This window comes from Streptomyces sp. NPDC048434, from assembly GCF_043200375.1.
Taxonomy (GTDB): domain Bacteria; phylum Actinomycetota; class Actinomycetes; order Streptomycetales; family Streptomycetaceae; genus Streptomyces.
This window is the reverse complement of sequence record NZ_JBICXQ010000026.1, coordinates 1-112720: the sequence shown is the minus strand read 5'-3', so window position 1 is coordinate 112720 and position 112720 is coordinate 1. Positions and strand designations below refer to the sequence as shown.

Below are 112720 nucleotides of genomic sequence, written 5' to 3'. Positions count from 1 at the left end.
CCATCGGCACCCTCTCGGGCGGCGAACGGCAGTGCGTGGCCATCGCCCGCGCCGTCTACTTCGGTGCCAAGGTCCTCGTCCTGGACGAGCCGACGGCGGCGCTCGGCGTCAAGCAGTCCGGCGTGGTCCTCAAGTACGTCGCGGCCGCGCGGGACGCCGGGCTCGGCGTGGTGTTGATCACCCACAACCCGCACCACGCCTATCTCGTCGGTGACCGCTTCGTGCTGCTCAAACGCGGCACGATGGCCGGCAGCCACGCCAAGTCGGAGATCGCACTGGAAGAGCTGACCCGCCAAATGGCGGGCGGCAGCGAGCTGGAACAGCTCAGCCATGAGCTCTCCCGGACCGCGACCCCGGAATTCCCCGGCGGCCATCGGCCCGAGTGATCACCACCACGCCCCGCACGGCCCCCGGTCCGTGCGGGGCGCATTACTCCCCGTCGCGGTGCGCCGGACGCCGCCGGTGATGCACAATCGCACCGAACCCGCACATCGAGGCCCCGGCCTCCCGAGACCCCGCAGGGACGAGACGACTCTTGCGAGCATGCAGCCGCCGCATGGGGGCACCACCCACCCCCACCAGGCAGTGGGGGAGTAACGGCGAAGAGGTGGGTCGATGAGCATGTACCGGGACCGGGTGCACCGAGGATCCGCCAGAGCCACCGTGCTGCGCACGGTCGGCACCCGCGAGCGGCGCTCGCATCTGACCGCCCCCCGGGTACCCACCGTCGGTATCGACATCGGCGGTACCAAGGTCATGGCGGGTGTGGTCGACGCCGACGGCACCATTCTGGAGAAGGTCCGCACCGAGACGCCGGACAAGTCCAAGAGCCCCAGGGTCGTCGAGGACACCATCACCGAGCTGGTGCTCGACCTCTCCGACCGGCACGACGTCCATGCGGTCGGCATCGGCGCGGCCGGCTGGGTCGACGCGGACCGCAGCAAGGTGCTGTTCGCACCGCATCTGAACTGGCGCAACGAACCGCTGCGCGACCGCCTCGCCGGCCGCCTCGCGGTCCCGGTCATGGTCGACAACGACGCCAACACCGCGGCCTGGGCGGAGTGGCGCTTCGGCGCCGGCCGTGGCGAGGACCATCTCGTCATGATCACGCTCGGTACCGGCATCGGCGGCGCGATACTGGAGGACGGCGCGGTCAAGCGCGGCAAGTACGGCGTGGCGGGTGAATTCGGCCATATGCAGGTCGTCCCCGGCGGCCACCGCTGCCCGTGCGGCAATCGCGGCTGCTGGGAGCAGTACAGCTCCGGCAACGCCCTGGTGCGTGAGGCCCGTGAGCTGGCCGCCGCCGACTCCCCGGTCGCGTACAACATCATCGAGCGGGTCGGCGGCCGCATCGGCGACATCACCGGACCGCTGATCACCGAGCTGGCCCGGGACGGCGACGCGATGTGCGTCGAACTCCTCCAGGAGATCGGCCAGTGGCTCGGCGTCGGCATCGCCAATCTCGCCGCCGCCCTCGACCCGTCCTGCTTCGTCATCGGCGGCGGCGTCAGCGCCGCCGACGACCTGCTGATCGGCCCGGCCAGGGAGGCCTTCCGCCGCCAGCTCACCGGCCGCGGCTACCGTCCCGAAGCCACCATCACCAAGGCCCAGCTGGGCCCGGAGGCCGGTATGGTCGGTGCCGCCGACCTGGCCCGCCTGGTGGCCCGCCGCTTCCGGCGCGCCAACCGGCGCCGCGTCGAGCGCTACGAACGCTACGAACGGGCAGGCCGCCGATGACCGACACCGACCTGCACACCGTGCACGACGATCCGCACCCCACCCCGCCGCCGCGCGTCAAGCGCCGCCGCCCGGTGCTGCTGGCGCTGATCGTCTTCCTGCTGATCGCGATCCCGGCCGGCTATATCGTCATCTCCGCCGAGCAGAGCCGGGACAGCGGCGAGGGCAAGGAGTCCGAGGCCGCCGCCACCGGCCTGACCAACGCCTTCCCCTCCAAGGTCCAGCAGCGGATCTACAACGTCCCGGTGCCGATCGGCTCCACCCCGGTCTACTACTACGAGACCAACTCCTGGCAGACCAGCTCGCTGTTCGTGCAGTTCAGGACCAACGAGTGGGGCCTTGAGCACTACCTCAACGCCATCGGCACCAGCACCGCCGCCCTCAAGAAGAACCAGCAGACCATCCCGCCGGAGCAGGCGGCGAAGGCCGGCTGGGACTTCGGGATCGACTGGCCGTGGGCCGGCACGACGACCTCGGGCCAGGCACCGCACCCCTACCAGCGGATCATGGTCAGCTACGACGAGCCGGGGCACCCGGTCGTCTACACCGTCTCGACGGTGAAATTCTGACCGGGATCCGGTGCCGGGTTACTCCCGTTTCGTACCCGGTCGCGAGGGCGCTCCGCACCGGGTTCCGGTTGCGCTTCTCCACCCGCCCGGCGTCGAAGGCTGCCCTGAAACGCGAGGTGACCTGGGAGGTCCCGGCTCTCGTGGCATGAGGCAGTCCGCCTTCCCGCGAGCCCCTGCGATAGGGGCTTTCGTGAGAGGTGGGGGACCCCCGTCGGCCTGAGCCGGCGGGGGTTTTGCGTGTGACGGCGGGGTCGCGCTGTGCGGTGTTCGACGGGTCTTGGTTGTCCTCTGGCTCGCCGCTTCTGACCGGCACCCACTGCAGGGCCGAAGGTCGGCGACATTAGGCGGCACCGCGCTGTCAGTCACAGCGGGCTCCTCGATGGACACCTGGGTCACAGGGGTTTTCCCAGATCGTGCTCGGCGGCGATGCGTGCGATGTCCGTGGGGGTTCCGGCCATGATGGCGCGGGCGTGTTCGGTCACCAGGTCGGTAGGCCAGTCCCACCATGCTGCGCGGAGCAGTCGCTGAACGTCGTCGTCGGTGAACCGCTGCCGAATCGGCCTGGCCGGGTTGCCGCCGACAATGGTGTAGGGAGGGACGTCGGCGGTGACCAGGGCGCCGGCCGCGATGATGGCGCCATCGCCGATGCGCACACCCGGCATGACGGTCGCCTGGTGGCCGAACCAGACGTCATTGCCGATCACCGTGTCCCCGCGGCTGGGCATGGCCGTGACGATGTCCAGGGTTTCCTCGGCCCAGCGGCCGCCGAACATGGTGAAGGGGAAGGTGGACACACCGACCGCCGGATGCTCCGCGCCGGCCATCAGGAAGCGGGTTCCCGTGGCGATCGCACAGTACCTGCCGATGATCAGGCGCTCGGGCCCGTAGGCGTAAAGCACGTTGCGGTGCTCGAACTCCGTCGCGCCGACGGGGTCGTCGTAGTAGGTGTACTCGCCAACGGCGATCTTCGGTGAGGCGACCAGCGGTTTGAGGAACACCACGCGGTCGTGCGCGGGCAGCGGGTGCAGGGAGGTCGGATCGGGTGCCAAGGTGAGGATCCTTTGCGCGGTGCGGTCCGCGGCGGCGGACGATACGGAGAGGAAAAGAGGCGTTCAGGCACGGCCGGCGCTGTTCCCAGCCGGGCGCCGGTGGGGCAGTTGGGCAGTGGGGCAGAGCCGAGTCTCGTCTAGGCCGGCCGGCCGGAACAACCCTGATTTCCGCACAGCAGTCATAAGCGGGAGTGATAAATGAGGGCGCCGTGGAACTGCGGGACATCGAGATCTTCCTGACGCTCGCCGAGGAACTGCACTTCGGCCGGACCGCGGAGCGGCTGCACCTCTCCCAGGCACGCGTGAGCCAGTCCATCAGCCGGCAGGAACGCCGCTTGGGCGGCGCTCTGTTCGACCGCAGCACCCGCACCGTGACATTGACGCCCCTGGGGCAGCGGCTGTGCGACGATCTCCACCCCGGCTACGGGTTGATCCGCAAAGCCCTGACCCATGCGGTGGAGACTGCCCGCAGTTGCTCCGGGACCGTGCGGCTGGGGGCGATGGGCGCGCTCCCCTCCGAACTGGCCTGGCTGGTGAAGGAGTTCTGTGCCCGCCGCTCCCAGTGCAGTGTGGAGTTCGTGGAGTACCACTTCAGCGATCCGCTCGCCCGGATACGGGCCGGCGAGGTAGCGGCGCAGCTGATGTGGCTCCCGGTGCCTGACCCCGGACTCCGGCTCGGGCCTGTAGTGCTGACGGAGGGCCGGGTCCTGGCTGTGGCCGCAGGCTCCGATTTGGCGTCACGGGCTCGCGTGTCGCTTGAGGACCTGGCCGGCCGGACAGTCCCGGACCCCGGCCCCCGTACTCCCAGGGAGTGGTTCGGGGCGATGTGCCCAGAGCGGACGCCGGGCGGGCGCCTCGTCCACCGCGGCCCGCAGGCGAGGACTTTCCACGAGATCATGGCCCTGGTCGCCACCGGGCACGTGGTCTGCCCGCTCAACGCCCATGTCCCCCGCTATTACACCTACCCCGGAGTGGCGCTGGTCCCCATCGATGATGCGCCACTCACCGAATGGGTGCTCGTCCTGCCCGACTCCGCCCCCGCGCCGCATGTACGGGCGTTCATAGAGACCGCCCGCGAACTCGGGGCGCGCGAGATCGACAGGGACTGCCCGTGAAGAGCGACCAGGCCGAGCCACAGCTGGTCACGGTTCACGCTCCTCCGCGCCCGACAACTGAGCCCGGCAGCAAGAAGCCGGCGCGACCGCATTGCGTTAGTGGTTCTTGGAGGATGGCGTTCAGGTTCGGCGGCTCTGGCGGTCCGTTGGGATGCCCGTTTCCAGCGGGTGCCGCTGACCGGTGTCGGCGCCGCAGCGCGTCACAGCGTCGCGGTCGTCTGCTCCCCGGACGCGCTGCCTGCGAGCCACTTGTCCCATCCCAGGTTGAAGTCGGCGTAGCCGTTGTCGGCCGGGGCCTTGGCGCGGGGGGAGCCGGTGATGGTGACCGGGTCGCCCTGCTTGACCTGGCCGTAGAACCACTTGGCTTGCGACATGGACAGATGGACGCAGCCGTGCGAGCCGCGAGCGCTGCCGCTGCCCGGAGTGGGGTCGCCGGTCGAGTAGTGCACGTACGTGCCGGACTGAGTCAGGTGGACGTCCCAGGGCAGCGTCAGGTCGTAGTAGTTGGGGCTGCCCTTGTCGCAGCTGATGCCAACGCTGCAGGAGGTCATGTGGACCTTCTCCTGCTTGTCGATGACGGCCATCGTGCCGTTCCACGTCGGATACTGGGCGCTGCCCGCATTGATCGACAAGGTGCGTACCGCCTTGCCGTTCCGGGTCACCTTCATGGTGTGGCCGGTCACCGAGACATCCGCGCGCACATCGTCGCCGACCTTGAAGGTGTGCGTGTAGTCGTTCACGCCGTAGCGTCCGTTGCCGTTGCTGACGCCCTTCATGTCAGCGTCGACCTTCACCTTCGTGCCGGAGGGCCAGTACGTCTTCGGCCGCCAGTCGGCGCGCTTGTCGCCCAGCCAGTGCCAGGCGCCGGCCACGGGCCGCGACGCGCTCACCTTCATGTGCTTCTCGACCGTGGCCCGCGCCTTTGCCGCCACCGGGTTCGTGAAGACCACCGAGACCGGCATGGCCACGCCGACCGTGGTTCCCGTCTGCGGGGTGATCGTCTCCAGCAGCATCGGCGGGCCCGCGGGCTTCGTCGGTGACGGCGAGGCACTCGCACTCGCCTTTCCCGGCGCCTTTGCGTCGTCCCCGCCCGCCTTGTCACTGCCGCCTCCGCCGCAGGCACTCGCGCCCACCAGCATCGCGACCGTGACGAGTGCTATCCCTATGCCTCCAGTGCGCCGTCCCACGACCTGCCCCACTCTCTCGCTCCCCGGCCCTGAGGGGCCCCACTCCCTGTCAGACAGCCACGGTATGAGCCGCAGTTGCATGCAGCACGTAGATCTTTAGTGATCCATGTCACTCAAACTTCCCTGCGTTGGCTGCGGGACGTGGTGAGCCCTTCGTATGGTTGTCCCGGGAAGCGGCACCGCGGGTCGCGTATCGAAGAGCTTCGCTATCGCCCGTGACGCGGCGATGAGCAGCGCGGTGAGCTCGTGGAAGGCGTCGCTGGAGCCGGCCTGCCGCATCATCTGCCTCCGCCACCTGCGCAGTTGAGGATGATGGGCCCGTCGGCGGCGGCGGGACTGCCGGTCAGTCCAGCACAGTGAGTTCGGGCCATTGCTGCCTCCAGCGGGCCGCCTTGGTCTCGTAGACCTCCTGCGGGGCAAGCACCGGATTCGGACGCACGACCAGATTGAATACATCAGCCAGACCCGTGCGGCGCACCGGCCAGGGACGCAAGGTGGAGCCGGACGCGCGGCGGCAGTAGGCGCACTTCATCGGGCGGGCTCCTGTTCACGGTTGGGGTGGGCCCAGGGGAGGGCGAGGCAGTCGCCGGCGGTGCGGGGGGCCAGATGTCCGTGGAGGTGGAACACCGTCTGTGTGGCCGCCTCGCCGCAGGAGGTGAGGTAGTTCCACTGGCCGCCCAGCTGCTTCGAGAGTTCGGCGGCACACATCTGGACGGTGGCGGCGACGCCGCACGGCAGGACCATCTCGCCCGCAGAAGTGGGCTCTGCAGGCAGGGGAGGGCCTCCAACACGCTGCCGCCGCACGGCGCGCAGGTCTGGTGATAACGGCGTTATCACCCCGAGCCGCGAGGAACGGCGCACGCCGCTCTCGGTCAGCGCCTATCCGTTCGCAGTGAACGTCGGCAATTCACCTAAATTCACTCGGAGTTGTCCCGTTCACCCCCATCATCCGCGGAGGGGCGAAGGCGGCGACGCGCCGCCGCCAGGCGCTCGGAGTAGTCCGCTGCGAAGATTCCGGGGAGGGCCTTGTCCAACGTTCCTGCGAGCCTGTGGATGAGTCCACACCGCTTCATCGTCCACGAGACGGCTGAGGTCCGTCATCTGCACCCGCTCCGGCCAGTCCGGCAGGACCAGGGCCTCATCCGGGGTGAGCTTGATAGTGATCTACTCGTTGTCCACAGCCGGAACATAGCTCTAGCCATGCCGCCCTGGCAGGCACCGGAAATCCCATGGCTCTCGACTGTCGAATCAGCCAAAGTGCAGTAGTGAGCACTGAAGAGGGTCCCGTCGAACACGAGGACCGGTGGATCCTGAACCTTCGCGGGATGAGGGTCACCAAGATCAGCGTGGACTTCCGGCTCGTGCTGGTCCTCGACTCGGACTGGGAAATCGCGCTGGAAACACCCGTCAACCTCTCGCACGGGACAGTCCACGCCAACCCGTCCGTGCTCCTGAATCCGGAATCGCAGGACGTCGCAGCGGCCCTCGCGCTTTTCGGAGCGAATGTCCTGTCGGCGGTCGCGTTCAAGTCCGGCACGCTTCGTCTCGTTTTCGACACAGGACACCACCTGAACTGCTCGTCAGATCCGTCCTTCGAAGCGTGGCAAGTCACGGGCCCCGCAGGGTGGCACTTCGTATCGCTGCCCGGAGGCGACCTCGCCGTCTGGGCCCGCTCAGGAGCGAGCGAGTCCTAGCCTCACACGCGAGGCGGCAGGCACGAGACTCGCGGTCTGTCTCAACGAACCGAGTCCACGCGTCTCACCCAATCCAGTCCACGAAGGTCAGCGGCGCGAGGACGACTAACTTCAGTGAGATAGGACAGCGCTCGCGCCTCCCACGTGTCCCCAACTCGGCGCTCCCGGCTGCCGCAGGAACCGTAGTCCTGCGGCAACAATCGGCGTTCGCATCGCTGAATCTGGTGTGCACAGGCGGAGGGGCCCACCGTCAACAAGTCCGCGGCAGCCAGAGACCACCTACTACATCGGTCTCTGTGATCCGCCGGCTTCCGTCTCGGGAGTCTGATTGAGGCCGACGACGAGCACCGCGAATGCGCCCCGGCGAAAGCCTCGCCAACCAGGGCCGCATCATCGCGGGAATGCCTCCCGGAGATGGGAAGTATCGCGTGCACCCCCACCCCCACCCGCCTAAGACAGAGGGGTCCGACTGGTGACCGGCCGCATCCGCCGCCACAGCCGTATCAGCGTGCTCACACTCGTAGCCTTGCTCGCATCTGGAGGATGCATGACCGACTCCGGGAAGAACGATCCGCTGCCCGTCAAGAGCAGGGACGGAGCCGAACGCTCGGCCCGCACACTGATCGACTCACTAGCCAGCCAGTACGGCCTCACGGCCGACGACAAGACGGTGGACAAGGAGTTCTACGAGTGCTTTGGCAAGGACCACGAGCATGCCACCGACGGCCGCTTTGACCTCTCCTACTCCGCCCGGGCGGAGATTTCAGGAGACGAGCACGGGAAGGCCTTGCGCGCCATGCGCAAGAAGCTCAAAGCCGCGGGCTACAAGATCAACGGCTACCGCGAGAAGCCATCGCAAGCGCTCATGGACGCCAAAGGCGGCAGCGACAACCTCTTCGTCTCGGTGGAGACATACGGACGCGGCAACGCCCTCGTCTTCTCAGTGGAAACTCCCTGCTTCCTGCCCCCCGGCGTGAAGCAGGAACAGATATCGGCTCCCGCCCCCAACGCCACTCCGGTGGCTCCCATGCTCGCGGGCGAGCCGGCAGTCTCGGCCAATCGCTTCCCCGACAACCCCTTCGGCTAACCGCGCCCGTCGGCAGCCCCCAGCGCCCACTGACGTTGGTGGTGGCAAAAAGATCCGACGGCGCTGGTGATGCCCGGGCGCCCTGGAGACAGCGGAGCAGGTGATGACGCCGCTATCGATGACGCCGCTATCACCGCAGTCCGACTGCCACTCCTCACCAGTGGGTGCATAGGCACCGGATACGCAACAAGGCCCGGCTCACCGCATGATGGCGGTGAGGCCGGGCCTTTGTGGTGCTCGGGTCGGAGAATGACGGCCGGCAAACTGCACCACCGTCCGGGCCGGGGACAGGGCACCCCGTCCGCCCCCTCGGCGGAGGCAGGGAGCGGGAGCCCGCGACAACCCCATGGTGTCCGAGGGCCTTCGTGGTCGGGCAGATGATCTTGACTGAGGTGCCTGCTCCAGGGGCGGCCGTCGAGGTTACGGTTGCTCGACGCGGGGGAGCCACACCTGGAATGCGGTGTAGCCCGGGCGGCTGGTCAGGGCGACGCGCCCGCCGTGCGCAGTGGTCACCGCCTGGGTGATGGCCAATCCCAGGCCCGTGCCGCCCGCGCTTCTCGAACGCCCGTTGTCGGTGCGGACGAACCGGTCGAAGACCTCGGACTGCAGCTTTTCCGGTACGCCGGGTCCGTCGTCCTGGACCAGGATTTCCACCTCGTGGTCCCCTTCGGTGAGGCCTACCGTGACCCGGGTGCCCTGCGGGGTGTGGGCGCGGGCGTTCGCGAGCAGGTTGGTGAGCACCTGCTGAAGTCCGCGCTGATCGCCCCGGAGCACCACGGGATCCTCGGGAAGCTGCAGTGCCCAGCGGTGTTCCGGCCCGGCGGCGCGGGCGTCGCTCACCGCGTCGAGGACCAGACGGGTCAGGTCCACCGGCTCGGTCGCCAGCGGGCGCCCCGCGTCCAGCCGGGCGAGCAGCAGCAGATCGTCCACGAGCTCACCCATGCGGACGGATTCGCAGCGGACCCGGCCGAGGGCGTGCCGCACCTCTTCCGCCACCGGCCCGCGGCTGCGCAGCGCCAGCTCCGCGTGCCCGCGGATCGAGGCCACCGGGGTTCGCAGCTCATGGCTGGCGTCGGCACGCAGGTACCTCGTCGACGACGGCACGGGCTCCTGCTCCACCAGAACAGGAGCCCGTCGCCGATTCGGGTCGATGCGGCCGTTCCGCCACTCGCGGCCGGTCCGGTCATGGACGCCGACGCGTCGGCTCGCCTCTTTGTTGGTCAGCCCCATCTGCACGAGCCGGAAGTATTCCTCCCGCTCGGCACGCAGCTTCCCGGGCCCCTGCGGCTTCCGCTCCCTGCGGATCTCGAAGTCCATCGCACCCCTTGAGCTGGGGTGTTGCGACGACCACTAGAACCGAAGATGCTCCGGCGGGGCTTCTACGCGCGGCGAACTAGACGACGCAGTGTCAGGCTCTGGCACTGTTGTACTCCGGCTCTCCGCCTTCGATCACACGGAGCAGGAACGCGGTGACGACACGTGTGCTACGGCAGATACGCAGCACACGGCATGAGAACTCCTCGCGACGGTCCAGGGTCGTACCCCTTCGCACGCGAGAACCCCAACGCGCTGGAAGCATCCTCCAAGCTCCCGGTTTTGTCCGAGGTGGCGTGGACGTAGGGCTATACCGGGCGCCCATCTCCGCGTGCGCGGAGCGGACTCACCAAGTTCGGCCCGGTATCGCATCTGAAGCGGAACATCTCCGCGTGCGCGGAGATGTTCCGAGCCTGTGGCTGCTGCCGGAGGACCACGAGACGCTCCGGACCGCGCAGCGCCATGCGGGCGACTCCGACCTGGCCGCTCTGCTTCATCGCGTCCCGCGACAAGCGGTACGGGTGGGCGCCGGCTCCCTCGACGCCCAGGAAGTAACGACATGTCCAATGCGATGGGGTCGCTCTGGTCGGACGGCAGGAAGCCGAGCACCTCGATCGTCTTCACGCCGGGAAGGGGCAGATCCGCGAGATCGCTGGCGTTCAGCACGACGGTGCGGCTCATTCGGAGCCTCGTAGCGCGAGCGACTTCCTCGTATGGCACCTCGACGCCTTCAGCCTCGTGGATGCGCCGTTGCCGGATTCTGGCCCCCTCGACGGCATGTACGAGATGAACCGGGTCTGGGCGGCCAACTCGTGCAGTTGGGTCACGAAGTGTTCCTCCCGTCGCAGCTGACAAGGTGACCTGGGGTTTTCGGAGCCGACGAGGTCAGCCGGGGAGGGGGATGAACAGCAGGATGTTGTGGGCGGTGGCGGCGGTGTAGCAGGCAGTGCCGGGGAAGGTGGCGGTGTAGAAGGGGGTGGCGACGGCGAAGACGGGGACGACGGCGTTGTGGAGGGTGGCGGTGCCATTGGCGTCGGTGACGGCGGTGCCGAGGTTGACCGGGCCGAAGAGCGTGGTGGCGGTGAAGGTCACCGGCTGACCGGCCACCGGCATCCCCGAGGTGGTCGTCAGGGTGGCGCTGAGGGTGGGGATGTAGAACTCGGGCAGCGGGGTCAGCCGGAGCCGGATCGTGCCTGGCTGCGCGGTCAGCGTCGTGGGGGTGGGGTTCACGGTGACGGGGGTGCCGGCGGTGGAGCCGGTGAAGCAGCTGTCACCGCTATAGGTGGCGGTGAGGGTGCCGGAGGTCAGGGCGGTGGTGGTGAAGCAGGCCTGCCCCGATGCGTTGACGGCGACCATCTGGGTCTGGCCGTTGGGGAGGGTGAAGGCGACCGCGCCGGTCGGCACGGAGGTGGTGGCTGGCGCCGGGCTGATGGTGGCGCATACGGTCACGCTCTGCCCGCAGGTCGAGGGGTTCGGCGTCACCGACAGCGCCGTCGTCGTGGGGTTGGGGCTCACGGTGACGGAGGTGGGGTTGCCGTTCACGCTCGCGGTGAACGTACCGACGGTGTAAGCGTGGGTGGTCTGCCCGCTCCCGGTGACGTCCAGGGGGACGGTGACCGTGGGGCTGGCGTCTCCGAAGTTCACCACCGCTGTCCCGTTCGGAGTCCCCCCGGAAATGCTGAACGTCACCGGTTGCCCGCACACCGGCGACGCCGGCGAGGTCGTCACCGTCAACGGCGAAATCTCCGTCACGCTGGCCGAATTGGCATTGGTGACGTAGACATTGCTGTTCGCTGCCGCCGCCACCGAGAACGGGAACGCGCCGACGGGGACGGTTGCCAGGACCGTGTTCGTGCTGCTGCTGATCACCGTCACGTTGTTGGAACTGCTGTTGCCGACGTAGACGTTGCCGGTCGGCGCCACCGCCACCCCGAACGGGCCCCCGCCGGTGGGGACGGTTGCCAGGACCGTGTTCGTGGCGCTGTCGATCACCGTCACGTTGTTGGAAACGGTGTTGGTGACGTAGACGTTGCCGTTCGGTGCCACCGCGATCACTCCCGGGACCGTGCCGGCGGGGACGGTGGCCAGGACGGTGTTCGTGGTGCTGTCGATCACCGTCACGTTGTTCGAGGTCTGGTTGGCGATGTAGACGTTGCCGTTCGGCGCCACCGCCGCCGCGCCCGGGAACCCACCGGTGGGGAGGGTGGTCAGGACGGTGTTCGTGGCGCTGCTGATCACCGTCACGGTGTTCGCGTTCCGGTTCGCGACGTAAACGTTGCCGTTCGCAGCCACCGCCACCGCGTCCGGGACCGCGCCGACGGGGACGGTGGCCAGGACCGTGTTGGTGGCGCTGCTGATCACCGTCACGTTGTTCGAAGTGCTGTTGGCGACGTAGACGTTGCCGTTCGGCGCCACCGCCAGTGCGAACGGGCCCCCGCCGGTGGGGACGGTGGCCAGGACGGTGTTCGTGGCGCTGCTGATCACCGTCACGTTGTTCGAGCTCTGGTTGGTGACGTAGACGTTGCCGTTCGGCGCCACCGCAATCATGGCCGGGTTCGAACCGGTGGGGACGGTGGCCAGGACGGTGTTCGTGGTGCTGCTGATCACCGTCACGTTGTTGGAATTGGCGTTGCCGACGTAGACGTTGCCGTTCGGCGCCACTGTCACCGCCAGCGGGCTCGTGCCCGCCGGGATCGTCACCGTGGAGAACGCCGCACTGAAGGGCGCGACCGCAAGCCCCCGTACCGCGGCCACCTCGGATCCACCGGCCGGTACAACCGGCCGAACCCCGCCGGCTACCGCCGGAGCTCCCCACCAACCCGTAATCGGTTCCATGACAAACCTCTCTCAGCTGAGAGGGCCGCCCAAGAACTCCCACCGGGGCCCGCGTCGCACGGCGCCGGCACACGCGAACCGGATCACCGCTTGCACACCGGGACAGAAAGAGGGCACGCCGACATGTACCACGCACCCGCGCGCACCACAGGGGTTGCCCCTCTCTCCCCGGAGAGATGGGCAACCCACCGGAAAACGGTCCCCACCATTAACCCGAAATGGCCAATAGAGCACCACCGCATTGACTCGAATATCACCCGGACAGACCAATAGGCAGCCCAACCCGGGCACGCCGTACGAGACGACGAACTGCCGAAGAACGACGAGGACGGTGAAGAGACGGTGCTGCACGCCACCCGCATGACCCTGGGTCTGCTGACCCAGCGAATCGGGCAGCTTACCGACCAGATCCAGGACCTGGAAGGCCGCCTGGCCCGGCTCGTGGAACGCCACGCCCCGCAGCTGCTCAATGTGGTGGGCATCGGGCCGGACACGGCCGTCACTTTGCTGATCACGATGGAGGCCAACCCGGAACGTCTGCACAGTGAGGCGTCCTTCGCCGCGCTGTGCGGGGTCAGCCCCGTAGAACGCTCCTCGGGCACTCGGCAATACCGTCGCCTCAACCGCGGCGGCGACCGGCAGGCGAACGCCGCCCTCCACCGGATCGTGCAGACCCGCCTGCGCTTCGACCCACGCACCCAGAACTACTACGAACGCCGCACCAAGGAGGGCAAGACCCGACGCGAAATCGTCCGATGCCTCAAACGCTACGCCGCCCGCGAGGTGTTCCACCTGGTCAGGCCCGTACAGGCCTGCTCCCCGTCATAGGGGCAGTTGTGAGATCTGAGAGCGTGCAAGGCGTGAGTGAGCTGTCCGCGCCTACCCCGCAACGCCGCTTCTCCGGGCCAGAAGACCCCGGCCCTGATCACGAGCAAGGCACCGCATCCGTACCAGCAGATCACGGTGAGCTACGACAAGCCGGGGCACGCGATCGTCCACGTCGTCTCCACGCTGAGGCTCTGACCTGCGCGTACCCCGCTTCGGGCGCCGTCGGCGGTCACGATCCGACGGCTCTTCCTGACCCGGGTGTAAGGATCGCGTCAAAGAGTCGGTAGCGTGGCCGGGTGAGTGAGAAGACCCTGCAGCACCGGATTGACGGCCCCGACGACGCCCCCGTACTCGTACTGGGCGCCGCTCTGGGTACCACATGGCACATGTGGGACCGGCAGATCCCCGAGCTGACCCGCCACTGGCGTGTCATCCGATTCGACCTGCCCGGACACGGCGGCTCGCCCGCTCACGCGGCGGCCTCCATCGCCGAGCTGGCCGACCGGCTGGTGGCCACCCTCGACGACCTGGGTGTGGACCGCTTCGGTTACGCCGGCTGCAACATCGGCGGTGCCATCGGCATTCAGCTGGCGCTCACCCGCCCGCACCAGGTGACCTCGCTGGCCCTGGTGTCCACGTCTCCGCGCTACGGAACCGCCGACGCCTGGCGTCAGCGCGGCGTGGTCATCCGTACGAACGGGCTGGACCCGATCGCCCGCACCGCGCCCGAGCACTGGTTCACCCAGGGCTTTGCCGGTGCCCAGCCCGCGATCGTCGAGTGGGCCGTCCAGATGGTGCGGACCACCGACCCCGGCTGCTACATCTCCGCCTGCGAGGCGCTGGCGTCCTTCGACGTACGGTCCTCGCTCGGCCGGATCGGCGTCCCCACGCTCGCCGTCGTCGGCTCCGAGGACCAGGTCACCCCGACCACCGACGCCCGCAGCCTCGTCGCCGGCATTCCCGACGCGAGCCTGGCGCTGGTGCCCGGCACCTCTCACCTCGCGCCCGTCGAGCAGCCCTCGGCCGTCACCGAACTCCTCATCCGGCACTTCTCCACGGCCTGGCACGACAAGCCCGGCCCCGGTGGTCAGAGCGCCATCGGCGCCGCGGCCCCCAAGCCGCAGATCGCGCCTGCGCCGCCCCCGTCGGGACCGCCCGCCGCCATAGAGTCCGGCCTCGCCCAGCCGGAGCAGGCCCGCGGCGCCACGTACGAAGCGGGCATCAAGGTCCGCCGTGAGGTCCTCGGCGATGCCCATGTCGACCGGGTCGAGGCCGCCGCCGACGACTTCACCGGCGACTTCCACGACTTCATCACCCGCTACGCCTGGGGCGAGACGTGGACCCGGCCGGGCCTGGACCGCCGTACCCGCAGCGTCATCACGCTCACCGCGCTGGTCGCCCGCGGCCACCACGACGAGCTGGCGCTGCACACCCGCGCGGCTCTGCGCAACGGCCTCACCCCCACGGAGATCAAGGAAGTACTGCTGCACACCGCCGTCTACTGCGGTGTCCCGGCAGCGAACTCCGCCTTCGCGGTCGCCCAGCGGGTGATACGCGAGGAGACGACGCCGGAGGCCTGAGGGGCGCCAACGGGTGGCACGGGCGTGCCGCGGCGCAGGGGTACGACGCACCCACCGAGGCCCGCCACGGCAAGATGGCTTCATGGAACTCACCAAGAAGACCCACGCCTGTGTCCGGCTGGAGAAGGACGGGCGGACGCTCGTCATCGACCCCGGTGTCTTCAGCGAGGAGGACGCGGCCGTCGGTGCGGACGCGATCCTGATCACCCATGAGCACATGGACCACTTCAACGAGGACCGGCTGCGGGCGGGCATGGAAGCCAGTCCGGCGGCCGAGATCTGGACGCTGGCCAGCGTCGCCGAGCAGCTCGCGGGCGCGTTCCCCGGCCGGGTGCACACGGTCGGTGAGGGAGACACCTTCACCGCCGCCGGCTTCGATGTGGAGGTGCACGGCCAGCTGCACGCCGTCATCCACCCCGACATCCCGCGTATCACCAACGTCGGTTACCTCATCGACGGCGGCACGGTCTTCCACCCGGGCGACGCCCTCACGGTCCCGGAGGACCGTACGGTCGACACCCTGCTGCTGCCCGTCCACGCCCCCTGGAACAAGGTCGCCGAGATCATCGACTATGTGCGCGAGGTCGCGCCCCGACGAGCCATCGACATCCACGACAGCCTGCTCCAGGACCACGCCCGCCCGCTCTATGACGCCATGATCGACAAGCTGGCCGGTACCGATCACGGCCGTCTCACCCCGGGCCACCGCACCGCACTTCGCTGAGGGTCCGACTGTCAGTGCCGCGCTGTAGGTTTACAGGCATGCGCATCGCGACCTGGAACGTCAATTCGATCACCGCCCGCCTCCCGAGGCTGCTGGCCTGGCTGGAGAGCACCGGCACGGACGTGCTGTGCATTCAGGAAACCAAGTGCAGCGCCGAGCAGTTCCCGTACGACGAGCTGCGCGCGCTCGGCTACGAAGCCGCGGTCAACGCCGACGGCCGGTGGAACGGTGTGGCCCTGCTGTCCAAGGTGGGGCTCGACGACGTCGTCCTGGGCCTCCCCGGGGGCCCGGACTACGACGGGGTGCAGGAGCCGAGGGCCGTCTCGGCGACCTGCGGCGCGGCCCGTGTGTGGTCGGTGTACGTCCCCAACGGCCGCGAGGTCGACCATGCGCACTACGCCTACAAGCTCGGCTGGTTCGAGGCGCTGAAGACGGCGGTCGCCGAGGACGCGGCGGGCTCCCGCCCGTTCGCGATCCTCGGCGACTACAACGTCGCACCCACGGACGAGGACGTCTGGGACCCGGCCGTCTTCGTGGGCTCCACCCATGTCACGCCCGCCGAGCGCGCCGCCCTGACCGCCCTCCGCGAGGCGGGCCTGTCGGACGTCGTGCCGCGCCCCCTCAAGTACGACCGCCCCTACACCTACTGGGACTACCGCCAGCTCGCCTTCCCCAAGAACCGCGGTATGCGCATCGACCTCGTCTACGGCAACGAGCCGTTCGCCAAGGCCGTCTCGGACGCCTATGTGGACCGCGAGGAGCGCAAGGGCAAGGGCGCCTCGGACCACGCCCCGGTCGTCGTGGACCTCGACGTCTAGGACGACCTGAACGAAGGGAACCCGTGGGGCCCGCTCCCGTCGGCCCGCGGGACGGCGCCACAGCGGATGTCAGCTCCGCCGGCCCGCGGGAGGGGTCCCAGAGCGGGTGTCAGCTCCGCCCCGGCACCAGCGCCCGCAGGTCCACCGCGTCACCGAGCGCCTGGAGGCCCGCGTCGCCGGGGTGGAGGTGGTCGCCGCTGTCGTAGGCGGGCAGCATCCGCTGGGGCCGCCGCGGATCGCGGAGCACGGCGTCGAAGTCCAGCGTCGCATCGAAGACGGCGCCCGCGTTGTCGCGTACGAAGGCGTTGACGGCCTGCCGGCGGGCCTCCACGGCCGGGGTGCAGTCGGGGTAGCCCTCACAGGGCGCGACGGTCGCCACCACGACCCGCAGCCCCCGCTCGTGCGCCCGCCGCGCGAGAGCCCGCAGACCGGCGACGACCTCGTCGGCCGAGGTCCCCCAGCGCACATCGTTGATGCCCTCGAACACCACCACCGTCCGCGCCGAGGGCTGCGCCAGCACATCGCGCTCCAGCCGGTGCTGGGCGCTCACCCCGCCGGTGTCCGTGCTGACCCCGTCGCCCTGATAGCGGTCGGTGACGATGCGGTTCGCCGAGATGCCCTGGTTGAGCACGCCGTAGCGGGGCAGCGTGTGCTGCGCCTGGAAGCGGCGGGCCAGCACATCGGGCCAGCGGCGGTTGGTGCCGCTCGTCGACTTCACCCCGTCGGTGATCGAATCGCCCAGCGCCACGACCGAGCCGGGACCGCCCTCGACGTCGACTCCCGTCAGGAACGGCCAGATGGTCATCGTCTCGGGGTAGGCCGCGCCCCCGGTGTCCGTGGTGCGGTCCCCGCTGCCCGCGGCGCTCAGATACGACAGCTGGGCCGCCTCCTGGTGCACCGGCGCCGCCGTCACCGTCCCCGGCAGATGGATGCTCACCAGCAGATCGGTGCCGGTCGGGACCGTGAAGCCGACGGGATCGCTGAACGCCTCGGCCCCGGCCGGTATGCGGACCCCGGTATGTCCCTTCCCGAAGGTCAGGGGCACCGGCGTGTGTTCCGCCGCCGCCCCCGCGCCACGCACCGCGATGCTGGTCGCCCCGATGTCCACCGGCATGGCGGCGAAGGTGTTGGCGATCCGTATACGCGCCCGCGGCCCGCCCGCGCTGCTGTGCACCACCAGCCGCAGCGTCCGGTCGGTCCAGGGCCCGACCGCGCGGTAGCCCGCCGTGCTCGCCGCCCAACTCCCGGTCCTGCCGCGCCCGGTGTCCCGTACGGACAGCGCGAACACATGCAGCGCGCCGGCCGCCCCGGTCGTCTCCGGCAGTACCACCGAGCTCACCTCCCGCCCCGCTCGCAGTGCGACGGTCACCGCATACAGCCGCGCCGCCCCGGGCAGCTGCCCGCCCGGACCGTTGATATGCGGCAGCGCCACCGCCTTGGTGCTCAGCGGCCCCGACCGCCAGTCAGGAGCGGTGAGTTCATAGGTGCTGTGCGACCCGTCCCCGTAGTGCACGGTGCCGGTGCCGAAGGCCTCCCCGCCCGTCGCGGCAACCAGGAAGGTGAGCGCCTCGCCCCGGCCGGGTACCGCCACCGGCTGGCCGTCCGCCACCACGTTGTCCGGCGCTCCGGGCGCGGTGTGCGGCAGGCGGAGCCGGGCGCCGTCGAGCGTCAGTACTTGCCCGGGGGACCAGCCGGCCGCCGCCAGGTCCTGAGCGGACAGCGAATGGCCCGCCCCGTCGAAGTCGGCCGCGTCGGGCCAGGAGTTGTCACTGACCGCCCGATTGTCGAAGAGCTTTGCCAAGGGCGGCGGCCGGTGTGGTCCGTGCATCGCGGCGGCCGTCGCGGTTCCGGCAGCGGTGGCCGGCAGTGCGGTCGCGGCGAGCAGCAGGGTCAGGGCGGTGCCCCATCGTCGTACACGCATCGGTCCGTATCCCTCCGGGTGGCGCCAACGGGCAGGTGTGAACTGCGTTCCAGGCCGGTCCCGCGAGGGGCAGGGGGTTCCTGGGGGTTCAGCAGATCCGATCCGAGCGCCATGAAGTTAGGGACGTGGAGGGGAAGCGTCAAGGTGACGAACGGGGTCCGAGTGCGCCGCGCGCCTGTGGCCGCGACCACAGGTCGGATGGGACCCTGCAGACCATGAACATGTCTTTCCTGGACAGGTGGCGCAAGCGGCAGCATGCACATCGGTCCGTGCCGCTCGCGGAGTCGGTGCGCGCCGATCCCGAAAGTGTCGTGGAGCTGCTGTCCGAGTGCGAGCTGCTGCGGGCCCAGGCCGCCACCGCGGGCGTGGAACTGGACGACTCCGTACGGTCGTTGGAGGCGCTGGACCAGGTGCAGCCCGTATGGCGGGACGACCCGGAGGTGCTGCCCTGGCTCGGCAACGACGCCGGTCTCTACCTCGGCACGGTGCTGGTCCGCACGGTACGCGGCGCCGTCTGGCACGTATGGCCGGACGGGCAGCCGGTGGTCCGGCTGGAGTCCGGGCGGGAGATCGATGTGGTGGCCATGGGCCATGAGTGGGCCGACGTCGGCGCGCCCGAGTTGTCGCAGGTCTACGCCGAGGTCTCCGAGACCTGACATCCGGTCGCGGAGCCCGCGGCAGCGGCCCCGCACCGGCCTCGCGGCAGGTTCATCCGTAACCCTGATTTATCCCCCCATCTCCGTGCATACGTGCGTGTCAGGGAAGAAGCGCCCTATTCCCCCCGGTAGGTTGCGGGCTCTCCGCTGTACGGATGAGAGTGGGCAGGTCTGCATATGGCCGGTGATGCGCTGATTGAACTGCGCGGGGTCAACAAGCACTACGGAAAGCTGCATGTCCTCAAGGACATCGACCTCACCGTCGGCCGCGGGGAGGTGGTCGTGGTCATCGGGCCCTCCGGGTCCGGGAAGTCCACCCTGTGCCGGGCCATCAACCGCCTGGAAACCGTCGAGTCGGGCGCCATCGAGCTGGACGGACAGCCGCTGCCCGAAGAGGGCCGCGCGCTGGCCCAGTTGCGTGCCGAAGTCGGCATGGTCTTCCAGGCCTTCAACCTCTTCGCCCACAAGACCGTGCTGGACAATCTGATGCTGGCGCCGATGAAGGTCCGGAAGAAAAAGAAGGACGAGGCCGCGCGGCGCGCCCGTGAACTCCTCGACCGGGTGGGGCTCGCCGACCAGGCCGACAAATATCCGGCGCAGCTCTCCGGCGGTCAGCAGCAGCGCGTCGCCATCGCCCGCGCACTCGCCATGGACCCCAAGGCACTGCTCTTCGACGAACCGACCTCCGCCCTCGACCCGGAGATGATCAACGAGGTGCTGGAAGTGATGCGGCAGCTCGCCCGGGACGGAATGACGATGGTCGTGGTCACCCATGAGATGGGCTTCGCCCGCTCCGCCGCCAACCGTGTGGTGTTCATGGACGACGGCCGCATCGTCGAGGACCGCACCCCCGAGGACTTCTTCACCGCGCCGCGCAGCGAACGGGCGAAGGACTTCCTCTCCAAGATTCTCAAGCACTGAACGGGGGTGCCGTGATGCCGCACAGCCACTCCTCGCCCCTGCGTCGTGCCCTCGTGGCCGTCGTGCTCGCCGTGCTCGCACTAGCCCTCGCCGGCTGCGGCCGCGAAGGCAGCCCGCCGGTCAAGGGCCCCAAGGGCAGCGAACTGCCCCAATACCCGGTCGCCAAGCACTTCTCCCTGCCCGCCTCCCCGACCTGGGTGAAGGCCAAGCGCCGCGGCCATCTCGTCATCGGCGTCAAGGAGGACCAGCCCTACCTCGGCGAGAAGGACCCGGCCACCGGCCAGTACACCGGCTTCGACATCGAGATCGCCAAGATGATGTCCGCCGCCCTCGGCTTCCCGCCGCACACCATCGAGTTCAAGACGATCGCCTCCGCCAACCGCGAGACGGCCCTGCAGAACGGCCAGATCGACCTCTACGTCGGCACCTACACCATCAACGACAAGCGTAAGAAGCTGGTGGGCTTCGCCGGGCCCTACTACATGGCCGGCCAGGCGCTGCTGGTGCGCACCGACGAGAACGACATCAAGGGGCCGCAGGACCTGGCCGGCAAACGGGTCTGCTCGGCGGCCGGCTCGACGCCGTACCAGCGCATCCAGGCCGATTACCCCAAGGCCGTGCTGGTCGCCTACGACACCTACTCGGTGTGCGTCGACAACCTGCTCACCTACCAGGTCGACGCGGTCACCACCGACGACGCGATCCTGCTGGGCTACGCCGCCAAGGTGCCCGAGGAGCTGAAGGTGGTCGGCAAGCCGTTCTCCGAGGAGCCGTACGGCATCGGCGTCCCCCGGGGCGACAACGCCCTGCGGTTCGCGCTGGACGACGCCCTCGCCGCGAACGAGAAGAACGGCAACTGGAAGAAGGCGTACGACGCGACTCTCGGCCTGTCCGGAGTGCCCGCCCCCGAGCCGCCCCCGATCGACCGCTACCGGGCGACCTGAGCCGCGAAGGAACTGACCGATGAACGTTCTCCTCGACAATCTCTCCCTCTACGGGCAGGGCCTGCTGGGCACGGTCGAGCTCACCGTCTTCGCCTCGCTGCTCGCGCTCGTCCTCGGTTTCCTGATGGCCGCGTTCCGGGTGGCGCCGGTCGGCTCGCTGCGGGCCTTCGGCACGGCATGGGTGACGGTGCTGCGCAATACGCCGCTGACGCTGCTGTTCTTCGCGGTGGTGCTGGGCCTGCCGCGCTTCGGCGTCGTCCTGCCCTTCAAGCTGTTCGCGATCCTCGCGCTGGGCTGCTACACGTCCGCCTTCATCTGTGAGGCGGTGCGCTCCGGCATCAACACCGTGCCGGTCGGGCAGGGCGAGGCGGCCCGGAGTCTGGGCCTGACCTTCCCGCAGACCCTCGGTGACATCGTCCTCCCGCAGGCCTTCCGGTCCGTCATCCCGCCCATCGGCTCCACACTGATCGCGCTCGCCAAGAACTCCGCGATCGCCGGTGCCTTCAGCGTCGTCGAGCTGCTCGGGGTCTACAAGCCGCTCAACGAGAGGGGCTACAGCATCATCTGGACCTTCGTGTGGATCGCCGTCGGCTATCTGATCGTCACCCTGACCATCAGCGCGATCTTCAACGTGCTGGAGAAGCGCTTCGGAGCCGCCCGATGACCACCGCCCTCTACGACGTCCCGGGCCCGCGGACCAGACAGCGGCACCGGCTCTACGGCCTGGTCTCGACGGTGGTGATCCTCGCCCTGATCGGCTGGATCATCTACCTCCTCTTCGCCACCGGCCAGTTCACCGCGGCGAAATGGACTCCCTTCACCTACAAGGGAATTCAGGAGCTTTTGCTGCGGGGCCTCGGCAACACCCTGAAGGCCTTCGCCCTCGCCGCGGTACTGTCGCTGGCGCTGGGCGGCGTGCTGGCGACCGGCCGGCTCTCCGCGCACCGGGTTGTGCGCTGGGTGTGCACGCTGCTGGTGGAGTTCTTCCGCGCCATGCCCGTACTGGTCATGATCTTCTTCATCTATGTGGCGCTGAAGGCGGAGCCGCTGATCGCCCTGGTCGCCGGACTGACGCTCTACAACGGCTCGGTGCTCGCCGAGGTCTTCCGTACCGGCGTCAACTCCGTCGACCGCGGCCAGCGGGAGGCCTCCTACGCACTGGGCATGCGCAAGACGCAGGTCATGACGCATGTCCTGGTGCCGCAGGCGGTGCGGGCGATGCTCCCGGCGATCATCAGCCAGCTGGTGGTCGCCCTGAAGGACACCTCGCTCGGCTACCTCATCACCTACGAGGAGTTCCTGCACGCCGGCAAGCTGATCGCCTCCAACCTCGACTACGACCTGCCGTTCATCCCCGTCGTCATGATCATCTCGCCGATCTACATCGGGATGTGCATGCTGCTGTCCTGGCTGGCCAACTGGGTCTCCAAGCGTCAGCGGCGCAACCCCAAGGTGGAGGCCGTCGAGGTGGCCGCCCCGGAACCGGGCACCTTGCTGCCGGGGAGCCATCAACCGCCGACGTGAGGGCCGGCAGCCGTGACGGTCGCACCGAGGTGGTACTCGGCCGCGATCTCACGGATGGCGGTGACGGCGGACCCGGTGGTGGGCAGGTGAGGGTGCGGAGGGTGGTTCCCCGTACCCGTGATCATTCCGTAGGTGCAGCTGCCGTGCGCGCGGGAGGTGTCCGGCCGGGCGGGCAGCCGGTGGGTCCGCCGGGACGCCCGGTTCCCCCCTCCGGCGGAGGATGGCAATGCCCGGGTGCCCTCCGGGCATGAGGGAGCGTCAGCCGGCAGCGCGATGTGGCGTTGTGGGGGCCCGTGGAACCGTGTCGGTGAGCACTTTTCCGACCCCCTGTGGAGGCACACGTCATGTCCGCAAGCACCGTCCCGCACGAGGTCGCGGCCGCCGAAGTCCCGCGTCCGTCACTCCGTGCCCGCCGCGCCGCCCACGCCTCCGCGCTCTCCGCCACCCTGGGCTTCATCCCGCTGCACGCCGTATGGGCGCTGGGCATTCCCCTCTGGGCCGACGAAGAGAAGTTCAGCGACTGGTACGACCTCGGCGGCGGTCCCTATCTCTTCGTGCTCAGCGCACTGGCCCTGTTGGCCGGTGTCCTGGCGCTGAGCCTGGTCCGGCCCTGGGGGCTGGTGTTCCCGAACCGGCTGCCGTTCGTCGGAGGCCGCAGAGTCCCCCGCCGGACGCTGGCCGGCACGGCGTACGTCGCGTCGGCCGTCCTGCTCCTGTACACCGCCTGGGCCGCCGTACAACTGCCCCTCCACTTCGGCGACGACGGCGTCTTCAGCCCCTGGATCGTCGTCTACGGGATCCCGCAGTTCCTGGTCTGGGGCATCGGCCTGCTCCTCGCCGCGCAGTCGTACCGTGCGCGGACGGCGGCGGAGCGATGACTCGGACGGCGGCGGAGCTGTGACGAGGAGGGCACCGCGGCGATGACGCGGCAGGGCCGGGGAGCGCGGACGACGGGGCGGGAGAGTCCGCTCCGGCGTCTTGCGAGGCACCGCGTCGAACGCCGCGGTGCCTCGCCCCGATCCTCAGACGGTCTCTACTCGCGCACCGGCACCGAGACATACGACGGATCGTTCGCCGGGGAGGAGAACGTCAGCCGGGCGCCGCTCGGATTGTGCTCGATGTACAGCGGGTCGACGGTGTCCACGACCACCGCGAGCCGGTGGCCGGCCGGGACGTCGTAGGCCGTGGAGAACAACTCCAGGTCCACGCCGAAGGGCTGGTTCGGCGTCTTGCCGTGGAAGGTGTACGGGGCGTGGGTGACCAGCTTGCCGATGCCGAGCGGGCCCACGTCGTAGAGGTAGGCGATGGCGGTGCCGCTCTCCGCGGTGCTGGTCATGGTGGTGTGCAGCCGTGTGGTCCCCCTGACCCGCTGCCCGGTCCCGTAGCGCTCGGACTGCCAGACGGCGGCCAGCGGGCGCGGCAGCAGCGGGATCGAGGCCATCGGCGGCAGCCGGAGGAACTGGTCCAGCATGCTGGAGAGGAAGATCAGCCCGCCGTCGGCGCCGGAGTCCCAGTTGGTGTGGATCTGCTTGCTGCCGCCCAGCTCGATCTTCCGCTGCGTGGACGCCACGTCCTGCCAGCTCTTGTAGCCCTCGTACGCGCCGGTGGAACGGGACTTGAGCAGCACCGGCGACTCGCGGTCGATGCCGTTGTCCGCGCCCTTGAGGTAGTGGTCGAACCACCGCTGGGTGTTGGTCCAGGTGTCGTTGGGCAGCCCGAACAGCCCGAGCCCTTCGGCCGTCGCATGGTCACCCGGGCGGAACTCCAGCCGCTTGGGGCCCTTCAGCTTCTCGTAGAAGTCGGCGTACTCGTTGGGCGGGAACAGGGAATCGCCCCATGCGTTGCCCAGCATGATGGCGGCGCCATTGGCGTTGATCTTGTTGAGATAGGTGGCGGGGGAGCGCTTCCGCCCCCACGCGATCATGTCCTGCTCCTTGGAAAGATTCGAGGAGAGGAAGTCCTTGAGGATCGTGCGGAGTTCGGGGCTGGGGCGCCCCGTCAGCTCGCCCGTCCCGCCGAGCATCGCCGCCGCCTGCCGGTGCTGGGTACGGCCGCTGTAGATCGAGCCGATGAGATCGCCCCAGCCGCTGAGCGCCGCAACCACCTTGATCCGCTTGTCGAACGCGGACGCCAGCAGGCTGATCCCGGCACCGTAGGAGACCCCGCCCATGCCGACCTTCTGCGGATCGGCCGGTGTGTGGGCCAGCGCCCAGTCGATGACCTTCGACGCATCGGCGACGTCCTTCGGACCGGCGGTATCGATCTGTCCGCCGGACTGCCAGAAGCCGCGTGAGTTGTATCCGACGACGACATAGCCCGCGTCGGCCAGCTTCTTGGCCTGCGCCATGTACTCGATCTGCGGCATCGACCAGCTGGTGGGCAGCACGATGACCGGGTAGCGCCGGGTGCCGTCGGCACCGGCCGGAGTGAAGACGTTCGCCTTGAGGGTGGTACCGCCGTCGCCCTCGATGTCGACGAACCTCACGGAGGAGGCGCCCGACGCTGCTGCCGTGGGGGCGGATTCCGGCGCCGCCGCCTCGGCGGTGGCCGGCGCGCCGGCGAGAACCGTGGTGGCGAGTGCCGCCGCGGAGACGGTGCTGACCGCGGCGCGCAGAGTCGTACGGGAGGGCCTCATCTTCTGCTCCAGATCTCGATGCGGGCCGGCCGCACGCTGTCCGGAGACAGGAGGGGCGTACGGCGACCCGATGTGACTGGAGAGTAAGGTCCGCTTCTTACCTGAGGTAACCCATCGGTAGGTTACGGCTGAGTAACGCCCTTGGGAACATGGGGAGTCGGTGGTGCGGGAGCCGGTGGGGGGATCGGCGAGGATGGTGCCGGTCGCGGCGATCACCGGTCGCCGCAATCGAGTTGGCGAGCCGGTCGCCGGGCCGAGGCGTCAGGCCGAGGTACCGGACCGAGGTGCCGGTCGTATTGCCGGCCGGGGGAGGAGGAGCGGTGCCTGGGACGCCGTTCGATGAGAGTGAGCGCCGGGCCTGGGCGGGGAGCGCGGCCGCGTACGAGGCCGGATTCGGCAGGCTCTGCGCCCATCCGGTCCCGCAGTTGCTGGACGCCGCGGGGGTGGCCGCGGGCTTGCGGGTGCTCGACGTCGGGACGGGGACGGGTTCGGCCGCCGCGGCGGCCGGTGCGCGCGGTGCCCGGGTCGTTGCCGTGGATGCCGAGCCCGATATGGTCCGGCGCGCCGCCAGCGCCGTCCCCGACGCGTGCTTCCATATCGCCGCACTACCGCAACTGCCCTACAAGGACGGACAGTTCGATGCCGTCGTCGGCAACTTTGTGGTCAATCACGTGGGACGGCCACGGGCGGCCCTCGATGAGCTGCGCCGGGTGACCCGGCCGGGCGGCCGGATCGCGCTGACGCTCTGGACGGCCCCCGCCGCGCCGGGACAGGCGTTGCTCGGCCGCGCCGTACAGGCGGCCGGTGTGACCCGCCCGTCGTCGCTGCCCGCGCTCGCCCCCGAGGACGACTTCCCGCGCACCGAAGACGGCCTCGTCGGCCTGCTGCGGGGCGCGGGGCTGGCGGACGCGGCCTGCCGTCCGCTGTCCTGGGACCACCGCACCACACCGGAGGAGTGGTGGAGCGGCCCGGCGGCAGGAGTGGCGACCATCGGCCGGATCGTCCTCGGCCAGGAGGCGGCCGTGGCCGAGCGCATTCGCCGGCAATTCCTCGTGCTGGCACAGGAGTTCACCGACGGCGACGGCCGGCTGGTGCTGCCGCACACGGCGCTGCTGGCGTCCGGGCGGGTGACCGGGCCCGGCCCGGCCGTCATGCGATGACCCGGAGGTTTCCGGGGCCCGGCCACCAACGCCGTCGGGTGCGGGCCACGGTGGCGCTCAGCCCTGCGGCGCGGCCGTCGCTGCGGTCTTCGGCAGCGAGCGGAGGAATGCGTCCAGCGCCGCGTTGAAGGCGTCCGGCCGCTCCAGATTCGGCATATGGGCCGCGTGTTCAATGATCGTCAGCCGGGAATCCGGGATGCGCTCGTGGATGTCGCGGGCGTCGCTCACCGGGGTGTACGCGTCCTCCGTGCCGACCACCACCAGAGCCGGCACCGCGATGCGCGACAGCAGCTCGGTGTAGTCGGGGCGCTCGGCGCGGCCGCGCAGTGCGGCAGCCGCACCTTCGGGGGCCGTGGTGGTCATCATTCCCAGGACGTGCGCGGCGACGTCCGGCCGGGAGGCAATCGTGTGCGGGGAGACCATCTTGTCCAGCACCTCGTGGGCATAGCCGTCCATGCCCTCGCGGAGCAGGCGCTCCGCCATGTCGTAGCGTGCGGTCCTGCCGTCCTCGGTCTCCGCCGCGGCGAAGGTGTCGGCGAGGATCAGGCCCCGGATCCGTTCCGGGTAGAGCCGGTAGCACTCCATGACGATCTGGCCTCCCATGGACAGGCCGCCGAGGACACAGCGCTCGATCCCGAGATGGCCGAGCAGGTCGATGACGTCCCGGGCGAACGCCGCCAGCGGGGTCTTGCCGGGGACCACCGTGCTGTCGCCGTAGCCCCGGAGGTCCGGGACGATCACCCGCCGGCCGGTCCGGCTGAAGTGCTCGGTCTGCGGGTGCCACATCGAACGGTTGAAGGGGTGCCCATGAATGAGCACCAGCGGCTCGCCGCTGCCCTCGTCCTCGTACCCGACAGTGATCTCTTGGTGAACGACCGATCCCATGGGGCGCGTCTCCTCTGCAGTGGCTTGACTCCTCGATGCTATAGAGGGCAATCTCTCGGCACAATGTTAATAATGCACTCGGTGCAATGTGGGAAGTGACCGATGGACGACTATCGCGCGATTGCCGATGAACTCGCGGCCGACATCGCGGCCGGCCGGATTCGCCCCGGGGACCGGCTGCTGCCGCTCCGGAGGTTCGCCAGAAACCGGCGCATCGCCAGTTCGACGGCGGCCCGGGTGTACCGGGAATTGAGCCGACGCGGTCTGACGGTGGGGGAGGTCGGCCGCGGTACTTTCGTCCGCACCGCCGAACCCCCGGTCGAGCCCGCCCTGGCCGAGCCGGGTGAGGCCCGGGTCGACCTGGAGATGAACTTCCCCGTTCTGCCGGACCACCCCGCGCTCCTCGCCAAGAGCCTGGAGCATCTGCTGCGCCCCGACGCGCTGGCCGCGGCGCTCCGTCCGGTGGGCGCCGTCGGCACGGCCGTTGCCCGCCGGACCGCGGCCGCCCACCTCGCCCGCGCCGACTGGGCGCCGGACCCCCGGCAGCTGCTCTTCGCGGGCAACGGCCGGCAGGCGATCGCCGCGGCGATCGCCGCGCTGGTCCCGGCCGGCGAGCGCCTGGGCGTCGAATCGCTCACCTACCCCGTCGTGAAGGGCATCGCGGCCCGCCTCGGCGTCACGCTCGTCCCCCTCGCCATGGACGAGCACGGTCTGACCCCCGATGCGCTGCGGGCCGCCGCTCCGCTGCGCGCCGTCTATCTCCAGCCAGCCCTGCACAACCCGCTGGGCATCACCATGCCCGACCGGCGTCGCACGGAACTCGCCGCAGTTGTGCGGGAGTTGGGCATCCAGGCCATCGAGGACGCCATCTACGGATTCCTCCGCAACGACCTGCCGCCCCTCGCGGCACTCGCGCCGGAGCGCACCGTGGTCGTCGACAGCCTGTCCAAGCGGCTCGCGCCCGGACTGTCGCTGGGCTTCCTCACGGTGCCCGCGGGTGCCACCCAGGACTTTGCGACGGCCCTCAGGTCGGGGACCTGGGCGGCCTCCCGCTTCGCGCTCGACGCGGCCACCCGCTGGATGGCCGACGGCACCGCGTCGGCCATCGAGGAGGCGAAGCGCGACGATGCCGCCGCACGCCAGCGGATCGTCACCGAAAGACTTGCCGGCTTCCGGGTCCGGGCCGACCCGCAGGCGTATCACTGCTGGTGGGAACTGCCGGACCCATGGCGGGCCGACACCTTCGTCGCCGCCGCTGCCCGCCGCGGCATCGCGGTCACACCGTCCGGGGCGTTCGCCGTCGGTCCGGGCCATGCGCCCAACGCCGTACGTCTGGCGCTCGCCTCGCCGCCCGTCGGCGTCTTGGCCGAGGCGCTCGATGTCCTGGCCGGGCTGGCGCAGGGGACGCCGGAGGACACCGCGCCGGAGTGAGGGCAGCGCCCGCGGGGCGGTTCAGGTGCCGCTCATCAGCTCCCCGAGTCCGGTGCGCAGGTCCTTCGCGTTCATCACCGGCTGGAGCGAGACCTTTGCGTGCAGGTCCATGAAGAAGGATTCGAGGAGGGTCGGCATCTGCGATGACTCGCTCATGTCGAAGTAGAAGAAGGCGGTGCGCTCCCCGTCGTCGAGGGTGAAGTAGGCCGCCTCCGGCTTCAGGGCCGCGATGGCCGACTCCATGATCTTCGACAGCTCGCCGTTCTGGATCAGTTCATTGCCTGTCTGGGTAGGTATCCGGGCTTTCAGGACCATCCTCATCGGGTTCACTCCTCGTGTGGAGTGCGTGGATCGCGTGGGGCGGGTGGATCGCCGGGCGGGTGGAGTGCGGCGGCGGGCCGGGAGCCCGCGCGTTCGGCGGGTGCGCGGGCAGCCCGGACGCCAGGCTTGTCCTTGTCTGTCCCTGTCTGTTCTCAGGGTCTCATGCTGCGGGAGCGGCGGCTGGATCCGGCCGCCGCCGGCGGGCGCGCGGGCCAGGGACCGTTTCAGAAGCCGGCCGGCAGGGGTTCGGGGCGTCCGCTGGGCGGGACCTCCTCGGCCGGCGGTACCGGGCCGGGCGGGGTGCCGTCGCCGAACGGCCGTCCGCCCAACTCCTCGCGGTAGTGCGGGGTCAGCCAGCCGGCGAGGTCCGGTCCGAGCGGGACGACGCCGGTCGGGTTGATGCCCGTGTGCACCCGGTAGTAGTGCTGCTTGATGTGGTGGAAGTCGACGGTGTCGCCGAAGCCGGGGGTCTGGTAGAGGTCCTTGGCGTAGGCCCACAGCACCGGGTCCTCGGCCAGCTTGAACTGGTTGCACTTGAAGTGCCCGTGGTAGACGGCGTCGAAGCGGACCAGGGTGGTGAACAGCCGGATGTCGGCCTCGGTGAGGGTGTCGCCCACGAGGTAGCGCTGGTCGGACAGCCGCTCGGACAGCAGGTCCAGGCGCCGGAACAGGTCGTGGAAGGCGGCCTCGTAATCGCTCTGCCCGGTGGCGAAACCGGCCCGGTACACGCCGTTGTTGACGTCCCGGTAGACGCCCGCCATGACGACATCGATCTCCTCGCGCAGCGGCTCGGGGTACAGATCGGGTGCACCGGGCCGGTGCAGCGCCTTCCACTCCGTCGCGAAGTCCAGGGTGATCTGCTGGTAGTCGTTGGTGACGAGCCGGCCGCTGGGTACGTCGACGACGGCGGGCACGCTGACGCCGCCCGGGTAGTCCTTCTCGCGGGCGTCATAGGCCTCGGCGAGGAAGCGGATGCCGAGTACCGGGTCGCGGCCGTCCGGCTCCAGGGTGAAGCGCCAGCTGCGGTCGTCCTGGATCGGGTCGGTGAGGGCCAGCGAGATTGCGTCCTCCAGGCCGAGCAGCCGTCGGGAGATGACGGCGCGGCTCGCCCAGGGGCAGGCGCGGCTGACCACCAGGCGGTAGCGGCCGGCCTCGACCGGCCAGCCGTCGCGGCCGTCCGCCGTGATGCGGTCCGCGAAGTGGCTCTTGGAGCGCTTGAAGGGCTGTTTTCCGTACGCCGCGTTGCCGTCGGTGGTGCCGTTCGATGCGCTGTCCGTGGTGCCGTCGGTGTTGCTGTCGGTGGGGTGGGGCATCACCGACTCCTTCCGTCTGCCGTTGCTCGGACTCCTCGGGGCGAGCCTTCCCGGCGCGGCGCCGGTATCCCCTCGCTCAGCCGAGGTGGGTGAGATCGGGACGCAGCCGGTGCCAGATCGGATGCCGCAGCCGGCCGGCCGAGGTCCAGCCGCTGAGCGTGATCTCGGCGACGAGCCGGGGCTCGGCCCAGTGAGCCGCCGGTGCGTCCACGGGGTTGACGAACGGGGAGTGGTCGAGCGGGATCACTCCCAGGTATTGCGCCAGCTCCTGGCGCTCCCGGTCGGACAGCCCCGAGCCGACGGAGCCGACGTAACGCAGCCCCGAGGGTTCGGCGATACCCACCAGAACGGAACCCGGCAGGCCGGCCAGCCCGCCATGGCCTTCGGTCCAGCCCCCGATGATCACGTCGAGGGTCAGCAGATGCTTCGTCTTGCGCCACTCGGGTGACCGGACGCCCGGCAGATACGCGGAGGCCAGCCGCTTCGCCACGACACCTTCGAGACCGCCTTGCAGCGAGGCCTCCCAGGCCTGCTGACCGTGGCCCTCCACATACCCGGGCGCCGACCAGCTCGGGCCGCGCAGCCGCAGCCCGGACAGCAGGCGGCGACGCTCGTAATACGGCGCACCGAGCAGCGATCCGTCCAGGTACATGAGGTCGAAGAGGACGAGGTGCACGGGGTGCTCCATGGCCAGCCGGGCCGTGCGGCGCGGGTTCACCACGCCCATCCGGCGCTGCAGCAGCCCGAAATCGGGCCGTCCGCGCGCGTCCAGCACCACCACCTCACCGTCGAGCACCGCGGACCGGCCCCGCAGCTGTTCGCCCAGCGGCGCCAGTTCCGGGTAGGTCGAGGTCGCGTCGTTGCCCGCCCGGGTGACCAGCCGGATCGTGCCGTCGCCAGGAGTGTTGACGATGCAGCGCGCACCGTCCCACTTGGCCTCGAAGGCCCAGGCCGTCTCCTCGTGCTCGGCAGGCAGCGGGCCGACCGTGGCCAGCATCGGCCGGATCACGGGGTACGAGGCCGAGCCACGCTCGGCGGACGGGGCCATATGTCGATGATCGTCGGATCGGGGGGCGCTCGCAGATCGGAGGCGGGACCCGGTCAGGCCGGGCCGGCCCCGGGGACCTGTTCGTCGCCCTCGGTACGCACATGCGGCAGGATCCGGTCCAGCCACCGCGGCGTCCACCAGGCCGCCCGGCCCAGCAGCGTCATCACCGCGGGGACCAACAGCAGCCGGACCACGGTGGCATCGATCAGCACGCTCACGGCCAGGCCGAGGCCCAGCATCTTCACCACGACGTTGTCGCTGACGAGGAACGCGGCGAACACGCTCACCATGATCAGCGCGGCACAGGTGATTACCCGGGCGGTGATCTCCAGCGCGTGCGCCACGCTCGCCTTCGCATCGGCGGTACGCAGCCATGCCTCGTGCACCCGCGAGAGCAGAAAGATCTCGTAGTCCATGCTCAGCCCGAAGACGATCGCGAACATCATCATCGGCACATAGCTCTCGATCGGCACCCGGCCCGAGACGCCGAGCGCCGGACCGCCCCAGCCCCACTGGAAGACCGCCACCACCACCCCGTACGAGGCGGCGATCGACAGGACGTTGAGCACCGCCGCCTTCACGGCGACCAGCACACCGCGGAAGACGATCAGGATGATGACGAAGGCGAGGGCGACGACCACGGCGATGATCAGCGGGAGCCGGCTGGCGACGAGGCCGAGGAAGTCCACCTGGCCGGCCGTCGTGCCCGTCACATAGCCGTGCGCATCGGTGCCGCGTAGGGCCTGCGGCAGGAGGTCGTGCTTGAGGCGGTTGACCAGCTCCGTGGTGGCCGCGTTCTGCGGGGCCTGGGCGGAGTACGCGGTACCGGTCAGCACCGCGCCGTCCGAGGTGGTCTTCAGCGGGCTGATGAAGGACGCGCCCGGCACATCCGTGAGCACCTTCTGCGCCTGCGCCGCCAGCGTCGGGCGGTCCGCCTGCGGGACGGCGGACTCGTCGATGACGAGGGTCAGCGGGCCGTTGGAGCCCGGTCCGAACGCCGAGGACATCAGGTCGTAGGCGCGCCGGTCGGTGAAGGACTTCGGGTCGGCGCCGTCGCCGATATGGCCGAGCTGGATCGAGAAGACCGGGAGGGCCAGCACGATGATGACGAGCACCCCGCCCGCCAGATACCACCACGGGCGGCGCGCCACCCGCTGCGCATACCGGTGCCAGGTGCCGTGTGCCTCCTCGCCCGGCGCGGCGTCCGTCTCGGCGATCGGTCTGCGGACGTGGAACCGGTCGATGCGGCGGCCGATCAGCCCGAGCAGTGCCGGTACGAGGGTGAGCGCGCCGAGCACGGCGGAGACCACGGTGATGGCGGCCGCCACCCCCAGTTTGCCGATGAAGGAGAGGCCCGAGACCCAGAGCCCCATCAGCGCGATGATGACCGTGCAGCCGGACACCAGGACCGCGCGCCCGCTGGTGGCCACGGCCTTGCCCGCACCGGTGACCGGGTCCGCGCCGTCCATGAGGTTCTGCCGGTGCCGGGTGATCAGGAACAGCGCGTAGTCGATGCCGACGCCGAGGCCGATCATCGTGGCCAGGGTGGGGGAGACGGTGGCGAAGACGAACGCGGCGGCGAGCAGCCCCAGACAGGCCAGACCGCAGATGGCGCCGATCAGCGCGGTCAGCAGCGGCACCCCGGCGGCCAGCACGCTCCCGAAGCCCACCAGCAGCACCAGGATCGCCACCGCGAAGCCGATCACCTCGCTGATCAGGTCATTGGGTTCCGGCCGGGCCAGCTCGCCCAGCGGCCCGCCGTACTCCACGTCCACGCCCGCGGAGCGCAGCGGCCGCACCGCCGCGTCGACACCGTGGAGATAGTCCGGGTTGAGGGTGGACGGCTGGACGGCGAACCGCACCGTGATGTACGCGGTGCGGCCGTCGGTGGACAGTGGGCCGACGTTCGGTGTGCCGGACGGCGGTGTGGCGGGTGATGTGCCGGGCGGGGGCAGCGGGTTCTGTGCGGAGAGCACCTCCGGCAGCTTGCCCAGGGCGGTGACGGCGCTGTCGATCTGGCTGCGGAATCCGGTCAGCGGCTGGGCCGAGTCGTGCAGCACGATCTGGCTGCTGTAGCCACCGGCCTTCGGCTCGTGCTCCTTGAGGACCTCGCGGCCCTGTGTCGACTGGACACCGGGCAGCGCGAAGTCGTCGGAGTACTCACCGCCGTACGCGCGTTGCAGCAGCTGGAGTCCGGCCAGGGCGACCAGCCACAGCACGATGACGAGAACGCAGTGCCGGGCACACCACTCGCCGGTGCGCCGCAGCGCTCCCTTGGGGCGGCGCGGGGCCGGTGCGGCGGGAGCGCTCGGGGTCTTCGGCAACGACATGCGTGCTCCCGATGCGGGCCGTCGCTCTGGCACATGCGGACACACAGCATTCAACGGCGGTTCGGCCGCCGTGGCATGCCCACAGGGGGAGACGGGTGCCGTCCGAACGGGTGCGCCGCCCCGTCACTCGCCCGTACGGAGCCCGTCCTTGCGGAACACCAGCAGATAGCGCCAGAAGAGCAGCCGGCGGATCCGGCACCCGGGAAGCAGTACGGCGGCCTCCCGGCGGATCCGGGACAGCGGTACGCGCGGCGGTGCGATGGGTGCCTGGACCGGAGCGGCCCCGGCCGGTCGGCATCGCTCCGCGGCGCCGACGGCGAGCCTGGCCACAGCATTCACCGGGGAGGCCAGCAGGCCCCAGGCCCAGTCGGCCGGCGACTTCTCGGGGTAGCAGCCCAGGATGACCAGCACCCCGCCCGGCGCGAGCGCCTTGCGCAGTGCGGTGACGGTGTCGAAGGGCATGTGGTGGATGCTCGCCAGGCAGGAGATGAACTCGTAGTGCCCGGCGGGGAGTTCGAGCCGGGTGACGTCCGCGTGCTCGAAACGGGGAAGCGGTCCGCCGTCCGCCGGCTCCCCGGCCGTGGCACGGGCGCGCGCGATGACCTCCGCCGACGGATCCACCGCATGGACGTCGATCCCCCGCCCGGCCAGCCGACGGGCGAAGCGGCCGGTTCCGCACCCCACATCGAGTCCCGTGCGGCACTTCCGCGGCAGGTGTCGTAACAGCAGACGGTGGTAGTGGTCATTGTGGTTGAAGGGCATCGAAGGACCCTATGCCGAGCACTCCTTGATGGTCACCGGGCTGCTGAAAACGGTGCCGGTGGAGTGGGACCGGCCCTCGCGGGTGACGGTGGCCGTGTAGCGGATGCGGTAAGTGCCGGGGTCGCACTCGGCGGAGACGGCGTACGAGGTGCCCTTGGCGGTGGCGACCTCGTCCGGATCGTCGGCCTTGATCCGGGGAGTGACCTCGTACTCGCTGTGCGGCAGCAGGACCCAGGAATCGCCCCGCTTCCGCTGCAGGGCGGCCTCGAAGACGTGCTGGTCGGGGCGCGGATCGCAGACCACCTTCACCGAACCGCCGACGACCCAGGGCAGATCTCCGCTGTCGTGCACCCCCACCGGGGCGGCGGCGACGGTGTAGGTGCAGCCGCCGACGCTGCGAGAGGTCTCGCCGGGAGCCGCGCAGCCCGATGCGCACAGGGCGATGACCGCCCCCGCCGTCAGCGCCGGCCGCACCGCCGTGCCTCGCCGTCCTCGCATATGGGCCGCCCTTCTCCGTGGTCGTCGGACCGTGCCTGCATCCCGTGTGGCTCCCTACGATTCCTTACGCACGTTCGTGGCACGGCAAGAGGTAAGGACTGATCTGCTGATGAACCATCCCTGGTCGTTCGCTGAGCGCTCGTCGGCCCGCAGCGGTTCCGGCTGTGACAGCCGTCCGCGCGCCGGGGCGGAGGGTGTCGGATGAGCCGGGCGGTGCTGGTGACCGGGGCCTCGCGGGGGATCGGCCGGGCGGTGGCCGAGATCTTCGCCGCGCACGGGGACCGGGTCGCGCTGCATTACGCGTCGCGGCGGGCGGCGGCGCAGGAGGCGTTCGAGGGGCTGGCGGGGAGCGGCCATGTGCTGGTGCAGGGGGATGTGAGTACTCCGGAAGGGGCGGCGGCGGTCGTCGAGGCGGCGGTGGACGGGTTGGGCGGCGTCGATGTGCTCGTCAACAACGCGGCCGCCAATGTGGCGCATCCGCTGGACCGTACGTCGTTCGACGAGTGGCAGAGCGCCTGGCGGCAGGTCGTGGACGTGAATCTGCTGGGGGCGGCGCATGTCACCTACCACGCGGCGCGGAGCATGATCGAGCGGGAGGTGGAGGGACGGATCGTCAACATCGGGTCGCGCGGGGCGTTCCGCGGCGAGCCCGATCACCCCGCCTATGGCGCGGCCAAGGCGGCGTTGCATGCGATGGGGCAGTCGCTGGCGGTCCATCTGGCGCCGTACGGCATCGGTGTGGCATCCGTGGCCCCGGGATTTGTGGCCACCGAGCGGGTCGCCGACCGCCTCACGGAGGACGTACGGCAGCAGAGCCCGTTCGGCCGGGTGGCCACGCCGCAGGAGGTGGCGTCCGCCGTCCGCTATCTGGCCTCGCCGGAGGCGGTCTGGACCTCGGGAACGGTGCTCGACGTCAACGGGGCGTCGTATCTGCGCTGAGACATCGTCTCCGCACCGGGAAAGGGGAAGCCCCGGCCGAACGGGGGAATTCGGCCGGGGCGGCTGTGGTGGCGCGGGCGGTGACGGCGAGGCCCTTGGGCCTGCTGCCTGCGGCGGCGGGGCCGGCTTCCCCGGGGAGGGGAGGGCCCTCGGACGCCATCGTGCCGGCGCGCCCGCTTCCAATTGAACGATAAACCATTGAGTTGGATTCCGGCGCCTCGGGTGACCGCTCTCACCCGAGGCCGCCGAATCGGTCCGCGCGGTCCCCTCGTCAGGGCTCGATGCGGCTCGGCCGGTACCCCTCGTCCAGCAGGCGCGGCAGATACCACTCCAGCGCCTCGACGGTCTGCCGTCGCTCACCGCCCCCGTCGTGCGACAGGACGATCGCGCCGGGGTGCATCTCGTTGAGGACGGTGTACGCAATGGTCCCGGCCCCCGGGACGGTCCAGTCCTGCGAGTCGACCGCCCAGCCGACGGGGGACATGCCCAGGTCGTTGCAGATGCTCAGGGCGGGGTCGTCCCATTCGCCGTACGGGGCGCGGGCCAGGTCGGGGGCGGTGCCGAGGATGTCCTCGATCAGGCTGCTGGTGCGGCCGAGTTCGCTGCGGACGGCGCCCGGCGGCAGCGTGGTGAGCTGTGGATGGGTCCAGGTGTGGTTGGCGACGGCATGGCCCTCGTCGGCGATGTCGTACAGCAGGCCGGGGAATTCGACGGCGTTCTCGCCGATGACGAAGAACGTGGCCCGGACCTCGTGACGGTGCAGGATCCGCAGGATGTCGGGGGTGTAGAGGGGGTGCGGGCCGTCGTCGAAGGTGAGGTAGATCTCGCGGCGGTCGGTGGACAGGTGGTACGCGACCTCGGGGTGCGGCGGCGAGGCGCCCGGACCGGAGCGCGAGGTCTCGCCGGCCGTCGGGCGGAGCCGGTAGGGCGGCGGGGGCTGCGCCGCTCCGGCGGGACCGGCGCCCGGGGGAGACCCGGCCGGCGTGGTGTGGGGCTGCGGCGGACGGTGCCGGGCGCGGGGCGGCCCGCCGGTCTCCGGAGCGCCGCCGTCGGGCAGGAACAGGGCCCGGCCGACGGAGAGCACGCCGACCACGAACGCGGCCTGCAGGAGCCTCCGCCGCGTATTTGTGCGCTTATCGGATGCCATCCTCCACGTGCTCTCACGCGGTCCGCGACGGGAGCGGGAACGACACCGGCGCGGGCGGGTTCCGCACCCGATCGGCTCGCACCGGCGGGCCGCACGGACCGCCGCCCGAGGGGGCCGGCTGCCCCCGGCCGCGATGCGCGGCGGCTCCGCGAGCCTCCCTCTGCCCCCGCCGGGCGGCCCATAGTTTGTCCGCCTATGAGCCAATTCTTCAGGCCGAAGCGGATGATGGTGGGCCGTCCGCTGGACAGCGCGCGGCTCGGCGAGACGCTGCTGCCGAAGCGACTGGCGCTACCGATCTTCTGCAGTGACCCGCTGTCCTCGGTCGCCTATGCCACCGAGGAAATCCTGCTGGTCGTCGGCCTCGGCGGGGTCGCTCTGCTCCATCTGACCTGGTACGCCGCGGCCGCCATCGTGCTGGTGCTGGTGGTCGTGGTGGCGTCCTACCGGCAGACCTGTTACGCGTACCCCGGGGGCGGCGGGGCGTACCTCGTCAGCGCGCAGAACCTCGGACGGACCGCGGCGCTCACCGCGGCCAGTGCGCTGCTCGTGGACTATGTACTGACCGTCGCGGTGTCCGTCGTCTCCGGCGTCGCCGCGATCACCTCCGCGATTCCGGCCCTCGGCGGCCATGACATGGCGCTGTCCGTCGGGTTCGTGGCGCTGCTGGCCCTGATGAATCTGCGCGGCCTACGGGAATCGGGGCGGGTCTTCGCCGTTCCCACCTACGGGTTCGTCTTCTTCATCTATCTGATGTTCGCGTTCGCGGCAGTGCGGACGGCCCTCGGCGCGACCCCCCGCGCCGAGTCCGCTGATCTGCCGCTGCACGCCGTATCGCACTACACGGGCCTGGCGTTGGTCCTGCTGGGGATGCGGGCCTTCGCGTCCGGTTGCACCGCACTGACCGGCGTCGAGGCGATCAGCAACGGAGTGCCCGCCTTCCGCAGGCCCAAGAGCCGCAACGCCGCCACCACGCTGCTGATCATGGGCTTCTTCTCCGTCACGATGTTCGCCGGGATCACGATCCTGGCCATGCTCTACGACGTGCATGTCGCGGTCACGCCCGCCGAACTGGGGCTGCCGCCCGACACCCCGACCCCCACCGCGCTCGCCCAGATCGGCCGGGCCGCCTTCGGCGAGGCCACCGTGCTCTTCTACCTGCTGCAGGCGTTCACGGCCGGTGTGCTGATCCTTGCCGCCAACACCGCCTTCAACGGCTTCCCGATGCTGGCGTCGATCCTCGCCGAGGACGGCTACGTCCCCCGGCAGTTGCACAACCGCGGTGACCGGCTGGTCTTCTCCAACGGCATCATCCTGCTCGCGCTGGCCGCCATCGGGCTGATCATCCTCTTCAAAGCGGAACTCACCCACCTCATCCAGCTCTACATCATCGGCGTCTTCGTCTCCTTCACGCTCTCCCAGACCGGCATGGTCCGGCACTGGCGGACCATTCTCGCCGAACCGGGGCTGCCTGCCAGGGAGCGGATCCGGCACCGGCGCTCCCAGGCGATCAACGCGGTCGGCGCGGTACTCACCGGGGTGGTCCTGATCGTCGTCCTGATCACCAAGTTCATGCACGGCGCATGGATCGTGGTGATCGCCATGCCGCTGCTCTTCATGGGAATGCGAGCGGTGCACCAGCACTACGAGCGCGTGGGGCGGGCGTTGGCGATCGCCCCCGGCGCGCGCCCCTGGGAGCCGGCCGGGAACTATGTGCTGGTGCTGGTCAACGCGTTGAACGCGCCCACGCTCAAGGCCCTCGGCTATGCCCGTGCGATGCGTCCCACCTCACTGGACGCCCTGATCGTCGCGATCGATCCCGGCGATGTGCGGGGGCTGCGCGAGCAGTGGGACGCCCATGACATCGACGTACCCCTCCGGGTGCTCAGCTCGCCCTACCGGGACTTCACCCGGCCGGTGATCGACTACGTCGTGGATGTCTGTGCGCGGCATCCGGGCGGCGCCGTCACGGTCGTCATCCCCGAATACATCGTCGGGCGCTGGTGGGAACAACTGCTGCACAACCAGAGCGCACTGCGGCTCAAGGCCCGGCTGCTGTTCACGCCGGGGGTGACCGTGGTCAACGTGCCCTACCGGCTCCCGTCCGGCCTCGCTCGCCCTACGGGCTGACGGCCAGCACGATGTACGCGGCCAGCAGGGCCAGATGGACACCGCCCTGCAGCGGGGTGGCGCGGCCGGGGATCACCGTCAGGGTGCCGACGATCACGGTCAGGGCGAGCAGCACCATATGGCTGGCGCCGAGGCCCAGGACCAGGGGGACCGGCAGCCAGACGGTGGCCAGCGCGACCGCCGGGATGGTCAGGCCGATGCTGGCCATCGCCGAGCCCAGGCCCAGATTCAGGCTCGTCTGCACCCGGTCACGGCGCGCCGCGCGGAGTGCCGCGATGGTCTCCGGCAGCAGGACCAGCAGCGCGATCACAATGCCCACGACGGAGGACGGCAGACCGGCCGCGGCCACACCCGACTCGATGACCGGTGACACCGCCTTGGCCAGCCCGACCACCGCGATCAGCGCCAGTGCCAGCAGTCCGAGGCTGGTCAGCGCGGCCCGTGCGGAGGGCGGGTCCGCATGGTCCTCGGCGTGGATCACCTCGCCGGACGCCGTCACCGGCAGGAAGTAGTCGCGGTGCCGGACCGTCTGGGTGGTCACGAACAGGCCGTAGAGGACCAGCGCGGCCAGCGCGGCGAAGATCAGCTGCGGGGTGGAGAACCGCGGACCCGGCGTGGTGGTGGTGAACGTCGGCAGGACCAGGCTCAGTCCCGCCACCGTGGTGACCGCCGCCAGTGCCGCGCCGGTGCCTTCGGGGTTGAAGACGGCCACCTTGCGCTGGAGCGAGCCGACCAGCAGGCACAGCCCCACGATGCCGTTACAGGTGGGTGATCATCACCGCCGCGAAGACGGTGTCCCGGGCCAGCGCGGCGCTCTTCTCGCCGCCGTCGGCCATCAGCGTGACGATCAGCGCCACCTCGATGGTGGTCACCGCGACCGCCAGCACCAGGGACCCGAACGGCTCACCCACCCGGTGCGCGATCACCTCCGCGTGATGCAGCGCGGACAGCGCCGCCCCGGCCAGAAAGCACGACACCAGCACCACCAGGGCGACCGGCAGCGAGCGCCCCCACGTCAGGGCCAACAGCACCACCGCCAGCACCGGCAGCACACCGGTCCAGTGCAGGACGGGTGAGCGGAGGCCGGCGATCATGCCTTTGAGCTTGGCAGAACGGCGGGGCGGCTGCCCGCCGGTGTGCCGGGCGAAGGGGCGGCCGGGGACCGGCCCGCCGGTGTGCCGGTCTCAGGCCGCCGACCGGTGCCCCTTCGGCTCCGCGGCCGTGAGCGCGGCCTTGGTGACATCGGCGACCAGCTCGACGACATCGGGCCCGTAGGCCTGCGAGTTGACCACCTTCAGCAGCAGACAGAACTGGCCGTCGGCGCCGTGCTTACGGGCCAGCCGGGCCCGGTTGCGGACCAGATGGCGGACCGCGGCCCGGTGGGTGACCGGGCGCTGGCCGGCCGCCAGGAACACCGGGCGGTCGCCCTCACCGGCCCTCAGGCGCGCCAGCAGGACATACTCGACCGCGCCGGGCTCCATCCGGTACGTCGAGCCGCCGATCGTGAAGGTGTTGCGGCCCGCGCCGGACTCGTCGCCCGGCTGCACCGCGACGCCCGGCAGCAGATTGGCCAGATGGGCCGCCAGCCGGCGGTGCGCGGTCGGGTCGCCGACGCAGAACTCGGTACGCGCCCCGAACCCCTGCAGACCGGTGTCGTGCGGGGCGACCTCGGGGTGCGCACCACAGTTCTCGATCACCGCGGCCAGCCCCAGCAGTGCCAGCGCATCATGACGGGGGATGCTCCAGTGGGCCGACGAGCTGTCCCGGTGGGTGACCAGCACACACTCCGAACCGTCCGGCAGCCCGAAAAAGCCTTGTTCGCGGGTCATCTTCCGGCGGACCGTCGCCGATTGCACGGCCCAGCCGGCCGCCAGGCCCACGATCAGGGCCACGGCCGCCACGGTCAGGAGGAGCAGGGTGTCGTCCATGGCCGGGGAGCGTAGCGGCTCACCGGGTGTGTGTTCGAGGGCGGGGCGGGGCTGCGGGGCGGCTTGTCCCGGTCCGTACGGGCCTATCGGATCCGTCGCGAAAAGGGCGGCTGATCCCTGCCGCCATCAGGGCGGCAGCAGGCGAAATGCCCTCTGTCGGCGCGCTGTTGGGCCGAGTAGGCTCCGGCCCCTGCCGCTCCCCGCGCACGCTCTTGGAGGAAACCCCGGTATGAGCAGAGCCCGACGCCTCACCGTCCTGGGAGCGGCCGCCGCGCTGGCCGGCTCCCTGGTGGCGGTCCCGGCCGCCGCCGGGTCCGCCGCGCCCGCCCGGCCGGCTCCCACGGCACAGGACAGCGCCACCACCGCCACACCGGAGAAGACGCCGGTCGCCGTCGGCTATGGCGGGGCCGTCTCCAGCGTCGACGCGGATGCCTCGGCCGCCGGTATCTCGGTGCTCAAGAAGGGCGGCAACGCCGTGGACGCGGCGGTCGCCACCGCCGCCGCCCTCGGCGTCACCGAGCCCTACTCCGCGGGCATCGGGGGCGGAGGCTACTTCGTGTCCTACGACGCCAGGTCGCGGACCATACGCACCCTCGACGGCCGGGAGACCGCCCCGCGCTCCGCCGGCAAGGACCTCTTCCTGGAGAACGGCACTCCGATTCCGTTCGCCGACGCCGTCACCAGCGGGCTGAGCATCGGCACCCCGGGCACTCCCGCCACCTGGGACACCGCCCTGCACAAGTGGGGCAGCCGGTCCCTGGGGCAGGTGCTGCGGCCCGCCCGGCAGCTGGCAGCGGGCGGTTTCACGGTCGATCCGACCTTCCGCCGGCAGACCGCGGACAACGAGGCGCGCTTCCGGGACTTCCCGGCGACGGCGGACCTCTTCCTGCCCGGCGGCAAGCTGCCGGCGGTGGGCTCGACGTTGAAGAACCCCGATCTGGCCCGTACGTACGACGAGTTGGCGAAGAAGGGGACCGGGGCGCTCTACGACGGCGCTCTCGGCCGGGACATCGTCCGCACCGTCCGGAAGCCTCCGGTGCGCACCGGAGCCACCCGCAAGGTGCGGCCCGGCAAGCTGACCACGGGCGATCTGCGGGCCTACCGGGCCCTGCGCCACGCGCCGACCCACACCCGCTACCGAGGCCGCGACGTCTACGGCATCGCGCCGTCCTCCTCGGGCGGCACCAGCGTCGCCGAGGCGCTCAACATCCTGGAGAAGAGCGACGTCTCCCGGCTGAGCGAGAAACAGTATCTCCACCGCTATCTGGAGGCCGGCCGGATCGCCTTCGCCGACCGCGGCCGCTGGGTCGGCGACCCGGCGCAGGAGGACGTACCGGCCAAGGCCCTCACCTCACAACGGTTCGCCGACTCCCGCGCCTGTCTCATCCGCGACGACAAGGCGCTGACCAGCCCGCTCGCGCCCGGCGACCCGCGCCATCCGAAGCGCTGTGCCAGTGGCGGCAAGGCCGTTCCGACGACGTACGAGGGCGAGAACACCACCCATCTGACCGTCGCCGACAAGTGGGGCAATGTCGTCGCCTACACCCTGACCATCGAGCAGACCGGCGGCAGCGGCATCGTCGTCCCGCACCGTGGCTTCCTGCTCAACAACGAACTCACCGACTTCTCCTTCGCGCCGGCGGACCCGGCGGTCCACGACCCCAACCTCCCGGGCCCCGGCAAGCGGCCGCGCTCGTCCATCTCGCCGACGATCGTGCTGCAGCACGGCCGGCCGGTGCTGGCGCTCGGCTCGCCCGGTGGCGCGACCATCATCACGACCGTGCTGCAGACCCTGGTGAACCACCTCGACCGCGGAATGCCCCTGGTCGACGCCATTGCCGCACCGCGCGCCAGCCAGCGCAACGCCGCGACGACCGAGCTCGAACCCGGCCTGTGGAACAGCCCGGTCCGTCAGCAACTCGAAGCGATCGGACATGCGTTCAAGGAGAACCCGGAGATCGGAGCGGCGACCGGTGTGCAGCGGCTGCCGGACGGCCGCTGGCTGGCCGCGGCCGAGAAGGTACGGCGCGGCGGCGGCTCGGCGATGGTCGTCCACCGGTCGTAACGGGCGTGCACCGGCCGTCACGCCCCTCGTTCGCGCGCCGTGCGTCACACGACCGGAACACGGCGGGCCGCTGTGTGCCGTCCGTGTGTCGTCGATGTGGCGCACCGCGCGGCATCGTTGATGGCCATCGCCGTGACGATTAGCCTCCTGGGACCGTTCGTTCGAATGAGCGGTTCCAGGGAGGGCACGCAGCGTGAGCGTTGACGAGAGCCAGGACCGCGAGACCGGGCCGGCCCCGGCCCGGCACATCGGTGCCACGGCCGGAGAGTGGGAAGGCCTCGCCGAGCAGGCGCGGGCGCTGGCCGAGGGGCGGGTGACCTCGACCGCGCTGGTACGGCGGTCGCTGGAGCGCATCGAGGCCACCCAGAGCAGTGTCAACGCCTTCCGGCGGGTACGGGCCGAGGCGGCGATGGCGGAGGCCGCACAGGCCGACCGCAGGCTGGCGGGCGGGGAGCGGCTGCCGCTGCTCGGGGTGCCGGTCGCGGTCAAGGACGACACCGATGTGGCGGGCGAGCCCACCGCGTTCGGGTGCGCCGGCGAGTTCCCGTCCAAGGAGCGCGATGCGGAGGTCGTCCGGCGGCTGCGCGCGGCCGGCGCGGTCATCGTCGGCAAGACCAACGCCTGCGAACTGGGGCAGTGGCCGTTCACCGAGGGACCGGCGTTCGGCAACACCTGCAACCCCTGGAACCTCGCCCACACCCCGGGCGGCTCCTCCGGCGGCTCGGCCGCCGCGGTCGCGGCCGGGCTGGTACCCGCCGCGCTCGGCACCGACGGCGCCGGCTCGGTCCGGATCCCCGCCGCCTGGTCCCATCTCGTCGGCATCAAACCCCAGCGCGGCCGCATCTCCACCTGGCCGGACCCGGAGTCCTTCCAGGGGATCACCGGCATCGGACCACTGGCCCGTACGGTCGAGGACGCGGCGCTGCTGCTGGACGTGGCCAGCGGCAACCACGACGGCGATCTGCACCGGCCGCCCGCCATCGCGGCGCGCGAGGCCGCCCGCCGCGATCCGGGCCGGCTGCGCATCGCGCTGTCGTGGAAGGCCGCCTTCACCTTCACGCCCAAGCCGCTGCACCCCGACGTCCGGGACGCGGTGACCGGTGTGGCCCGCACCCTCGCCCGGCTGGGGCACTTCGTGGAGGAGGCGGAACCGGACTACGGGCTGGTCGGACTGGCCTTCGTCCCGCGCGCCACGGCAGGGGTGGGGGAGTGGGCGGACCGGGTCCCCGACCGCTCCCTCCTGGACCGCCGTACGCGCGAGGCGGCGCGGATGGGCCGACTGCTCGGCGGGCCCGTACTGCGCCGGGCGCGCGCCGTCGAGAAGCGCCAACAGCGCCGGATCGGCGCGCTGTTCGGCCCCTATGACGTCCTGCTGACGCCGACCACCGCCACTCCGCCCCCGCGCATCGGCACCCTCGCCAAGCTCAGCGGCTGGCGTACGGACCAGGCCATGATCGCCGCCTGCCCGTACGCCTGGCCGTGGAATGTCCTCGGCTGGCCGGGCGTGAGCGTCCCCGCAGGCTTCAGCGCCGACGGCCTGCCGCTGGGCGCCCAGCTGCTCGGCCCGGCCCATGGCGAGCCACGGCTGATCTCGCTGGCCGCCCAGCTCCAGGACGATCTGCGCTGGCACGAGCGGCGTCCGGCGGGGCATCCGGCACCGCTCGATGGCGTACGCCCCTGAGGCGTCCGGCCCCGAGGCGTACGCCCCTGAGCCTCAGCCGAGGAGCGCGAGGATCGCCTCGGTGGTGCCGGTCTCGCCCAGCCGCGGGAAGATCTTCTCCAGGCTGTTGCGGTGCGCGTCGGCGTCCAGGTCGGTCATCGCGTCGGTGGCGAGGGTGACGTGGTAGCCGTGTTCGTGTGCGGCACGGGCGGTGGACTCCACCCCGATGCTGGTGGCGATGCCGGCGAGGACGACCTGGGTCACCCCACGGCGGCGCAGCTCCAGATCCAGGTTCGTGCCGTGGAAGGCGCCCCACTGCTGCTTGGTGACGATGATGTCGCCGGGCTGCCGGTCGAGCTCGGGCACCAGCTCCGCCCAGTCGGCGGGCGGGTTGCCGGTGCGCGCCGCGGACTCCGTACGGCCCGGGGCGCCGCCCGTGACGTTCACCAGGACGACCGGGAGGTCGCGGGCACGGAACGCGGCGGCCAGCCGCGCGCCACGCTCGATGACCTCGGCGGAGGGCACCGGGGCGCCGGGCAGACCGGCGATGCCTTTCTGCAGGTCGATCAGTACCAGGGCGGTCGTGGCGTCGAGGGTGGTGGCGGGCACGGGGGCTCCTTGTGGGGTGACGGGTGGTGGGATTGCGGGTGTGGCGGGTACGGCCGTCGTGGCGGCCGGGGACCGGTGGCCGGGTTCAGCCGCCGGTCCCGGTGGCGCCGGGCCGCAGGCCGCGGTCGGCGAGGGTCAGGAGGAACAGCAGCAGGCCGAGCACGACGCCGATCAGCGCGATCTGGTGCAGCCCGGAGTCCGAGGCGCGCTGCCCGTAGAGCAGCCCGAGGAGGCCGGACGCGGTGATCGCGCCGAGGTACTGGGCGGTGCGCTGGAGCCCGGCGGCCGCGCCCACGCCGTCGGCCGGGGCCTGGGCGTAGACGGCGGCCTGATTGCCGGTGGAGGCCAGGCCCTGCGGGATGCCGAAGAGCGCCCCGGCACACAGCAGCGCGACCAGCGGGCCGGTGCCGTGCAGCAGGAGGAAGACCGCGCTGCCGACGGCGAGACAGGCCGCGGCGAGGGTCAGCGGAGCGCGGATGCCCTTCGTCCGGGCGCCCACGATCGAGCAGACCGCGGCCGCCAGGGACATCGGCAGCATGATCAGCCCGGCCTGGAGGGACGAGGCGCCGTGCGCCTGCTCCAGCCACTGGCTGAAGCCGTAGAGCACGCAGTAGATGACGAGATAGGTCAGCCCCTGCCGGAGATAGGTGCGCACCAGTGCGCCGTTACGGGCGAGCATCCGCAGGTCGATGAAGGGCGCCGGATGGCGCAGCTGCCACCACACCAGGACGCCCGCGAGCACTCCGGCCGGCGCCAACAGCAGCCACTGCGGGTCCGCCAGGCGCAGCAGGAAGACCATGGCGCAGGTGAGCGCCGCGGCGAACAGCGCGATGCCCAGCGGGTCGAGGGAGGCGGAGGCGGGCTCGCCGCGCCCCGGCCGGGCTTCCTTCCGGTCGGCCGGGAGCCAGGCGAGCGCGCCGAGCAGGGCGAGCAGCGCGAGCGGGATATTGACGGCGAATACCGCGCGCCAGCCCGCCGTCGCGGCGAGCAGTCCGCCGAGCGTGGGGCCGATGGCGGCGCTGCCCAGTGCGGCGAGCGAGAGCCGGCCGAGCACATACCGGGGCGTCGGACGGCCGGTCCGCGCCGACTCGGCGCGCAGCACCGCCATCGCGGCGGGGTAGGCGGCCGCGGTGCCGATCCCGAGCACGACCCGGGAGACGATCAGCAGCGCGAAGGTGGGGGCGAGCGCCCCGATGACGCCGGCCGCGCAGACGGTCAGCGCACCGGCCGCGAACACCCGGCGCGGTCCGACCCGGTCGGCGAGCCGCCCCATCGACGGCTGGCCCACCGCGCTGGCGAGGTACATCGCGGAGATGAGCCAGGCGGTGTCGGCGGCGCCGACGTGGAAGTCCTGGCCGATCGCCACCAGCGCGGTGGCGATCATGGTCGAGTTGATGGGGTTCAGCAGTGAGCCGAGCAGCAGGGGCGCCATCAGCCGGGCGCCGAAGGCACGGCCGGAACCGATGGCCGCGCCGGGAGCGGCGGGCGCACCCGTCTCCTGCGGGGTGGTGACGGCTGCCGGGGCCGTGGTGGCCTCCGGTGTGCCGCCCGGTCCGGGGGCGGAGAGGTTGCTCATTCCGGCATCAGCCGCCGTATCAGTTCGGTGGCCGACTCCAGGGTCCGCTGCTCCTCCGGGGTCAGCCGGCCGGCGATGGCCTCCGCCAGCCAGTTGTGCTTGGCCTGCCGTACGACGGCGAGCATCCGGCGGCCCTCCTCGGTGAGCGAGAAGACCACCTGCCGGCCGTCCGTCGGATGCGGGCTGCGGGCGAGGACGCCGTGCTCCTCCAGTGCCCCGACGGTCAGCCGCATCGACTGCGGGCGGACCAGCTCGGCGCGGGCCAGCGCGGCGATGGTGGCCTCGCCGTCGGTCTCGATCCGGCTGATCACCGCGCGCTGGGTCGGGGTGAGTTCCCCGTGCGGCGAGGCGGCGCGCAGATGGCGCATCAGCAGGGAGACGGTGGTGCGCAGCTCCGTCGCCAGGCGTTCCTGGTCCTTTTCCGGCATATCTCCAGCGTAAATCTCGACAGGAAAACTTGCAAGTTTCCCTGTCTATCTCGCGCGGGGGCCCCGGACGCGCCACGGAGAGATGGTCTTGCCACGGTGCATGGCGGGGCTTACGGTCGCCTCCACACGCGTAGATCCCGCGCGGGCTGCAGGCTGACGCATCGACAAAGGAGCAGCTCATGGCCGATGTTGTGCGTGCCGCACTGGTCCAGGCGACCTGGACCGGCGACACCGAATCGATGATCGCGAAGCATGAGGAGTACGCCAGAGCGGCGGCCGCGCAGGGCGCGAAAGTGATCGGCTTCCAAGAGGTCTTCAACGCTCCGTACTTCTGCCAGGTCCAGGAGCCCGAGCACTACCGCTGGGCCGAGCCGGTGCCCGACGGGCCGACCGTGCGGCGGATGCAGAATCTCGCCCGGGAGACCGGCATGGTGATCGTGGTGCCGGTCTTCGAGGTCGAACAGTCCGGCTTCTACTACAACACCGCGGCCGTCATCGACGCCGACGGCACGGTCCTCGGCACCTATCGCAAGCACCACATTCCGCAGGTCAAGGGCTTCTGGGAGAAGTACTACTTCAAGCCGGGGAACATCGGCTGGCCGGTCTTCGACACCGCCGTCGGCAAGATCGGCGTGTACATCTGCTACGACCGCCACTTCCCGGAGGGCTGGCGGCAGTTGGGCCTCAACGGCGCCCAGCTGGTCTACAACCCCTCCGCCACCTCCCGCGGTCTGTCCGCCTACCTCTGGCAGCTGGAACAGCCCGCGGCGGCCGTCGCCAACGAGTACTTCATCGCGGCGATCAACCGGGTCGGCGTCGAGGAGTACGGCGACAACGACTTCTACGGCACGAGCTACTTCGTCAACCCCCGGGGCCAGTTCGTCGGCGACGTCGCCAGCGACTCCAAGGAGGAGCTGGTCATCCGCGACCTCGACTTCGCCCTGATCGACGAGGTCCGGCAGCAGTGGGCCTTCTACCGCGACCGCCGCCCCGACGCGTACGACGGGCTGGTGCAGCCATGACCCATGCCCCCCATGACGCGACGAGCCTGCACGCCCGCCACCAGGCCGTCCTGCCCTCCTGGCTCAGCCTCTACTACGAGCGGCCCCTCGAACTCACCCACGGCGAGGGCCGCCACGTCTGGGACGCGGAGGGCAACCGCTACCTCGACTTCTTCGGCGGCATCCTCACCACCATGACGGCCCATGCGCTGCCCGAGGTGACCAAGGCCGTCAGCGAGCAGGCCGGCCGCATCATCCACACCTCGACGCTCTACCTCTCCCGCCCCATGGTCGACCTGGCGGAGCGGATCGCGGCGCTCTCCGGCATCCCCGACGCCCGGGTCTTCTTCACCACCTCCGGTACGGAGGCCAACGACGCGGCCCTGCTGCTGGCCACCACGCACCGCCGCTCCAACCAGATCCTGGCGATGCGCAACAGCTACCACGGCCGGTCGTTCTCCACCGTCGGCATCACCGGCAACCAGAGCTGGTCCCCGACCAGCCTCTCGCCGCTGCAGACGCTCTATGTCCACGGCGGGGTGCGCAGCCGCGGCCCGTACGCGGAGCTGAGCGACGCCGAGTACATCGCGGCCTGCGTCGCCGACCTGGAGGACATGCTCCAGCAGACCGCGGGCGGAATCGCCGCGCTGATCGCCGAACCGGTCCAGGGCGTCGGCGGGTTCACCATGCCACCGGACGGCCTTTACGCCGCCTTCCGCGAGGTGCTCGCCCGGCACGGCATCCTCTGGATCAGCGACGAGGTGCAGACCGGCTGGGGCCGCACCGGCGACCACTTCTGGGGCTGGCAGGCGCACGCCGACAACGGCCCGCCCGACCTGCTCACCTTCGCCAAGGGCATCGGCAACGGTATGTCCATCGGCGGGGTGGTGGCCCGCGCCGAGGTGATGAACTCGCTCTCCGCGAACTCCATTTCCACCTTCGGCGGCAGCCCGGTCACCATGGCCGCGGGCCTGGCCAACCTCGGCTATCTCCTCGAACACGATCTCCAGGGCAACGCCCGGCGGGTCGGCGGCCTGCTCATCGAGCGGCTGCGGGCGGTCGCGGCCGGCCTCGATGTCGTACGGGAGGTGCGCGGCCGCGGCCTGATGATCGGCATCGAACTGGTCCGGCCCGGCACCGACGAGCGCTCACCCGAGGCCGCCTCGCTGGTCGTGGAGGCCGCCCGGGAACGCGGGCTGCTGATCGGCAAGGGCGGGCAGGGCGGCGCCTCGCTGCGGATCGCACCCCCGATGACGCTGACCGTCGCCGAGGCGGAGGAGGGCGCGGATCTGCTCGCGGACGCGCTGCGGTCGGTGCAGGGCATGCCGGCCGCTTCGTAGCGGACACCGCCGGGGCGGGGGCTGCGTGGCGAGCGAGGCCCCCGCGCACCCGCGGTGGACCCGGCCTGCCTCACTCCGTCCCGGCGAACTCGCGCACCGTGTCGGCCAGCAGGGTGAAGAAGCGGGTGTGCGCGCGCCGGCTGCAGGGGGCCTCCGGGTTCCACGGCAGCAGCCGGGCCCGGGCCTCGATCGCGCGCCAGTGCTCGTCGGCCCGGAGTTCCTGGGGCCGGGCGGCGTTGGCCCGTACGTCCATGAGCACGATGTCCGGGTCCATCGCCGCGGCATCCGCCCAGCCGACCGTGGACCAGTTCACACCGGCGCCCGCGGCCGGTTCCAGCAGCCCGACGCCGTGTTCGGTCAGCGCCCGCAGATCCGGCCAGGAGCTGGGCCGGGCCAGATGCACCCGCTCCGGGCCCGCGGGCGACAGCGCCAGCGCCCGCGGCCGTACGGCCCCACCGGTCGCCTGCCGCAGGGTGTCCTCGGCGGCGTCCAACTCACGGGCGCTGCCGGGGGGTTCGCCCCGTCCGAGCGCACCGGCGAGCGCCGCGAACCGTTCGCGCACCTCGGCCAGGCTCCGGCCGGGGCCCACCGCGACGGTGGCGACCGGGACATGGGTCTCCAGCTCCAGCGCGGTCTTCTGCTCCAGGCCGTAGACCTGCTCGCCGTCATAGGTCACGGCCACCACGAGGTCCGGTTCGGCCTCCAGCAGGGTGTCCGGGTGCAGAGCACCCCCCGAACCCAGGTAGGGGATCTCCGCGAGCGGCAGCTCACCGCCCTTGGCGGCGTCGGGGGCGGCGCCGTCGTGCTGGGACCCGAAGAGCCCCACGGGACGTATGCCGTGGTCCCACAGCGTCGCCCCCGCCTGTATGTACGCCACGATCCGCAACGGCCGTTCCCCGGCCACCACGAGGCGCCCCCGGTCGTCGGAGAACTCCCACGGTGTGCTGTGCTCCATGCCCTGTCGCCTCTCTGCACCGTCCGCCAGGATGCTGTGGCGCTCGCGAGGACTGCCCGCCGGCACCGGCGGATATCTGCCCATCGCGCCACCCCGGCACCCCTCCGGCGCGTACCGCGCCCGCGGCGCCCGGCCGCCGCGTTGAACCGTCCAGCTGATCGTTGGCGCAACACGAACGTCTCCGCTGATTAACGGTCACGGTATTGCCACCTTGGGTGACATGCTTCTACGGTCTCCTTCTCGACCGCGATCTACGGGTGTAGACCGGTGGTGGCGTGGCGTCAGCGGAGCAGACCTGCCGAGGAGATGGTGCGCGTCGAGCTCCGCCTTCCCGTGCCGCCGATGTCGCTGGTGTGGAAGGAGCAGGGATGGTGAGCCGTACGGTCGTCCGGGGCGGACTGGTGATCACAGCCGCCGATGAGATCCACGCCGATGTCCTGGTGGAGGACGGCAGGATCGCCGCGCTCGCCGCGCACGGCAGCTCCATCGCCGACAGCTGGGGGGAGTCGGCGGACCGTATCCTCGACGCCACCGGCAGATACGTCATCCCGGGAGGCGTCGACGCACACACCCACCTGGACTTCCCCTTCGGCGGGACCTTCTCCTCCGACAACTTCGAGACCGGGACCCGCGCCGCGGCCTGGGGCGGCACCACCACCCTCATCGACTTCGCGGTCCAGTCCCGCGGCAAGTCGCTCCGCGCCGGCCTGGACACCTGGCACGCCAAGTCCGACGCCCAGTGCGCCATCGACTATGCGTTCCACATGATCCTCTCGGATGTGAACGAGCACACCCTCAAGGAGATGGACCTCCTGGTGGCGGAGGGCGTCACCTCCTTCAAGCTGTTCACCGCCTACCCCGGCGTCTTCTACAGCGACGACGGGCAGATCCTGCGCGCCATGCAGCAGTCCGCCGGCAACGGCGGTCTGATCATGATGCACGCCGAGAACGGCATCGCCATCGACGTCCTGGTCGAACAGGCGCTGGCCGAGGGCCGGACCGACCCCCGCTACCACGGCGAGGTCCGCCGCGTCCTGCTCGAAGCCGAGGCCACCCACCGCACCATCCAGCTGGCGCGGGTGGCCGGCGCACCGCTCTACGTCGTCCACGTCTCCGCAGAGGAAGCCCTGGCCGAGATCACCCAGGCCCGCGACAAGGGGCTGAACGTCTTCGGCGAGACCTGCCCGCAGTACCTGTTCCTGTCCACCGACAACCTCGCCGAGCCGGACTTCGAGGGCGCCAAGTACGTCTGCTCCACCCCGCTGCGGCCCCGTGAGCACCAGGCGGCCCTGTGGCGCGGGCTGCGCACCAACGACCTCCAGGTGGTCTCCACCGACCACTGCCCCTTCTGCTTCCAGGGGCAGAAGGAACTCGGCCGCGGCGACTTCTCCAAGATCCCCAACGGGATGCCCGGTGTGGAGAACCGGATGGACCTCCTCCACCAGGCCGTCGTGGAGGGCCGGATCAGCCGCCGGCGCTGGATCGAGATCGCCTGCGCCACCCCGGCCCGGATGTTCGGCCTCTACCCGAAGAAGGGCACCATCGCCCCCGGCGCCGACGCCGACCTCGTCATCTACGACCCCACCGCCCAGCAGACCGTCTCGGCCGAGACCCACCACATGAACGTCGACTACTCGGCGTACGAGGGCAAACAGCTCACCGGCCAGGTCGAAACGGTCCTCTCGCGGGGCGAACTCGTCATCGACGGGCGGGAGTTCACCGGGCACGCGGGCCACGGCCAGTACATCCCGCGTGGCACATGTCAGTACCTCATTTAAGGAGCGCCGCCGTGGACTTCGGAGTTGTTCTGCAGGCCGACCCGCCCTCCTCCGCCGTCGTGTCCCTGATGCGCCGTGCCGAGCGCAACGGCTTCCGCTACGGCTGGACCTTCGACTCGACCGTGCTGTGGCAGGAGCCGTTCGTCCTCTACAGCCGCATCCTGGAACACACCGAGCGGCTGATCGTCGGCCCGATGGTCACCAACCCCTCCACCCGCGCCCCCGAGGTCACCGCTTCCACCTTCGCCACCCTCAACGAGATGTACGGCAACCGCACCGTCTGCGGCATCGGCCGCGGCGACTCCGCGATGCGGGTGGCCGGGCGGCCGCCCAACACCCTCGCCCGGCTGGGCGAGGCGATCGGGGCCATCCGCGATCTGGCCGAGGGCCGGGCGGCGGACATCGGCGGCCACCAGGTCCGGATCCCCTGGATCAAGGACGGCAAGCTGCCGGTGTGGATGGCCGCCTACGGCCCCAAGGCCCTGGCCATGACGGGCCGGCTGGCCGACGGCTTCATCCTCCAGCTCGCCGACCCGTTCCTCACCGAGTGGATGATCAAGGCGGTACGGAAGGCCGCCGCGGACGCCGGACGCGACCCGGCCGAACTCACCATCTGTGTCGCCGCCCCCGCCTATGTGGGCGACGACCTCGCGCACGCCCGCGAGCAGTGCCGCTGGTTCGGCGGCATGGTCGGCAACCACGTCGCCGACCTCGTCACACGCTACGGCGAGCACTCCGGCATGGTCCCGGACGAGCTGACCGACTACATCAAGTCCCGTGAGGGCTACGACTACTCCCACCACGGCCGGGCCGACAACCCGGACACCGCCTTCGTCCCGGACGCCATCGTCGACCGCTTCTGTCTGCTGGGCCCGGTCTCCGCGCACCTCGACCGGCTGCAACAGCTCAAGGAGCTGGGCGTGGACCAGTTCGCGCTCTACGCCATGCACGACGCCAAGGAATCCACCCTCGACGCCTACGGAACCGAGATCCTCCCCGCGTTCGCCGACTGAACGGGCGCTGGTACGGGGCGGTGCACACCGCCTTCGGCGTTGCGGCCCGAGAGTGCCCCAGCGGTCGTGACGGCCGGCCGGCAGGCCGGTCGCCACACCGATGACACGCTGCGCCGCCCGGCCACCGGGCGGCCCGTACCCGGACGAAAGGCCCCGTATGTCCGCGACCCCCTCACCCGTGCCGCCGGAGCTCCCCATAGCGCCCCCGGGCCAGCTCACCGCCCCGGACGGCCGCGTCGAACCGGCACCGGACGCCATCCCGGCACACGGCCGGTACGTCAATGCCGACCTGCGCCCCGTACCGCTCTCCGAACGCCGCTGGACCACCTACAACTTCACCGCCCTCTGGGTCGGCATGGCCCACAACATCCCCTCCTGGACGCTCGCTTCCGGACTGGTCGCACTCGGCATGGACTGGAAACAGGCGGTCCTGACCATCGCGCTGGCGAACCTCGTCGTCCTCGTCCCGATGCTGCTCACCGGGCATGCGGGCCCCAAGTACGGGATTCCCTTCCCCGTCCTGGCACGGGCGTCGTTCGGGCTGCGCGGCGCCAATCTGCCCGCGCTGGTGCGGGCCGCCGTCGCCTGCTGCTGGTTCGGCATCCAGACCTGGATCGGCGGCCAGGGCATCTACATCCTGCTGGGCAAGATCGTCGGCGGTGAGTGGGCCAAGGCGGCATCCATCGGCGGCTATCCCTGGACCCTCTGGCTCTGCTTCCTGGCCTTCTGGGCCGTCGAACTCGCCATCATCCACCGGGGCATGGAGACCCTGCGCCGCTTCGAGAACTGGGCCGCGCCCTTCGTCCTGCTCGGCGCGCTGGTGCTGCTCGGATGGATGGCGGCCAAGGCGGGCGGGTTCGGCCCGCTGCTGGACCAGCCGAGCGCACTGGGCTGGGGCGAGCACTTCTGGCCGGTCTTCTTCCCGTCCCTCATGGGGATGATCGGCTTCTGGGCGACCCTGTCCCTGAACATCCCCGACTTCACCCGCTTCGGGGCCGGGCAGCGGGCCCAGGTCTGGGGGCAGTCCCTGGGGCTGCCGACCACGATGACGGCGTTCGCTCTGCTCTCCGTACTGGTCACCTCCGGCTCACAGGCGGTGTACGGGGCGCCGATCTGGGACCCGGTCGCGCTGGCCGGCAAGTCCGACAGCGTCTTCGGTCTGCTCTTCGCCCTGCTCACCGTCCTGATCGCGACGATCTCCGTGAACATCGCCGCCAATGTCGTCTCCCCCGCGTACGACCTGGCCCATCTGGCACCGAAGCTCATCAACTTCCGTACGGGGGCGCTGATCACGGGCGTCGTCGGCGTGATCATCCTGCCGTGGAAGCTCACCGCCACACCCGAGCTGTACATCTTCACCTGGCTCGGTGTGGTCGGCGGGCTGCTCGGTACGGTCGCCGGCATCCTCATCGCCGACTACTGGATCATCCGCCGTACCGTCCTCGACCTCGCCGACCTCTACCGTCCCGGCGGCCGCTACTGGTACACGGCCGGCTGGAACTGGCGGGCCGTGCTCTCCTTTGTCGTCGGCGGACTGCTGTCGGTGGGCGGCTCGTACTCACAGCCCGGCAAGGGCCCCTTCCCCGCCGACGGGCTGATCCCCTTCCTCAAACCCCTGGCCGACTACGGCTGGGCGGTGGGCCTGGCCGCCGCGCTGACGCTCTACACGCTGCTGATGGTCACGGGACCCGGGCGAGCCACTCGGGGGAACTGAACTTGCCCGCCGCCAGCTCGCGCGCCCTGGCCAGCTCCGCGTCCGAGACCGCGCCGTCCGACCCGCCGTAGCGCGCCCGGAACGACGCGATCATCCGCTCGATGACCTCGGCGCGGGGCAGCCCGGTCTGCCGCCGCAGCGGGTCCACCCGCTTCGCGGCGCTGGCGATTCCCTTGTCCGACAGCTTCTCCCGGCCGATCCGCAGCACCTCGACCATCTTTGCGGCGTCGATGTCGTACGCCATGGTCACGTGGTGCAGCACCGCCCCGGTGCCCGCGACGATGCGCTTCTGTGCCGCCCCCGCGATCTTCCCGGCGTCCGTGGCAATGTCGTTGAGCGGCTTGTACCAGGCCGTGATCCCCATATCGCCCAGCGCCGTCAGCACCCAGTCGTCCAGATACGCATAGCTCTCCGCGAAGGACAGCCCCTGCACCAGCGACTCCGGCACACACAGCGAGTAGGTGATGGTGTTCCCCGGCTCGACGAACATCGCGCCGCCGCCGCTGATGCGCCGTACGACCGTCACGCCGTGCCGCTCGGCGCCCCGCTCGTCGACCTCGTTGCGCAGCGACTGGAAGCTGCCGATGATCACCGCGGGCCGGTCCCACTCCCACACCCGCAGCGTCGGTGACCGCCGTCCCGCCGCGACCTCGCCGGTCAGTACCTCGTCCAACGCCATATGCAGCGCCGGGGGTTGCGGGCCCTCGTGAATGATCTGCCAGTCGAAATCGGTCCACTCGGCGGCCTCCGCGACCGCCCGCCGGACCGCGATGCCCACCGCCTCGCCGCTGAACCCGAGCAGCGTTGCGCCGGCGGGCAACGCCGCCTCGATCCGCGCCGCCAGGCCCCGCGCATCCGTGTCGGCCGGGGCTCCCTCCAGCGCACCGTTGATGGCGTCCAGCGCCTCGTCCGGCTCCAGGAAGAAGTCCCCGGCGACCCGGACCCCGCGCAACACCCCGTCCGCCACCACGAGATCGACGACCACGAGCTTGCCGCCCGGCACCTTGTACTCACCGTGGTGTGTGCCCCGCATGCCGCTCGCCTTCCCGCCGAAACCGCCGTCACCGTGTCTCATGCGGGCTCCGCCAGCCCCGCCAGCAGCCGCGGCAGGGCACTGCCGATCGGCTCGCGGATCACCTCGTCGGCGAGCTCGTCGTACGGTGTCGGCTCGGCGTTGACGATGACCAACCGGGCGCCGTGCTCCGCGGCCACCCCGGCGAGTGAGGCCGCCGGCTGCACCTGCAGCGTCGTTCCGACCGCGAAGAAGATCTCCGCCGCCTTCGCCACCCCCAGCGCCGTACCCAGCACCTCCGGGTCCAGCCGCTCGCCGAACATCACCGTCGCCGACTTCAGGATCCCCCCGCACACCAGGCACGCCGGATCGGCTTCGCCCGCGGCCACCCGGGCCAGGGCCTCCGCCATCGACGACCGCGCATGACAGCGGGTGCAGCTGACCGCCCGTACGGTGCCGTGCAGTTCGAGCACCTTGCGCTCGGGCATCCCTGCGAGCTGATGCAGCCCGTCCACGTTCTGAGTGATCACCCGCATCGGCGTCCCGGACCGCTCCAGCCGGGTCACCGCCTCATGCGCGGCATTCGGCTGCGCCCGGAACGCCGGGCTCTGCTGCCGCATCCGCCACGACCGCCGCCGGATCTCCGGATCGGCCATATACGTGTCGTAGGTGACGAGCTTCTCCGCCTCCGGGTCCCGCCGCCACAGCCCGTTCGGCCCGCGGTAGTCGGGGATTCCGGAGTCCGTGGAGATGCCCGCTCCGGTGAGGATCGCGACGAGCGGGCGCCGAGGAGGCTGAGCGGGGGGCGCGTCGGTGCCGGTCATGGGGCGAGGGTACGCAGCGGCGCGGGGGAGGGCGAGGAGGTTTGGGCGGAGGCGCGCAGGGTGCTGTGGCTGCTGCGGTGCGGGTGACGGTGCCGGGGGCTGCTGGGGCGGGGTCCGCCGTCGGTTCGCCGTTCCGACGGTGCGTCAGACATCGGTGTCCGGCAGCCAGCCGGGGGCGTGCTGCCGGGCGAGTGCGTCCCAGGCGGCGGCGCCGCCGGCCAGCGGCCAGCCGCGGGTGGGAGAGGAGCCGGACCCCGCGCGCTCCAGCTTCTGCGCCAGACGACGGCCCTCGTTTGCGATCTTGTTCGGCGCAAGCGGATCTCCGGCGTTCCGCTGCCGCTGGAGGTGGGCAAGGCGCTCCTCGTAGGCACGAAGGTCCGGTTGCGCAAGGGCGGTGTGCCACTCGGGGAGCCCCTCGCGGTCCAGCCGCAGCACGGGCGGACGGCCGTCCTCGGCGAGCGCGGCCGCGAGCCGGTCATGGCCGTCCAGCACCACCCAGGTGTCGAGCGCGCTGATCCCCCACAGCACCACGGGTGGCAGCACACCCTCGCGGTACTGGCGACGGCACGCCTTCACCCGCGGCGTGTCCGGTGCGGACAGCGGGCGCAGCGGCAGGATGTCGCGGCTGTCGTGCGCCGGGCTTCCGCTGAACCAGGCGATATGGCCGCGGTCCGGGTCGTGCCGGGCCGGCGTTTCCCAGTAGGCGTCGACGGCATAGGGGGACATGCCGGGCCGCAGCTGCCAATTCCCCTCGTGGAGCGGCCCGTTGCCGCTCTCCCGCAGTGCGGTCGCGAAGTGATGGGCCCAGCGGGCGCTCCAGGCGTCGTCATCCGTGCAGGCCTCCCGGTACCTGCGAGCCATATCGGCGCGCAAGGCAGGCACCGGCGACACATACCGGCCGGTGCGCGCATAGTGCACCCCGCGATGGGTGACGCGCTGCCGCGCCAGCAGCACCACCTCGTCCCCCTGGAGCAGCACCAGCCGCCGCCCGTCGGCGACTTCGGCCCGCAGCGGTGGGCGGGACGGTCCATCGACGCGCAGCGCCAGCCCGTCCCACCGGACGCCCGAGGCGGAGCGGGGGAGCGCGGTGCGGTGCATGGCCATGGCACGAGCCTACGGCCAGGGCGGACCGGGCGTCTTGCCCGGTGGTTGTATGGGGCATACGGTCTGCCCGTCTTCGCGGGCGGTACGCCCCTCCGCGAAGAGCCCGGCCGCCCGTCCGCCACGGCACCCACCTCACCCCCCGTTCACCGCCTCCGCTTCGCCCGTCGCACCCGCACCGCACCCCGCCAGACAGAGGAGTCCCCCGTGTTCACCACCCGCCCGACCCTCCAAGGCACCTTCGGGATGGCCTCCACCACGCACTGGCTGGCGTCCCAGTCCGCGATGGCTGTCCTGGAGGACTGCGGCAACGCCTATGACGCGGCCGTGGCCGCCGGGTTCGTGCTGCATGTGGTGGAGCCGCATCTCAACGGTCCGGCGGGCGAGGTGCCGATCATCCTGGCGCCCGCGGGCGGGCCCGTGCAGGTGCTGTGCGGGCAGGGCCCGGCGCCGGCCGGCGCGAGCGTGGCGCACTACACCGCGCTCGGCCTCGACCTGGTGCCCGGCACCGGGCCGCTGGCCGCCGCGGTCCCGGGCGCCTTCGACGCCTGGATGCTGCTGCTGCGCGACCACGGCAGCAAGTCCCTCGCCGAGGTGCTGCGGTACGCCATCGGCTACGCCGAGCACGGCCACCCCGCCGTCGAACGGATCGGTGAGACCGTCGAGGCGGTCCGTAGGCTCTTCGAAACGGAGTGGACCTCCTCCGCCGAGATCTACCTCCCCGACGGCCGGCCCGTCGCTCCCGGCGGGCTGCTCAGGAACCGGCCGCTGGCGGCCACCTGGCGCCGGCTGCTCGCGGAGGCGGAGGCCGCGTCGGCGGACCGTGCGGCGCAGATCGATGCCGCCCGCCGTATCTGGCGCGAAGGCTTCATCGGCGCGGCGCTCGCCGACTTCGCGGCCCGCCCGGCCATGGACACCTCCGGCGAACGCCACGCGGGCACCCTCACCGGCGACGACCTGGCCGCCTTCGCCGCCGGCTACGAGCCACCCGTCACCCACGACTGGAACGGCTGGACCGTCGCCAAGGCGGGCGGCTGGTCCCAGGGCCCCGCCTTCCTCCAGCAACTCGCCCTGCTGCCCGACGAGTTGCCCGCGTACGGCAGCGCCGACTACGTCCATCTGCTCATCGAGGGCTGCAAGCTGGCGATGGCCGACCGCGAGGCCTGGTACGGCGACGCCGACGAAGTGCCGCTCGGCACCCTCCTCGGCGACGGGTACAACGCCGCCCGCCGGGCCCTCATCGGGGAGCAGGCCTCCCACGAGCTGCGGCCCGGCAGCCCGGACGGCCGCACCCCGCGGCTGAGCAAGCACGCGGTGGCGGCGGCGACGGGGGAGGACGGCTTCGACGCGATGGGTATCTCCGGCAGCGGAGCCGGTGAGCCGACCGTCGCGCGCGGCGCCGCGGCGCAGGCCCCGGCCGGCGGTGTGCCGGCGGATATCGCGCCCGAGATCGACCGGAACGGCGCCACCCGGGGCGACACCTGCCATATCGATGTCGTCGACCGCTGGGGAAACCTGGTCTCCGCCACCCCCTCGGGCGGCTGGCTGCAGTCCAACCCGGTCGTCCCGGCGCTCGGCTTCCCGCTCGGTACCCGGCTGCAGATGGCCTGGCTGGAGGAGGGCCTGCCCAACTCCCTCACCCCGGGCCGCCGCCCCCGCACCACCCTCACCCCGTCCCTCGCACTGCGCGACGGGGTCCCCGTCATGGCCTTCGGCACGCCGGGCGGCGATCAGCAGGACCAATGGCAGGTCCACTTCTTCCTGGCCGTGGCGCTGCGCGGGGCGGTCCGCGGCGGCCTCGACCTGCAGGGCGCCGTCGACGCCCCGAACTGGCACAACGACTCCTTCCCCGGATCCTTCTTCCCGCGCGGAATGCGGCCGGGGAGCGTGACCGTGGAGTCCCGCATCGGCGACGGGGTCATCGACGAGCTGCACCGGCGTGGTCATCACGTCACGGTGGGTGACGCCTGGTCCGAGGGACGGCTCTGCGCGGTGGCGCGGGACCTGGAAACCGGGGTGCTGTCGGCCGCCGCCAATCCGCGGGGGATGCAGGGGTACGCGGTCGGACGCTGAGGGGCGCCGCCGGGCGCTGGGGGCGCGGGAGCCCGCCGGTGGGGCTGGACGGCTCCGCCGGGCGCTGGGGGACGGGCTGCCCGCTGTGGGGGCTGGACGGCTCCGCCGGGCCCCGGGGCGCCCTGACCTGCCGTCCTGCCCTGTGTCCTCCGCGGCATCCGGATTTCACCTTGAGTCCAGCTACCGTGTCAGTGGCTCGTGGTTCGATGGATACATGATCGAAGCACTTCGTACCCAAGATTCGGGAGATACCGCGATTACCCCGATTGCCCCCACCGCTGCCGCATCGGCCGCGCCCGCCGCTCCTGAGGCCACGCCGTTCGACCTCTCCGAGCTGGACCTGGCCGCCGTCGAGGCCGCCGTCCGCCGCGCCGCTGCCGACGAGATCATGCCTCGCTTCCGGCAGCTCGCCGCCGAGGAGATCGTCGAGAAGAGCGGGCCGCACGACCTCGTCACGGTCGCCGACCGGCTCGCCGAGGAGCACCTCACCGCCGCGCTCACGGACCTGCTGCCCGGCTCCCGGGTGGTCGGCGAGGAGGCGGTGCACGCCGACCCCGGCGTGCTCGACGCGCTGCACGGCGACGCCCCCGTCTGGATCGTCGACCCGGTCGACGGCACCCGCCAGTTCGTCCACGGCGACCCCGGCTTCGCCACGCTGGTCGCGCTCGCCCACCGCGGCGAGGTGCTGGCCTCCTGGACGTACGCCCCCGCGCTCGGCCTGATGGCCGTCGCCCGCCGCGGCTCCGGCGCCCGGCTCAATGGCGTACTGCTCCAGGCCGGCAGCCCGTCGTCCGGTGCGGTCCTCGATGTCGCCACCTCCCACTACGACTTCACCACCGACGACCAGAAGCGGGTGCTCGCCGCCCTGGAGACCGGCGGTATCGCCCCGCGCCCCTGTGGCTCGGCTGGCCTGGAATATCTGCACGTAGCCCGCGGCGAGATCGACGCCACGGCCTTCAGCTGGGAAAACGCCTGGGATCACGCGGCCGGGCTGCTGCTGGTCCACGAGGCCGGCGGCGCGAGCGGCACGGTCGCCGGGCAGCCGTTCCGTATCGAAGGCGGCAATGCGCTGCCCTTCACCGCGGCGCGGGACACCGCAACGGCGCGGCGTATCCTCGGACTGCTGGCAGCCGCCAACTGACCCTCACCGACGAGGGTCGGACTTGAGGGGAGTGGCGCAGGTGCCGAGGATGCTCGATGCCGTGGTGATCGGGGCGGGACCCAACGGCCTGACGGCGGCCGTCGAACTGGCCCGCCGCGGCATGTCCGTGGAGGTCTTCGAGGCCCGCGACACCATCGGCGGCGGCGCCCGCACCGAGGAGCTGACCCTCCCCGGCTTCCGCCACGACCCCTGCTCGGCGGTGCACCCCACCGGCGCCGGCTCGCCCGCCTTCTCCGCCATGCCGCTGGACCGCTACGGCCTCGAATGGCTGCACGCCGACATCCCCCTGGCGCACCCCTTCCCGGACGGCACGGCCGCCGTGCTCGGCCACTCCGTCGGCGAGACCGCCATGTCCTTCGGACCGCGCGACGCCGGCACCTACCGCAGACTCGTCGAGCCCTTCACCGGCAAGTGGGAGGCGATGGCCCACGACTTCCTGCGTACGCAGTGGCTCGGCCTGCCGCAGGACCCGCTGACCTACGCCCGCTTCGGCCTGGTCGCGGCGCAGCCGGTCACCCTCCTCAACCGCCGCTTCCAGGACGAGAAGGCCCGCGGCCTGATGGCCGGGCTCGCGGCGCACGCCAACGCCCCGCTCGGCAGCTTCGGGACCTCCGGCATGGCCCTGATGTTCGCGCTCGCCGCACACGCCAAGGGCTGGCCGGTGGCGCGCGGCGGCTCCCAGGCCATCTCCGATGCGCTCGCCGGTCTGCTGCGCGCCCATGGCGGCGTGGTGCACACCGACTTCGAGGTCAAGCGCCTGGACGACCTGCCGCCGGCCCGCGCCTATGTCTTCGACACCTCACCGACCGCGCTCGCCCGGATCGCGGGCCTGGGCAACGCCTACCGCGAGGTGAAGTACGGCCCCGGCGTCTTCAAGGTCGACTACGCCCTGTCGGGCCCGGTGCCGTGGACGGCCGAGGAGGCGCACCGCGCCGGCACCGTCCACATCGGCCCCACCAGCGGCGAGATCTCCGCCGCGCTGAACGCCGCCACAGACGGCCGGGCCCCCTCCGTCCCCTTCCTGATCACCGCTCAGCCCAGCCTGATCGACCCCACCCGGGCCCCCGAGGGCAAGCACACCTTCTGGGCGTACGCCCATGTCCCCAACGGCTGGGACGGCGACGCCACCGACGCCGTGGAGCGGCAGATCGAGCGCTTCGCCCCCGGCTTCCGCGACCTCGTCCTGGCCCGCGCGGTCGCCGGCCCGCCCCAACTCGCCGCCCGCAACGCCAATTACGTCGGCGGCGACATCGCCACCGGCTCGGCGGCGGGCCTGCGGCTGCTCATCCGCCCCAAGCTCGCCCGCGTCCCCTACGAAACCGCCCACCCTGCCGTCTTCCTCTGCTCCCAGGCCACCCCGCCCGGCCCCGGCGTCCACGGCATGTCCGGCCATTACGCCGCCAAGACGGTCTGGCGACGGCTGCGCGGGAACCGCCGCTGAATCGAGTGGCCGCGTCGTACGCCCCTCCGTAGGCTCGGACACCATGAGCCCCACACTCACCCTCATCCAGGGCGACATCACCGAACAATCCGTGGACGCCGTGGTCAACGCCGCCAACTCCTCACTCCTGGGCGGCGGGGGAGTCGACGGCGCGATCCACCGGCGCGGCGGCCCGGAGATCCTCGCCGAGTGCCGCGCACTGCGCGCCTCCCACTACGGCCGCGGCCTGCCCACCGGCCAGGCCGTCGCCACGACCGCCGGCCGGCTGCCGGCCCGCTGGGTCATCCACACCGTCGGCCCGGTCCACTCCGACAGCGAGGACCGCAGCGACCTGCTGGCCTCCTGCTACCGCGAAGCACTGCGGATCGCCGACGAACTGGGCGCCCGGACGGTCGCGTTCCCGGCCATCTCCACCGGCGTCTACCGGTGGCCGATGGAGGACGCCGCCCGCATCGCCGTCGAGACGGTGCGCGACGCGGACACGGCCGTGGAAGAGGTGCGCTTCGTCCTCTTCGACGAGCGCGCGTATGCGGCCTTCACCGAGCAGACGCGCTGACACCGGAGCCGCCGGGGCCGGAGTGCACGCGCCGTTGCCTGTGCTCCGGCGACCGGCAGGCGGAGACGGGGACGGGGACGGGGACGCAGGCGAGGACGACGACGGCGACAAAGCCGAGCCCGAAGAACGCGACGAAGGGCGACGGTGACGGTGAAGGTGAACCCGACGGCGAAGGCGGCCTGATGACGCAGCAGTACTCTCCGATCGAACCGCACGACACGGGCATGCTCGATGTCGGTGACGGCAACCTCGTGTACTGGGAGGTCTGCGGCAACCCGGCGGGGAAGCCCGCACTGGTCGTCCACGGCGGGCCGGGGTCGGGGTGCAGTACGGGCGCGCGCCGGTACTTCGACCCCGACCGCTATCGCGTCGTCCTCTTCGACCAGCGCGGCTGCGGACGCAGCACCCCGCATGCCAGTGATCCAGCCACGGACATGCGTCACAACACGACGGCCCATCTGCTCGCCGATATAGAGCAGTTGCGGGTGCACCTGGGCATCGACCGGTGGCTGCTGTTCGGCGGATCGTGGGGCTCGACGCTGATCCTGGCGTACGCGGAGCGGCACCCTGAGCGCGTGTCGGAGATCGTCATCCCCAGCGTCACCATGACCCGGCGTTCGGAGACCGACTGGCTCTACCGGGGTGTCGGCCGGTTCTTCCCGGAGGCGTGGGAACGCTTCCTCGCCGGTGCTCCGGGAGTGGGGCGGGACGACGACATCGTCGGGGCGTATGCCCGCCTGATGGCGGACCCCGACCCGGCGGTGCGCGAGCGCGCCACCGCCGACTGGTGCGCCTGGGAGGACACGGTGCTCTCCCTGGAGCCGTACGGCGCCGCCAACCCCTACGGGGACCGGCCCGCGGCGGCCCGGATGGCCCTGGTCCGGATCTGCTCACACTACTTCTCGCACGGCGCATGGCTGGAGGAGGGCGCCCTGCTGCGTGACGCCGGGCGGCTGGCAGGCATTCCGGGTGTGCTGATCCATGGCCGTCAGGACATGGGAAGCCCGCTGCACACCGCCTGGGAGCTGGCCCGCGCCTGGCCGGACGCCCGGCTGACCGTCATCCCTGACGCGGGGCACAAGGGGAGCGAGGCGACGCGTGACCAGGTGATCGGCGCGCTCGACCGGTTCGCCGGGAAGTGAATGCCGAGGGGCGGCCCGGGTGACCCGCGCCGTCCCTGGTGGCCCGATGTTGATGTCGGATTCTCGCCAGCCGGATGCCGCCGACTGAGCAATCCTGAGGTCATGCACACCGACACCGAGCGTTGTCTGCGCGCCGTGCAGTCCAAGGATGCCCGCTTCGACGGCTGGTTCTACACGGCCGTGCTCACCACCCGTATCTACTGCCGTCCCAGCTGCCCCGTGGTGCCGCCCAAGCCGGAGAACATGCGCTTCTACCCGAGCGCGGCCGCCGCCCAGCAGGCCGGCTTCCGGGCCTGCAAGCGGTGCCGCCCGGACGCCAGCCCGGGCTCCCCTGAGTGGAACGAGCGGGCCGACCTCGTCGCCCGCGCCATGCGGCTGATCGCCGATGGCATCGTCGACCGTGAGGGTGTCCCCGGGCTCGCGACCCGGCTCGGCTACAGCACCCGGCAGACAGAGCGCCAGCTGCTGGCCGAGCTGGGGGCGGGGCCGCTCGCCCTGGCCCGCGCCCAGCGCGCGCAGACCGCCCGGCTCCTGGTGGAGACCACCGCACTGCCGATGGCCGATGTCGCCTTCGCCGCCGGATTCGCCAGCATCCGTACCTTCAACGAGACGGTTCGGGAGGTCTTCGCGCTGTCCCCGACGGAGCTGCGGCAGCGGGCCAGGCCAGGGCCCCGCGCGGCGGCGCCCGGTTCGCTCGCGCTGCGGCTCCCCTTCCGGCAGCCGCTGAACCCCGACAACCTCTTCGGCCACCTCGCCGCCACCGCGGTCCCCGGGGTCGAGGAGTGGCGCGACGGCGCCTACCGCCGGACCCTGAGCCTCCCCTACGGGCACGGCATCGTCGCCCTCGCACCCCGCCCCGACCACATCGACTGCCGTCTCTCCCTCACCGATCTGCGCGATCTGGCCGGCGCCATTGCCCGCTGCCGCCGGATGCTCGACCTCGACGCGGACCCGGAGGCCGTCGACGGGCTGCTCCGTGAGGACCCGCTGCTGGCGCCGCTCGTCGACAAGGCGCCGGGACGACGGGTTCCGCGTACGGTCGACGCCGAGGAATTCGCGGTCCGCGCCGTCCTCGGCCAGCAGGTGTCCACGGCGGCGGCCCGCACCCACGCCGGACGGCTGGTCCGTGCGCACGGCGAACGGGTCGACGACCCGGGCGGCGGCCTCAGCCACCTCTTTCCGTCCGCCGCCGCGCTCGCCAGGCTGGACCCGGAATCGCTGGCGATGCCCCGTACCCGCCGGGCCACCCTCACCGGTGTCATCGCCGCCCTCGGCTCCGGCGCGCTGCAACTGGGCGTCGGCAGCGACCGGGACGAGGCCCGTGCCCAGCTCGCGGCGCTGCCGGGCATCGGCCCCTGGACCGTCGAATGCGTCGCCATGCGTGCGCTCGGCGACCCGGATGCCTTCACACCGACCGACCTCGGGCTGCGCCGGGCGGCCGCCGGGCTCGGCCTGCCGCACACTCCTGCGGCCCTCACCCGGCACTCCGCCCTCTGGCGCCCCTGGCGCGCCTACGCCGTCCAGTACCTCTGGGCGACCGACGACCACCCCATCAACCACCTTCCGACGAACTGAGGCCGCAGCCATGACAGTTCACGCCCCCGCGCCCGACGCGCCCCTCACCCACACGGTCCTGGACGACACCCCGGTGGGGCCGCTCACCCTGGTCGCCACCGGCGAGGCCCTCACCGGCCTCTACATGACCGACCAGCGCCACCGCCCGCCCCAGGAGACCTTCGGCGATCCGGCAGACCCCGGCGAGCCGCCGTTCGCCGCGGCGATCGCCCAGCTCCGGGCCTATTTCCGCGGCGAGTTGACCACCTTCGACCTGCCGCTCGCACTGCGCGGCACGCCCTTCCAGCGCCGCGTCTGGGCGGCGCTGTGCGCGATCCCGTACGGCGAGACCCTCTCGTACGGGCAGCTCGCCGAACGCCTCGGTGTCCCGACGGCGGCCCGCGCGGTCGGTCTGGCCAATGGCCGCAACCCGGTCGGCATCATCGTCCCCTGCCATCGCGTCGTCGGCGCCAACGGCAGCCTCACCGGCTACGGCGGCGGCCTCGACCGCAAGCGCCGCCTGCTCGCCTTCGAACGGACGGAGGACACCCTGTTCCCGGCGGAGGCCTGCGGGTGACGGGCCACAAGGGGTGACGTGGGCGCTGGCGGCACGGGCCGGGCGGACCGGGGAGGGAGACTCCTCAGGGCCTGCGGTCCGACGCCGGTGGGGCGGAGCCCTGCGGGGTGACCGGCAGGCGGCCCCCTCGCGGACTGTCCGACGCCGACGGGGGAAAGCCCTGGGGGTCACCGGCAGGGAAACCCCTCAGGGCCTGCTGTCCGACGCCGGCGGGGTGAGGCCGTCGAGCAGCGCCCGTACGGTCTCCGTCGCGAAGTCCTCCTCGTCTTCCGGAAGCAGGGCCCCGGCCGGTGCCTCGGCGCCGAAGAACAGGTCGAGGAAGGCACGGTGGAAACAGGCCCCGATGAGCAGCGTGGCCGCCGCGTGCGGATCGATGCCGGACGAGACCCGGCCCAGCGCCTGCTCGGCCGCCAGGTAGCCGGCCAGATGCTGGGTGGCGTTCTGCGGCCCGGCGGTACCGAGCTCGTGCAGTTTGCGGCGGTGTGTCGCCAGCAGCTCGGGGCTGGCGAACAGCGACCCGGCCATCGGGAAGGCCCGGCGGTAGAACCGGACGGCGGCCAGCGCCACCGCGGTGAGGTGCTCGGCCGGCCCGCGCTCGTCACCCGCGCAGCCCGGCAGCTGCTCCAGCACGTCCGAGAACTGCGGTACCCGCTCGTGCAGCACCCGGACGAAGATCTCCTCCTTGCTGCGGAAGTGCTTGTACAGCGCCGCCTCGGAACAGCCCGCCTCCCTGGCGATCTGCTTCGTCGTCGTACGGGTCAGGCCCACGGTCGTCAGCAGCGCGGCGGCGGCGTCGAGGATGCGGGAGCGCGTCAGGGCGCCTCCGGTCAGCGGAGCGGTGGCGTCTCGGGTCATGGCCCGAGTCTACGTTGACAGGTGAGTGAACACTCACCCACACTTGTGGGTAAGTACTCACTCACCTCTTGCCGTTCCCTGGAGAGATCATGAAACTCACCGTTCTCGGTGCGTCGGGCGGCGTCGGCCGACAGCTCGTCACCCACGCCCTGGCCGACGGCCACGAGGTGACCGCCGCGCTGCGCAGCCCGCAGAAGCTGACCGAGCGGCATGAGCGTCTGACGGTCGTCCGCGCGGACGCGCTCGACGCCGCGTCCGTCAAGGCGGTGGTCGGCGGCGCCGACGCGGTGCTCTCCGGCATCGGCCAGGCGGGCCGGCACGACCCGCTGCGGCCCGCCTCCACCTCGGCCCGCGCACTCGTCGAGGCGATGACTGCCACCGGCGTACGGCGTCTTCTCGTGGTCAGCGCGGCCCCGCTCAACCGCACCGGAACGGGTCAGTCGTTCCTCACCCGCCGGCTGTTCGGCCCCCTTCTGTGGGCGGCTCTCAAGGAGCTCTACACCGACCTGGAACGGATGGAGACCGTACTGCGCGACAGCGCTCTCGACTGGACGGCGGTCCGCCCGCCCCGCCTGCTCGACAAGCCCGGCGAGGGCCGCTACCGCCACGCCGTCGAGGCCGGCCCGGCCGGTGACGTCATCACCCGCGCCGACGTGGCCCGCGCCATGCTCGACTTCGTGAACGACCCGCAGACCTACGGCCATGCGGTCGGCATCAGCCGCTGAGGAAGCCCGTCCCCGCTGAGGAAGCCCGTCCCCACTGAGGAGGCCCGTGCGGAGCCCGTACGAAGGCCCGTAAGGGAGGTCCCGTACGGGAAGGTCCGTACGGGTAGGCCCGTACGGCACGTGCTACCCCCGCCGGGTCGTCCCCGGCCTCAGCCCTCGACGACGCCCCGCACCTCGTCCACCAGCTCCGCCGCCGTCTCCCACGAGCGCTTCAACTCCGCTTCCCCGCACCCGAGATCACCGGCGCAGGGCCTCGGGGTAGGCACGGGTCTCGTGGCGGAGACGGGCCAGTTCCCCGCCGATGTCGGCGAGCACGCGGCCCCGCCGTTGACCCACGGGCCCCACGCGCCCGGCCCGTACACCTCCACGGAGCCACCGGTCACCTCGCCGGCCAGCGCCTTCAGGGCCGCGAGATCCGGCTCGCCCCGGTAGTAGACACCCAGATCCCAGTCGGAGTCGGGCCGATGCGTGCCCCGTGCCCGGCTTCCCCCGAGCATCACCCCGACCACTCCCGGCACCTGGGCGAGCTTCGCGGCCATGTCATCCATGCCGCCAGGCTAGGCCGCGCTGACCGTCCGCCGCCCGGATTATCCGGACGTACCGTCAGCCCCGGGCGGCGGCACGCCGTCCTCCAGTTCCGCCGGTCCGGAGCCGTCCGCGAGGGCCTTCAGGGCGGCGCCGATACGCAGGGCCATCTCCCGGTTCACCAGGGTCTGGGCCTCGTCCCAGTGCACCATGCGCCAGGAGAGCAGCTCCTCCTCCTGGACGCGGATCGCGGACAGCTGCGCGGCGTCCAGCACTCCGCCGTCGTAGAGGTACGACACCAGCGGCGGCCGGTCCTTGCCGCGCACCCAGTCGATGGTGAGCAGCGCGCCCGGCTCCACGTCCAGACCGATCTCCTCGGCGGTCTCGCGACGGGCGGCCTGACGGGGCGACTCACCGTGGTCCGACTCGACCGTGCCGCCCGGCAGGATCCAGGTGTCGCGGTAGTTGGGCTCCACGAGCAGCAGGCGGCCGTCCGCGTCGCGGAAGATGACGCCCGCGCCCGCGAGCACGCGGGGCAGGCCGGCGAGGTACGTGGCGTAGTCCATGGTGGTCACGGCGCGAGCCTAGACGGAACGGGTCCGGGCCACGCCGGGACGGTGGATCTTGGCGGCGCACCCCGGGGGCGCTCGGCAGCGCCCCGGACCGAAGTGCCCTGTTCGCGGGGCCCCCCGCCGGATAAGGTCACAACGGCGCGACTGCCAGTTCGAAAGCAAGGGGAAACACGGTGGCGGACGCAGCAAGGACACCCACAGCACATGTGCTGATCGCCGCGGACAAATTCAAGGGTTCGCTCACGGCCGTCGAGGTCGCCGAGCATGTCAGCGCCGGTCTTCGGCGTGTGGTCCCCGGCCTGGACGTCGCTGCCGTCCCGGTCGCGGACGGCGGCGACGGCACGGTCGCGGCGGCACTGGCGGCCGGCTTCACCCGCCACGAGGCACGAGTCACCGGCCCGACCGGTGCGCCGGTGACGGCCACCTTCGCGCTGCGCGTGGGGGCACCCCCAGCGGCAGCTGGGGGAGGCACCGCGGTGGTGGAGATGGCGGAGGCCTCCGGGCTCCAGCACCTCCCGGAGGGCGTCTTCGCGCCCTTGACGGCGACCACGTACGGCACCGGCGAGCTGCTGCTCGCGGCCCTCGACGCGGGCGCGACCTCGATCGTCTTCGGCGTCGGCGGCAGCGCCACGACCGACGGCGGCGCCGGCATGCTCGCGGCGCTGGGCGCCCGGTTCCTGGACGCGGACGGCGAGCCGGTCGCCCCCGGCGGCGGCCCGCTGCGCGACCTGGTCACCGCCGATCTGTCGGGGCTGGACCCCCGGCTGGCGAAGACCACGATCGTGCTCGCCAGCGATGTCGACAACCCGCTCACGGGCCCGAAGGGCGCCCCGGCGGTCTACGGTCCGCAGAAGGGCGCCAGCGAGGCGGACGTGGCCACTCTGGACGCCGCGCTGGTGCACTATGCCGAGGTGCTGCGCCGCGCGGTGGGCCCGAAGGCCGCGGAAGACTCCCTGGCGCCCGGCGCGGGCGCCGCCGGCGGGATCGGCTACGGCGCGCTGGTCGGCCTGGACGCGACGTTCCGGCCGGGCATCGACGTGATGCTCGACGTCCTGGGCTTCGCCCCGGCGCTGGCGAAGGCCACCTTCGTCATCACCGGTGAGGGCTCGCTCGACACACAGACACTGCACGGCAAGGCGCCGGCCGGGGTCGCCGCCGCGGCCCGCGCGGCCGGCCTGGACGTGGTCGCGGTCTGCGGCCGGCTCCAGCTGCCGCAGGAGGCGCTCGACGCGGCCGGCATCCGGCGGGCCTACGCCCTGACGGATCTGGAGCCCGACCCGGCCCGCTGTATGGCCGAGGCGGGCCCGCTGCTGGAGCGGGCGGCGGAGCAGCTGGCGCGGGACTTCCTCGTCTGAGGCACGGTGCGGCCCGCTGCGGGCCGTACACACCACCACGCCGCGGGCCCCGAGCGAAGAGTTCGCTCGGGGCCCGCGGCGTGGTTTTCGTTGAGGCTAGGGGAGCTGTGCGGCGCGGGACTCGGCCCGCGACTCGCGGCGGTTGTCGCGGAAGGTGTTGACCCTCCGGGCCGTCGCGAACAGCGGGATCATCGCGCCCATGACCACCTGCAGGGCGCAGCCGGTCTGCAGCAGCAGCTGGCCCCCGGGGGCGTCCAGCGCCCAGGCCGTGAGCATGCCCATGCTGAGCACGATCCAGCTGAGCACCGCCACCGCGAGCCGCCCCCGCGGCTTGGGGTACTCGACCCGGCTCACCATCAGCCAGGCCACCCCGACGATCGCCAGCAGCGTCGGCACGAACGGCAGCTCCAGCAGCACGATCGCGACGACGGTCAGGGCGCCGAAGGGGCTCGGCATGCCCTGGAAGATGCCGTCACGCAGTGTGACGCAGGAGAACCGCGCAAGCCGGAGCACCACCGCCAGCAGCACCACGACCGCGGCGACCACCGACACCCGCTGATGTGCGTCCTGGGCGACCATGCCCCAGGTCACGACGAAGTACGCGGGCGCCAGGCCGAAGCTGATCAGGTCGGAGAGGTTGTCGAGCTCGGCCCCCATCGCCGAGGCCCGCAGCTTGCGCGCCACCAGTCCGTCGAAGAGGTCGAAGACCGACGCCAGCAGCATCAGGATCACGGCCATCGCCGCACTGTGCCGGGCCATCCCGCCGTCATCGGTGCCCGTCAGATGCGGGATGAGGACCCCGGTGGTGGTGAAGTACACGGCCATGAAGCCGCAGATCGCGTTGCCGAGGGTCAGGGTGTCCGCTATTGACAGCCGCGTGGACAGCGGCATGTCGTCGTCGTCCTCGTCGGTCTCGGGTGCCCAGCCCGCCTGTGTCTCGGGATCAATCACGGTCAAGACGAGTCACCCCCGCGGTGGTCGCCTGGCCGACCTCGACCGCCACCTCGACGCCCTCCGGGAGGTAGACGTCGACGCGCGAGCCGAAGCGGATCAGGCCGATCCGCTCGCCCTGCTCCACCTTGGTGCTCTCGGGCACGTAGGGGACGATACGGCGGGCCACCGCGCCGGCGATCTGCACCATCTCGATGTCGCCGAGCTCGGTGTCGAAGTGCCAGACGACCCGCTCGTTGTTCTCGCTCTCCTTGTTGAACGCCGGGACGAACCCGCCGGGGATGTGCTCCACGGACGTCACCGTGCCAGCCAGCGGCGCACGGTTGACGTGGACGTTCAGCGGGCTCATGAAGATCGCGACGCGGGTGCGTCCGTCCTTCCACGGCATGATGCTCTGCACCACGCCGTCGGCCGGGGAGATGACACGGCCCTGAGCGATCTCCCGCTCCGGGTCGCGGAAAAACCACAGCATGCCCGCCGCCAGTGCGGTGGTGGGCACGGCAACGGCGGCCCAGCGACCCGACCGGCGGGAGCGGACGAGGCTGACCGCTGCCGTGGCAACGGTCGGCAGGAGCCACGGCGACGCTCCGCGCGCGAGGCGGACGCGACCGCGTTGTGCAGAGGATTGGCTGTGGGGCATGGATGACCTTCGTAGCGGAGGATGCCGCGTATGGATACGGGGGACGGCGGCTTTCCGGGGATGCTATCGGTTGCGAGCGGCAACTGGCCAAGAGCCAGAGCCAATCCGTGGCCGAAGAACGATGACGGGGTGTGATCTTCGTCTAGACCAAAGCAGCCCAAACCGGATGTTCACCCCTGGATCCGGTACTCCTCGAGTAGCCGTCGCCCAATGATCATTTTCTGGATCTCGGCGGTACCTTCGCCGATCAGGAGCATCGGGGCCTCGCGGTAGAGCCGCTCGATCTCGTACTCCTTGGAGAAGCCGTAGCCGCCGTGGATGCGGAAAGCGTCTTCCACTACCTCCTTGCAGTACTCGGAGGCCAGGTACTTGGCCATGCCCGCCTCGAGGTCGTTTCGCTGGCCGGAGTCCTTTTTGCGAGCGGCGTTAACCATCATCGCATGCGCCGCCTCGACCTTTGTCGCCATTTCCGCCAGTTTGAACTGGATGGCCTGGTGCTGGGCGATCGGCTTGCCGAAGGTGTGTCGCTGCTGTGCGTACGAAACACCCAGCTCGAAGGCGCGCTGGGCGACACCGCAGCCGCGGGCGGCTACATTGACCCGGCCGACCTCGACGCCGTCCATCATGTGATAGAAGCCACGTCCGGTCTCCCCGCCGAGCACCCGATCGGCCGGGATCCGCAGCCCGTCCATGATCAGTTCGGTGGTGTCGACCCCCTTGTAGCCCATCTTGTCGATCTTGCCCGGAATGGTCAGGCCGGGCCGCACCTCACCGAAGCCGGCCTCCTTCTCCACGAGGAAGGTCGTCATCGACTTGTGCCGGGCGGTGCCCTCCGGGTGGCCCTCGTCCGTACGGCACAGCACCGCGACGAGCGTCGACGAACCGCCGTTGGTGAGCCACATCTTCTGGCCGTTGAGGACGTAATCGTCGCCCTCCCGCACACCCTTGGACGAAATGGCCGATACGTCCGAGCCGAGTGCCGGCTCCGACATCGAGAAGGCGCCGCGGATTTCACCGGCCGCCATCTTCGGCAGGAAATAGTCCTTCTGCTCCTGTGTGCCGTGCTGCTTGAGCATGTACGCCACGATGAAGTGGGTGTTGATGATGCCCGAGACGCTCATCCAGCCGCGGGCGATCTCCTCCACGGTCAGCGCGTAGGTGAGAAGGGACTCACCCAGACCGCCGTACTCCTCGGGAATCATCAGGCCGAACACGCCGAGTTCCTTGAGGCCCTCGACGATCTGCGAGGGATATTCGTCGCGGTGCTCCAGCTCCGTGGCGACCGGCAGGATCTCCTTGTCCACGAAGTCGCGGACGGTGGAGAGGATTTCCCGCTGGATATCGGTCAGGCCCTCGGTCTGCGCGAGACGGGTCATGGCTACTTCTCCTTCTTGGCCGGAGGGGCCTGCAGCTCCGGGCGGCCGGGCTGCTCGCCGCCGCGCTCCTTGATGTAGGTGGCCGTGGGGACCATGACCTTGCGCCGGAAGACGCAGACCAGGGTGCCATCCTGCTTGTAACCCTTGGTCTCGACGTGCACGATGCCGCGGTCCGACTTGGAACGGGACGGCGTCTTGTCGAGCACGGTCGTCTCGCCGTAGAGCGTGTCGCCGTGGAAGGTGGGCGCCACATGCTTCAGCGACTCGATCTCCAGATTGGCGATGGCCTTTCCGGAAACGTCGGGCACCGACATGCCCAGCAGCAGGGAGTAGATGTAGTTGCCGACGACGACGTTCTTGCCGAAATCGGTGGTCTGCTCCGCGTAGTTGCTGTCCATGTGCAGCGGGTGATGATTCATCGTGAGCAGACAGAAGAGGTGGTCGTCGTATTCCGTGACGGTTTTCCCCGGCCAGTGCTTGTACACATCGCCGACGGTGAACTCTTCATAGGTACGGCCGAACTGCATGGTGCTTATGCCTCCGGGGCCTCGAACTTGGACGTGCGGGTCATGCCGGCGGCCCGGCCCTTGCCGGCGACGACCAGCGCCATCTTCCGGCTCGCCTCGTCGATCATCTCGTCGCCGAGCATCGCGGAACCCTTGGCTCCGCCCGCCTCCGAGGTGTGCCACTCGTAGGCGTCCAGGATCAGCTCGGCGTGGTCGTAGTCCTCCTGGGAGGGCGAGAACACCTCGTTGGCGGCCTCGACCTGACCCGGGTGCAGCACCCACTTGCCGTCGAAGCCCAGGGCGGCGGCGCGGCCGGCGACCTCGCGATAGCCGTCAACATTCTTGATCTGAAGGTACGGTCCGTCGATCGCCTGCAGATCGTAGGTACGGGCGGCCATCAGAATGCGCATCAGGATGTAGTGATAGGCATCCGCCCCATAGCCGGGCGGCTGCTCGCCGACCACCAGCGACTTCATGTTGATGGACGCCATGAAGTCGGCCGGGCCGAAGATGATGGTCTCCAGGCGCGGTGAGGCGCCGGCGATCTCGTCGACGTTCACCAGGCCCTTGGCGTTCTCGATCTGCGCCTCGATGCCGATCCTGCCGACCTCGAAGCCCATGGTCTTCTCGATCTGCGTCAGCAGCAGGTCCAGCGCCACGATCTGCTGGGCGTCCTGGACCTTCGGCAGCATGAGGCAGTCGAGGTTGGGGCCCGCGCCCTCGACGACCGTGATGACGTCCCGGTACGTCCAGTGCGTCGTCCAGTCGTTGACCCGCACGACCCGGGTCTTGCCGGTCCAGTCGCCGTCGTTCAGCGCCTCGACGATGTGGTGCCTGGCGCCTTCCTTGGCGAGCGGCGCGCAGGCGTCCTCCAGGTCCAGGAAGACCTGGTCGGCCGGGAGCCCCTGGGCCTTCTCCAGGAAGCGCGGATTGCTGCCCGGGACCGCGAGACAGGAGCGCCGCGGGCGCAGACGGTTCACCTGGGTCATGCGGGGACCTCCAGAGGGTCGAGCTGGTTCGCTTTCCGGATCTCGTCGACGATACGGCCGATGATCTCCGTAATACCGAAGTCCTTGGGGGTGAACACGGCCGCCACTCCGGCTTCCCGGAGCGCGGCAGCATCGGCGGAGGGGATGATGCCGCCGACGATGACGGGCATGTCATCCACGCCGGTGCGGCGCAGCCGGGCCAGTACGTCCGGCACCAGCTCGGCGTGCGAGCCGGACAGGATCGACAGACCGACACAGTGCACGTCCTCGGCGACCGCGGCCGAGACGATCTGCTCCGGGGTCAGCCGGATGCCCTGGTAGATCACCTCGAAGCCGGCATCCCTGGCCCGTACGGCTATCTGCTCGGCGCCGTTGCTGTGCCCGTCCAGGCCGGGCTTGCCGACCAGCAGGCGCAGCTTGCCGCTGCCGAGTTCGGCCGCGGTCTTGGCGACCTTCTCGCGGACCGCGGCGAGCGGGCTGCCCTCCTCGGCGGCGACCGCCAGGGGAGCGCTGGAGACGCCCGTGGGTGCCCGGAACTCGCCGAAGACGTCCCGCAGCGCCCAGGCCCACTCGCCGGTCGTCACACCCGCACGGGCGCACTCCACGGTGGCCGCGAAGAGATTGCCGTCGCCCGCCGCGGTCTTCTTCAGGACCGACAGCGCCTCCTGGGCGCGCGTCTCGTCGCGGTTGTCCCGCCAGTCGTGCAGCCCCTGGACCACCCGCGCCTCGTTGGCCGGGTCGACGGTCATGATGGCCGTGTCGAGGTCCGCGGTGAGCGGGTTGGGCTCGGTGCCCTCGAAGCAGTTGACACCGACGATCTTCTCCTCGCCGGACTCGATCCGGGCCCGCCGCTCGGCGTGCGCGGAGACCAGCTGCGACTTGAGATAGCCGGACTCCACCGCGGCCATCGCGCCGCCCATCTCCTGGATCCGCTCGATCTCCGCGAAGCATTCGGTGACCAGCGTGTCCACCTTGGCCTCGATGACATGCGAGCCGGCGAAGATGTCCTCGTACTCCAGCAGATCGCTCTCGTGCGCCAGGACCTGCTGGATCCGCAGCGACCACTGCTGGTCCCACGGGCGCGGCAGCCCCAGCGCCTCGTTCCAGGCGGGGAGCTGCACGGCCCGGGCCCGGGCGTCCTTGGAGAGCGTGACGGCCAGCATCTCCAGGACGATCCGCTGGACGTTGTTCTCCGGCTGCGCCTCGGTCAGACCGAGCGAGTTGACCTGGACGCCGTAGCGGAACCGGCGCTGCTTCTCGTTCTCGATGCCGTAGCGCTCACGGGTGATCCGGTCCCAGATGCGGCCGAAGGCACGCATCTTGCACATCTCCTCGACGAACCTGACACCGGCGTTCACGAAGAACGAGATACGGGCCACGACATCGCCGAACTTCTCCGCCGGCACCTGTCCGGAGTCCCGCACCGCGTCCAGCACCGCGATGGCGGTGCTCATCGCATACGCGATCTCCTGGACCGGCGTGGCGCCCGCCTCCTGCAGGTGGTAGCTGCAGATGTTGATCGGGTTCCACTTGGGGATGTGGGCCACCGTGTACGTGATCATGTCGGTGGTCAGCCGGAGCGAGGGGCCGGGCGGGAAGACGTGCGTCCCGCGCGACAGGTACTCCTTGACGATGTCGTTCTGTGTCGTCCCCGACAGCTTGGAGATGTCGGCGCCCTGCTCCTCGGCGACCACCTCGTACAGCGCCAGCAGCCACATGGCCGTCGCGTTGATGGTCATCGAGGTGTTCATCTGGTCCAGCGGGATGTCCTGGAACAGCCGTCGCATGTCGCCGAGGTGGGACACCGGGACCCCGACCCGGCCGACCTCACCGCGGGCGAGGACGTGGTCGGGGTCGTATCCGGTCTGCGTCGGGAGGTCGAACGCGACCGACAGGCCGGTCTGGCCCTTGGCGAGGTTGCGTCGGTACAGCTCGTTGGACGCCTCGGCGGTGGAGTGGCCGGCGTACGTCCGCATCAGCCACGGACGATCCTTCTGACGCTCAGTCATATCAGGCTCGAATCTTCGTGGTCCGGAAGTCCGAGTTGCCTCAGACGTTCCGGAACCGGTTGATGGCGTCGAGGTGCTTTGCGCGCATTTCTTCGTCGCGCACGCCCATCCCCTCCTCGGGGGCCAGTGCCAGCACGCCGACCTTGCCCTGGTGGAGGTTGCGGTGCACGTCGTACGCCGCCTGCCCGGTCTCTTCGAGGCTGTAGGTCCGCGAAAGGGTCGGGTGGATCTTGCCCTTGGCGATCAGGCGGTTGGCCTCCCACGCCTCGCGGTAGTTGGCGAAGTGCGAGCCGACGATCCGCTTCAGCGACATCCACAGGTAGCGGTTGTCGTACTCGTGGTTGTAGCCCGAGGTCGAGGCGCAGGTGACGATGGTGCCGCCCTTGCGCGTGACGTAGACGGACGCGCCGAAGGTCTCCCGGCCGGGGTGCTCGAAGACGATGTCCACGTCCTCGCCGCCGGTCAGCTCGCGGATGCGCTTGCCGAAGCGCTTCCACTCCTTGGGGTCCTGGTTGTGCTCGTCCTTCCAGAACTTGTAGCCCTCGGCGTTACGGTCGATGATCGCCTCGGCGCCCATCTTCCGGCAGATCTCCGCCTTCTGGTCCGAGGAGACCACACAGATCGGGTTGGCGCCGCCGGCCAGCGCGAACTGGGTGGCGTAACTGCCGAGTCCGCCGCTCGCGCCCCAGATCAGGACGTTGTCGCCCTGCTTCATCCCGGCGCCGTTGCGGGAGACCAGCTGGCGGTACGCGGTCGAGTTGACCAGACCGGGCGACGCCGCCTCCTCCCAGCTCAGGTGCTGGGGCTTGGGCATCAGCTGGTTGGACTTGACCAGCGCGATCTCGGCCAGGCCGCCGAAGTTGGTCTCGAAGCCCCAGATGCGCTGCTCGGGGTCGAGCATGGTGTCGTTGTGGCCGTCGGAGGACTCCAGCTCGACGGAGAGGCAGTGCGCGACGACCTCGTCGCCGGGGCCCCAGGCGTTGACGCCGGGCCCGGTGCGCAGCACCACACCGGCCAGGTCGGAGCCGATGACGTGGTACGGCAGGTCGTGCCGCTTGGTGAGCGGGGAGAGGCGGCCGTAGCGCTCCAGGAACGCGAAGGTCGACATGGGCTCGAAGATCGAGGTCCAGACCGAGTTGTAGTTCACGGAGGAGGCCATCACGGCCACCAGTGCCTCGCCCGGTCCCAGCTCGGGAACCGGCACATCCTCGATGTGCAGCGACTTGCGGGGGTCCTTCTCCTTGGTTTCCAGGCCTGCGAACATCTCGGCCTCGTCCTTGTGCACGGTCACCGCGCGGTAGGACTCGGGGATGGTCAGCGCGGCGAAGTCGGCGCTGGTGGTGTCAGGCGCAACGATTGCGTCCAGGATTTCGTTCACGGTGTGCCTCCGGCGAAGCGCGTTGAGGAACGGCTTGAGGGAACGTCGGGGGTGGTGCGGAGGTGGTGCCGTCGGTTCGGCCGGGTTGGCTCCGTTGCCGTCGCCTCTGCGGGGATCGCAGAGCCGTCGGCCGCGGTGCCTGGCAGCGCTGGTGAGCGCGGTGCCCAGCGGCAGCTGGGAAGTGCCTGTGACGCAGGCATCCGGGCGGCCAGCCACGTGGGGCTGGTGGGACAGCCGGCGTGCGTGGGTTTTCAGCACGCCGGCCGCCCGGACACCTTCAACGTATGACACCGCGTGCCAGGCGACAAGACACTGAGTGCCAAGAATTTCTCTCAGATGTCATTCAGGCGGCACGCATGAGCGAAAGAGCCCCGATGGGAGGCCTGCGGATCACGCAAAGAAAGGTGAGGTGTGCGCAGCGTGCGCAGGGAGGGCGTTACGCCATCCGTGTCGCGGCCCGGTCGGTGCATGGGTGCCGGGCCGCGCTCGTGTCCGGTTCCGGCCGGAAGGCCGTTACTTCCGTTCTTTGATCGCCTTGCGGATGGTGCGCATGACCTCGTCCAGCGGGGCGTCCGTGCGGGCCACCGCGACCAGCACCTCGCCCTCGCGCGAGACGGCCGCCGGGGGATTCTCCCCGCCGCTGGTGCGGCCCGCGCCGATGCCGGCGCCGAAGGTCTCCCGGACGATCTCGAAGGCATGGTCGAGCTGTGCCTCGACATCGCCCTCCGCGCCGGCCCGCAGCCAGCGCCGCAGCACGTGGTTGTGCGCGGTGACCACGGCGGACGCCGCGACCTCGGCGAGCAGCGGATCGTCGTCGCCCTCGCGGTGTGCGCCCTCGTCGAAGTGGCCCAGGAGATAGCGGGTGAACAGCCGCTCGTAGCGGGCCACCGAAGCGATCTCGGCCTCACGCAGGGTGGGGACCTCGCGGGTCAGGCTGTAACGGGCCACCGACACGGCCGGGGAGGCCGCATACATCCGCATGACCTCCTTGATGCCGCGGCAGACCGTGTCCAGCGGGTTCTCGTGCGGCGGAGCGGCGTCCAGGACGGCCTCCGCGCGGACGAGGGTGTCGTCGTGGTCGGGGAAGATCGCCTCTTCCTTGGAGCGGAAGTGGCGGAAGAAGGTACGCCGGGCGACGCCCGCTGCGGCCGCGATCTCATCGACCGTCGTCGCCTCATAGCCCTTGGTCGCAAACAGTTCCATCGCCGCCGCCGACAATTCGCGGCGCATTTTGAGCCGTTGCGCAGCCGCCCGACGGGTACCGGGAGTGTCAGGGGCGTCTGAGGGTTGCGTGCGAGCGGGCTGGGACATGTGGGGACGGTACTGCATATTTACGCGGCCTGCGGCATGAGGTGCAGCCTTTGCCCCCGTGAGCGGGGGTGGACCGCCGTCAGGTTCCAGCAGTCCACCCCACCCTCCCCCGGCCGGGCCGGGGTGCCGCCACGCGTCAGCGCCGGGCGTACTCACGGAAGCCGCGGCCGGTCTTGCGGCCGAGGCAGCCCGCGGCGACGAGGTGCTCCAGCAGCGGCGCCGGGGCCAGCCCGGGGTCGCGGAACTCGGCGTGCAGCACCTTCTCGATGGCCAGGGACACGTCCAGGCCGACCACATCGAGGAGTTCGAACGGGCCCATCGGGTACCCGCCGCCGAGCTTCATGGCGGCGTCGATGTCGTCCAGGGTCGCATAGTGCTCCTCGACCATCTTGATCGCGTTGTTCAAGTACGGGAACAGCAGCGCATTCACGATGAATCCGGCCCGGTCGCCGCAGTCCACCGGGTGCTTGCGGACCTTGGTGCAGACCGCCCGCACGGTGGCGTGGACATCGTCGGCCGTCAGGACCGTACGCACCACCTCTACCAGCTTCATGGCGGGCGCCGGGTTGAAGAAGTGCATCCCGATGACGTCCTGCGGGCGCGAGGTGGCGCGGGCGCAGGCCACGACCGGCAGCGACGAGGTGGTGGTGGCCAGGACGGCGCCCGGCTTGCAGACCTTGTCCAGCGTCGTGAACAGCTCCTGCTTGACCGCCAGATCCTCGGCCACCGCCTCGACCGCGAGGTCCACGTCGGCGAACGCGTCCAGCGAACCGGCCGGGGTGATCGCCGCCAGCGCGGTGTCCCGGGCCTCGGCGCTCATCCGGCCCTTGTCCACGGAGCGGCCCAGCGACTTGGCGATCCTGGCCTTGGCCTTCTCGGCCTTCTCCAGGCTGCGGGCGGCCAGCACGACCTTGAAGCCCGCCTTGGCGAAGACCTCCGCGATACCGCTGGCCATCGTCCCGGAACCGGCCACGCCGACGCCGGTGACCGTACGCCCGCCGGTGAGCTCATCGGCGGCCGCCGGGCTCTCCGCGTCCGGCACGACCGTGCTGCTGCCCGGGGCGTCGTACGTGTAGAAGCCGCGGCCCGCCTTGCGGCCGGTCAGCCCCGCCTCGGTCAGCTGGCCGAGGATCGGCGCGGGGGCGTGCAGCCGGTCCTGGGAGTCGGCGTACATCGCCTCCAGGACCGTGCGCGCGGTGTCCACGCCGATCAGGTCGAGCAGCGCCAGCGGGCCCATGGGCAGACCGCAGCCGAGCCGCATCGCGGCGTCGATGTCCTCGCGGGTGGCGTACTTGGCCTCGTACATCGCCGCGGCCTGGTTCAGGTACCCGAACAGCAGGCCATCGGCGACGAAGCCGGGGCGGTCACCCACCGCGATCGGGTCCTTGCCCAGGTGGTGGGCGAGCTCCGTGACGGCCGCGACCGCGGTCGGCGCGGTGAGCACGGAGGAGACGACCTCGACCAGCTTCATGGCCGGTGCGGGGTTGAAGAAGTGCACGCCGAGCACTCGCTCGGGGCGCTGCGAGTCGGCGGCCAGCCGGGTCACGGACAGCGCATTGGTGCCGGTGGCCAGGATGGTCTCCGGCCGCACCACGGCGTCCAGCTCGGCGAAGACCTGCCGCTTGAGCTCGTAGTCCTCGGGCACCACCTCGATGACGAGATCGGCGTCCGCGGCGGCCTGCACATCGGTGAAGGTGCGGAACCGGGCCAGGATGTCCTGCCGCTCCCGCTCCGTGATCCGCTCGCGCTGCACCGCGCGGGCGGTGGCGGCTTCGAGGGCCGAGACGGCATGCCGGGCCGCGGCTTCGTCGGTGTCGATACCGATGACCTCGCGGCCGGCCCGCGCCAGCACCTCGGCGATACCGGTGCCCATGGTGCCCAGGCCGACGATGGCGACGGTGGAAAGAGACAGGGGGGAGGCTTCAGTTGAGAGATCAGGGGTGGACTGAGGGCCCATCGCGAGACTCCTGAGGGTGTTCCCCTGAATACAGGGGAGAAGTGACGACTGAGGGGTATCCGCGCGGCGCGATACCTGACCTGCGCAGCGGCAGAGAAGCGGCGGTGAGCCGCGGGAGCCGCAGCGCTGCGGGAGCGCCGGCGGGGCGGGAGGCGCGGCGAGCCCTGTCCCGGGGCCGTGCCGTGTTCTCCGTACTGAGGTCGTGCTGTGCCGAACCGACTTCACTCTGTGGCGGCTGCGTCACCAGGCCGCCCGAGCAGTGGTGCTGCTCGTTCCAGCAGGTTAACCGGTGAGTAACCAGAGCGCCAGGGGTAGCGGGGGTCATTAGGCTGTGGTGCAGGCCACGTCGCGGGAGCCGGGGCGGCCCGGTGGGAGGGGATCGGCAAATGGAAGAGGAATTCCACGAGTTGACGGACCGGGTGCGCGCCGAACTCCGCTCCCCACAGGATCTGGTCGCTTACGAACGGTTGCTGGGGCTGGCCCGCAAGAACACCCCGGCCGGGCGGGAGGAACTGGCCCGGATGCTGGTCGCCGTCGAACGTCCGCTGTGGGCCAGGGAGATCGCCGCCTTCATCCTCGGCTGCGCCGGCGACAAGCGGGCCTTCGAGACACTCGTCCTGTTACTGAACTACCGCGACCCGGTGCGCTGCGCCACCGCCGCGCACGCCCTGGGCCGCCTCGGCGACCCCCGTACCGCCCGCGCCGCCGCCGCACTCGCCACCAATCCGCTGCGCACCGCCTACGCCCTGCACCCGGTCAGGCTGCTCGCCGAACTCCGTGCACCGCAGTCCGTACCCGCGCTGATCGCGACCCTGGAGCGGCTGCTGACCCCGCACAACCCCTACTGGCGGGTGGCGCTCGCCTGTGTCGAGGGGCTGGGCGCGCTGGGCGACCGGCGCGCGGTTCCCACGCTCACCGCGGCCGTCGCCCATCCCCGGCTGGCGGCCGCCGCGGCGGCGTCACTGGCACGGCTGGGGGTGCACGAGGACGAGACGGCGCAGGCCGGACCCGAGGTGACGGAGGACGGGCCGGACGGCGCGGCAGGCGGCGATCGGGGTCAGGGCTCCGAGCGGGGTGAGGGGACCGGTGGCGGCGGTGCCGGTTCCGGTGTCAGCGAGCGCCGGTAGCGCAGCTCCGGGACGCTGCGGCCGCCCACCTCGAACGCCTCCTCGGCCCCGTCCGGCACAAAACCGGCCCGTTCGTAGAACCGCTGGGCGCGGGTGTTGCCGCGAACCACCCACAGATACAGCGCGCGGTAGCCGCTCGCCCGTGCGCGGGCGGTGCCGGCGGCCATCAGGGCACGGCCGACGCCGGTGCCGATCAGGCAGGGCGCCACATAGAGGGCGAGCAGCTCACCCGCGGTCGGCGCCGGTGCGGGCAACTCCTCGGCCCCCGGGGCGATATCGGGGTCCCGGGCCGGTCCGACGCACGCCCAGCCGACGACCTCACCGTCCCACTCGGCCACCAGCTCCGACACCTCCGGCGACCGGCGCGCGAACCACGACCGCCGTCGCTCGGCATCCGCCGACACGCTCATCGTGTCCAGATACTCCTGCGGCATCAGCCCGCGATACGCCGTCTGCCAGCCGTGGACCCGTACCGCCGAGACCGCGTCGACATCGGCTTCGGTCATCTCCCGTACGCGTACCCGGTGCGGTGGCTGTGCCCGGCTCCGTTCATCAGACCCCTCCATGCAGGAGAGGGTAGGAGGCCCGTCAAGGAGTTTTCCCGTGCGAGGACCGGGGAGCCGCTTGACCTTGTCCCAGGTGTCAGGGTTCGAGACTCCCGGCATGGAACGCACCACGTACGCCGGGCCGGATGCGCCCGGAACGGACAGCAGAGTCGTGATCGTCACCGGGGCCGGTACCGGGATCGGACGTGCCACCGCCCATGCCTTCGCGGCGGAGGGCGCGCGCGTCCTGGCGGTGGGCCGTCACCCGGCTCGCCGCGCCGTCCGCGTCGTTCGTGACCGGGGTGATCCTCCCGGTCGACGGGGGAGCGGTGGTCGGCTGACGGGCACGGCCGCGGGGCGGTCCGTGCGGGGCGGGCCGGGCCGCCCGTCACCGCCCTGGTAGAAACGCTGGCGGACGGGGAGGTGATCCGGTGCGGATCGGGGAGCTGGCAGGGCTCACGGGGGTGTCGCCGCGCGCGCTGCGCCACTACGAACGCGCGGGGCTGATCGCCTCGGAGCGGGCGGCGAACGGCTATCGGCGCTACGACGAGTGCGTGGTCGTACGGGTCCGCAACATCTGCCACCTCCTGGCGGCCGGGCTCACGCTCGCCGACGTCCACTGCTTCACCCACTGCCTGGACGGCGACATGTCCAGCGCCCCGCCGTCGGCCGAGGGCCTGCGCATCGCCCATGAGCGGCTCGCCGTCATCGACGAGCGGATCAGGGTCCAGACGGAGGCGCGCAACCGTCTGGCGCGGGCCCTGGCGGCGGCTCCGGCCCCCTCGGCCTGACCGCTCCGGCCGCCTCGGCCTGACCGCTCCGGCCGGGTCAGATCAGGGTCAACTGGGTTGGTTCCGCGGGCGCGTGGGGTCCGTCACCGAGGGGTGCACCGGCCGGTCCGGGGCCGGCGTCCGCCGGTGGGATCTTGCGACCCGCGCCGGGGCGGGAGGGCCCGATGCCGTACTCCGCGGCGAACTCGTGGACCTGGCGGGTGATGCGGCGCTGGTACCACGTGGGGGCGTAGGCGCCGTCCCCGTACATCGTCCGGTAACGCCGCACCAGATGCGGGTAGTGGCGCTCCAGCCACGCCATGAACCATTCACGGGCGCCGGGCCGCAGATGCAGCACGAGCGGGGTCACGGAGCCGGCCCCGGCCTCGGCGATGGCGCGCACCGTGGCCCGCAGCTGCTCCGGTGCGTCCCCGAGGAACGGGATCACCGGCGCCATCAGCACACCGCACGGGATGCCGTGCGCGGTGAGCGTACGCACCACGTCCAGCCGGCGCTCGGGGGCGGGCGTGCCGGGCTCGACCGTGCGCCACAGCTCGCGGTCCAGGAAGCCGACGGAGACGGAGATACCGACGTCGGTGACCTCGGCGGCCTGCTGCAGCAGCGCCAGGTCCCGCAGGATGAGCGTGCCCTTGGTGAGGATCGAGAAGGGGTTAGCGTAGTCGCGCAGCGCCGTGATGATGCCGGGCATCAGGCCGTAGCGGCCCTCGGCGCGCTGATAGCAGTCGACGTTCGTGCCCATGGCTATGTGGTCACCGTGCCAGCGCCGCCCGGCCAGCTCGCGGCGCAGCAGTTCGGGGGCGTTGACCTTCACCACGATCTGCGAGTCGAAGTCCTGCCCGGTGTCCAGGTCGAGATAGCTGTGCGTCTTGCGCGCGAAGCAGTACACACAGGCATGACTGCACCCCCGGTAGGGATTCACGGTCCATTCGAACGGCATCCGCGAGGCGCCGGGCACGCGGTTCACGATCGAGCGGGCGCGCACTTCATGGAAGGTGATCCCGCGGAATTCGGGGGTGTCGATCGTCCGGCTGACGACGTCCGTACCGAACAGCGCGGACGGGCTTTCGCCGAGATTGTCCCAGCGCATCGGGCCTCCTTCTGGATCCTGCAGGGCCCCCCGGGCGCCATAATAGAACACATGTTCCCTTGAGGCTCGGCGGCCCTGAATTTGGGCGCGCCGCCGTGGGGTGGTTGGCTTGGCGGCGCATCGCAGGACCGGCAGTCGAGTACTGGAGGAAGACACATATGGGTCAGGTCGAGGCCATCACGGAGCGCGAGATCGCGGCAGACCCGGAGGACGTGTTCGACGCGCTCGCCGACTACTCCGGCACGCGCCGGCAGCTGCTGCCCGAGCACTTCAGCGAGTACGAGGTCCGTGAGGGCGGCGACGGCAAGGGCACCCTCGTCCACTGGAAGCTCCAGGCCACGAGCAAGCGGGTGCGCGACTGCCTGCTGGAGGTCGACGAGCCGACCGACGGTCAGCTCGTGGAGAAGGACCGCAACTCCTCGATGGTGACCACCTGGGTCGTCACCCCGGCCGGCGAGAAGCGCGCCAAGGTCGTCGTCACCACCACCTGGCAGGGCGCCGGCGGTATCGGCGGTTTCTTCGAGCGGACCTTCGCCCCCAAGGGGCTCGGCCGGATCTACGACAGCCTGCTCGACAATCTCGCCGCCCACGTGGCGAAGTGATCGGCGATCACACCCGTCACCCTGAGCGCATGCCTTCACACTCACCGGTTCGGGTGGTTTCCGGTGAGTCGAAGTGTCCGGGCCACCGGAACGCTTCCGTACGGAAAGCCCTGATGGGAGCCCAATAGGCGCCCCGGGCAACGTACTTGATGCCCCTTCCCACCCCGCACGCACCCTTTCGCCGCGGTTGATCGGTGTTGTCGCCCAATGCGAGAGATTGGGCGGCAACAGGCGTGACGAGGGGAGCAGCACGTGGGTGGCACCATCCTGAGCGAGCGGGTCGAGTGGATCGGTCCGCCCGTCCCCGGCGCGACAACGGCTCCGGCCGCCAACGACGGACCGAAGGGCCCCGCCCCCGGTGCCCCGGTGCCGCTCGGCCCCCGCCGGGTCCGCATGGTCTTCCTCGGCCTGATGCTGACGCTGCTGCTCGCGGCCCTTGACCAGACGATCGTCGCCACCGCGCTCCCCAAGATCGTCGGCGAGCTGCACGGCCTGGGCGAGATGTCCTGGGCGGTGACGTCCTACCTCCTCGCCTCGACCATCGGACTGCCGCTCTACGGCAAGCTCGGCGATCTCTTCGGCCGCAAGCCCGTCTTCCTCTTCGCCATCCTCGTCTTCACCGTCGGCTCGGCGCTGGCCGGCTGGTCGCGGACCATGGACGAGCTGATCATCTTCCGGGCCGTCCAGGGCGTCGGCGGCGGCGGCCTCATCATCGGCGTCCAGGCGATCATCGCCGATGTCGTCCCGCCGCGGGCCCGCGGCCGCTACCTGGGCCTGATCGGAGCCGCCTTCGGACTCGCCTCCGTGGCCGGGCCGCTGATCGGCGGCTTCTGCACCGACCACGCCTCCTGGCGCTGGTGCTTCTACCTCAACGTCCCGTTCGGCGCGCTGACGCTCGTCGTCATCGCCTGCGTGCTGAAGCTGCCCCGGCCCGCGCGCCGCGCCCGACTGGACGTCGCGGGGGCGCTGTTGCTCGCCGCGTTCTCCACCTGCCTGGTCCTGCTGACCAGTTGGGGCGGCACCGAGTACGCCTGGAACTCGCGGGTCGTCCTCGGCCTCGGGGCCGGTGCGCTCGGCTGTGCCCTGCTGTTCCTCGCCGTCGAGCACTTCGCCGCCGAACCGCTCATCCCGCTGCGGCTGTTCCGCGACTCGATCTTCAATCTCACCGGCCTGATCGGCGCCGTCGTCGGTGTGGCGCTCTTCGGCGCCGCCAGCTACCTGCCGACCTTCCTGCAGATGGTCGACGGGGCCACGGCCACCGAGTCCGGGCTGCTGATGCTGCCCATGATGGGCGGCATCGTCCTCGCCTCGATCGTCTCCGGTCAGCTCATCAGCCGCACCGGGCACTACAAGGTGTTCCCCGTACTGGGCTGCGCGGCGGCCGCGGTGGGGATGTGGCTGCTGTCGCGGATGCAGCAGGACACCCCGCGCGAGGACTACAGCCTCTGGATGGGCATCCTCGGCCTCGGCATCGGCTTCGTCATGCCGGTGCTGGTGCTCGCCGTGCAGAACTCCGTACGCACCGCCGACCTCGGCACCGCGACCAGCGCCACCAACTACTTCCGGCAGATCGGCGGCAGCGTCGGCGCGGCCCTCTTCGGCACCCTCTTCGCCGACCGGCTGGCCCGCCAACTCGGCGACCGGCTGCCGGAGTCGGCGCGGCTGCCCGACCCGGAGTCGATCACCCCGCAACTGGTGCGCGCACTGCCCGCCTCGCTGCGCGACAGCTATGTCGCCGCGTATGCGCACGCCATGCCGGGGATCTTCTTCTACCTCGTGCCGGTCCTCGTCCTGGGCCTTGTGCTCGCCTTCTTCCTGAAAGAGAAACCCCTGGTGTCCCACGCCTCTCCTGCTCCGCAGGCCTCCCCGACCCCGCAGGCTCCGTACGGCGATCCGGCCGACCCCGCCGCCGTACCCCCGGCACGTTCCGCCGCGGACGCGACCGCCCCCCACTCCCATGGCAGCCAACCGACGTACTCCCGTGCACACGGCTACGCCTCCACCGGACACCCCACCGTCACGGCCGGCGTCCCGGTGTGCGGCACCGTTCAGCACCACGACGGCAGCATCGTGCCGCGCGCCGCGCTCACCCTCATCGACGTCGCCGGCCGCCAGGTCGGCCGCGGCGCCACCGGCGACGACGGGCGGTATGCGCTGAGCACGCCGGGCGCCGGCTCGTATGTGCTGATCGCGGCGGCCGGCGGGCACCAGCCGCAGGCCGTCAGTGTCACCGTCGGCGAGCGGCCGGTCGAGCTGGACGTGGTGCTCGGCGGCGCGGGGCGCCTCGCGGGCACCGTCACCACCGCCGACGGCACGCCCGTACGCGATGCCATGGTCACCCTCACCGACGTCCGCGGCGAGGTCGTCGCCACCACCCGCAGCGGACGCGAAGGCGGCTATGTCATCGGGGAGTTGGTGGCCGGCGAGTACACGCTCGCCTCCAGCGCCCCCGCTTTCCGCCCCGCCGCGCTGCCGGTGACCGTGCAGGCGTCGCGGGAGACCCGCCAGGACGTCGAGCTCGCCGGCGGTGCGGTGCTGCGCGGGACCGTACGGGCCGGCGGCGGCCGCCCCGTCGAGGATGCCAGGGTCACCCTCCTGGACGCCGCCGGCAATGTCGTCGACACCGCGACCACCGGCCCCGACGGGCTGTTCCGCTTCGTGGATCTGTCGGCCGGCGAGTACACCGTCATCGCCGCCGGATACCCGCCGGTGGCCACCGTCCTGCGGATGGCGGGAGGCGGCCGCACGGAGCGCGACCTCCAACTGGGGCACGAGGACTGAGCTCTTCGCGACGGCTGCGGCGGACGGTGCGCACGGTGCGCGGACGCACTCCCTCTTCGGGGAATGCCGCCCGCCGCACCGTGCCGCGGTCGTACCGTGGTGGGGGTGGTGCACGGCCGGTGTACGAAGGAGCAACCACCCATGGAACGTGGCCTGTTGAACGGCGACGACCTGACCCTCGCGGCGCCCCGGGCGGCCGCACCCCGGGATGCGGCGCCCGGACGGATTCCGCTTGCGGTCGTGGTGGTGGATGCGGACGGCCGGATCTCCCACTGGAGCAACGGTGCGCACCGGCTCTTCGGGCCCGCCCGTGAAGAGGCGGTGGGCGCCCCCGCCGTCGATCTGATGCCGGTCACGGGTGCGCTCGGCGACAAGGGGTGGGGTGAGCGCACGCACGGCCCCGAGCTGAGCCATGGCTTCGAGGAGCACCACAGCCCTGACCGGCAGGCCTCGTCGGGCGGCGGCGCGTCCTGTCCCACGGCCGGCCGGGCCCGGATGGCCGCGGCCGGCACCCGCTCGGTGGACCTGCTGTGGTGGGCGTACCCCCTGGTGGGTTCCGGCGCCGGACGGATCCTCGTACTCGCGGCGGACGTCGGCCTGTTACCCGGTGAGAGCAACAAGGAGCGCGGCGCCGGACACGAACGCTTTGCGCCCGCCTTCGCGCCGCACACCGACATCCCCGGCGCCGGAGACCTGGCCCGCAGGCTGCCGGAGATCCTGCCGGGCATAAGCCCCCAGGAGAGCGCCCGGATCGTCTCCCAGGTCCTGGAACTGGGCTGTCCGGTGCTGGAGGTCAGCCTCCAGGAGCGGTTCCCGGTGACCCTGGACTGAGCGGCGTGCGCCCTACTGCCCTGCGGCCCGAGGCATCACACGCGATCAGCGGGGAGTATCCCGAGCGGATCGCGGAGCGGGTGAACGCGTTTCTCCAGGAAGGGTGAGATCCCCACGAGCCGTCGGAGCCGTGCGGCCCGCTGCACTCACGCGGTCCGTCAGGGCCGAGGGGCCAGCCGGGCGGGCGCCGAACCGAAATGCAACCGGGTGATGAGCGGGCGGTCCCCGCGGAGCAGGGGCAGGGCCGCGGCGCGGGGCGCGAGATAGCCGAGGACACCACGGCCCGCGGGGAGCGGAACGTCGGCCACTTCGCTGATGGCCGGATGGGCGCTGAACAGCTGCTCCCGCCCGACCGCGTCCATGCCCCAGGGCATCGGGGGCAGATGATGGCCGCCGGGCCCCTTGGCGCCGGTGCGGGTGCGGGCGCTGAAGCGCCGCGACACGGTGTCGAACACCATCGAGCCACCGGGAAACGCCTCGGCGCAGGCGGCGATCAGCTGGGTCACCTGCGCGGGCTGGAGATACATCAGCAGGCCCTGCGCGGTCACCAGCACACCGCGTGCGGCGTCGATACCCGTCATCCATTGGGTGTTGCGGGCGTCGCAGGCGATGAGCCGCTGCCGATCCCCGTGCGGCAGTACACGCCGGCGCAGCGCCAGCGGGTCGCTGAGGTCGACGGTGACCCAGTGGGCCCGGCCGTTGTCCACCCGCCAGAACTGTGTCTCCAGGCCCTCGCCGAGAGCGATCACGGTGCCGTCCGGGTGGGCGGCGAGGAATGCACGCACCACCCGGTCGAATCCCAGGGCCCGGAGGGCAATGGCCTGCGCCAGCCATGGCCGGGTGCCGCCCAGCCGTTCCACGAAAGGGAAGTCCACTTCGGAGATGAGCTGTACGGCGCGTGGATCGGGCAGCACCGTGTCCGGGCGGGCGGCTTCGGCGGCGCGGTGGTAGAGCGTCCACAACGCCGTTTCGGGAACTCCCTTGAGGTCTGCCTTGACGCGGCCTGGCACCGAGTTCCTCCCAGAGTGCGGTGTGGCGGTGGGCCGGCGGCGTGACACCTCTCGGCCCACCGGATGCACTGCCTCGATCCGGCGTTGATATCGCCACTCCCGCCCCGCACGGGGCCGTTCGGGGGGCCGGTCACCCTGGGGGGTGCTTAGTCGTACCTTCGGTCCGGAACACCTGCCCGCATAACTCGGCACCTGCTAACGTAAGTTGGCATGTGCTGGAGTGTGAGTCTGCCGTGAGAGACCCGACGCCGACCGGCGATGAGCTCGTTCGCCTGCTGGCGACGCTCTCCAACCCTCATCGGATGCGGGTGGTCGCCGCGCTCCAGGCGGCGCCGAACTATGTCAGCCAACTGGCGCGTGAGCTGGGCATCTCCCGGGCGCTGCTGCAGGTCCATCTGAAGAAGCTGGAGACGGCCGGTCTGGTCTCCTCGCGGATACAGGTGTCGGACGACGGGAAAGCGATGAAGTTCTACGAGGTGACCGCCTTCTCGGTTCACCTGACCCCCGAGTGTCTTGCGACCGCGGCGAAGACGCTGACCATCGAGAAGGGATCCCCGTGATGAACTATCACCAGTGGCAGGAAGTCATCGGCACCATCGGGATCTTCGTCCTGCTGACCGCCGTTCTCGTCACGATCATCTGGCAGGTCGCGATCACCCGGCGGGCCACGGCGCAGCTGGCGCGCGAGGACGCGTACAGGAAGCTCGCCGGTGCTGCTGTCGAGGGGCAGGAGCGCATCGCGCGGGAGCTGACAGCCATCACCGGTCAGGTCGCGGATCTGCAGGGCCGTACCCGAACGATCGAGAGGGTCCTCAAGGACGTCGAATAGCCCCTGTATGCCGGTAGGCCGTCGAGCGGCAACTCGACGGCCCACGAACGGCACCGAACCACCTCGCCATCGGCGAGTTCCACAGGATCGATTCACCACGTAGAGGAGAGCAGCTCATGCTGCCCAAGAGCAAGTCGCGGCCGGGCCGGATCGCGGCCGTCGCCGGCTGGTCCGCACGGCATCGCACGGCGGCGGTCGCCGGATGGCTGGTGCTGGTCGTACTCGCCGTACTGACGGGCGCGATGACCACCGGAGAGGGCGCGTCCGCCGTCGACCCGGGGGAGGCCGGGCGCGCCCAGCAGCGGATCGACGCCCGGCACGGTGGCGACTCCTACCGGGAGAACGTGCTGGTGCAGAGCCGGGATACCGGTGACCGGCGCCGCTTCGCGCAGGACACCCGGCGGGTGGCGGCCGCCGCGGACCTGGTGACCGAGCTGCGCCGGGCCCGGGAGGCCGTGACGGATGTCGGCTCACCACTGGGCGCGGAGGGCGGCCGGTGGGTCTCGCGGGACGGCAGCTCGGGGCTCGTCACCTTCGAAGTCCGGGGCCCGGATGAACAGTTCGCCCGCCATGCGGCCCGGGCGAGGAACGCTGTCACGCTGGTGCAGAAGCGGCATCCCCGCGTGCGGGTCCTCCAGGCCGGGGACGGCAGTCTCTCCGAAGCCGTCAATGACGGGATCAAGGGCGATCTGCAGCACGCCGAGACGATCTCCCTCCCGCTCACCCTGCTGATCCTGCTGGTCGTCTTCGGCTCACTGACCGCCGCCGGGATCCCGCTGTTGATGGCGGGGACCACCGTGGCGGCCGCGTTCGGACTGCTTCAACTGGTGGGCCGGTGGGTGCCGTTCAACAGTGCGGCCTCGGCGATCGTGCTGCTGATCGGGATGGCCGTCGGCATCGACTACTCACTGTTCTCCCTGCGCCGCGTACGCGAAGAGCGGGCCGCCGGCCACGAGTTGCGCGAGGCATTGCGGATCACGGCGGCCACCTCGGGACACGCCGTGGTGGCATCCGGCGTGACGGTGATGGTCTGCATGACCGGGCTGCTGTTCACCGGTGTGGATGTCTTCAAGGGACTGACCGTGGGCACGGTGCTGGTGGTCGGCCTGGCCGTGCTCGGGTCCGTCACGGTGCTGCCCGCGCTGCTGTCCGCACTCGGCGACCGGGTCGACAGGCCCCGCGTCCCCTGGCTCGGCCGGCGACGGGTCATACCGAGGGAGTCGCAGGTCTGGGGGCGGGTGGCGGCGATGGCCGTCCAACGGCCCCTGTTGGCAGGCGTGTCGATGGCTGTCGTCCTCGTGGCCATGGCACTGCCGGCGCTCGGCATGCGGCTGCAGGACGCGGCGGTGACGGCCAGCCTTCCGCCCGGTGCCTCGCTCGCGGTGGATGCCGCACGGGAGATGCAGCGGGCGTTCCCCGGGGCGGCGACCGCTGCGCGGGTCGTCGTCGACCGGCCGGACGGGGCGTCGGCGGACACCCCTGAGGTACGCAGGGCCGTTGACGGTCTCCACCGGCGGGCGGCCGCGAGCGGGGGAGCGCTCCGGGAGCCCATCACCGTGGTGCCGGTCGGCGGGGCCCTGGTGGTCCGGGTGCCGCTGGAAGGCGCTGTCACCGATCCTGCGGCGGATCGTGCCCTGGCCACCCTGCGGGAGCGTGCGCTCCCGGCCACCCTCGGCCCGCCGGCGGGCGTTCGCTATGCCGTCGCGGGGAAGACCGCGATGCCGCACGACTTCGCCCGACAGGTCACCGCCAGGACACCGCTGGTCTTCGGCTTCATCCTCGCCCTGGCGTTCGTCCTGCTGATGGTGGTCTTCCGGTCGTGGACGCTGCCGCTGGTGTCGATCCTGCTGAACCTGCTGTCCATCGGGGCCGCGTACGGGGTGCTGGTCTGGGTCTTCCAGGACGGCCATCTGGAAGCGGCGCTTGGCTTCACGTCCTACGGCGGCGTGGTCAGCTGGCTTCCGCTGTTCATGTTCATCGTGCTGTTCGGGCTCAGCATGGACTACCACATCTTCATCCTGAGCCGGATCAAGGAGAGGCGGCTCGGCGGCGCCGCACCGCGGGACGCCGTCGTCTCGGGCATCGCCGGCAGTGCCGGTGTCGTCAGCAGCGCGGCGCTCATCATGACCGGGGTCTTCACGGTCTTCCTCACGCTGTCGGCCGTCGAGTACAAGATGCTCGGGCTGGGGATGGCACTGGCGGTGCTGCTCGACGCCACCGTGATACGCGGTGTCCTGCTGCCTGCGGCGATGGCGCTGCTGGGCGAGCGCGCCTGGACGCTGCGGCGGGGCGGACGGCCGCGGAGCTGAGGGAACGCCCTGGAGCCGGCCCTCAGGCGCCGTTTCCGGGGCGGTGACGACGCCCGCTGGACGTCACCGCGTCAGATCGCGGTGGACGACCCGGGCGGTGCCCTCGACGGTGTCCACGCCGTAGTCCATGGTGTGGTTTCCGGTGGAGAGGACGGCCATGCCGTAGTCGTGACCGCTGCCGGTGAAGGTGCCGACGCTGTTCACCCGCCAGCCTCCGGTGTCGCGCGGCAGCCAGCCGTTCTTGACGTGGACGGCTGCCGTGGCGGGGGCGCCGGCCGGAACTCCCCAGCGCTGGTCGGGGGCGACCCGGTGCATCAGGTCGAGGGCGTAGCCGCGGGAGGCCGCGGTGAGCACCGTGTTGTCCGTGGTGAGCAGCTGCATCAGCTGGAGCTGGTCGCCGGCGGTGATCTGGGTGAGGCCCCACGCCCCGCCCGCGCCGGGGACGGTGTGCCGCATACCGGCCAGGGACAGGAAGCGCTTGATGCCGGCGGGACCGATCTGGTGCCAGAGCGCGGACGTCGAGGCGTTGTCCGACTTGGTGATCATGGCCTTGGCCAGCTTCATCTCGTGCGGGGTCAGCCCGCGGTGCGCCTCCTGGGCCTGCCGCAGCAGGGCCCCGAGCACGGTGACCTTCACCACGCTCGCCGAGTCGAAGTGGGTGCCGGCCTTGAACTCACAGCGGGTGTGGGTGTGCCGGTCGTAGATCGCCAGCGCCGAGGCGCCCTCGCGCCCGTGGAGGGCGTTGGCGATGTCCTGGGACAGGGCGGGCGCCAGGCCCGGCTTCTGCGAACTGCACACGACCTTGGAGCCGCCCACCGGCGTGCTGGCGGTGCTGGCCGAGGCCGAGGTCGCCGTGGTGAGCGCCGTGAGCAGTGCTCCGGCAGCCACGGCCGCGGCCAGCCCGCGGCGCGTGCAGGTCGAGAGGCGTGATCCGTGCATGAAGGTGGTGTCCTGTCCCGCTGTGTATCGGAGGCCCGCTATGGGGCGGCCGGCCTCGGGCGACCGACGCTGCACCGGGTCTCCGCGGCCGTGCTGCGGCCGGGGTCCCGGTTGAAGGGTCACGGTGACGATACGTGGCGGGGGGTGGGACACCTCGGACAGTTGGGGTGATATGTCCGTATTTGGGCGGTGTCTGGGAGTGTGACTTTCGACAAATCGGACGGCGGGCAGGAATGCGTGGGTGGGGGTGGATGTGGGTGGGGGAACGGGTTCGTGGAGTGGGTGTCGCGGGGCGACGCGGGTGGTTTCTAGGGGCGCGGCAGGGCCTTGCGGGGTTTGGCGGCGGCGCGCGGGCGACGGGTGGCGGCCGCGCGCCGCCGTCGTGCGCCGGCCATCAGCTGGCGGCTGCGGAGTGCCATCTCGATCTCGAAGCGGGTGCGCGGGTCGCGGAGGCGGGCCCCGAACAGCTTCTCCAGCTGGCGCATCCGGTAGCGCACCGTCTGCGGATGGATGCTGAGCGCCTTGGCCACCTCCGGAGCCCCCATGCCGCCGAGCCACGCCAGCAGGGTGGCCTCCAGGCGCTCACACCGCTCCGGCGTCAGTCCCGCGAGCGGGCTCAGATGGCGGGCTATCAGGGTGCGGGACAGTGATTCGTCCTGGAGGAGCAGGAGGGACGAGAGGTGGTCGTCGACGAACACCACGCCGGCCTCGGGGCCGTCGTGCGGGGAGGCCAGGTCCAGTAGCCGGGACGCGGAGCGCACGGACGCGGCGGCCTCGTGCGGCGACACCGCATGACCGACCACGGCGGCGCGATGCCGCAGTACGCCCTTCAGCCTGGCCCGTCCGCTCTTGCCGTCGGCGAGCTGGGCGGGGATCAGCAGGCCCGGTGCCTCGCCCGGCGCACTGACCAGACAGTCGCCCAGTGCGGACGCCACGAGGTGGATGTCGGTGTCCGTGCGCAGCATGATCGCGCGCACCTTTTCGGGTAGCGGCCGGCCGCGTCGAAGTACCTCCTCGATCAGGCGGGTGACCTGCTGGTGACCGCCACGCTCGATGACTTCCCGGAAGCCTGGATTGCGATCGCAAAGCGTTTGAGCGATCAGTTCGGTCAGGATCGCGAGTTGGTCGTCTTCGCTATGGGCCGGGATGTCGCGTAGCGGTAAGGCGTCGTTGAGGGCTTCGCTCACCATTCTGCCTCTGTTTCATCGCGCGGGAAGCTGGTCCAGCCTGTTCTACCCCACCTGGCACGTGCCGTCGGCAGCTGACAGAACTCGTTCGGAAGTCCTTACGGATTCCGTCAGAAGTCCTTCCGCTTTGCGACAGAAACTGTGTGAGATGCGGCGCCACAAGAGCGTACCCCCAGGTTCCGGTTGGAAGGAATCGTGTTGCTGTGACGAAGAAACCGTGATGTCGCCGCCAACGGAACCGTTCTGGAAGGTCTCGGACGGGGTGTCAGTCCGACGGCCCTGGTTAGGCTGGGGCGGCTGTTCGGCCCCTCCGAACGAGATGTGAACGAGTGATGTCAGGAATCGTGCGTACCGCCTCCTAGCTGCGACAGGACTGGTGAATGTGAAGATCCTCATCTCCGCCGACATGGAGGGCGCCACCGGCGTGACCTGGCCCGCCGATGTGCTGCCCGGCACCCCCCAATGGGAGCGCTGCCGCCATATGTTCACTTCCGACGTCAATGCGGCGATTGCCGGATTCTTTGACGGTGGGGCCGACGACGTACTGGTCAACGAGGCGCACTGGACGATGCGCAATCTGCTGCTGGAACAGCTCGACGAGCGGGCGCAGATGCTCACCGGGCGACATAAATCACTCAGCATGGTCGAAGGCGTGCAGCACGGTGATGTCGACGGCATCGCGTTCGTCGGCTACCACACCGGGGCGGGCACCGAAGGCGTCCTCGCGCACACCTACCTCGCCAACACCCTCACCGGTGTCTGGGTCGACGGCACCCGCGCCAGCGAGGGCCATCTCAACTCCCTCGTGGTCGCCGAGTACGGCGTACCGGTGGTGCTGGTCACCGGCGACGACCGCACCTGTCAGGACGCGCTGGGCTACGCCCCGCAGGCGCCCGGTGTGGCGGTCAAGGACTATGTGTCGCGCTATGCGGCGGTGTGCCGGCCGCCGGCCCGTACGGCGGCCGAGATCCGGGCCGCGGCCTGCAAGGGAGCGGCGCTCGCGGTGCGCCATGAACCGTCCCGGAGCGGGCCGTTCCGGGTCGAGTTGGAGTTCGACGCCGAGCATCTGGTGGGCGCGGCGACCTGCGTACCCGGCGTGGAGCGCACAGGGGAGCGCCGTGTCGCGTATACCGGTCAGGACATGTACGAAGCCATCCGGTGCTTCAAGGCGGTCACCACCGTCGTGTCGTCCGCCGTGGAGGAACAATATGGCTGAGCGTGAGAAGGGCGGGGAACCGGGAACTGAGCAGGCCGTCGGCGTGGACCGGCAGGCGCTCGACGAGGTGGTGCGGTTCACCTCCGAACTGATCCGGATCGATACCAGCAACGCCGGTGACGGCGCCTGCCGGGAACGGCCGGCCGCCGAGTACGTCGCCGAGCGGCTGGCCGAGGCCGGGCTGACGCCGACGCTGCTGGAGCGCAGCGCGGGCCGTACGAATGTGGTCGCCCGTATCGACGGCACCGACCCCGGGGCCGACGCCCTGCTGGTGCACGGCCATCTGGACGTGGTCCCCGCCGAGCCCGCCGACTGGAGCGTGCACCCCTTCTCCGGGGAGGTCCGCGACGGCGTGGTCTGGGGCCGGGGCGCCATCGACATGAAGAACATGGACGCGATGGTGCTCGCCGCCGTACGGCAGTGGGCCCGCAGCGGGGTGCGGCCGCGGCGTGACATCGTGCTGGCCTTCACCGCGGACGAGGAGGCCAGCGCCGAGGACGGCTCGGGTTTCCTGGCCGACCGGCACGCCGAGCTCTTCGAGGGCTGCACCGAAGGCATCAGCGAGTCCGGAGCCTTCACCTTCCACGCGGGCGGCGGGATGCGGCTGTACCCGATCGCGGCGGGGGAGCGCGGCACGGCCTGGCTCAAGCTGACCGCCCAGGGCCGGGCGGGGCACGGCTCGAAGGTCAACCGCGACAACGCCGTCAGCCGGCTGGCCGCGGCCGTGGCCCGGATCGGCGAGCACGAGTGGCCGGTCCGGCTCACCCCGACCGTGCGGGCCGCCCTCCGCGAACTCGCCGCGCTGCACGCCGTCGAGGTGGATGTCGACTCGCCGCGCTTCGATGTCGATGCGCTGCTCGGCAAGCTCGGCCCGGCCGCCAAGCTGGTCGAGCCGACCGTCCGCAACAGTGCCAATCCGACGATGCTGTCGGCCGGTTACAAGGTCAATGTGATCCCGGGATCCGCCGTCGCCCATGTGGACGGCCGGGTGGTTCCCGAGGGCGAGGCGGAGTTCCGTACGACCATGGACGAGCTCACGGGACCCGACGTGCGCTGGGAGTACCACCACCGCGAGGTCGCGCTGCAGGCCCCGGTCGACTCCCCGGCCTATGCCGCGATGCGGGCCGCGATCGAGCGGTTCGACCCCGACGGCCATGTCGTGCCCTACTGCATGTCCGGCGGCACGGACGCCAAGCAGTTCTCCCGGCTGGGCATCACCGGCTATGGTTTCTCGCCGCTCAAAATGCCCGAGGGGTTCGACTACCAGGCGCTCTTCCACGGCGTGGACGAGCGTGTGCCGGTCGAGGGACTGCACTTCGGCGTCCGGGTGCTCGATCACTTCCTGCGCACGGTCTGACCGGCCGGCGCCTCGTCCGACGGTGGAGGAGAGGAACTGCACATGGTGACCACAGCTCCGTACGGCAGCTGGGCATCCCCGATGGACGCCCGGACGGTCGCCGCGCACGACGGCCGGCCGGCCTTTGTGGGTGTGGTCGGCGACGAGGTGTGGTGGACGGAACCGCGGCCCGCCGAGGGCGGCCGGCGGGCACTGGTCCGCCTGCGGCCGGACGGCGCCGAGGAGTCGGTGCTGCCCGCGCCCTGGAACGTCCGCAGCCGGGTGCTGGAGTACGGCGGCCAGCCCTGGGCCGGCACGGTCACCGAGCACGGACCGCTGGTCGTCTTCAGCAACTTCGCCGACCAGCGGCTGTACGTCTGCACGCCGGACAGCGGCGACGCCCCGCGCCCGCTCACCCCGCTCTCCGGCGCCGGTGCCGGACTGCGCTGGGTCGATCCGGTGCTGCGCCCGGAGCTCGGCGAGGTGTGGTGTGTCCTGGAGGAGTTCACGGGCGACCGGCCGACCGACGTGCGCAGGGTGATCGCCGCCGTGCCGCTCGACGGTTCGGCCGCCGAACACCGCGCCTCCGTAAGAGAGTTGAGCGATGACCGGCACCGCTTTGTGACCGGGCCGCGGATCTCGGCGGACGGGCGACGGGCCGCATGGCTCGCCTGGGACCATCCCCTGATGCCCTGGGACGGCACGCTGGTGATGGTGGCCCGGATCACCGGCAGGGGCGAGTTCGAGGACATCCGGCCGCTCGTCGGCGACCTCGGCACCGGCGCGGCGGACGGCGGCGCGAGCGGCGAGTCCGTCGCGCAGATCGAGTGGGCGGCCGATGGCTCGCTGCTCTTCGTCTCGGACCTCAGCGGCTGGTGGGAGGTGCAGCGGATCGATCCCGACGGTGGGGGGCGCCCCGCGCGAGCCAGGCCGAGTGCGGGAAAGGCGCCGAGGCCGGGGGAGGACGACGTCGTGGTGGCGAGCCGCGGCCTGTGCCCGTCCCGGCAGGAGGAGTTCGGCGGGCCGCTGTGGAACGTCGGGCAGCGCTGGTTCCTGCCCCTGGAGAACGGCACCCTCGCGGTGATCCACGGCCGCGGCTCCACCACCCTGGGCATCCTCGACCCGGTGAGCGGCGAACTCGTCGACTCCGCGGGCCCGTGGACGGAATGGGCGCCCACCCTCGCCGTGCACGGCAGCCGCGTCCTGGGCATCGCCGCCGGCCCGCACAGCTCGTACGAGATCGTCGAGCTGGACACCTGCACCGGACGCACCCGGGTGATCGCCTGCCGGCACACCGACGTCCTGGACCCGGCCTACCACCCCCGGCCGCAGAGCCGTACCTTCACCGGCCCCGACGGGCGGGACATCCACGCCCACATCTATCCGCCGCACAGCCCCGACCACCGGGGGCCCGACGGCGAGCTGCCGCCGTTCGTGGTGTGGGCACACGGCGGCCCCACCGGCCATGCCCCGCTGGTGCTCGACCTGGAGATCGCCTACTTCACCTCACGGGGCATCGGTATCGCCGAGGTCAACTACGGCGGTTCGACCGGCTACGGCCGGGAGTACCGCGAGCGGCTGCGCGGCCAGTGGGGTGTGGTGGACGTCGAGGACTGTGCGGCCGTCGCCGCCGCCCTGGCCGACGAGGGCACCGCCGACCGCGCCCGGCTGGCCATCCGCGGCGGCAGCGCCGGCGGCTGGACCGCCGCCGCCTCGCTGACCGCCACCGACCTCTACGCCTGCGGCACCATCAGCTATCCGATCCTGGACCTGACCGGCTGGGCCACCGGCGAGACCCATGACTTCGAGTCGCAGTATCTGGAATCGCTGGTCGGTCCGTTCGCCGAGGTGCCCGACCGCTACCGCGAGCGCTCGCCGCTGCACCGCGCGGACCGGATCGCCGCACCGTTCCTGCTGCTCCAGGGCCTGGACGATGTGATCTGCCCGCCCGTGCAGTGCGAACGCTTCCTCGCCGAGGTCGCCGGGCGGGGTATACCGCACGCCTATCTGGCCTTCGCCGGGGAGGGGCACGGATTCCGCCGGGCGGACACCATCGTGCGCGCCGTGGAGGCCGAACTCTCCCTCTACGCCCAGGCCTTCGGCCTCGCCCGCAGCGATGTCCCGGTGCTGGAGCTGCGCGGATGACGGCGGCGGAGCCGGTCCGGCCGCCGCGGCTGCGGCCCGGCGACCGGGTGGCGGTCGTGGCACCCAGCGGTCCCCTCGCGCCGGAGCGGCTGGACCGCGGGCTGGACGTCCTGCGGGGCTGGGACCTCGACCCGGTCGCTGCGCCCCACGCCAGGGACACCCACACCACCCTGCGCTACCTGGCCGCCTCCGACGAGGAGCGGGCCCGCGACCTCCAGGAGGCGTGGTGCGACCCCCGCGTCAAGGCGGTGTTCGCGGCACGGGGCGGCTATGGCGCCCAGCGGATGGTCGAGCTGCTGGACTGGGAGGCCATTCGGGCCGCGGCGCCCAAACCACTGATCGGCTTCAGCGATGTGACGGTGCTGCACGAGGCGTTCGCGGTGCGCGCCGGGGTGTCCACCCTGCACGGGCCGGCCGTTGCGGGTGAGGTCTTCCTCAAGGACGACGCCACCCGCGAGCATCTGCGGCGCACCCTCTTCGCACCGGAGACCGTCCAGGCCCTGGTAGCGCCGTCCGCCCGACCACTGGTGCCCGGACGGGCCCGCGGGATCACCCTCGGCGGCTGTCTGACCATGCTCGCCACCGAGTTGGGCACCCCGCGGGCCAGGCGCGGCGCGGCGGGCGGCCTCCTGCTGCTGGAGGACATCGGCGAGCCGCCGTACCGCCTCGACCGGGCGCTGACCCAACTCCTGCGCGCCGGCTGGCTGGACGGTGTGGCCGGCATCGTGCTCGGCTCCTGGGCCCGCTGCGGTCCCTACGACCAGGTGCGCGCGGTGCTGACGGACCGGCTGGGCGGGCTCGGGGTGCCGGTGGCCGAGGAGTTCGGATTCGGGCACGGCGAGTCCGCGCTGACCATGCCGCTGGGCGTCCGCGCTGAGCTGGACGCGACGGCCGGCACGCTGACCTTCGAGGGGCCGGCGACCGTGTGAGCAGGCGGCGGGGCCGGTATCGCCGTGGGTGACCGGCCGCGCGCCATCGATGGCCGCCCGTCCGGGGCGCACCGGTCACCAATGCTTGAACTGATGCGTCGTCATGAAGACTCCCGTCAGGGCGGTTTGAGGTGCAGACCGCACCGCACCGCCCGGGAGACGGCGCTGAACTGACGTCCTAACAGAGACTCGCGTCAGGTCCGTTGACATCCCGATACCCGTGTCACAGCATGAGCGCGCCGCTACCGACTGGTTGGTACGACGTGTGTGGAGGTCTTCGTGCCCAGCGTGTCCCGAGGCGGGTCCCGCCCCGTACTCCGCATGTCCCTCGCCCTGCTGGCCGGCTCCGCCCTCGCCGCCCCCCTCGTCCTGAGCGCCCCCGCGGTCGCCGCCGCCGACCCGTACACCGTCACCGCACTGAAGGTCACCGTCCGGGCCGGTGACCGCAAGTGCACCCTCGACACGGACGTCTACCGCCCGGCCGGCGCCGACGCCGCCCACCCGGCGCCCGCCGTGCTGACCACCAACGGCTTCGGCGGCAACAAGGCGGACGGCCCGACCGACGCCCTCGCCAAGGCCTTCGCCGCACGCGGCTATGTGGCGCTGGCCTACTCCGGACTCGGCTTCGGCAAGACCGGCTGCCCGATCTCCCTCGACGACCCCAGGATCGACGGTCAGGCGGCAAGCGGGCTGGTCGACCTGCTGGCCGGTGCCCGTACGGCCGATGACGGGACGCGTATCGACTACGTCGCCAAGGACGGGACGGGCGATCCGCGGGTCGGCATGATCGGCGGGTCCTACGGCGGGGCGGTGCAGCTGGCCACCGCCGCGGTCGACCACCGGGTCGACGCGCTGGTCCCGCTCATCACCTGGAACGACCTCTCCTACTCCCTCGACCCCAACAACGCGGGCCGCACGCACGGCGTCACCGGACCGCTGCCCGGTGCGTACAAGTGGCAGTGGACGGACGGGTTCTTCCTGATCGGCGAGGCGCAGGGGCTGCTGCATCCGGGCCTCGACCCGTCACGGACCGGCGGTGCCGGCTGTCTGCACTTCGTCGCGCGGGCCTGCGACACCAAGCGGCTGCTGGATTCCGGCAGATACCCGGCCGAGCGGACCCGTGCCGTGCTCACCTATGCGCGCAGTGTCTCCCCGGTCTCGTACCTGGCGTCGGTCAAGGCGCCGACGCTGCTGGTCCAGGGGCAGGACGACACCCTGTTCAACCTCAACGAGGCCGCCGCCACCTACCGGACCCTGGCCGCACAGGGCACCCCGGCCAAGATGATCTGGCAGGCCTGGGGCCACAGCGGCGGGATGAAGAAGCCGGCGCAGGGCGAACTCGACCTGGCGCGGGGCAACCTGGACAGCAGCTATGCCGGGCGGCGGATCCTTGCGTGGTTCGACCGGTATCTGCGCCACCGGACGGCGACCGGCACCGGCCCGGCCTTCGCTTACTACCGGGACTGGGCGGCCGGCGGGTCCGCCTACGCCACCTCGCCCCGCTTCCCGGTGGGCGGCAGCCGGCGGCTGTACCTCTCCGGGGACGGCAAGCTCGTCGGCCGTCGCAGCGAGGTGGCGCGCGGCAGCCGGGAGTACCGCAATCTGCGGATGGCCACCAGCCACTCGGAGAGTTCGCTGACCGGGCTGCTCGGCCTGCCGGACGCGGCGCCGTACGACGCCAGGGGCACCTATCTGGACTGGACATCGGCGCCGGTGGCGGGCGGGCCGGTGGATGTGGTGGGTGCGCCCGAGGTGACGCTGAAGGTTTCCTCCCCGCAGGCCGAGCGGGTGCAGAACTCCTCGGACGCGGCCGACAAGCTGGTCCTCTTCGCCAAGCTCTACGACGTCGCGCCGGACGGCAGCAAGACGCTGGTACACCGGTTGGTGGCCCCGGCCCGGGTGCCCGATGTGACCCGGAGGTTCACCGTGGAACTGCCGGGCATCGTGCACCGATACGAGCCGGGGCACCGACTGCGCCTCGTCCTCGCCGCGAGCGACGACGCCTATGCGGGCAATCGAGGGGAGAAGCCGGTGACGGTCAGCAGCACGCCCGAGGACACCGGAGTACTCGAACTGCCCGTCACACAAGGGGTGTTGCGGTAGCGGATGGGGTGGATGCCGTAGGGGCAAGAAGGAGGGCGGAGGGTGCCGGGCGCGCCGCGGGCGCCGGGTGTCAGCCGGGAGCCGCGCGCGTCAGCCGGGTCGTCCGCGAAGGTGGTGGCTCAGTCGTCCGTGACCGTGATGGCCTGCACGGGGCAGGCACGGGCGGCCTCTCGCACCAGCGGGTCGCCCGCGCCGTCCTCACGGCCGGGCAGCAGGGCGCTGAAACCGTCGTCGTCCTGGGTGAACACTCCCGGTGCGGTCAGGGCGCACTGGCCGGCGCCGATACAGGTGTCGGTGTCGATGGTGATCCGCATCCCGGACCCCTTTCGTTCGTCTGCCGTCCTGGCTGCTACCAGGCCAGCGGCAGTTCGATCATTCCTTGCAGTGTGTCGCCCGGCTTGAAGGGGACCTCGGCGGCCGGGACGGCGAGCCGCAGGTCCGGGATCCTGGTGAACAGCGAGCGCAGCGCGATCTCCATCTCGGCGCGGGCGAGGTTCTGCCCCAGACACTGGTGGATGCCGAAGCCGAATGCCACGTGGTGGCGGGAGGAACGGTCGAGGTCCAGCTCGTCCGGCGACGGATAGGCGGCCTCGTCGCGGTTGATCAGCGACGTGGGGAACAGGACGCCGTCGTCGGCGCGGATGAGCTGTCCGCCGATCTCGATGTCCTCCTTGGCCACCCGCAGCATGCCGTCCGCGATGGACAGGAACCGCAGCAGCTCCTCGACGGCGGTCGGCATCAGGCCCTCCTCGGCCTTCAGCTGCGCCAGCTGCCCGGGGTGTTCGAGCAGCGTGAAGGTGCCGAGCGAGATCATGTTGGCGGTGGTCTCATGGCCGGCCACCAGCAGGATCATGGCGAGCCTGACCAGGTCGTCATGGGCGAGTGCGCCGGCCCGCAGCCGCTCCTCGATCAGTTCGTCCAGCAGTCCGTCGCCCGGGTTCTTCTCCTTGTGGGCGATCAGCTCGGTGAAGTACTCCTCCAGCTTGATCCGGGCGTCCTCCGCCTCCTTGGCCGTACGGCTGCGCAGGAGCCGGCGGGATTCCCCCTCGAAGAACTCGTGGTCGGAGTACGGGACGCCGAGCAGCGAGCAGATCACCATCGAGGGGACCGGCAGCGCGAACGCGGCGACCAGCTCGGCGGGCGGGCCCTCGGCCAGCATCCGGTCGAGCAGCTCGTCGACGATCCGGTGGATCTCCGGTCGCAGCGCGGCGACCCGCTTCACGCTGAAGCTGGGGATCAGCATCCGGCGCTGGGTGTTGTGCTCCGGGTCGTCGACCCCGATCAGCGGGGTCCTGACCTGGCGGATCGCGGCGAAGCGCTCGACCGGCATCGGGAAGGCCGGGTTCTGCCGGTCGGAGGAGAGCCGCTGGTCGCTCAGCAGCGCCCGCGCCTCGCTGTGGCCGGTTACGGCCCACACCTTGCGGCCGTCGTAGAGCGCGACATGTGTCAGCGGGCCGGTCTCCCGCAGAGGCTGATAGCCGGTGGGCGGGTGGTAGGGGCAGGTGCGGTCCTGAAAGTAAGAGATGGCTTCGGTCACGGAATTCCTCCCGTACGAGGAGCTCAAGTGGGTCGAGCTGCTCGGATGTGAGATGTCAATGCTGAAGCGCGCCGTGTTCGCCGCGCCGATCTCACCTCATGCCTCCGATGCCAGGCACGTCTACGCGCAGTTCGGCCAATTTCGCTCAGGTTCGCTCATTTTCGGAACCATCACCTCCGTTCAGCGGCCGTACGAGGGTCTCGATCACCCCGTCCAGATAGCGGTCGCGCGCGGCGCCGGCCGGCAGGCTCTGCGGGACGGCGTGCCCGAGCTGGGTGTGCCCGAGGTAGGCGGTGTACGCCAGCAGGCCGCGGTGACCGGCCTCGTCCTCGGGAAAGCCCAGCTCCGCGAAGAGCGTGGCGAGATAGCCGATGCGCCGGGCGGTCACCCGGGCGAGCGCGGCGGCCACCCGCGGGTGGGCGGCGGTCGCCAGCAGCGAGACGTCCCGCGGGTCCGCTGCGGACCAGCTCGTGGCCCGCAGGAGCAGCCGTCGCAGCCGCTCGCCGGGGTCGGGTTCGGCCGCCACCTCGGTGATCACGGCCTCCGTGCCGACCTCTTCCCAGCGCTCCAGCGCGGCCTCGATCAGCGCGTCCCGGTTGGTGAAGTGCCAGTAGAAGCTGCCCTTGGTGGTGCCCAGCCGGGCGGCCAGCGGCTCCACGGCCACCGCGGCGAGCCCGCCCTCGCCCATGGCCGTCAGCGCGGCATCGGCCCAGTCCTGGGCGGTCAGCCGCTGTCGTGCGCCGCTGTTGCGGGGTGCCTTCGCTCGCTGTGGGGCCATATCCATACGGTACCGTACGGTCAAACATACGCCACCGTATGGAGGTGCCCCGTGCGTGCCGTTCGTGCCGTCCGTGCCGTCAGAGATGTCCATGCCCGCACCGTCCCCGCCCCGGCCGCGACCGTCGGGGCCCTGCTCGACCGGCTCGGCGGCGAGGACGATCCGCTCTTCCCCACGCCCGCCTGGCCGCCGATGCGCTTCGACCGCCCGCTGGGCGTCGGCGCCGACGGCGGGCACGGTTTCGTCCGCTACCGCGTCGCCGCATACGAGCCGGGCAGACGCCTCCGCTTCGACTTCACCGACGGAGGGACCGGATGGCACGAAGCCACCGTGCATCCGCTGGGCCCCGGCAGCTGCCGGGTGGAACACGTCCTGGAGAGTCAACTCCCGCTGTTCCGGCGTCTGATGTGGTCACTGGTGATCCGCCCCGTGCACGGCACGGTCGTGGAGGAGCTCCTCGACAACATCGAACGGGCGGCCACCGGCCGGGTGCCGGCCCCGGCCCGCCGTTCCTCCCGGGTACGCCTGCTCCACCGTCTGCTCTGGGATCGGCCCCGGGCCGTCCCCCTCCCCGGCACGGCTCGCCTGGCGCACGGCGCCTTCCCGCGAACGGACTTCCAGGACGCCTGGCAACTGGAGCTGCGGCCCGGTATGCCACCGGAACCGGAGGCCTGGCAGGGCGTGCTGCGCGGGGCCGCCTTCCCCGTCGTCGGGCGCACGGACCACGAGATCCTGCTCGGTGGCGACACCCGTCAACTGGGGTTCCGCGCCTCGATACATGTCGCGGACGGCCGGGTCACGCTCGGCACCGTCGTCCGCCTCCACCGTGCGGGCGGCCGCCTCTACTTCGCCGTCGTACGCCGTTTCCACCCGTTCATGGCCCGCCTGATGCTGCGCCGCTTCCACCGCCGACTGGCGCTCGCCGCACCGAGCGCGGGGGAGCGGGAGGCGCCGCGGGCATGATCCGGGCCCCGTGCCACACTGCCGCGATGGGGCAACGACACGGCGGTGGGCGCGGCGGCGGTACGGACCTGGCCTGGGCGGCCCTGGCCGGCGACCCGGCACTGACGCAGCGGATCACGTACGGCGGTCCCCCCGATTTGCTGCCGGCCCGGCTCCCGGTCATGTCGCTGGCCCGGTCCACGGTCGCGGTCTGCGCGCTGGCCGCGGCCGAACTGACGGCCCGGCGCACCGGCGGTCCGGTGCCCGCCGTACGGGTCGACGACGGCGCGGTGGCCACCGCCTTCGTCAGCGAGCGCCATCTGCGGGTCGACGGCCGTGCCTGCTCGGCCTTCGCACCGCTCTCCCGCTTCTGGCGCACCGCCGACGGCTGGGTACGGACTCACGCCAACTACCCGCACCACCGCGCCCGGTTGCTCCGCGCGCTCGGCCTCCCCGAGACCGTCGAGGCGGCCGGCGTCGAGACCGAGCTGTCCGGCCGCCGGGCCGAGGAGATCGAGGAGACGGTCTGCGCCGCGGGCGGGCTGGCCGTCGCCGCCCGCACCCCCGAGGCTTGGACCGCCCACCCACAGGGCGCCGCCGTGGCCGCCCACCCGCTGCTGACCCTCGCCCCCCTCGGCGACGCATCCGCCCGCCCGCTGCCACCGCTCGTCGGCACACCGACTCTCCCGGCCGCCGGGCTGCGGGTGCTCGATCTGACCCGGGTGATCGCCGGGCCGGTCGCCACCCGCACGCTGGCACTGCTCGGCGCGGACGTCCTGCGGATCGACGCCCCGCAGCTGCCGGAGAGTCAGGACGCCCACAGCGACACCGGCTTCGGCAAGCGGTCCGCCGCGCTCGACCTCGGCTCGCCCGCCGGCCGCGCAACCTTCGCGGAGCTGCTCTCCCGCGCGGACGTGGTGGTGACCGGCTACCGTCCGGGCGCACTCGACCGCTTCGGCCTCACCCCCGAGGCGCTGGCCGCACGCCGCCCGGGTCTGGTGGTGGTCCGGCTCTCCGCCTGGGGCGACGACGGGCCCTGGGGCGGCCGGCGCGGCTTCGACAGCGTGGTGCAGGTGGCCACCGGGATCGCCGACCTCGAAGCGGACGCGGACGGCACCCCCGGCGCACTGCCCGCCCAGGCGCTCGACCACGGCACCGGCTATCTGCTGGCGGCGGCCGTGTTCCGCGCACTGACCGAACAGTCCCGGACCGGCGGCTCGTTCCTCGCCACCCTCGCCCTGGCCCGTACCGCACGCTGGCTGATGCACGACCTGGCGGCCGACGGCGAACGGCACACCGCCCCCGGGACACCCGGACCGGAACCGGAAACACCCGGCGCCTACGACCCCGCGCACCACCTCCGTGAAACCGACGGCACCCTCGGCCTCCTCCGCCACGCCCTCCCACCCGTCTCCTTCGACGGCGCACCGGCCACCTGGGCAACCCCGCCCGGCCACTGCGGCACGGATGCGCCGGTGTGGCGGTAGGGCCGGCTCATGGCCGGTGTGGCAGGAGGGCCGTTCTTACGGGCCAGGCGGTACGGGGCGCGGGCAAACCGCTGGCTCCCCGCCCGCCCCCTCCGTACGATCTTCCGGTGACGACCAACGACCGCTACCTCGCACGTGGCCCCCGGGTGGGCATCCGGCACTTCACCGCCGCCGACCGGGAAGAGTTCACCGCGTTGGCCCGGGAGAGTGCGGAGCTGCACCGGCCCTGGCTCTTTCCGCCGGCCGAGGACGCTGCCTACGACGGCTATCTGCACCGGCTCCAGGAGCCGGAGCGCGAGGGTTTCCTGATCTGCGAGCTCACCGACGGCCGGATCGCCGGCTACCTCACGATCAACAACATCGTGCACGGCGCCTTCCGCTGCGGCGCGATCGGCTACGGCGCCTTTGCGCACGCCGCCGGGCGGGGGCTGATGAGCGAGGGGCTGCGGTTGGTCCTGCACCATGCCTTCGGGGCGATGGGGCTGCACCGGCTGGAGGTCAATGTCCAGCCGGCCAACGAACGGTCGATCGCCCTGGTCAGGCGGGCCGGGTTCCGGCTGGAGGGGTTCTCCCCTGACTTCCTCTTCATCGGCGGCGCCTGGCGCGACCACGAACGCTGGGCGATCACCGCCGAGATGGTCGCCGGGGAAGGCGTGTGATTCCCTGTCCGCCATGGACATCGTCTTCCGGCGCACCGTGCCGGTCTTCCGGATCTTCGACGTGGCCAAGGCCCATGAGTTCTATGTCGACTACCTCGGCTGCACGGTCGACTGGGAACACCGCTTCGAGCCCGGAATGCCGCTCTACACCCAGGTGTCGCGCGGTGACCTCGTGCTGCATCTGTCGGAGCACCACGGCGACGCGACCCCCGGCTCCACGCTCTACACGGAGCTGAGCGGGGTGCGCGCGCTCCATGCCGAGCTGGCCGCCAAGGCCTATCCGTATCTGCGGCCCGGACTGGAGCAGGACGAGATCGGGACCTCGCTCACGCTGACCGATCCCTTCGGGAACCGGCTGCGCTTCAACGAGCCGGACGCCGGCGCGCAGCCGTCCGACGGGGCCCGGGTTCAGAGCCTGTCTCTTTGAGCCGGCGCTACCCATCTGCCATGACGGAAACCGTGAAGGGCCCCGCCGGCTACTTTCCGTCGATCGAGAAGAAGTACGGCCGGTCGAGAGCCGAGTGGAAGGACCTGTGATCACCAACTGGGCAGGCCCATCCGATCAATTGACCAACCCTCCAAAGAGACACGCTCCAGGTGGGCAGGGCCACCGTCGCGTCAGTCATCCCGCCACCGACCGGCCTTCTGCCGCTGGTTCGGGAAGGCTTGCGGCGAGTGCGGCGGGCTCGTTCTTTTCCCGTGCCTCCCGTGCCTCCCGGTGCTTCCGCTCGATGCGCTGCCCCCATCCGGCTCCTACGAGGATCAAGGCCGCACCCATCACGCCGTAGAGCCCCAGGCGGTCGCCGCCGAGGAGGACGCCGACGAGGAGCGCCCAAATCGGCTCGGTGCCCAAGAGCAAACTGACACGGGACGGCGAGGTTTTCCGCACTGCCCACATCTGGACGAAGAAGGCGAAGACCGTGCCGATCAGGGCCAGGTACAGCAGGACGAGCCAGAGACCGGGGTCGAGCCGGGAAGCCACCGTCCACGCGGAGTCCCCCACCAGCGGACTGATTGCGCAGAACAACACTGCCGCTGTCGTCATCTGCACATAGGTGAGGTTGAGCGAGTCGTACTGCTTTCCGGCCGACCTCCGGTGCATCACCGTGACATGAACGGCACGTGCCGCCGCTGCGGCCAATACCAGCCAGTCCCCTGCACTTGGGGGGCGCAGCCCGGTTCCGGAGGCCAGGAGGCCGACGCCGACGACTGCCGCGGTAGCGGCGATGAAGAACTGCGGCGGAAGCCAGGACCTGCCTACGGCGCTGTCCAGGATGGGGGTCATGACAATGGTGAGACTGATGATGAGCCCAGCGTTTGTCGCACTGGTGTGCGCGATGCCGAAGGTCTCGAATAGGAGGACCACCGCCAGGAGGACACCGAGGAGTATCCCTGTGGCCACTTCGTCACGTCTGGCGGCGCGCAGCCTACGGAGACAGACGGGCAGCAATGCCACCACCGTCACCGCGAAGCGGAGCGCCAGAACCGCGATCACCGTGCTGGGTGTGACGAGTTCCTTCGCGGCGAGGTAGGTGGAGCCCCAGACGGCCGCGACCGCCAGCAGAAGGATGTCCACCACCCGGATGCGTGATTGGTTTGCGAGCATGGTTGTGCTCTTTCATGAATGGCACCGGTGCTCCTGAGCCGCGAACCAGCGGGACGGCCCTTAGCTCGGGAGCTCGGGCGTGATGGGGAGGTGCGGCTGGGGCCTGGTCGTCGTTGGCCACCAGGCCCCAGCCGCACCGGGCAGAAGCTCAGACGAGCTGATACGGCGCGTGCTCCACGTGGATCGAGAACTTCTCCCAAGCCTCGCGATCGCGGAGATAGCGCGGCTCATCGGCGGTGATCGAGCGGGTCTCGGCCCCGCCAGGAGTCAGCCTCCACCGCACGTATCCACTCACCCGCACCGCACAGATGTCGATGAAGGACTGAAGCGCCTGGTGCAGCTCACCGAACCAGCGGCCTTCCAGCGATTCACGCACCCAGAGCTGTTCCAGATGCATCTTCTCGCGCATCGTCTCGGCCTCCAGGGTGGCGGATTCCAGATGCCGGTAAGTGCGCAGCAGCAGCCAGGCCGCCGGCATCTCCCGGATTTCCAGGACCTTTTCGCCGTTGTCGAGATGCTCCAGACCGCTGTAGCGGCCGATCCCGTACGCCCCTACGCGGGAATTGAGCTCGGCGATGAGTTCGAGCAGGGGCAGCTCCACCCCGTCGACACTCACAGGTACGCCCTCACGGAAGTGCACTTCGAGGGTCTCGCCGGACATCTCCGGCTGCCTGGCACTCCACTGATACATGTGCTCAGGCACCGCATGGTCTTCGGGATCGTCGAGGATGCCGGATTCGAACTCACGGCACCACAGGTTCGAGTCGCCGGAGACGATGCGCTCGCTCATCTGGTCCAGGCCCACAGCCTTGAGTTCCTGGATCTTCTGGTCGCGGTCCACCGGGTCAAGATCGTAGGGGCTGCCGTACTGCCCGGAGTAGCCCAGCAGCGCGAGGGCTCCGTTCAGCCGCCGCAGCGTATTCTGCGAGCGGTTCGCGGTGTGCAAGAGGGCTACGGCCCCAAGTTCTTGAGCCAGTCCCACGGCGAGACGGGCGATAAGGGGGCGGCTCAATGTCGAACTGACCGGGTGAGTGTCGAGGTAGACCGCCTGGGCTGCGATAGCAGGCCGGACGAATTCCTCCACGAACGCCTGGCGTCCGTCAATGATGTGCAGGCGGGCGCCGAGTTCGTCCGCGATGCGCTGCTTGTGTTCGCTGCTCTCGTCTTCGCCGAGATTGACGCTCACCGCGTGAATGTCCCGGTACCCCGCCTGCTTCAACCGGAGCAGCAGGTAGGTGCTGTCCAAGCCGCCGCTGAACAGGGTGACGACGGGCCGGTCCGGATCCAATACCCCAGGTGTGAGCTGCCGGAAGGAACGGATGATCTGTCCTTGAATCAAGGTGGTTCCCTGGTCAGTTCTGGATACGGGTGAACATGGCGATAAGAACGTCCCGGTGGCCTCGGCCGCCGGCGACGGATGGGCTGAGCGGAGTCACGCTGTGCAGAAGCCGCTCGTCGTCCGCGAACAGGAACTCGCCCGGCTCGGACAGCACGACCTCCTCCAGGCACTCTTGAGTCTTCGCGTCATAAACCGCGCTGGCTCCGCCGTTGATGGAATTCCGGTCGATCAGCAAGGTCAGCACGAAGTCGACACCGTCACGGTGCATCCCCTCGGGCGTGGGCTGTCCGTCTTCATCACTCCGGGCAAGGATGCGGTTCTGGAAGGTCTGAATTTTCCAGGTGGCTTCTCCCACGGTCTGCGACAGCGAGCCGGCGCACCATTGGAAGACCGACCGCAGGACGGGGCTGTCTGCGACATGCGCTTCGAAGGGGTCGAAGTGCCGCTCGATTCCCCCGTTCAGGTAGTTGACCTCCATCGTCTGCGAGTAGGGCACGTGAGCCAATAAGGCCATGCTGTCGTCGGCGGTGTCGTACGAGAATTCCGAATAGCGGCGCTCACGATAGGTGCCGCCATCGGCCATGTAGCCGTCCTGGCTCAAGTTGTTCCAGCTGTCAGCGAATTGCTTCCACTCGGCGCTCTGCAGGAGCTGTGCATCGAGCACCGTGCTGAGCTTCCCGTGGATGTACCCCTGACTCTTCAGGGACATCACGGGCGTGGGAGTGACGGGTTCGTTCATCGTTGATCCTCTAATGGCAATACCGGTGATTTAGGTTGTTTTCCGGCTGGCAGGTCTGGTCTTGGTCGGGCCGACCAGCGTCGCGCGGGGAGTGTCCGGCCGAGCCGGG

99 protein-coding genes and 7 pseudogenes (1 of these 106 cut by a window edge) are annotated in these 112720 nt (G+C 70.9%); 56 read left to right on the top strand and 50 right to left on the bottom strand.

Annotated features, from left to right (window positions below):
- The 3 genes from ACGFWI_RS28150 to ACGFWI_RS28140 form a co-directional block, all read left to right on the top strand.
- On the top strand, window positions 1-386 hold the 3' end of the coding sequence (locus tag ACGFWI_RS28150) for an ATP-binding cassette domain-containing protein (RefSeq protein ID WP_393908831.1). Its footprint begins 424 nt before the window's first position; 386 of the gene's 810 nt are visible here — the last part of the coding sequence; the start codon falls outside the window, past its left edge; it ends in the stop codon at window positions 384-386.
- Between the two features lie 229 nt (window positions 387-615).
- Window positions 616-1737: an ROK family glucokinase gene (locus ACGFWI_RS28145; protein WP_393908830.1), complete on the top strand. Its 1122-nt coding sequence runs from the start codon at window positions 616-618 to the stop codon at window positions 1735-1737.
- On the top strand, window positions 1734-2306 hold the full coding sequence (locus ACGFWI_RS28140) for a hypothetical protein (RefSeq protein ID WP_393908829.1): 573 nt from the start codon (window positions 1734-1736) through the stop codon (window positions 2304-2306). The genes ACGFWI_RS28145 and ACGFWI_RS28140 overlap by 4 nt, the downstream gene beginning before the upstream one ends.
- Before the next feature lie 392 nt (window positions 2307-2698).
- Here ACGFWI_RS28140 and ACGFWI_RS28135 read toward each other — a convergent pair whose 3' ends face one another.
- Window positions 2699-3355, bottom strand: coding sequence for a CatB-related O-acetyltransferase (locus ACGFWI_RS28135; protein WP_393908828.1), 657 nt, complete (start codon window positions 3353-3355; stop codon window positions 2699-2701).
- Between the two features lie 209 nt (window positions 3356-3564).
- Between ACGFWI_RS28135 and ACGFWI_RS28130 the strand changes: the two genes are divergently transcribed.
- Window positions 3565-4470, top strand: coding sequence for a LysR family transcriptional regulator (locus ACGFWI_RS28130; RefSeq protein ID WP_393908827.1), 906 nt, complete (start codon window positions 3565-3567; stop codon window positions 4468-4470).
- Between the two features lie 200 nt (window positions 4471-4670).
- On the opposite strand, the gene ACGFWI_RS28125 is transcribed toward ACGFWI_RS28130, so the two are convergent.
- The 3 genes and pseudogenes from ACGFWI_RS28125 to ACGFWI_RS28115 all read right to left on the bottom strand — a co-directional run bounded on the left by ACGFWI_RS28125 (window position 4671) and on the right by ACGFWI_RS28115 (window position 6401).
- On the bottom strand, window positions 4671-5609 hold the full coding sequence (locus ACGFWI_RS28125; RefSeq protein WP_393908872.1) for an Ig-like domain-containing protein: 939 nt from the start codon (window positions 5607-5609) through the stop codon (window positions 4671-4673).
- 391 nt (window positions 5610-6000) lie between these two features.
- Window positions 6001-6123: pseudogene (locus tag ACGFWI_RS28120) on the bottom strand (nucleotidyltransferase family protein); the annotation flags it as partial.
- A 62-nt stretch (window positions 6124-6185) separates the two neighbouring features.
- Window positions 6186-6401, bottom strand: coding sequence for an HIT family protein (locus tag ACGFWI_RS28115; protein WP_393908826.1), 216 nt, complete (start codon window positions 6399-6401; stop codon window positions 6186-6188).
- Between the two features lie 521 nt (window positions 6402-6922).
- Between ACGFWI_RS28115 and ACGFWI_RS28110 the strand changes: the two genes are divergently transcribed.
- Window positions 6923-7351: a DUF6188 family protein gene (locus ACGFWI_RS28110; RefSeq protein WP_393908825.1), complete on the top strand. Its 429-nt coding sequence runs from the start codon at window positions 6923-6925 to the stop codon at window positions 7349-7351.
- Window positions 7352-7823: 472 nt separating this feature from the next.
- On the top strand, window positions 7824-8438 hold the full coding sequence (locus ACGFWI_RS28105; protein ID WP_393908824.1) for a hypothetical protein: 615 nt from the start codon (window positions 7824-7826) through the stop codon (window positions 8436-8438).
- Window positions 8439-8858: 420 nt separating this feature from the next.
- Here the strand turns inward: ACGFWI_RS28105 and ACGFWI_RS28100 are convergent.
- The 4 genes and pseudogenes from ACGFWI_RS28100 to ACGFWI_RS28085 form a co-directional block, all read right to left on the bottom strand.
- A pseudogene (locus tag ACGFWI_RS28100) lies at window positions 8859-9527 on the bottom strand (sensor histidine kinase); the annotation flags it as partial.
- Window positions 9528-10060: 533 nt separating this feature from the next.
- Complete coding sequence (locus ACGFWI_RS28095; RefSeq protein WP_393908871.1) at window positions 10061-10300, bottom strand: hypothetical protein; 240 nt, start codon at window positions 10298-10300, stop codon at window positions 10061-10063.
- Between the two features lie 28 nt (window positions 10301-10328).
- Window positions 10329-10607: pseudogene (locus tag ACGFWI_RS28090) on the bottom strand (Ku protein); the annotation flags it as partial.
- Window positions 10608-10637: 30 nt separating this feature from the next.
- Entirely contained in the window at window positions 10638-12506 is a 1869-nt protein-coding gene (locus ACGFWI_RS28085) for an Ig-like domain repeat protein (RefSeq protein WP_393908823.1), read from the bottom strand.
- Between the two features lie 441 nt (window positions 12507-12947).
- Between ACGFWI_RS28085 and ACGFWI_RS28080 the strand changes: the two genes are divergently transcribed.
- The 5 genes from ACGFWI_RS28080 to ACGFWI_RS28060 all read left to right on the top strand — a co-directional run bounded on the left by ACGFWI_RS28080 (window position 12948) and on the right by ACGFWI_RS28060 (window position 16537).
- Window positions 12948-13415, top strand: coding sequence for a transposase (locus ACGFWI_RS28080; RefSeq protein ID WP_393908822.1), 468 nt, complete (start codon window positions 12948-12950; stop codon window positions 13413-13415).
- Between the two features lie 36 nt (window positions 13416-13451).
- Window positions 13452-13610, top strand: coding sequence for a hypothetical protein (locus ACGFWI_RS28075; protein ID WP_160328787.1), 159 nt, complete (start codon window positions 13452-13454; stop codon window positions 13608-13610).
- Window positions 13611-13711: 101 nt separating this feature from the next.
- Window positions 13712-14995: a 4-carboxymuconolactone decarboxylase gene (gene pcaC, locus ACGFWI_RS28070; protein ID WP_393908821.1), complete on the top strand. Its 1284-nt coding sequence runs from the start codon at window positions 13712-13714 to the stop codon at window positions 14993-14995.
- 82 nt (window positions 14996-15077) lie between these two features.
- A complete protein-coding gene (locus ACGFWI_RS28065; protein WP_393908820.1) occupies window positions 15078-15719 on the top strand; it encodes an MBL fold metallo-hydrolase in 642 nt (213 codons plus the stop codon).
- A gap of 38 nt (window positions 15720-15757) precedes the next feature.
- Entirely contained in the window at window positions 15758-16537 is a 780-nt protein-coding gene (locus tag ACGFWI_RS28060; protein WP_393908819.1) for an exodeoxyribonuclease III, read from the top strand.
- A 109-nt stretch (window positions 16538-16646) separates the two neighbouring features.
- On the opposite strand, the gene ACGFWI_RS28055 is transcribed toward ACGFWI_RS28060, so the two are convergent.
- Window positions 16647-18458 carry an SGNH/GDSL hydrolase family protein gene (locus tag ACGFWI_RS28055; protein ID WP_393908818.1) on the bottom strand — a complete coding sequence of 604 codons (1812 nt, stop codon included), beginning with the start codon at window positions 18456-18458 and terminating at the stop codon, window positions 16647-16649.
- 215 nt (window positions 18459-18673) lie between these two features.
- Here ACGFWI_RS28055 and ACGFWI_RS28050 point away from each other — a divergent pair, with 215 nt between their 5' ends.
- From ACGFWI_RS28050 to ACGFWI_RS28025, 6 genes are all read left to right on the top strand, one after another.
- Window positions 18674-19114: a DUF6278 family protein gene (locus ACGFWI_RS28050; RefSeq protein WP_393908817.1), complete on the top strand. Its 441-nt coding sequence runs from the start codon at window positions 18674-18676 to the stop codon at window positions 19112-19114.
- Between the two features lie 177 nt (window positions 19115-19291).
- Window positions 19292-20035: an amino acid ABC transporter ATP-binding protein gene (locus ACGFWI_RS28045; RefSeq protein WP_393908816.1), complete on the top strand. Its 744-nt coding sequence runs from the start codon at window positions 19292-19294 to the stop codon at window positions 20033-20035.
- Window positions 20036-20049: 14 nt separating this feature from the next.
- Window positions 20050-20979 (top strand): glutamate ABC transporter substrate-binding protein, encoded by a 930-nt coding sequence (locus tag ACGFWI_RS28040; RefSeq protein ID WP_393908815.1) that lies wholly within the window; start codon window positions 20050-20052, stop codon window positions 20977-20979.
- A 19-nt stretch (window positions 20980-20998) separates the two neighbouring features.
- Window positions 20999-21643 (top strand): amino acid ABC transporter permease, encoded by a 645-nt coding sequence (locus ACGFWI_RS28035; RefSeq protein WP_393908814.1) that lies wholly within the window; start codon window positions 20999-21001, stop codon window positions 21641-21643.
- On the top strand, window positions 21640-22503 hold the full coding sequence (locus tag ACGFWI_RS28030) for an amino acid ABC transporter permease (protein WP_393908813.1): 864 nt from the start codon (window positions 21640-21642) through the stop codon (window positions 22501-22503). The genes ACGFWI_RS28035 and ACGFWI_RS28030 overlap by 4 nt, the downstream gene beginning before the upstream one ends.
- Window positions 22504-22847: 344 nt before the next feature.
- Window positions 22848-23381: a hypothetical protein gene (locus ACGFWI_RS28025; protein ID WP_393908812.1), complete on the top strand. Its 534-nt coding sequence runs from the start codon at window positions 22848-22850 to the stop codon at window positions 23379-23381.
- A 155-nt stretch (window positions 23382-23536) separates the two neighbouring features.
- On the opposite strand, the gene ACGFWI_RS28020 is transcribed toward ACGFWI_RS28025, so the two are convergent.
- The gene (locus tag ACGFWI_RS28020) at window positions 23537-25138 is read right to left on the bottom strand and encodes an alpha/beta fold hydrolase (protein WP_393908811.1); all 1602 of its coding nucleotides are present in this window, start codon (window positions 25136-25138) and stop codon (window positions 23537-23539) included.
- A 320-nt stretch (window positions 25139-25458) separates the two neighbouring features.
- Here ACGFWI_RS28020 and ACGFWI_RS28015 point away from each other — a divergent pair, with 320 nt between their 5' ends.
- On the top strand, window positions 25459-26298 hold the full coding sequence (locus ACGFWI_RS28015; protein ID WP_393908810.1) for a class I SAM-dependent methyltransferase: 840 nt from the start codon (window positions 25459-25461) through the stop codon (window positions 26296-26298).
- Window positions 26299-26355: 57 nt separating this feature from the next.
- Here ACGFWI_RS28015 and ACGFWI_RS28010 read toward each other — a convergent pair whose 3' ends face one another.
- Window positions 26356-27183 carry an alpha/beta fold hydrolase gene (locus ACGFWI_RS28010; protein ID WP_393908809.1) on the bottom strand — a complete coding sequence of 276 codons (828 nt, stop codon included), beginning with the start codon at window positions 27181-27183 and terminating at the stop codon, window positions 26356-26358.
- A 102-nt stretch (window positions 27184-27285) separates the two neighbouring features.
- Here ACGFWI_RS28010 and ACGFWI_RS28005 point away from each other — a divergent pair, with 102 nt between their 5' ends.
- Window positions 27286-28614: a PLP-dependent aminotransferase family protein gene (locus tag ACGFWI_RS28005; protein WP_393908808.1), complete on the top strand. Its 1329-nt coding sequence runs from the start codon at window positions 27286-27288 to the stop codon at window positions 28612-28614.
- A gap of 21 nt (window positions 28615-28635) precedes the next feature.
- On the opposite strand, the gene ACGFWI_RS28000 is transcribed toward ACGFWI_RS28005, so the two are convergent.
- The 6 genes from ACGFWI_RS28000 to ACGFWI_RS27975 form a co-directional block, all read right to left on the bottom strand.
- Window positions 28636-28935, bottom strand: coding sequence for a hypothetical protein (locus ACGFWI_RS28000; protein ID WP_393908807.1), 300 nt, complete (start codon window positions 28933-28935; stop codon window positions 28636-28638).
- A 224-nt stretch (window positions 28936-29159) separates the two neighbouring features.
- Window positions 29160-30248, bottom strand: coding sequence for a glutathione S-transferase family protein (locus tag ACGFWI_RS27995; RefSeq protein ID WP_393908806.1), 1089 nt, complete (start codon window positions 30246-30248; stop codon window positions 29160-29162).
- A gap of 76 nt (window positions 30249-30324) precedes the next feature.
- The gene (ligD, locus tag ACGFWI_RS27990) at window positions 30325-31296 is read right to left on the bottom strand and encodes a non-homologous end-joining DNA ligase (protein WP_393908805.1); all 972 of its coding nucleotides are present in this window, start codon (window positions 31294-31296) and stop codon (window positions 30325-30327) included.
- Between the two features lie 53 nt (window positions 31297-31349).
- Entirely contained in the window at window positions 31350-33626 is a 2277-nt protein-coding gene (locus tag ACGFWI_RS27985) for an MMPL family transporter (RefSeq protein WP_393908804.1), read from the bottom strand.
- 123 nt (window positions 33627-33749) lie between these two features.
- On the bottom strand, window positions 33750-34388 hold the full coding sequence (locus ACGFWI_RS27980) for a class I SAM-dependent methyltransferase (protein WP_393908803.1): 639 nt from the start codon (window positions 34386-34388) through the stop codon (window positions 33750-33752).
- Window positions 34389-34397: 9 nt separating this feature from the next.
- Entirely contained in the window at window positions 34398-34886 is a 489-nt protein-coding gene (locus tag ACGFWI_RS27975) for a hypothetical protein (protein ID WP_393908802.1), read from the bottom strand.
- Between the two features lie 201 nt (window positions 34887-35087).
- On the opposite strand from ACGFWI_RS27975, the gene ACGFWI_RS27970 reads away from it, so the two are divergent.
- Window positions 35088-35825 carry an SDR family NAD(P)-dependent oxidoreductase gene (locus ACGFWI_RS27970; protein ID WP_393908801.1) on the top strand — a complete coding sequence of 246 codons (738 nt, stop codon included), beginning with the start codon at window positions 35088-35090 and terminating at the stop codon, window positions 35823-35825.
- Window positions 35826-36096: 271 nt separating this feature from the next.
- Here the strand turns inward: ACGFWI_RS27970 and ACGFWI_RS27965 are convergent, their stop codons facing one another.
- Entirely contained in the window at window positions 36097-36972 is an 876-nt protein-coding gene (locus ACGFWI_RS27965; RefSeq protein WP_393908800.1) for a polysaccharide deacetylase family protein, read from the bottom strand.
- A gap of 195 nt (window positions 36973-37167) precedes the next feature.
- Between ACGFWI_RS27965 and ACGFWI_RS27960 the strand changes: the two genes are divergently transcribed.
- Window positions 37168-39099, top strand: coding sequence for an APC family permease (locus ACGFWI_RS27960; protein WP_393908799.1), 1932 nt, complete (start codon window positions 37168-37170; stop codon window positions 39097-39099).
- On the opposite strand, the pseudogene ACGFWI_RS27955 reads toward ACGFWI_RS27960, so the two are convergent.
- Window positions 39089-40193: pseudogene (locus ACGFWI_RS27955) on the bottom strand (calcium:proton antiporter). The gene ACGFWI_RS27960 and the pseudogene ACGFWI_RS27955 overlap by 11 nt on opposite strands.
- Before the next feature lie 90 nt (window positions 40194-40283).
- Window positions 40284-41027 carry a hypothetical protein gene (locus ACGFWI_RS27950; protein WP_393908798.1) on the bottom strand — a complete coding sequence of 248 codons (744 nt, stop codon included), beginning with the start codon at window positions 41025-41027 and terminating at the stop codon, window positions 40284-40286.
- 229 nt (window positions 41028-41256) lie between these two features.
- Between ACGFWI_RS27950 and ggt the strand changes: the two genes are divergently transcribed.
- Both ggt and ACGFWI_RS27940 read left to right on the top strand, forming a co-directional pair.
- Complete coding sequence (gene ggt, locus ACGFWI_RS27945; protein WP_393908797.1) at window positions 41257-43092, top strand: gamma-glutamyltransferase; 1836 nt, start codon at window positions 41257-41259, stop codon at window positions 43090-43092.
- 193 nt (window positions 43093-43285) lie between these two features.
- Entirely contained in the window at window positions 43286-44773 is a 1488-nt protein-coding gene (locus tag ACGFWI_RS27940; RefSeq protein WP_393908796.1) for an amidase, read from the top strand.
- A 33-nt stretch (window positions 44774-44806) separates the two neighbouring features.
- On the opposite strand, the gene ACGFWI_RS27935 is transcribed toward ACGFWI_RS27940, so the two are convergent.
- From ACGFWI_RS27935 to ACGFWI_RS27925, 3 genes are all read right to left on the bottom strand, one after another.
- The gene (locus ACGFWI_RS27935; RefSeq protein ID WP_393908795.1) at window positions 44807-45361 is read right to left on the bottom strand and encodes an isochorismatase family protein; all 555 of its coding nucleotides are present in this window, start codon (window positions 45359-45361) and stop codon (window positions 44807-44809) included.
- 85 nt (window positions 45362-45446) lie between these two features.
- Window positions 45447-46937, bottom strand: a complete 1491-nt coding sequence (locus ACGFWI_RS27930) for an MFS transporter (protein ID WP_393908794.1) — start codon at window positions 46935-46937, stop codon at window positions 45447-45449.
- Window positions 46934-47365: a MarR family winged helix-turn-helix transcriptional regulator gene (locus ACGFWI_RS27925; RefSeq protein ID WP_393908793.1), complete on the bottom strand. Its 432-nt coding sequence runs from the start codon at window positions 47363-47365 to the stop codon at window positions 46934-46936. The genes ACGFWI_RS27930 and ACGFWI_RS27925 overlap by 4 nt, the downstream gene beginning before the upstream one ends.
- A gap of 179 nt (window positions 47366-47544) precedes the next feature.
- Here ACGFWI_RS27925 and ACGFWI_RS27920 point away from each other — a divergent pair, with 179 nt between their 5' ends.
- The gene (locus tag ACGFWI_RS27920; RefSeq protein ID WP_393908792.1) at window positions 47545-48387 is read left to right on the top strand and encodes a nitrilase-related carbon-nitrogen hydrolase; all 843 of its coding nucleotides are present in this window, start codon (window positions 47545-47547) and stop codon (window positions 48385-48387) included.
- A complete protein-coding gene (locus ACGFWI_RS27915; protein ID WP_393908791.1) occupies window positions 48384-49706 on the top strand; it encodes an aspartate aminotransferase family protein in 1323 nt (440 codons plus the stop codon). The genes ACGFWI_RS27920 and ACGFWI_RS27915 overlap by 4 nt, the downstream gene beginning before the upstream one ends.
- A 70-nt stretch (window positions 49707-49776) precedes the next feature.
- Here the strand turns inward: ACGFWI_RS27915 and ACGFWI_RS27910 are convergent, their stop codons facing one another.
- On the bottom strand, window positions 49777-50661 hold the full coding sequence (locus tag ACGFWI_RS27910) for an ABC transporter substrate-binding protein (protein WP_393908790.1): 885 nt from the start codon (window positions 50659-50661) through the stop codon (window positions 49777-49779).
- Window positions 50662-51029: 368 nt separating this feature from the next.
- Here ACGFWI_RS27910 and hydA point away from each other — a divergent pair, with 368 nt between their 5' ends.
- From hydA to ACGFWI_RS27895, 3 genes are all read left to right on the top strand, one after another.
- Window positions 51030-52439 (top strand): dihydropyrimidinase, encoded by a 1410-nt coding sequence (gene hydA / locus ACGFWI_RS27905; RefSeq protein WP_393908789.1) that lies wholly within the window; start codon window positions 51030-51032, stop codon window positions 52437-52439.
- 11 nt (window positions 52440-52450) lie between these two features.
- Window positions 52451-53452: a TIGR03842 family LLM class F420-dependent oxidoreductase gene (locus ACGFWI_RS27900; RefSeq protein WP_393908788.1), complete on the top strand. Its 1002-nt coding sequence runs from the start codon at window positions 52451-52453 to the stop codon at window positions 53450-53452.
- A 157-nt stretch (window positions 53453-53609) separates the two neighbouring features.
- Complete coding sequence (locus ACGFWI_RS27895; RefSeq protein ID WP_393908787.1) at window positions 53610-55166, top strand: NCS1 family nucleobase:cation symporter-1; 1557 nt, start codon at window positions 53610-53612, stop codon at window positions 55164-55166.
- Here ACGFWI_RS27895 and ACGFWI_RS27890 read toward each other — a convergent pair.
- From ACGFWI_RS27890 to ACGFWI_RS27880, 3 genes are all read right to left on the bottom strand, one after another.
- Window positions 55132-56199 (bottom strand): biotin/lipoate A/B protein ligase family protein, encoded by a 1068-nt coding sequence (locus tag ACGFWI_RS27890; RefSeq protein WP_393908870.1) that lies wholly within the window; start codon window positions 56197-56199, stop codon window positions 55132-55134. The two genes, ACGFWI_RS27895 and ACGFWI_RS27890, sit on opposite strands and share 35 nt — an antisense overlap.
- Before the next feature lie 38 nt (window positions 56200-56237).
- Complete coding sequence (locus ACGFWI_RS27885) at window positions 56238-57002, bottom strand: NAD-dependent deacetylase (protein WP_393908786.1); 765 nt, start codon at window positions 57000-57002, stop codon at window positions 56238-56240.
- A gap of 144 nt (window positions 57003-57146) precedes the next feature.
- Window positions 57147-58106 (bottom strand): hypothetical protein, encoded by a 960-nt coding sequence (locus ACGFWI_RS27880; RefSeq protein ID WP_393908785.1) that lies wholly within the window; start codon window positions 58104-58106, stop codon window positions 57147-57149.
- A gap of 204 nt (window positions 58107-58310) precedes the next feature.
- Between ACGFWI_RS27880 and ACGFWI_RS27875 the strand changes: the two genes are divergently transcribed.
- From ACGFWI_RS27875 to ACGFWI_RS27845, 7 genes are all read left to right on the top strand, one after another.
- A complete protein-coding gene (locus ACGFWI_RS27875) occupies window positions 58311-60176 on the top strand; it encodes a gamma-glutamyltransferase family protein (protein ID WP_393908784.1) in 1866 nt (621 codons plus the stop codon).
- 214 nt (window positions 60177-60390) lie between these two features.
- Window positions 60391-61317 (top strand): inositol monophosphatase family protein, encoded by a 927-nt coding sequence (locus tag ACGFWI_RS27870; protein WP_393908783.1) that lies wholly within the window; start codon window positions 60391-60393, stop codon window positions 61315-61317.
- A gap of 40 nt (window positions 61318-61357) precedes the next feature.
- Window positions 61358-62779: a phytoene desaturase family protein gene (locus ACGFWI_RS27865; protein ID WP_393908782.1), complete on the top strand. Its 1422-nt coding sequence runs from the start codon at window positions 61358-61360 to the stop codon at window positions 62777-62779.
- A 43-nt stretch (window positions 62780-62822) separates the two neighbouring features.
- On the top strand, window positions 62823-63335 hold the full coding sequence (locus tag ACGFWI_RS27860) for an O-acetyl-ADP-ribose deacetylase (protein ID WP_393908781.1): 513 nt from the start codon (window positions 62823-62825) through the stop codon (window positions 63333-63335).
- 182 nt (window positions 63336-63517) lie between these two features.
- Entirely contained in the window at window positions 63518-64477 is a 960-nt protein-coding gene (gene pip, locus ACGFWI_RS27855; protein ID WP_393908780.1) for a prolyl aminopeptidase, read from the top strand.
- Window positions 64478-64579: 102 nt separating this feature from the next.
- On the top strand, window positions 64580-66052 hold the full coding sequence (locus ACGFWI_RS27850; protein ID WP_393908779.1) for an AlkA N-terminal domain-containing protein: 1473 nt from the start codon (window positions 64580-64582) through the stop codon (window positions 66050-66052).
- 10 nt (window positions 66053-66062) lie between these two features.
- The gene (locus ACGFWI_RS27845) at window positions 66063-66608 is read left to right on the top strand and encodes a methylated-DNA--[protein]-cysteine S-methyltransferase (protein ID WP_393908778.1); all 546 of its coding nucleotides are present in this window, start codon (window positions 66063-66065) and stop codon (window positions 66606-66608) included.
- Between the two features lie 186 nt (window positions 66609-66794).
- On the opposite strand, the gene ACGFWI_RS27840 is transcribed toward ACGFWI_RS27845, so the two are convergent.
- Window positions 66795-67463, bottom strand: coding sequence for a TetR/AcrR family transcriptional regulator (locus ACGFWI_RS27840; protein WP_393908777.1), 669 nt, complete (start codon window positions 67461-67463; stop codon window positions 66795-66797).
- Between the two features lie 89 nt (window positions 67464-67552).
- Between ACGFWI_RS27840 and ACGFWI_RS27835 the strand changes: the two genes are divergently transcribed.
- Window positions 67553-68188, top strand: a complete 636-nt coding sequence (locus ACGFWI_RS27835) for an NAD(P)-dependent oxidoreductase (protein ID WP_393908776.1) — start codon at window positions 67553-67555, stop codon at window positions 68186-68188.
- Between the two features lie 317 nt (window positions 68189-68505).
- Here ACGFWI_RS27835 and ACGFWI_RS27830 read toward each other — a convergent pair.
- Together ACGFWI_RS27830 and ACGFWI_RS27825 are read right to left on the bottom strand one after the other, a co-directional pair.
- Window positions 68506-68727 (bottom strand): annotated as a pseudogene (locus ACGFWI_RS27830) (nucleotidyltransferase domain-containing protein); the annotation flags it as partial.
- Between the two features lie 48 nt (window positions 68728-68775).
- Complete coding sequence (locus ACGFWI_RS27825; RefSeq protein ID WP_393908869.1) at window positions 68776-69279, bottom strand: NUDIX domain-containing protein; 504 nt, start codon at window positions 69277-69279, stop codon at window positions 68776-68778.
- Window positions 69280-69491: 212 nt separating this feature from the next.
- Here ACGFWI_RS27825 and ACGFWI_RS27820 point away from each other — a divergent pair, with 212 nt between their 5' ends.
- Window positions 69492-70640 (top strand): glycerate kinase, encoded by a 1149-nt coding sequence (locus tag ACGFWI_RS27820; protein WP_393908868.1) that lies wholly within the window; start codon window positions 69492-69494, stop codon window positions 70638-70640.
- Window positions 70641-70736: 96 nt separating this feature from the next.
- On the opposite strand, the gene pssA is transcribed toward ACGFWI_RS27820, so the two are convergent.
- The 9 genes from pssA to ACGFWI_RS27775 all read right to left on the bottom strand — a co-directional run bounded on the left by pssA (window position 70737) and on the right by ACGFWI_RS27775 (window position 81757).
- Window positions 70737-71597 (bottom strand): CDP-diacylglycerol--serine O-phosphatidyltransferase, encoded by an 861-nt coding sequence (pssA, locus tag ACGFWI_RS27815; RefSeq protein ID WP_393908775.1) that lies wholly within the window; start codon window positions 71595-71597, stop codon window positions 70737-70739.
- Complete coding sequence (locus ACGFWI_RS27810; RefSeq protein ID WP_393908774.1) at window positions 71584-72231, bottom strand: phosphatidylserine decarboxylase; 648 nt, start codon at window positions 72229-72231, stop codon at window positions 71584-71586. The genes pssA and ACGFWI_RS27810 overlap by 14 nt, the downstream gene beginning before the upstream one ends.
- Window positions 72232-72401: 170 nt before the next feature.
- The gene (locus ACGFWI_RS27805) at window positions 72402-73607 is read right to left on the bottom strand and encodes an acyl-CoA dehydrogenase family protein (protein ID WP_393908773.1); all 1206 of its coding nucleotides are present in this window, start codon (window positions 73605-73607) and stop codon (window positions 72402-72404) included.
- A gap of 2 nt (window positions 73608-73609) precedes the next feature.
- The gene (locus ACGFWI_RS27800) at window positions 73610-74134 is read right to left on the bottom strand and encodes a MaoC family dehydratase (RefSeq protein ID WP_127153888.1); all 525 of its coding nucleotides are present in this window, start codon (window positions 74132-74134) and stop codon (window positions 73610-73612) included.
- Window positions 74135-74139: 5 nt separating this feature from the next.
- Window positions 74140-75102 carry an HpcH/HpaI aldolase/citrate lyase family protein gene (locus tag ACGFWI_RS27795; RefSeq protein WP_393908772.1) on the bottom strand — a complete coding sequence of 321 codons (963 nt, stop codon included), beginning with the start codon at window positions 75100-75102 and terminating at the stop codon, window positions 74140-74142.
- Window positions 75099-77111, bottom strand: a complete 2013-nt coding sequence (locus ACGFWI_RS27790) for a protein meaA (protein WP_393908771.1) — start codon at window positions 77109-77111, stop codon at window positions 75099-75101. The genes ACGFWI_RS27795 and ACGFWI_RS27790 overlap by 4 nt, the downstream gene beginning before the upstream one ends.
- A gap of 40 nt (window positions 77112-77151) precedes the next feature.
- Window positions 77152-78489, bottom strand: a complete 1338-nt coding sequence (ccrA, locus tag ACGFWI_RS27785) for a crotonyl-CoA carboxylase/reductase (protein WP_393908770.1) — start codon at window positions 78487-78489, stop codon at window positions 77152-77154.
- A 513-nt stretch (window positions 78490-79002) separates the two neighbouring features.
- Window positions 79003-79800, bottom strand: a complete 798-nt coding sequence (locus ACGFWI_RS27780) for a TetR family transcriptional regulator (RefSeq protein WP_393908769.1) — start codon at window positions 79798-79800, stop codon at window positions 79003-79005.
- A gap of 136 nt (window positions 79801-79936) precedes the next feature.
- The gene (locus tag ACGFWI_RS27775) at window positions 79937-81757 is read right to left on the bottom strand and encodes a 3-hydroxyacyl-CoA dehydrogenase family protein (protein WP_393908768.1); all 1821 of its coding nucleotides are present in this window, start codon (window positions 81755-81757) and stop codon (window positions 79937-79939) included.
- Between the two features lie 386 nt (window positions 81758-82143).
- On the opposite strand from ACGFWI_RS27775, the gene ACGFWI_RS27770 reads away from it, so the two are divergent.
- Window positions 82144-82884, top strand: coding sequence for a HEAT repeat domain-containing protein (locus ACGFWI_RS27770; RefSeq protein WP_393908767.1), 741 nt, complete (start codon window positions 82144-82146; stop codon window positions 82882-82884).
- On the opposite strand, the gene ACGFWI_RS27765 is transcribed toward ACGFWI_RS27770, so the two are convergent.
- A complete protein-coding gene (locus ACGFWI_RS27765; RefSeq protein ID WP_393908867.1) occupies window positions 82815-83390 on the bottom strand; it encodes a GNAT family N-acetyltransferase in 576 nt (191 codons plus the stop codon). The two genes, ACGFWI_RS27770 and ACGFWI_RS27765, sit on opposite strands and share 70 nt — an antisense overlap.
- A 157-nt stretch (window positions 83391-83547) precedes the next feature.
- On the opposite strand from ACGFWI_RS27765, the pseudogene ACGFWI_RS27760 reads away from it, so the two are divergent.
- Window positions 83548-83709 (top strand): annotated as a pseudogene (locus tag ACGFWI_RS27760) (SDR family NAD(P)-dependent oxidoreductase); the annotation flags it as partial.
- A gap of 151 nt (window positions 83710-83860) precedes the next feature.
- On the top strand, window positions 83861-84220 hold the full coding sequence (locus tag ACGFWI_RS27755; RefSeq protein ID WP_393908766.1) for a MerR family transcriptional regulator: 360 nt from the start codon (window positions 83861-83863) through the stop codon (window positions 84218-84220).
- Between the two features lie 37 nt (window positions 84221-84257).
- Here the strand turns inward: ACGFWI_RS27755 and ACGFWI_RS27750 are convergent, their stop codons facing one another.
- Window positions 84258-85307 carry an Rv2578c family radical SAM protein gene (locus ACGFWI_RS27750; protein WP_393908765.1) on the bottom strand — a complete coding sequence of 350 codons (1050 nt, stop codon included), beginning with the start codon at window positions 85305-85307 and terminating at the stop codon, window positions 84258-84260.
- A 158-nt stretch (window positions 85308-85465) separates the two neighbouring features.
- On the opposite strand from ACGFWI_RS27750, the gene ACGFWI_RS27745 reads away from it, so the two are divergent.
- From ACGFWI_RS27745 to ACGFWI_RS27735, 3 genes are all read left to right on the top strand, one after another.
- Window positions 85466-85909 carry an SRPBCC family protein gene (locus tag ACGFWI_RS27745; protein ID WP_393908764.1) on the top strand — a complete coding sequence of 148 codons (444 nt, stop codon included), beginning with the start codon at window positions 85466-85468 and terminating at the stop codon, window positions 85907-85909.
- A gap of 252 nt (window positions 85910-86161) precedes the next feature.
- Window positions 86162-88690 (top strand): MFS transporter, encoded by a 2529-nt coding sequence (locus tag ACGFWI_RS27740; protein WP_393908763.1) that lies wholly within the window; start codon window positions 86162-86164, stop codon window positions 88688-88690.
- A 141-nt stretch (window positions 88691-88831) separates the two neighbouring features.
- Entirely contained in the window at window positions 88832-89521 is a 690-nt protein-coding gene (locus ACGFWI_RS27735; RefSeq protein WP_393908762.1) for a PAS domain-containing protein, read from the top strand.
- Between the two features lie 158 nt (window positions 89522-89679).
- Here the strand turns inward: ACGFWI_RS27735 and ACGFWI_RS27730 are convergent, their stop codons facing one another.
- A complete protein-coding gene (locus ACGFWI_RS27730; RefSeq protein ID WP_393908761.1) occupies window positions 89680-90531 on the bottom strand; it encodes a class I SAM-dependent methyltransferase in 852 nt (283 codons plus the stop codon).
- A gap of 233 nt (window positions 90532-90764) precedes the next feature.
- Here ACGFWI_RS27730 and ACGFWI_RS27725 point away from each other — a divergent pair, with 233 nt between their 5' ends.
- The 3 genes from ACGFWI_RS27725 (at window position 90765) to ACGFWI_RS27715 (ending at window position 93669) form a co-directional block, all read left to right on the top strand.
- Entirely contained in the window at window positions 90765-91091 is a 327-nt protein-coding gene (locus ACGFWI_RS27725) for an ArsR/SmtB family transcription factor (protein ID WP_393908760.1), read from the top strand.
- The gene (locus tag ACGFWI_RS27720; protein WP_393908759.1) at window positions 91091-91360 is read left to right on the top strand and encodes a hypothetical protein; all 270 of its coding nucleotides are present in this window, start codon (window positions 91091-91093) and stop codon (window positions 91358-91360) included. The genes ACGFWI_RS27725 and ACGFWI_RS27720 overlap by 1 nt, the downstream gene beginning before the upstream one ends.
- 116 nt (window positions 91361-91476) lie before the next feature.
- The gene (locus tag ACGFWI_RS27715; RefSeq protein WP_393908758.1) at window positions 91477-93669 is read left to right on the top strand and encodes an MMPL family transporter; all 2193 of its coding nucleotides are present in this window, start codon (window positions 91477-91479) and stop codon (window positions 93667-93669) included.
- 63 nt (window positions 93670-93732) lie between these two features.
- Here ACGFWI_RS27715 and ACGFWI_RS27710 read toward each other — a convergent pair whose 3' ends face one another.
- The gene (locus ACGFWI_RS27710; protein ID WP_393908757.1) at window positions 93733-94608 is read right to left on the bottom strand and encodes a serine hydrolase; all 876 of its coding nucleotides are present in this window, start codon (window positions 94606-94608) and stop codon (window positions 93733-93735) included.
- A gap of 308 nt (window positions 94609-94916) precedes the next feature.
- The gene (locus ACGFWI_RS27705; protein WP_393908756.1) at window positions 94917-95573 is read right to left on the bottom strand and encodes a PucR family transcriptional regulator; all 657 of its coding nucleotides are present in this window, start codon (window positions 95571-95573) and stop codon (window positions 94917-94919) included.
- Between the two features lie 604 nt (window positions 95574-96177).
- On the opposite strand from ACGFWI_RS27705, the gene ACGFWI_RS27700 reads away from it, so the two are divergent.
- From ACGFWI_RS27700 to ACGFWI_RS27680, 5 genes are all read left to right on the top strand, one after another.
- On the top strand, window positions 96178-97011 hold the full coding sequence (locus ACGFWI_RS27700; RefSeq protein ID WP_393908866.1) for a M55 family metallopeptidase: 834 nt from the start codon (window positions 96178-96180) through the stop codon (window positions 97009-97011).
- Window positions 97004-98368: a M20/M25/M40 family metallo-hydrolase gene (locus ACGFWI_RS27695; RefSeq protein ID WP_393908755.1), complete on the top strand. Its 1365-nt coding sequence runs from the start codon at window positions 97004-97006 to the stop codon at window positions 98366-98368. The genes ACGFWI_RS27700 and ACGFWI_RS27695 overlap by 8 nt, the downstream gene beginning before the upstream one ends.
- Window positions 98369-98410: 42 nt before the next feature.
- Window positions 98411-100492, top strand: a complete 2082-nt coding sequence (locus ACGFWI_RS27690) for a prolyl oligopeptidase family serine peptidase (protein ID WP_393908754.1) — start codon at window positions 98411-98413, stop codon at window positions 100490-100492.
- Window positions 100489-101421, top strand: a complete 933-nt coding sequence (locus tag ACGFWI_RS27685) for an LD-carboxypeptidase (RefSeq protein ID WP_393908753.1) — start codon at window positions 100489-100491, stop codon at window positions 101419-101421. The genes ACGFWI_RS27690 and ACGFWI_RS27685 overlap by 4 nt, the downstream gene beginning before the upstream one ends.
- A 321-nt stretch (window positions 101422-101742) precedes the next feature.
- Window positions 101743-103524, top strand: coding sequence for an alpha/beta fold hydrolase (locus ACGFWI_RS27680; RefSeq protein ID WP_393908752.1), 1782 nt, complete (start codon window positions 101743-101745; stop codon window positions 103522-103524).
- A 119-nt stretch (window positions 103525-103643) separates the two neighbouring features.
- On the opposite strand, the gene ACGFWI_RS27675 is transcribed toward ACGFWI_RS27680, so the two are convergent.
- From ACGFWI_RS27675 to ACGFWI_RS27665, 3 genes are all read right to left on the bottom strand, one after another.
- Window positions 103644-103838 (bottom strand): ferredoxin, encoded by a 195-nt coding sequence (locus tag ACGFWI_RS27675; RefSeq protein ID WP_393908751.1) that lies wholly within the window; start codon window positions 103836-103838, stop codon window positions 103644-103646.
- A 35-nt stretch (window positions 103839-103873) separates the two neighbouring features.
- On the bottom strand, window positions 103874-105061 hold the full coding sequence (locus tag ACGFWI_RS27670; protein ID WP_393908750.1) for a cytochrome P450: 1188 nt from the start codon (window positions 105059-105061) through the stop codon (window positions 103874-103876).
- Window positions 105062-105206: 145 nt separating this feature from the next.
- Window positions 105207-105845, bottom strand: a complete 639-nt coding sequence (locus tag ACGFWI_RS27665; protein WP_393908749.1) for a TetR/AcrR family transcriptional regulator — start codon at window positions 105843-105845, stop codon at window positions 105207-105209.
- A gap of 45 nt (window positions 105846-105890) precedes the next feature.
- Here ACGFWI_RS27665 and ACGFWI_RS27660 point away from each other — a divergent pair, with 45 nt between their 5' ends.
- From ACGFWI_RS27660 to ACGFWI_RS27640, 5 genes and pseudogenes are all read left to right on the top strand, one after another.
- On the top strand, window positions 105891-106802 hold the full coding sequence (locus ACGFWI_RS27660) for a DUF2867 domain-containing protein (RefSeq protein ID WP_393908748.1): 912 nt from the start codon (window positions 105891-105893) through the stop codon (window positions 106800-106802).
- Between the two features lie 26 nt (window positions 106803-106828).
- Window positions 106829-108268 carry a CoA transferase gene (locus ACGFWI_RS27655; RefSeq protein ID WP_393908747.1) on the top strand — a complete coding sequence of 480 codons (1440 nt, stop codon included), beginning with the start codon at window positions 106829-106831 and terminating at the stop codon, window positions 108266-108268.
- 107 nt (window positions 108269-108375) lie between these two features.
- On the top strand, window positions 108376-108927 hold the full coding sequence (locus ACGFWI_RS27650) for a GNAT family N-acetyltransferase (protein WP_393908746.1): 552 nt from the start codon (window positions 108376-108378) through the stop codon (window positions 108925-108927).
- Window positions 108928-108940: 13 nt separating this feature from the next.
- Window positions 108941-109354 carry a glyoxalase superfamily protein gene (locus ACGFWI_RS27645; RefSeq protein WP_393908745.1) on the top strand — a complete coding sequence of 138 codons (414 nt, stop codon included), beginning with the start codon at window positions 108941-108943 and terminating at the stop codon, window positions 109352-109354.
- Window positions 109355-109374: 20 nt separating this feature from the next.
- Window positions 109375-109461, top strand: a pseudogene (locus ACGFWI_RS27640) (DUF4287 domain-containing protein); the annotation flags it as partial.
- Between the two features lie 88 nt (window positions 109462-109549).
- Here ACGFWI_RS27640 and ACGFWI_RS27635 read toward each other — a convergent pair.
- The 3 genes from ACGFWI_RS27635 to ACGFWI_RS27625 form a co-directional block, all read right to left on the bottom strand.
- Window positions 109550-110533 carry a DMT family transporter gene (locus tag ACGFWI_RS27635; protein WP_393908744.1) on the bottom strand — a complete coding sequence of 328 codons (984 nt, stop codon included), beginning with the start codon at window positions 110531-110533 and terminating at the stop codon, window positions 109550-109552.
- A 148-nt stretch (window positions 110534-110681) separates the two neighbouring features.
- Window positions 110682-111872, bottom strand: coding sequence for an argininosuccinate synthase-related protein (locus tag ACGFWI_RS27630; RefSeq protein ID WP_393908743.1), 1191 nt, complete (start codon window positions 111870-111872; stop codon window positions 110682-110684).
- A 13-nt stretch (window positions 111873-111885) separates the two neighbouring features.
- The gene (locus tag ACGFWI_RS27625) at window positions 111886-112611 is read right to left on the bottom strand and encodes a 2OG-Fe dioxygenase family protein (RefSeq protein ID WP_393908742.1); all 726 of its coding nucleotides are present in this window, start codon (window positions 112609-112611) and stop codon (window positions 111886-111888) included.
- Window positions 112612-112720 lie beyond the last annotated feature (109 nt).

Bases quoted from the DNA above. Each gene is read 5' to 3' on its own strand.
- ACGFWI_RS28145 (WP_393908830.1), top strand. From the start codon at position 616: ATGAGCATGTACCGGGACCGGGTGCACCGAGGATCCGCCAGAGCCACC.
- ACGFWI_RS28140 (WP_393908829.1), top strand. From the start codon at position 1,734: ATGACCGACACCGACCTGCACACCGTGCACGACGATCCGCACCCCACC.
- ACGFWI_RS28125 (WP_393908872.1), bottom strand. From the start codon at position 5,609: ATGCTGGTGGGCGCGAGTGCCTGCGGCGGAGGCGGCAGTGACAAGGCG.
- ACGFWI_RS28115 (WP_393908826.1), bottom strand. From the start codon at position 6,401: ATGGTCCTGCCGTGCGGCGTCGCCGCCACCGTCCAGATGTGTGCCGCC.
- ACGFWI_RS28080 (WP_393908822.1), top strand. From the start codon at position 12,948: ATGACCCTGGGTCTGCTGACCCAGCGAATCGGGCAGCTTACCGACCAG.
- ACGFWI_RS28065 (WP_393908820.1), top strand. From the start codon at position 15,078: ATGGAACTCACCAAGAAGACCCACGCCTGTGTCCGGCTGGAGAAGGAC.
- ACGFWI_RS28060 (WP_393908819.1), top strand. From the start codon at position 15,758: ATGCGCATCGCGACCTGGAACGTCAATTCGATCACCGCCCGCCTCCCG.
- ACGFWI_RS28055 (WP_393908818.1), bottom strand. From the start codon at position 18,458: ATGCGTGTACGACGATGGGGCACCGCCCTGACCCTGCTGCTCGCCGCG.
- ACGFWI_RS28050 (WP_393908817.1), top strand. From the start codon at position 18,674: ATGAACATGTCTTTCCTGGACAGGTGGCGCAAGCGGCAGCATGCACAT.
- ACGFWI_RS28045 (WP_393908816.1), top strand. From the start codon at position 19,292: ATGGCCGGTGATGCGCTGATTGAACTGCGCGGGGTCAACAAGCACTAC.
- ACGFWI_RS28040 (WP_393908815.1), top strand. From the start codon at position 20,050: ATGCCGCACAGCCACTCCTCGCCCCTGCGTCGTGCCCTCGTGGCCGTC.
- ACGFWI_RS28035 (WP_393908814.1), top strand. From the start codon at position 20,999: ATGAACGTTCTCCTCGACAATCTCTCCCTCTACGGGCAGGGCCTGCTG.
- ACGFWI_RS28030 (WP_393908813.1), top strand. From the start codon at position 21,640: ATGACCACCGCCCTCTACGACGTCCCGGGCCCGCGGACCAGACAGCGG.
- ACGFWI_RS28025 (WP_393908812.1), top strand. From the start codon at position 22,848: ATGTCCGCAAGCACCGTCCCGCACGAGGTCGCGGCCGCCGAAGTCCCG.
- ACGFWI_RS28020 (WP_393908811.1), bottom strand. From the start codon at position 25,138: ATGAGGCCCTCCCGTACGACTCTGCGCGCCGCGGTCAGCACCGTCTCC.
- ACGFWI_RS28010 (WP_393908809.1), bottom strand. From the start codon at position 27,183: ATGGGATCGGTCGTTCACCAAGAGATCACTGTCGGGTACGAGGACGAG.
- ACGFWI_RS28005 (WP_393908808.1), top strand. From the start codon at position 27,286: ATGGACGACTATCGCGCGATTGCCGATGAACTCGCGGCCGACATCGCG.
- ACGFWI_RS28000 (WP_393908807.1), bottom strand. From the start codon at position 28,935: ATGAGGATGGTCCTGAAAGCCCGGATACCTACCCAGACAGGCAATGAA.
- ACGFWI_RS27995 (WP_393908806.1), bottom strand. From the start codon at position 30,248: ATGCCCCACCCCACCGACAGCAACACCGACGGCACCACGGACAGCGCA.
- ligD (WP_393908805.1), bottom strand. From the start codon at position 31,296: ATGGCCCCGTCCGCCGAGCGTGGCTCGGCCTCGTACCCCGTGATCCGG.
- ACGFWI_RS27985 (WP_393908804.1), bottom strand. From the start codon at position 33,626: ATGTCGTTGCCGAAGACCCCGAGCGCTCCCGCCGCACCGGCCCCGCGC.
- ACGFWI_RS27980 (WP_393908803.1), bottom strand. From the start codon at position 34,388: ATGCCCTTCAACCACAATGACCACTACCACCGTCTGCTGTTACGACAC.
- ACGFWI_RS27975 (WP_393908802.1), bottom strand. From the start codon at position 34,886: ATGCGAGGACGGCGAGGCACGGCGGTGCGGCCGGCGCTGACGGCGGGG.
- ACGFWI_RS27970 (WP_393908801.1), top strand. From the start codon at position 35,088: ATGAGCCGGGCGGTGCTGGTGACCGGGGCCTCGCGGGGGATCGGCCGG.
- ACGFWI_RS27965 (WP_393908800.1), bottom strand. From the start codon at position 36,972: ATGGCATCCGATAAGCGCACAAATACGCGGCGGAGGCTCCTGCAGGCC.
- ACGFWI_RS27960 (WP_393908799.1), top strand. From the start codon at position 37,168: ATGAGCCAATTCTTCAGGCCGAAGCGGATGATGGTGGGCCGTCCGCTG.
- ACGFWI_RS27950 (WP_393908798.1), bottom strand. From the start codon at position 41,027: ATGGACGACACCCTGCTCCTCCTGACCGTGGCGGCCGTGGCCCTGATC.
- ggt (WP_393908797.1), top strand. From the start codon at position 41,257: ATGAGCAGAGCCCGACGCCTCACCGTCCTGGGAGCGGCCGCCGCGCTG.
- ACGFWI_RS27930 (WP_393908794.1), bottom strand. From the start codon at position 46,937: ATGAGCAACCTCTCCGCCCCCGGACCGGGCGGCACACCGGAGGCCACC.
- ACGFWI_RS27925 (WP_393908793.1), bottom strand. From the start codon at position 47,365: ATGCCGGAAAAGGACCAGGAACGCCTGGCGACGGAGCTGCGCACCACC.
- ACGFWI_RS27920 (WP_393908792.1), top strand. From the start codon at position 47,545: ATGGCCGATGTTGTGCGTGCCGCACTGGTCCAGGCGACCTGGACCGGC.
- ACGFWI_RS27915 (WP_393908791.1), top strand. From the start codon at position 48,384: ATGACCCATGCCCCCCATGACGCGACGAGCCTGCACGCCCGCCACCAG.
- ACGFWI_RS27910 (WP_393908790.1), bottom strand. From the start codon at position 50,661: ATGGAGCACAGCACACCGTGGGAGTTCTCCGACGACCGGGGGCGCCTC.
- hydA (WP_393908789.1), top strand. From the start codon at position 51,030: ATGGTGAGCCGTACGGTCGTCCGGGGCGGACTGGTGATCACAGCCGCC.
- ACGFWI_RS27895 (WP_393908787.1), top strand. From the start codon at position 53,610: ATGTCCGCGACCCCCTCACCCGTGCCGCCGGAGCTCCCCATAGCGCCC.
- ACGFWI_RS27890 (WP_393908870.1), bottom strand. From the start codon at position 56,199: ATGCGGGGCACACACCACGGTGAGTACAAGGTGCCGGGCGGCAAGCTC.
- ACGFWI_RS27885 (WP_393908786.1), bottom strand. From the start codon at position 57,002: ATGACCGGCACCGACGCGCCCCCCGCTCAGCCTCCTCGGCGCCCGCTC.
- ACGFWI_RS27880 (WP_393908785.1), bottom strand. From the start codon at position 58,106: ATGGCCATGCACCGCACCGCGCTCCCCCGCTCCGCCTCGGGCGTCCGG.
- ACGFWI_RS27870 (WP_393908783.1), top strand. From the start codon at position 60,391: ATGATCGAAGCACTTCGTACCCAAGATTCGGGAGATACCGCGATTACC.
- ACGFWI_RS27860 (WP_393908781.1), top strand. From the start codon at position 62,823: ATGAGCCCCACACTCACCCTCATCCAGGGCGACATCACCGAACAATCC.
- pip (WP_393908780.1), top strand. From the start codon at position 63,518: ATGACGCAGCAGTACTCTCCGATCGAACCGCACGACACGGGCATGCTC.
- ACGFWI_RS27850 (WP_393908779.1), top strand. From the start codon at position 64,580: ATGCACACCGACACCGAGCGTTGTCTGCGCGCCGTGCAGTCCAAGGAT.
- ACGFWI_RS27845 (WP_393908778.1), top strand. From the start codon at position 66,063: ATGACAGTTCACGCCCCCGCGCCCGACGCGCCCCTCACCCACACGGTC.
- ACGFWI_RS27840 (WP_393908777.1), bottom strand. From the start codon at position 67,463: ATGACCCGAGACGCCACCGCTCCGCTGACCGGAGGCGCCCTGACGCGC.
- ACGFWI_RS27835 (WP_393908776.1), top strand. From the start codon at position 67,553: ATGAAACTCACCGTTCTCGGTGCGTCGGGCGGCGTCGGCCGACAGCTC.
- ACGFWI_RS27825 (WP_393908869.1), bottom strand. From the start codon at position 69,279: ATGGACTACGCCACGTACCTCGCCGGCCTGCCCCGCGTGCTCGCGGGC.
- ACGFWI_RS27810 (WP_393908774.1), bottom strand. From the start codon at position 72,231: ATGCCCCACAGCCAATCCTCTGCACAACGCGGTCGCGTCCGCCTCGCG.
- ACGFWI_RS27805 (WP_393908773.1), bottom strand. From the start codon at position 73,607: ATGACCCGTCTCGCGCAGACCGAGGGCCTGACCGATATCCAGCGGGAA.
- ACGFWI_RS27800 (WP_127153888.1), bottom strand. From the start codon at position 74,134: ATGCAGTTCGGCCGTACCTATGAAGAGTTCACCGTCGGCGATGTGTAC.
- ACGFWI_RS27795 (WP_393908772.1), bottom strand. From the start codon at position 75,102: ATGACCCAGGTGAACCGTCTGCGCCCGCGGCGCTCCTGTCTCGCGGTC.
- ACGFWI_RS27790 (WP_393908771.1), bottom strand. From the start codon at position 77,111: ATGACTGAGCGTCAGAAGGATCGTCCGTGGCTGATGCGGACGTACGCC.
- ACGFWI_RS27780 (WP_393908769.1), bottom strand. From the start codon at position 79,800: ATGTCCCAGCCCGCTCGCACGCAACCCTCAGACGCCCCTGACACTCCC.
- ACGFWI_RS27775 (WP_393908768.1), bottom strand. From the start codon at position 81,757: ATGGGCCCTCAGTCCACCCCTGATCTCTCAACTGAAGCCTCCCCCCTG.
- ACGFWI_RS27770 (WP_393908767.1), top strand. From the start codon at position 82,144: ATGGAAGAGGAATTCCACGAGTTGACGGACCGGGTGCGCGCCGAACTC.
- ACGFWI_RS27765 (WP_393908867.1), bottom strand. From the start codon at position 83,390: ATGACCGAAGCCGATGTCGACGCGGTCTCGGCGGTACGGGTCCACGGC.
- ACGFWI_RS27750 (WP_393908765.1), bottom strand. From the start codon at position 85,307: ATGCGCTGGGACAATCTCGGCGAAAGCCCGTCCGCGCTGTTCGGTACG.
- ACGFWI_RS27745 (WP_393908764.1), top strand. From the start codon at position 85,466: ATGGGTCAGGTCGAGGCCATCACGGAGCGCGAGATCGCGGCAGACCCG.
- ACGFWI_RS27735 (WP_393908762.1), top strand. From the start codon at position 88,832: ATGGAACGTGGCCTGTTGAACGGCGACGACCTGACCCTCGCGGCGCCC.
- ACGFWI_RS27720 (WP_393908759.1), top strand. From the start codon at position 91,091: ATGAACTATCACCAGTGGCAGGAAGTCATCGGCACCATCGGGATCTTC.
- ACGFWI_RS27715 (WP_393908758.1), top strand. From the start codon at position 91,477: ATGCTGCCCAAGAGCAAGTCGCGGCCGGGCCGGATCGCGGCCGTCGCC.
- ACGFWI_RS27710 (WP_393908757.1), bottom strand. From the start codon at position 94,608: ATGCACGGATCACGCCTCTCGACCTGCACGCGCCGCGGGCTGGCCGCG.
- ACGFWI_RS27705 (WP_393908756.1), bottom strand. From the start codon at position 95,573: ATGCTGCGCACGGACACCGACATCCACCTCGTGGCGTCCGCACTGGGC.
- ACGFWI_RS27695 (WP_393908755.1), top strand. From the start codon at position 97,004: ATGGCTGAGCGTGAGAAGGGCGGGGAACCGGGAACTGAGCAGGCCGTC.
- ACGFWI_RS27690 (WP_393908754.1), top strand. From the start codon at position 98,411: ATGGTGACCACAGCTCCGTACGGCAGCTGGGCATCCCCGATGGACGCC.
- ACGFWI_RS27685 (WP_393908753.1), top strand. From the start codon at position 100,489: ATGACGGCGGCGGAGCCGGTCCGGCCGCCGCGGCTGCGGCCCGGCGAC.
- ACGFWI_RS27680 (WP_393908752.1), top strand. From the start codon at position 101,743: ATGTCCCTCGCCCTGCTGGCCGGCTCCGCCCTCGCCGCCCCCCTCGTC.
- ACGFWI_RS27675 (WP_393908751.1), bottom strand. From the start codon at position 103,838: ATGCGGATCACCATCGACACCGACACCTGTATCGGCGCCGGCCAGTGC.
- ACGFWI_RS27665 (WP_393908749.1), bottom strand. From the start codon at position 105,845: ATGGATATGGCCCCACAGCGAGCGAAGGCACCCCGCAACAGCGGCGCA.
- ACGFWI_RS27655 (WP_393908747.1), top strand. From the start codon at position 106,829: ATGGGGCAACGACACGGCGGTGGGCGCGGCGGCGGTACGGACCTGGCC.
- ACGFWI_RS27645 (WP_393908745.1), top strand. From the start codon at position 108,941: ATGGACATCGTCTTCCGGCGCACCGTGCCGGTCTTCCGGATCTTCGAC.
- ACGFWI_RS27635 (WP_393908744.1), bottom strand. From the start codon at position 110,533: ATGCTCGCAAACCAATCACGCATCCGGGTGGTGGACATCCTTCTGCTG.
- ACGFWI_RS27625 (WP_393908742.1), bottom strand. From the start codon at position 112,611: ATGAACGAACCCGTCACTCCCACGCCCGTGATGTCCCTGAAGAGTCAG.